This window comes from Arenibacter hampyeongensis, assembly GCF_002909255.1.
Classification (GTDB): Bacteria; Bacteroidota; Bacteroidia; order Flavobacteriales; family Flavobacteriaceae; genus Arenibacter; species Arenibacter hampyeongensis.
The window spans coordinates 288,357-403,699 of the sequence record NZ_PIOB01000003.1 but is presented as its reverse complement, the minus strand read 5'-3'; the positions used below and the strand labels follow the sequence as shown (position 1 = coordinate 403,699).

The following is a 115,343-nucleotide window of genomic DNA, read 5'->3' as shown; positions in this document are numbered from 1 at the left end:
GTTAAAAAAATCCCTTTCAAATTCTAGATCAGCATAGATTTTTAGTGCACGTGCTTTTATCTTCAACAAAAGCCTGTTGTTTTGAATGTAGTTGGTATTGTTTTTATTAAAACAACCTGCATGGGCATCCCATTCCCTTTCAGAGCTTTTAAAAATGGTGTTGAAATATTTTGTTTTTCTATCTTTAATTAAGCGGAGACAGACGGGATATGTGCCATCGGAAAGGCCTTTTTTTCTCAAAACAATCTTGATACTGGACATAGCATTTAGTTTAATGGGTACAACATAGGTACAACAAATAGGATTTTAGAACCATATTTAATAACGACCGATATAAAATTACAAATTATAACTAACTGATAATCAAGCTAAATGAAAGTTAAAAGCACTAAATGAAATGCAATTTTAATCGTCTTACAAGCAGGGGGTCACTGGTTCGAACCCAGTAGGGCCCACAGTAACAAAGACAAGGCTTCCAAGAAATTGGAGGCCTTTTTTGGTTTATAAAGGAGAACATTTATAGTGCGTTAGGGACCGCGGCGGCATCCCCGCAGCAACGCCAGGGTTATAGCCAAGGGCCCGACCGACCTAGGAGGGAACGCCCAAATAATGAAATAACTCAATATTTTTAGGATTTCCCGAAAGATAGATTATAAAATTCCGGACTTTTCAATGAATACTTAAAACTACCATAGTAGTGTAGCTTTTATATATGATCAGTTGAGTCTGGGCATTTTTTGAATTCATAAGTGATACCTTTCATTACTCTTTTAACCAGTTCCAGCGTTTGGCCCAATCCATTAAAACATGGCTGCGCCATTTTAGCACTGTCTTGGCACCTTGCCATTCATTATCGAACAATTGTGGGTCAGAGGAATCGGTATACCAATTTGCGCCTAGCTTATAATCCTTGGCCAAAGGTTTTCCCGGCCACAGGTTATTTACGACCAATTGACCTTTTTGCTCCGGGAATCCAGGAATATTTGAGGCAATCCCGTAAGTTAAAGTTTCCGACTTTTTAGGAGCGTATCTGATTGCAAATTTACCCTCACCAAGATAAAATCCTGGCCATTTTTGTTCTCCAACTCCTGCATGTACCGTCATTGTAAAACAAGTAGAATCTGAAGGAATACTTATTTTTGGACCATCTAACTGATATTCAACAATGGAATATACCGAAACGGTATCGGCAAGGGTAGTATTTCGCTCATATACAAACCCTGGACTATGACTGAATTTTTCAAAGCTACCTCCCCAGTTCTCAGCCTGCGGATTGTTAGGGTCTCCGTTCATTACATAGAGAAGTGAGGGTGTATCTCCCATTTTAATATCCCCTTTATAATAATTCTTAAACTCTTCGCCCAAATATCCGCCCCCGCTTATGTAGTTTTCGTAATATTTATCGCCCTTTAAACTATCTTGAACATTGCTGTCACTAAAAAAACCTCTGTATGAAGCATTGGCCTCGATGAACCAAAGCTTAGGGAAATTTTCTGCAATATATGCATAGCTATTTGTGCTCCATTTTTTATTGGGACCCCCGATCCAATACACTTTAATCACATTCTGAATTTCAGGAGCGTCATGTAAAGCCTGGGCCAGATCATCAAGACCTCCCCATACGAGAACCCAAAGAGGCCTATTGCTATCTTTTTTAGCACATGTCACGATCCAATCCGAGCCTTCGGAAGAAGAGTCGTAGCCCTTATAGGGAGCAGCACCTTTTCTTCCTTGCTTGGTGACAGCCCGTAACGAATCTGCCAATGGAAATTCCGCACTATGCTTTTTTAACTTGGGCAGATCCTTTTCATACAAAGCGATCATATCAAGGATATTTTGTTTAGTTCCAAAACCATAAGAGGGAGAAGATACCAATCCTTCGGTTTCAAATAGGTCGCTATACATTAAAAAATGAATCATGGATTGATTGTCATCCGGATCTGTGCCACCTATATCGGTACTGATAAGAATTCTAGGTTTAATTACAGTTTGCTTACTGTTTTTAGTGGCACAACTTTGTAGAATTAAGAAGGTAAGTATAAAAATTAGTTTATTCATGGTCGTTTTATTTTATTCCCAATTCGTGGGTACCGACTAATTTGGAAGTACCGTAACAATTACACGCTTGTATCTTGACAATGGAGGGGAGCCCTTGTCCGTTAGCTTTAAAATGAAATGAATTGTTTCTTTCTTTTCTACTTTCGGGGCCCTAAGATTTACAATATGAACATTCTCTGCACCTAAATCTATTTTTGCTTTAAATGAACCTTCTTCTGGATAATGGAACCACAAATAACTTAGATTATCACCATCAGGGTCGGTAGAATTAAATGCATCCAGGCTAAAGGCTTCGCCCGATTTTACTGTTAGTCGATCGGAATGGGTCAATTCGGGAACTGGTGGGTGGTTGGCTTCCTCATAGGTTTGGGTACACCAATCCATACGGGCGGCAAAATCATTTTGAAAATCTTCCCTCCAGCGCCATAACGTTACTTTATTATCTTTGAATGTAATGGTATCCCTTTTAACGGAACGGCCATATTCCTTAAGAACGTAGGGGGTGTAATTGTCATCCGCATTGGTCCAAATTGCCCTGGTCTCAGGAGCAATTTTTACAATGGAGCTCCCTTTTTTGGTTTTTGAGAAATCGGGCTTGTATAATTCATAGCGTCCACCCCAGGCACCCCATTCCGGATGCTCAGGTTCGTTAAGTCCATTGGGTATTAACGATAAAAATGCCGGAGTGTCTCCCTCTACGCCCCATGCAACATCTGGGTATTCAGCGCCTAGTGGCCCATGATTTTGTTGAATGTTTTGGGCTATCCAGGGATTACTGATCAAACTGTTGTCTATTCCTTTTATATAGCTGTTGATTCCCGTCCAGGTGGCAGTGCCGTAATAATCTCCCGGACTAACGATATAAAAAAGCTCAGGAAAATTGTTCCTTATCCAAATACCACTATCATCCTGGTCAGAGATGGTATAGACTCGGAGTTTTGAGATAAGTCTTTGGGCCTCCTTCTTGCTTTTTGTTTTCCGAATTTGGTCAAGGGATTGGGCCAAAGTATTGACACCACCCCAAACTGATATCCACAACGGGCGATCATCTTTTTCTTCCAATGTTTTGATTATCCACTCGGAACCCTCTGAATTTTTTCCATCGCCTACGCCTTTCATGCCATATTCCGGAAGGCCGTTTTTAATAAGTGATACCAATGCTTCCGGTTTGGGAAAACCAGCTTCATGTTTTAAAAGGTTGGGATGCACTTTGCCATAGGCCTGAATAACCCTTTCTATAGATTCTGGGGCTATTCTGTGCTGTAACCAACAAGAGGTCGTTGCGACAATTCCCTTTATGTCAATTTGGTTGGAATACAACAGCAATCGCACCAAAGACTGTGTATCATCGGGGTCGGCTTCAATATCGGTTAAAACAATTACTCTATTTTTTAGATTTATTTGGGCAAAAGTTGTGGTATTGCAAACTAAACAAAAGGAAATAAACAAATAAAATGTTTTCATATCAATGATATTAAGGGTGTTCCAAATATAGATTAATTGTTATTTTGAAATTTAGCAAAAGTCAAGCATGTTCCTTAATTAATTCCTTGGTAGTTTGATGTTTGCCAACCATTCCGGATATTTTTTTAACACCTTTTCTGGGGCATTTGTGTACCAACTATAACCGTTCCTTCGATTGTCACTTATGTCTGCCAGTGAGTTTCTTTTGACACCATCCCGACTACAAAAATATATGGTGCTGGTTTCTAAATCATAAAAGCGTCCCCATAAGGTGGGTGCATTTTTATCTTCAACAACAATTCTATTCTTTCCCCCGTCTTTTTTGATTTCTGTTTCTATTTTTATACCCTCAATTCGGTTATTTTCAAACCATTGTATCGCCCCGTTTACAGAAGTGACAATTTCTTTGGAAGGATTATCTATGTCCATCAATAATAGTACGATACCCACAGATTCGGAACCACTAAACGAAGGAAGCTCGTAACTACGGGCTTTTGCTGGTGCAAGTGTCACCGAGTCATGCTGGGCACACCAGACCGCTAGTTTGCCCTTATATATTATTTGTGTATCTAGAAAACATTGAATGCCCTTCTCATACGCTTTTTTAGCTTTTTCCCTTGTGCCGGCGCTTAATTGAAGTGAGGCATATTCTTTGTTGTCCTTAGCAATCGCTTTTAGAAATTTCATGATATTGACCATAGCATCGTCGTTATACGTGATATGGCCAGAATAGGCCACACTGCCTTTACGTACAGGAAAAAACTGTGGCCATCCGCCATTTTCGTATTGAGCAGCAAAGATGTAATTGAGTCCCTTTTCGAAAGCCTGTTTATACCGATTGTCCTTAATTTGTGAATGTACTTTGGCAAGAAAGGTCAGTTCGGTAATAGTCGCACCATTATCGAAAGTTGCTCCAATTTCAGTCTTGTTGTTGTTAAAATAGGATTTCTCTGATTCTGAAAAGGGATGATGGTAGTCTTTGTTTTTCTTCCATCCTCCGATTTCCTTCTGACTTAGTATTACATTTTCCGCAACCAAACGCGCTTCGTTAGACCCATACCACTCCAAGGACATGCCGGTGGCAACATCCCCCCATCTCATTTTGAGATAGTCAGAGGCTTTATTTTGAGCAAAACCTACAGTTGTGGTTAGGGTCAAAATTGCTAATGTAATTAGTTTAACAGGTTTCATGATTTTATTTTTTGATAATGATTTTCATTTTTGTCTTTAGCCATTGGGCTGATATCCTCGAGTGTCTCTTTTCATGTATTCGGCAATATGTCATCTAATTCTATCACTCGATTATGCCCGTTGGGAACTGATTCTTAGTTTTGAAATTATTCGAAGGTGTCAAGCCGAACTATGTACCCAGCATCGTCCAGTCCATTTTCAATATTCGTAAGCACAAATAACTTAGTATATCCTCCTGTTGGGAATGAGTCTGATGGCTACTCACAAACAACGCAAAAATTAAAATGATCGGATATCTGTATTTCAAAATGCTAAGATATGCTCGTAATTATACACATACTTCCTATATTTGAACAAATACCTATCATTTTCCTATATGTTAAAGCATTTCGATGAGAAAAGAGAAGATTTAACGCCCTATGGTCTTACTTGTGAAGTATGGCGCCCTAATGTCATGCGAAGGCCCGATAGACATAATGAAATAGAAATTAATTATTTACCGGAAGGATCTATCACTTATTTGATCCATGACAAAAAAATACATGTGGAAAAGGGCAGCTTTGTAGTATTCTGGGCATTGCTGCCACACCAAATTGTTGATTACAATGGCGATGCGCCATACTACGTAATCACTATTCCCTTTGCGATTATATCTCAATGGAATATGTCCAAATCCTTTGTGGATACACTCTTTAAGGGGCGGATACAAATGTTTGAAACTGTGCAGAATCTCCAAATAACGACAGCCTTGTTTAAACAATGGGTACTTGACCTGGATAGCAAAATGCCCTATCTAAATGAGGTTTGTGCCCTCGAAATTCAGGCCTACTTAAAGCGATTGATGTTTAAAAAATCGAATAATGACGAAATGGAGCTCAAGATGGAACTGCCCCCAATGAACCTTGTAGAGCAAATGGCCATATTTATTGCCCAAAACTTCACAAAACCAATTAAAGTCACGGATGTGTCCCATGCTGTAGGAATCCATTCCGATTATGCCAATGCCATATTTAAAAAGACTTTTGACGTATCTTTATCTTATTACCTAATTCAGCAAAGGGTATTGTACGTACAAAGAAAACTCTCCATCACTACTGATCCCATTACTTCCATTGCTTATGAAGCCGGTTTTAACTCCATAAGCAGATTTAATGCCAGTTTTCTGAAATTCGTTGGCATGACACCAAGAGAGTATCGAAAAATATTCCAGACCGGATTATAAAATGAACATATTTTTCACGAGTGTCTTTGAGCACCATTGATGCGATGGAATGTTCGCCTTCAGCATTTGATTTGCCTTCGATTTTAATTTGTTTTGTCCAATTGCTTATTTATGGCTCATTTTTATTTTTTATATAACTTTGAGCTATTTCAATATTATGTGATTTTCCAAGTATTGGCAGATAATACCAATTTAAGTCACGCTTCTTGCATATATTTCAAGGCCGAAAAAGAAACTAGCGTATTTTTCGGATAATTGAAAATGGATAAAGCGCGGCTTACGGACTTAATTATGGTATTCATCTTACTATTGGGATTAAAAAAGTGGAAATGTGTTTCATTGGTCAAGCTGTGAACTTGGGGGATATCTCTTGAAGAGAAGGGAAATAATTTATATTTAAGGACCTAAGAATAAAATTTAAAGATTTATATGGAGACTAGGACGATATTAAAAGTAGTGGTGATATTCATGTTATTCACCAGTGATGCCATTTCACAGAACCGCATAACCGAACTCAATGCCTATTGGAATGATGTAAAAGAAGTTGTGGAAGCAGGGGATGTCGTAGGTTATGGTGCAACATTCCATGAAGATGGTATTTTGGTCTCAGACATAGGCAAGATCTGTTATTCCTTGCAGGAGGCATTAAAAAAATGGGAAGATGGACTGGTAAAAACGAATAAAGGTCTTACTCAGGTAAATTTGAATTTTAGGTTTTCCGAGCGCACAGGCGACATAACCACTGCATTTGAAAAAGGTATATTTAGATACGAATTGCTGGATGAGAGTGGCAAGCGAACAGAAAGGTTTGTCCATTTCGATGCCCTCTTGACCAAAAAGAATGGGAAATGGCAAATAATGCTTGAACACCAAAAATTACCTGCTACCAAAGTAGAATGGCTCGCCTTGAGTGAACTGTAGTGTAGATAGAATAGTCGATCGGTCATATGATTTGGAAATTGGGAATAGGCTTTTATGACTGGGGAGTAATTCCTTTTTTGTTAACTTCCAAGCTTGGTTTTTGGTATAACTCCTCGTCAATAGTCCTAAAATGATACATAACCTTTGGTGTTTTAAATAGCCTTTACCTTAATTAATTACATCAAAAAAATATACAAAGTGAAATCCATGAAAAATAAAGTTCAAGAGCTCTTTCGTCATTATTTAATCTTGGGGTTTACTCTTGTTTCTTTGGTTTGTTGTAATGAGAAAAAAAAGGAAATTGCCGAGGAACCCCGAAACACTTCTAGGCCAAACGTGTTGGTGCTTTTAGCGGATCAATGGCGGGCCCAGGCAACGGGCTATGCCGGTGACCCCAATATAAATACTCCGCACTTGGATAGTTTGGCAGCAGTAAGCGTCAATTTTAAAAATGCGGTATCAGGTATGCCCGTATGTTCTCCATTTAGGGCGTCCCTTTTGACAGGCCAACGCCCATTGACACATGGGGTCTTTATGAACGATGTACAGCTGGACACCAATGCAGTTACTATTGCTAAAGTGTTTAACAAGGAAGGGTATGATACTGGCTACATTGGCAAATGGCATTTGGATGGTCATGGAAGGCTACAGAATGTTGCCCCTGGTAATAGGAGACAGGGATTCCAGTTCTGGAAAGGCAATGAATGCACCCACGATTATAATGAATCTGTGTATTATGATAACGAAGATCCCAATAGAAAAATTTGGGACGGATACGATACTTTTGAACAGACCGATGCGGCGATCGAATATGTTAAGGGAAGAAGGTCGGCCGACAATCCATTTATGATGATTCTTTCCTATGGTACACCACACGCGCCATACCATACTGCTCCTTTGGAATATAGGAACCGGTTTGATCCGGAAAAGATACAACTCCGTAGAAATGTGCCAGATAGTCTTAAAGAACAGGTAAAAGAGGATTTGGCAGGTTATTATGCACATATAGCGGCATTGGATGATATGATTGGCAAGGTGATAAGAAATTTAAAGAATTCGGGGCAGTTTGAGAACACTATTATTGTCTTTACGGCTGATCATGGGGATTTGCTGGGCTCTCATGGAGCTTATAAAAAGCAGCAACCTTACGAGGAATCCGCAAGGGTACCCATGCTCTACTACATTCCTGAAAAATTAAAAATTGCCGCTGGAGAACGGGAGGCTTTAATGAATTCCGAAGATATAATGCCCACCCTTTTAGGTCTATGCGACATTTCCATACCGAACACTGTGGAAGGAATTAATTATAGACCTTATATGGAAGGTAAAGAACAAGTGGGGCATGTTGCATTGCTAAGCTGCGTACAACCGTTTGGACAATGGAACAAAGTAAAACATGGCGGTCGGGAGTACAGGGCCATTAAGACTAAACAATATACCTATGCCAGGAATTTAAACGGTCCGTGGTTGCTTTTTGATAATATCAATGACCCTTACCAATTAAACAACCTGGTAGGTAATGAGGGCTATACTTCCTTACAGGACGATTTGGAAAAACAGTTGGCACAGCGCTTGAAAGAAACTGGGGATGAATTTCGGCCAGGTATGGAATACATAAAAAAGTGGGGCTATCCAGTTGATGAAACAGGTACGGTTCCATATACCAATTAGCATTATTAGGGCACGTTCCCGTAAATAGCTTAAATAGAAATTAGATAGGACATCGTACCCATCTATTTTTGTTTAATTTAAAAAAGCAGTTTAGTTATCGGAGATTACAACCACCATTTTTGGAAATCCAAGATTGACCATCAATTGCGGAGTCAACTTGGTAGAGGTTATTAATCCATCCTGATTCGACAGCACATAAAGGGATTTATATTTTAGATAGTCGTAGTATTTTTGGACATGCTCGGTATTGCCCGTGTAAATATAATCGGCATAAAACATATGTGTTAAATGCTGTTGCCATTCGGTAGGCCCGGTAGGGTGTTCCTTATAATATTCAATGTTCTATCTAGCTTCGGCATATTCGGAATCATTAGTATAATGGCTCAATTGGTTCAAATAGGCGTCAGCCTAGTAAGGAACGTGCTCACGGTCACTGGCTAGGTAGAGACCGCTAAAAGTTGTGGCCTTAATAGCGTAATTATACAAATCCCAAAATCGACAAAATAGGTATCATCTTTTTTTCGCATTGGACCGGTTTAATTTTATCTATTTGAAAATTGTTAGGTGTTGTAGTGGTTGCTTATGGATTGTCAATAGAAAAGTTATGGCTATTGGAATATCGTGATAGACGATTGTCCTGGTCCCAAATACGAACTTTCCAGAAATAAGTCCCTCCACTTTTCAACTGCTCCCCTCCATGTTCTATTTCTGTGGAGGCATTGGTTCTTATTTGGCCACTATTCCAAACATCACCAATGTTATTATTTATTTTTTCTTCGGAAGAGGCTACCAATATTTGATAGGCCGACTGCGAAATTGCGCCATCTGGGACCACCCATCCGTATTCCGGTTTGGAATCGATAATTGTAACCCCAGTGGTGTTTCTTATCCATTCAATAATTAAATTGGACGGTCCTTTAGAATAATCATCCGAAAGTTCAAGAATAAGCTTGTCCGTTTTTTCCCGGAAAGATTGGAGCTTCGCGTTATATTTTGAATCTAGTGCAAGGTTATGGATCTCCTTTGGATCGTCTTTTAAGTTATATAGCTCTTCAAAAGACTTATCATTTACATAGCGGAAGTATTTCCAATCTTTGGTGCGTATACCCTCGCTAGGTGGAATGTTTTCAAACTCCCAAAGATGTTCGATCAAAACAGTATCCCGATCAAAGTTTTTCATGGAATTATTAGCAATTGGCATCAGACTTTTACCTTGCCAAGTTTCGGGCTGTACAATGCCGGCTAGGTCCAGAATAGTTGACGGAACATCAATATTCAATGCCAAGGCATCGCTGTCTTTTTGTTTTTTTAAGCGTGGGTCGAACACAATCAAGGGTACCCGAACCGAATTATCATATAATAACCATTTGCCGGCAAGCTGACGCTCACCCAAGAAATAACCATTATCTCCCATCAAAATAATCACAGTATTTTTATCAATTCCCTTTTTCCTTAGTTCCTCCCTGATCTTGGCAATTTCACGGTCTATACCCGAAATCATCCTGTAATAGCCCTTGACGCTATGTTGGTATTTTTCTGAAGTGTCGTAGCGCCAAGTCCAACGTAAACGGTTAAATCCGTCACGTACAAATTTTGGTTGAGCCTCAAAGTATTTGTCTTCCCCCAGTTCCGGTCCAGGCATATCCATGTTCTGAAGCAGCAAATCGGACTCCTGTTGCCAAAAATATTGGTCTTTAGCTGAGTCGTGGGCATGGGGCGCACTAAAGCTCAACGAGAGGCAAAATGGAGTATCGATTTTGGCGTCCGCAATAAAGTCTATAGCTTGTTGACCCGTATATCGGGTAAGGTGTACCGTATCTTTGCCCAAAGTTTTGTAATAATACCCGCGCTTGTCGTTATACTGATTGTTACGGTCATAGGACTCATAAGTATCAAACTGTTTTACAAGATCATCATACCGAACACCGTACTTACCATAAAAGCCGGTATAGTAACCGTTTTTTTTCAAGATGGACGGATAGGAGTCTGCCATATAGGAATCTCGAATATTTCCCGTCTGGAAATTGAAGTTATGTGTGCGTTCGTATAACCCGGTCAGTATGCTCGCCCTACTAGCCGCACAGATTGGAGTAGTAACCATGGCATTTTTAAAATAGGTGCCTTCTTTGGCCAATTTGTCCATTTCTGGGGTGGATATGAGTTTGTTGCCTGCATAACCCAAGGCATCGAAACGCTGATCATCAGTCAAAATAAAGATGATGTTGGGTTTTTTAGTTTGCTGTTCTTGTGTTGTTTTTTGTGCTATTAGAGGAATAGCGCAAACAAAAAAGAGTAATACAACAATTATTCTTATTGTCATCTATTGGTGTTTTTTGTTTTTAATAGGCAGGTGTAATTTGCCTATCGTGATTGGTACATAAATTAAGAGTTGTCAATATCTATTTCAAATATAAGTTGTTGTCCATGCGACTGGAAGTTATACTTTTATTCAAAGAAGAAAGTATTATTATGATTGAAATAGATTTGGTCAAAATTAAGCTTTATATCATCATAACCTATCCTGTGATGTCCTGTACCGTCATGAAATTTATTTTTATTATATAGTTGGAGTGGGGAGTTGACATGTTTTTGGCAATATAAAAAAAGGGATGAGAAATTTAATTTTCATCCCTTTTCGGGTAGTTAAATTTTTCAAGTTATAACAGAAGCCAGCAATTATAGGGCAGTCTTTATTATTCTTGAAAGAAAGGCATTGATATCACTATAAATTCTTCAATCTTATATTTCTATATTCGACCTTCATCGGCGGTCCTACATGAACCTGAACCCCCAAATACCCTGAAGGTTTCCTGTTAACGGCATCATCGTCAATTACCTCGCTCATTAGAATACCATTGATGTAATGCTGTAATTGGTTTCCTTTTATAATAAGGTGGGCTTCGTTCCAATCTTCGCTCTTGATTTTTGTTTTGAGTTCTTCGGAATCGCCAAGAGATTCAACAACTTCGCGGCTCTGCCAAGCATTATTTGCTACATTGGCACGTAAGGATCCCGGAGCATCAGGGTTTTCTTGTGAAGTGATAATGGCCTTCTCACCTCGATATGCCAGTGTAGCTCGTTTTTTCTCTTCATAGTTCTGCCCGGTATACTGTATCTTTCCGTCAATATCGGCCTGATAGCCGCGCATTGCATATGGAATAGTGTCGAGTTTTTCACTGCGATAATTTATACCACTGTTGCCGGCTTCCGCTATGCGAAATTCGAGCTTCAGTTCAAAATCTGCCGGTTGTCCGCCTTGCCAAATAATAAAGGTATTGTTCTTCAACAGGGTGGTAGGGGTTACCTCTCCTACAAGATTGCCGTTTTCTACCTTCCAATAGTTGGGATCTCCTTCCCAGTTATCAAGTGTCTTTCCATCGAATATCTGTACAAAGCCATCTTGCTCCGTCATGGTCGCTTCTGCTTTTTCTATGGATTTATTTTCTTTTTTATCCTTACAGGATTGCAAACCAATAATTGCTATCAGTACTAATAAAAAGGGCTTAAAAGTTCTTTTCAAATTCATTGTTTATTGTTTATTAGGTTTGTGTAATATATGTTAAGGCCATCCTTTCCGGCCACGATAATATCTTTCATTCCGTTATTGTCCAAATCGGAAACACTAAAATAGACTCCAGTTCCCTTTCCTTGGCCATAGGGTCCATAATCAATAACCTGTTTACTAAAATTCTCTCCGTTCCACTTGAAAAAATAAAGGCCAAGATCATCTGTGCCACCTGGGTCCTTTCCATTATGGGCACGATAACGCTTTCCCGTAATCAGTTCATTTTCTCCGTCCTGATCAATATCAGTCCATTCCATACTGTGGTATTGGGAATTATAGGGGTCAATGGCGTGTTTTATCCATTGGGATTTCTGTTTCTTGGTAGCCGTTTTTTGTTCGTACCAAAATAAGCCGTAATCATGGCCTTGACCAACAATAAGATCTGAAAGTCCATCCTTGTTTACGTCGGTTACAATTATGGGTACGCTTGCCGTGCCCAATTCAAAATCCTGATGAAGTTTCCATTTACCGGCATATGGGTTGCTCGGGGCTTGGAGCCAACCCTTTGGTACAATAATGTCGTCCAATCCGTCACCATTTATATCACCAAAGCCCAACCCATGTCCGTGTGTGCCAGAAATGGTGTGCTTACTGAACTTTCCTGCACCTTTTTTGTTGTTATCCAATTGCAATCTATAAATTACCAAAGAATCATTGGGAGTATTGGGGATTATTTCGATAGTGCCATCGCCATCCAAATCCCAAGAACGGGTACTTTCAATATTTCCTGCTTCAGCTATTAAATGTTCCTGCCATTCACCGCCATCACCAGGGTTTTGCTTCCACACCAATTGTTTTCCAAACCAGCCGCCCGTAATAAAATCCATATGCCCATCCCCGTTCACGTCTAAAGAAATGGTGGAAAAATCATCATAATATTCGCCGTATCGTTTTGCCGAACCTATATAGTGACGGGTTTGAAAGTCAGGTCCCTTATACCAATAGGCCCCGGAGACCAAGTCGAGGACGTTGTCGTTGTCCACATCGAACACTCCCGCCGTTTCATAGCTTTCGGAAGCAATCTGTTGTTTAGTAAACTGTAAAGGTTTCGGTTGTGCAAATAAGAAAGAACCCATCAATAAAAAGACGGCGTTTATAAAAAACACTGCACCGTTTAAGTTTATAAAACTAAACTTGGACGGTGCAGGTCTTTTTAACCTGAATAGGCCGGTTAATGTAATAAAATTATCCATTGTTAGTTGTTGGCCTCTGTTTTAGAATATATCGGATTTTCTGGATTTCCCCCAGCAATCAAATAGGCCAAAAGGTCTTTGACTTCTTCTTCATTAAGTCTATTGATGGTTCCGGGAGGCATCAATGAAACGGAAGAAAGCTTGGTATTCACCACTTGGTCCTTAGGTATCTCACGAGTTTGATCGGGAGCATAAGGGTTTTGCGAAACGACATAATTTAGCTCGGTCTCGTTCATCAATCGTCCAGCGATCGATTTTCCATCTTTTAAGGTATACACTGTAGTATTATATTGATCCGAAATTACATCGCTTGGATCTATAATGGCCCTTAGTATATCTTGGGGTGAAAAACGAGTGCCCAATTGTGTTAGGTCCGGGCCAATATTTTCTCCTTCTCCCAGCATGGAATGACAAGTGATACAGGTCGTAGCAGCGAACATACTTTTGCCGTACTCGAAATCCCTGCCCTTCAGGCCATCGGCTACCAAGGCTTCTATTTCCTCAACTTCCCAATTGTGGCGAGGACCTTTAGGTTGCACAGTTGACACTGCCAAATCATTGCCCGAGCTGGACAACAGGTCCACACCGGACATCTTATCGTAAAAATCGAATTGATCCTTAGGAACATGGGTCAATGCTTTTTTTCTGGCCTTGTCTATGAAGCCGATATAGCTTCTTCCTGCTTTAAATGAAAAGGCTTTATTGAACCATATAAAATATTTTTCGCGAAGTTCAGGAGTCCATCCCTTGTCAACATCCTCCAGAACCATACCGTAATAGGTGTGTTGGGCAGGAGGCATATTTTTCAGGGTAAGGGCAATATCCATTCCGTATTGTGGATTTCTCAAAATCAGATCCGAAGCGTCCGTAGCGGTGTTTGCCATTACGTCAACATTCTCACCAGTATTGGATTCCAACAGTGCCAATGTTTTACTAGCCACCGTGGGGTCGTCCAAATATGCAAGTGTTTTGCTAAGCATTTGGTTCAATACATCTGTCATTGCCGGATAATGTGGCGATAGATAATCGATGACCTTGTTCTTAACGGATGATCCCGGAATCCCAAAACGGGACATCGTTAATTCAAAAGCCCTTAGCTGGGCCACCTGTTGTTGGGGGGAAAGCTTCGAAAAATCTACACCTAACAGCGCATTGAGCATCTGGTCTTGATTAGATTTATTACCATGTCTGGATAGGGCAATAATTCCCTGGGCCAGAGTAATGGGGTCTTTTTCGGAAAGCACTTTGCTCTGCCATTCATTAACGGGTTGGTGCTCTACGGCAATACGTGCCGCATATTGAATAAAACGGTCCTCGTTGTTTAAATAAGGCCATGCAAAGTCAACTGCCCCACTTTTTGGGCCGTCATGAAACGCTTCCAACTGCCTTCTTGTTTTATTTTCTTCGGTCAATTCAGGTGTGCTATTGGAAGCCGTTACGACTTCGTTTCCGGTATAATGAACCCTGTAAAGGTCGGAATCCAATCTACGACCTCCGGTCATGAAATACATGGCACCATCCGGGCCTATCACGCCATCCGTCAAAGGAAGTGGGATCCCTGATAAAAATTCTTCCCTCTCCCCATCATAGGAAGAACCATTGGCCTTTAGGTGAATAGCATATATGATACCAAAACTCCAGTCGAAAGCATAGATGCTCTTTTGATATTTTTCAGGAAATTTAGCTCCCCTTCCATAAACCACATTGGTGGGAGATCCCTGCCCAATATTTACTATGGGTGGAAGGTTGTCGGGATAGGCCGCTGACCATTTTCCGTTCCCTGTTCTCCATCCAAATTCACTACCACTGGTAACGTGGCAAATGCGGGTGGGGCGGTACCAAGGCATGCCCAAATCCCATTCCATATCGGAATCGTAAACAAACATGTCTCCTTCATCGTTAAAATCCAGATCAAAAGGATTTCGAAAACCGGCACTTACCAATTCCCAATTTTTTCCTTCCGGGTCTATTTTGGCGACCCAACCCCCAGGAGCTCCACGGTCATTGGCGTGACCGCGGGGATCCTTGACCTGTGGAAACAAGTTGTCGTCCATCCAAACCTTGGGTAAACGATAATTATCCATTTCTGGAAGATCGGTATGGTTTCCTGCAATAACGTAAAGAGACTCTCCGTCCGGACTTAAAACAATACTATGTGGGCCGTGCTCACCTGCACCGTTCAAGGCTTTTAACTGGGTAATCATGTCATATTGATCATCATTATCAGTATCCTGTAAACGATAGAGACCACTGCTCTTTTCGAATTCCTCGTTGCCACGATGATTCACCATTACATACAGACTGTTGAAAGCGTAGAGCAACCCCTGGGCATAACCCATTTGGATTATAGAATCGGCCACGGCCTCCCCTGTTTGTATCCTTAGCTTTTCAATCTTGGGTGTTAGCACATCAGACCCAATGGCAGGGAGCTCTAGGCGATATAAAGCACCGTATTGATCAGCAGTGATCAGTCGATCCTTATGATCAAAAGTCATGGCTACCCATGAGCCTTGATCATTATCGGCCGGACTATACAGGTGTTCGGCCTCAAAGCCTGGCTGTAATTTAAGTTTCGCCAATTTTGGGTCGAGGTCTAGACCATTTCCCGTTTCCATTTTCTTAGAGTCCTCACAAGAAACGGTTAAAAGCATTGAAAAAATAAGTACGGCAATTAGTCTGGTCATTATCGTTAGTTTTTATTAGGTGCACTAATATAATCAGAAATTGGGATTCACCTACGATTCTGAGGATGTAAGTGCATATCGTTGAGAAATATTTGTATAGTCATTTCTTCTTGGTTCTACCCTTACAGTGTAGTAATTATTAATGGACTCGCCTTTCAGGCCATTATGCCAAAAGTTTCCACTTTTTGGGTTACCATAATTGCAGGTTCTGTTGCAACCATAGCTGGTCTTTTTCCAGCCTTCGCTATGAAATTGTTGGGTTTTGTTGCCCTATACGGGTTTATCCTAGCGCCTTTCGGTGCTATTATCGTCTTCGAACATTTTTTCCATAAACAAGCAGGAATCGTTAAGAATTATGCTGAAGTGGCAAACCTAAAATTTAATAGGGCCGTATTTTTCGCTTGGGCGATTAGCTTTGGACTGTTCTATTTTATATCCGTTCAATATGATGTATTCCTGTCCTTTGTCACCTTGCCGGCTTGGTTACTTTGCGGTGTTTTGTTCCTGGTCTTTAGCAAATGGATTCAAAAGAGTTAAATTAACTCTATTTGTAATCCCAAAAACCAGGCAATTATAAACTGAATATGTCGGATGTTAGAGCCTATTGGCACTTTTCGGACTTGTAACAAAATAAACAGGGCTTTCAAGAAATTGAAAGCTTTTTTGTTTTGCCCAATTGCAGATTTAGGACACAATTTTACCTTTACATAACTATAGGCTACTTCATAATTTTTGCTTTTCACTGGTTTGGCCAACAATACCAATGTTAGATTTGCTTCTTATTTATATTCCAAGGATGAAAAAAAAAATTAGCGTATTTTTCGGAAAAATTGGAATTTGGCGAAGTGGTCCAGAACGGATATAATTTTGATATTTGCCTTCCCGATGGTCCAATAAAAAGTATTGGTATTGGAGTGGTTTGTTCAAACTGAGTACTTGAGGATTATCCCAATATAAAAAGAGTAACCAAAGCGTTGTAGGAAACATGGGGCTACCGGATAAATTTATTAGCTGTGATTGGGGGACCTCCAATTTTAGACTCCGTTTGGTGGATTCCCGTTCATTAAAGGTGCTTTCCGAAATGAGGACCGATCTGGGAATCAAAAAGTGTTATCAACTATTTACAGGGCAAAGCAAGCGGGATCGGCAAGCTTTTTTTGGCGACTATTTGTTGGCGCAGCTGGAAAGGTTGGATTTGGACGGAGCCGAAAACTACCATTTGATGGCTTCCGGAATGCTGTCCTCCTCCATAGGCATGCAGGAACTGGAGTACTGCCAATTGCCCTTGGCCTTTAGTGGGGAAGACCTAATGGGCAAATGGCTTTCGATCAATGATAGATTGGACCTTCTCCTGGTTTCCGGGGCCAGAACGGATAACGACGTGATGCGCGGTGAGGAGATCCAGGCCATTGGACTTTCGGATTACCTGCCCAAGAAGGAAAAGGGGGTTCTGTTGTTGCCCGGGACCCACAGTAAACATATCCATTTTGATGGTGGGCGATTTATGGATTTCACCACCTATATGACGGGCGAACTGTTCGAGCTTATAGGGAAGAGCAGTATTTTGTCGGCCTCAGTGGAAGAAGTGGGATGGAGCCCTTCATTTAAGGATGTTTTTATGAAGGGTGTTAAAAAAGGAGCTGCCAACCAAGAGATGGCCTCGCTCTTTTCCATTAGGGCGAACAGTTTGATACATAAAACCTCCGCTAAGGAAAACTATTATTATTTATCGGGATTGTTGATAGGGGCGGAGCTGGGCCGTTTGAGGGAAGGGAGCGAAACCGTATACCTTGCGGTTACCGGAATACAGAACGAATTGTACCAACTGGCCCTGAAATCCTTTCTCCCCATGGAGCGCATCGTTTGTTTTGAGCCTCAAATTATAGAAACGGCCCTGTTGGTCGGACAGCGGAAAATTTTAGAAAAATATGTCAAATAAAGAATCATTTTCTTGGGAACTGTACAATAGGGCCCCTATAGTCGGTATTGTAAGGGGAGTATCCATGGATCTTATGCGGGATATTGCCAGGGCATATCTGGAGGCGGGTCTGCACACCATTGAAATAACCATGAATACCGCCGGGGCCACGGAGATGATTTCCAAGCTAAGGAGCGAATTCAATGACCTGAATGTGGGTGCGGGTACGGTCTGTAATATGGAGGACTACGATAGGGCCGTAGCGGCAGGTGCCCAGTTCATCGTAACCCCGATCCTGGACGAAACAGTTATCAAGACTGCTGTAGCCCAAGGGATACCAATTTTTCCGGGGGCCTATTCTCCGACTGAAATTTACAGGGCGTGGAGCTTAGGGGCATCCGCTGTAAAGATATTTCCTGCCACCCAGCTCGGGATCCAATTTATAAGGGACATCTCGGCACCGCTTAACAATATAAAGCTTTTGCCAACGGGCGGGGTTACTTTGGAGAACATCAGATCCTTTTTTGAGGCCGGTGCAGTTGGCGTGGGAATGGGCAGTTCGCTCCTCGACAAAAAGTGGATAGCGGAAAGAAATTTTGAAGGCCTGGCCGATCATTTTGCGAAGATAAAGGCTGAAATAAGGGGCTTTTAAATACAAATAAATATATTTAACAGAATCAATTCCATTTTTATCATGAAACGATCTTCAAATTATTTAATGATTATTCTTCTATTGGCGCTAGTGGTCGGGTGTAAAGATCAACCCAAAAAAGCCAATTTGGCGAGTGGACAACAACAACCAATCCAAAAAGAAGGTCTAAAACTTTTGGTCGGTACTTTTGCCGAGGGGGATGATCAAGGCATTTATCAACTCGACTTTAATACAGAAACGGGGGAGCTTACCAACAGTCAACATGTGGCCAAAGAGAATAAGCCAGGCTATTTATACCTTTCAAAAGATGGGGATAGGGTCTATTCTTCGAACGGAACAAAACCGGGGAGTGTATCGGCATTCCAATGGAACCAAGATAGAACAGCCCTGACCAGAGTGGCCAACCTTCCCAGTATAGGGGATGGAGCCTGTTATGTTGGGGTAAATTCCGATGAAAATCTTCTTGCTGCAGCAAATTATAGTTCGGGAGGTATCGTACTATATCCCATTGATAAAAAGGGGGTTATGTTAGATGAGCCACAAGGGATACAACATACAGGAAGTGGTCCGCATCCAAACCAAAATTCGGCCCATGCACACTGTGTACAATTTTCCCAAAACGGAAAATTTTTGTACGCGGCAGATTTGGGTATTGACCAGATTTTGACCTATCCAATAAATGCTGATAAAAAATTAGGTAAGGCGGAAGTAGGGCTAAAAATGGATCCAGGGGATGGTCCAAGACATCTTATTTTCCACCCAACGGAAAACAAGGTGTTTATTATCAATGAACTGTCCAGTACTGTTGTGTCGGCCACCGTGGATGAAGAGACCGGAGTTTTTACAAAAATCGATAAAAAGAGTACGCTACCAGAGGATTACCAAGGACCCAATGCCTGTGCCGATATACATATTAGCAACAATGGGAAATTCCTGTATGCTTCCAATAGGGGGCATAATAGTATAGCTGTTTATTCGATATCTGATAGTGGAGATTTAAAACTTCTGACCATAGAACCTGTACAAGGGGATTGGCCTCGGAATTTCACCTTATCTCCAGATGGAAAATTTTTATTGGTGGCCAATCAAAAATCGAATAACATAACCGTTTTTAAAGTCGATGGGCAAACGGGGTTCCTTGAATTTACAGGAAATGAAATATCCATTTCACAACCTGTATGTTTAAAGTTCTAGAGAAATAATCCACCTATTATGACAACCCACAAACCAAAATCGACCAACTTTTTAATTCTTTTATTATCAATATTTACATTATCCTGTTCCTCAAAAAAAGAGACCAAAAATGAAGAAGGGGAGCGCCCAAATATTGTATTGATTATTGCTGACGATATGGCCTGGGACGATAGTGGGGCCTATGGGCATCCAAATATACGTACCCCAAATATTGATAAACTGGCTCAGGATGGAATGCGTTTTGATCAGGCTTATCTTACGGCCAGTTCCTGCAGTCCCAGTAGGACAAGTATCATTACCGGCCTTTATCCCCACAATACCAATGCGGAACAATTACATTGGCCCTTGACCCCGGATAAAATAACTTTCGTGGAAAAGCTCAAAGCCTCTGGTTATTGGACAGCCCAGGCCGGCAAGTGGCATATGGGAGATGCCATTAAGGATCGGTTCGATGAGGTCTATGATGTAGGTACTTCCGGTTTTCAATTGGCACCTGATGGTACTAAAGCCTTACAAAAGGGTGATGGCAGTGGTTGTGAGAATTGGGTTCCCGTGCTGCAGGCACGGCCAAAAGACAAGCCTTTTTTTCTTTGGTTGGCCGCTGTTGATCCACACCGACCTTATACTGATAATATTGTAGAGCATCCACAGACCATCGAAGATGTAATTGTACCTCCCTATATGCCGGATACTGAAAATGTGCGAAAAGATTTTATGTACTACTACAATGAAATTTTAAGGTTGGATGACTATGTTGGTAAAGTAGTGGAGGAGTTGGATAGGCAAGGAATTTCCGAAAATACCTTGATTCTTTTTATTAGCGATAACGGTAGGCCTTTTCCAAGAGACAAGACAACCCTGTACGACGGTGGTATTAAAACGCCATGGATAGTAAAATGGCCCCAAAAAGTAAAACCTAAGTCCGTCTGTAATAACCTGGTTAGTGCCGTAGACATTGCACCCACATTTCTAAAGTTGGCAGGGCTGGAAAGCCTTCCCTCCTTTGAAGGACAGGATTTTTCAAATTTGTTGACCAATCCGGAAGCGAATATAAGGGATGTGGTCTATGCTGAAGATCATTGGCATGACTACGAGGATTACACTAGGGCAATAAGAACAAAAAAATTAAAATACATCCGTAATTTTTATCCTGACCTTCCAAATACACCTTCGGCAGATGCCTTTGTCAGTGAAACATTTACCGATATGCTCAAAATGAAGGAAAATGGAGAGCTCTCTGAAGCGCAGTTAGCTTGCTTTATTGTTCCACGTCCAAATGAAGAGTTGTATGATATGATCAAAGATCCATACGAACTCAATAATTTGGTTGGAAACGGGGATTATCAGGAAAGTTTGGAGACTTTGCGTTCAGAAATGAAAAAAATTAGACTGCTTACCTTAGACAGTTTGCCAGCTTTTAGGACTCCGGATGAATTTGATAGGAAAACAGGTAAATCAAATTCATTTAGACGGCGCCCGCGCCCCTCAAAAAAGGAAATGGAAAAAATTATATCAGCAACAGCTCATACCAATTCAAAGGGATGAATTAACTCTAACATTGCAAATTAAATTCCTCAGCTGCTACTATTCCATAAGCATTGTGATTAAAATAAATTTTATATGTAAATTTTACATTTAATAAAATTTTGTATATTTAGCTGCTATATTGGTAATTAAACATGTTTAAGTTTGTGTAATTCTTAATTCATAATGAAGAAAGAGCATTTAAGTTTGATAGATTTTCGCTTCCTACAATTTAGGGAAGGAGATCGCCGCGCTTTCGAATATTATTTTAAAGAATATTACAATAGTATTGTTGGGTTTGGTATTCAGTTTATAGGGGATAAGGACAAAGCAAGAAGCGTAGCCCAAGAAGCATTTATCAAGCTATGGGAGAACCGGGAAAAAGTGCAAAAAATTAATGGAATCCCATCCTTTTTGTACCAGTCTGTAAAAACGGATTGTTTAAACCTAATTAGGCACCATAAGGTTGTACGGAAGTACAATTCCCGGCAATTGCAGGAAAGGGAGAGCAACTTGCATACTGAAATTTTGAACTCCTTGAATTTTGATTCCGTTACTTTTTCGGAATTGGAAAATCTTATTGAAAAGTCAATAGAGGAATTACCGGACAAATGCAAGCAGGTATTTTTAAAAAAGCGATTTGAAAATAAGAAGAATAAAGAGATTGCTGAAGAATTGGGTATTACTATCAAAGCGGTTGAAGCCAACATAACACGGGCTACTAAATTCCTCAAATTGAGAATTGCAAACTACGTAATCATTATATTTTTTTATGCTTTTTTGCATTTTTGATAAAAATAATCAAAAATCAATGTAGGGTAAAGTACTTCTAAGGTGTACTTAATTGGAACACAAAATTCCAGTTAATGGATTATGATTTAATTTCTAAGTATCTTTCAGGTAATGCCACAGAAGAGGAAGTCTCATTGATCTTTCAATGGATAGACGATTCCCCCGCAAATAAAAAAGCATTTATACAATTCAAAAAAACCTGGGCTTTTAGGGCAAAGAGCGATGAAGATTGCGAAATAGCTTGGCAGGAATTGGAGTCAAAACTGGTCAACAATAAACCGAAATCTAGATTTTCAGGATTCATAAAGTATGCCGCAATATTAGTTCTTCTTGTGGGCATAGGGTCTTATCTTAACCAACAAAAATCAGATTCCGAGCTACCAGTCATTGATAAGAACACCATTACCTTGGATTTGGGCAACGGAAATATTCAGGTTATAACCGAGAAAGAGGAAAGTGCAATACTTGACAAGAACGGAAAGGTGGTTGGAAAACAGCAAGGAAGAGTTTTATCCTATAAAGACGTTGCCAATGAGGTTGTTTCTACAGCACCTATTTATAATGAGTTGACCATACCTTACGGAAAAACCTTTAAGTTGATTCTGTCCGATGGCACAACAGTTCACGTCAATGCCGGTAGTTCCATAAAATATCCTGTAAAATTTATTGAAGGTACAAAAAGGGAAGTATTCCTTGATGGGGAAGCCTTTTTTGATGTCACCAAAGATGCAAACCATCCTTTTGTAGTAAATGTAAATGATTTAAATGTTAGGGTTTTGGGGACAAAATTCAATGTTTCTTCGTATCCAGAAGAGGAAAATGTCAACACCGTACTTGTTGAGGGATCTGTGGCACTGCATTCGGAGGACAGCGAGTTTACTTCTGCAAATACAATTGTATTGGAGCCTGGATATAAAGGGGAATGGAATCTAAAATCAAAAGCAACCTCCATATCACAGGTGGATACAAAAATGTACACAAGCTGGGTGGAAGGAAGAATGGTCTTTAGAAATACCCCATTCAAAATCATCAGAAAAAAACTGGAAAGGCACTATAATGTCTCCATTAGAAACAATAATCAAATTTTGGAGGAGAGGACCTATAATGCGGTTTTCGATGTTGAAAGTATTGAGCAGGTGTTGCGAACTTTAAATGAGATTTATTCTATTGAGTACATCATTGATCAAAATAAAATAGTAATTAATTAATCTTAAAATAATTATATATGAAGTGAATTTCTAGAGGCTAGGACACAATCTACTTAATAAAAAAACCAGAAAATGCTTGCGACATTTTCTGGCAGATTAAAGTGATTAAAATTTTTTATTAACCACCAAACGTATTACTAAATTATGAAAAAATTTAACAAACCGCGGAATCGTAATGGTTGTCCATGGCGATTCGATTTAAAAATGAAATTAACAACCCTATTTTTATTAGTTGCACTTTTTCAAGTTAATGCAAGTACTTATTCCCAAAACACGAAAATAGACTTGAATCTTAATAATGTCAAAGTGTTTGATGTTCTTAATGAAATTGAATCCCAGACGGAATTTAAGTTCTTTGTGGACACCAAAGAAGTGGATTTGGAAAGAATGGTTTCCATAAAAGTAAAAAGGGAAACTATTTCCAAGATATTGGAGAAAGTGTTTAAAGGAACCAATATTGTTTATAAGGTTTTGGACAAACAAATAGCGTTAAAACCTGGTGTCAAAGAAGAAAAAAGTGACCAAAGTAGCGCGCAGGAAATGGGATTGCAACAACCTTCCATTTCAGGTACAGTTGTGGACGATACCGGGACGCCCTTACCGGGTGCCAATATTATAGAAAAGGGAACCACGAATGGGGTAACAGCCGATTTTGACGGTAATTTTTCTATGGAAGTAGCAGATGTCAACGCCATTCTGGTAGTTTCCTATATTGGATTTTCCACTTTGGAAGTGCCTATTGATGGAAAAACGAATCTTAGCATTATACTGCAGGAAAGTGCGGCCGGATTGGATGAAGTGGTAGTAGTAGGTTATGGAACCCAGAAGAAAATCAATGTAATTGGCTCCATATCACAAGTATCCTCCAAGGATATAGAAAATAGGCCTGTAACACAGGCATCCCAAGCAATAACGGGACAGATGCCCGGGGTTACGGTAATACAAAGATCGGGAAGACCCGGACAAAGCGGAGGGAATATTAGTGTTAGGGGAGTTGGTTCCTTTGGAGCTACCCCAAATGCCCTTGTTTTGATCGACGGTATAGCAGGAACCTTGAATGATATTAACCCAGACGATATAGCTTCGATCTCCGTACTTAAAGACGCTTCTTCAGCTGCAATCTATGGAGCCAGGTCGGCCAATGGAGTAATATTGATTACGACAAAAAGTGGAAGTAATAAAAAGTTCTCTGTTAGCTATAATAGTTATGTTGGTGTTAATGAGGCCACAGAACTTCCTGAATTCGCAAACTCTTGGGAGTATGCGGAAATGTACAATATAGCTTCGGGGAGCACTAGTTTTAGTGCTGATGACATTGACAAATACAGGGCGCAAAGCGACCCCGACAATTATCCAAATACCAGATTCTTGGAAGATCTGTTTTCTAGAAATGGAATCCAGACATCACATACACTTACTGTAAATGGGGGTGATGAAAACAACAAGTATTATGTATCTGCAGGTATTTTGGACCAGCAGGGGATTGTACCCAAAAATAGCTTTAACCGCTATAACTTTCGTATGAACCTCAATAATAAGTTAGGTGAAAAATTTGAATTGAACTCTAGGTTTTTTGGAGCATTGGAAGAACGAAAAGAACCTCAGGCCACTGCAAATAAAGGCGGAGGATTTTTGGACCAACTTGTTCAAAATGCAGTACGCTATCCAGCAACTTTTTTAGGTCGTGATTCCCAGGGCAATTATGGAATAGGACCGGAAAGTGGTGGAACACCCGTGGCGTGGTTAGATTCCAAGTCCTATTTGACCAATCCTACAACAAGGGTAGGGGTAAATGTGAAATTGGACTGGAAGCCGAATGATGATCTAGTTTTTTCCGCTATAGGAGGTTATAACTTTTCGCTTTATGAGGAGCGCTCCTATCTGGCGTCCCAAAGACTTAATGAGGATGTATTTTTAGGGCAATCTTATCTAAATCAACAGAGCAACAAAACTATTTTTAAGACCATGCAGTTTACTGGGGAGTATTCCAAAGAGTTTGGGTCGCACGATTTTAGCTTATTGGCGGGATATTCCTTTGAAAATGAAGAGCTATCCCTTTTCAATGGCTACCGTCAAGATTTTGCGAGTAATGATTATACAGTTTTGGATCTTGGTAGTGCTGAAAATCAGCAATCTGGGGGTTATGATGAAGAATGGGCTTTGCAATCCTTCTTTTCACGCCTAAAATACAGCATCAACGAAAGGTATCTTTTTGAGGCCACTATGCGGTACGATGGTTCTTCTCGTTTTCCTGAAAATAATAAGTACGCCTTTTTCCCATCTGCAGCTGTGGGATGGCGTGTTTCCCAAGAATCATTTATGGAAGAGGTATCCTGGATATCCAACCTAAAACTGAAAGCTTCATGGGGTATTTTAGGAAACCAAAATATTGGTAATTACCCTTATCAAACGGTTTTGGCTTCCGGAAGGGACTATTCCTTGGGGGGCGGACTGGCAACTGGAGCAGCATACGCCAATTATAAGGATGCCAATATTAAATGGGAATCTACGGAAACAACCGATATAGGAATAGAAACTGGTTTATTTGATGGAAAACTTTCCTTTAACGTCACTTATTTTAATAGAAATACGACTGACGTGTTGTTTAAGCCATCTGCAAGTGTTTCCTCTGTCTTAGGTGTAGGTATTAGTGAGACCAATACCGGTGAGGTAAAGAATACAGGATGGGAATTTGACCTAGGCCATCGTGGAAAAGCTGGAGATTTTGGATATTCCGTCAACGCTAATTTTTCAATCATCAATAATGAGGTTATTACCTTGGGACTTGGTAATGTGGAGCAGCCCAATGGGTTTGTAGGAAATGGTTCCGACTTGTTTATAGGCTATCCCATGCAAATGTACTACGGCTATAAGGCCGATGGTGTGTTTTTAAATGATGGTGAGGTAGGTAGCTGGCCAGATATGACCGCAGTGAATCCTACTGCACAGGCCGGGGATTTTAGATATAAGGATATTAGTGGCCCGGACGGTGTTCCGGATGGTAAGGTAGATCCTACTTATGACCGGACCTATTTGGGAAGCCGGATACCAAAATATACTTTTGGCGCCAATCTAGGTTTTAACTATAAAAACTTCGACCTATCAGTTTTATTACAAGGAACCGCAGAGGTAAAGGGCCAATTGGATGGTTATGCCGGTTATGCCTTCTTTAATCTAGGGAATATTCAGCGATGGCAAATGGACGGTAGGTTCGACCCCAACAACCCTGTTCGTAATCCAGAGTATCCAAGATTGGAAGTATTGACCAACAGCGGTTCGGCCAATACGGAAACATCAGACTTTTGGGTCATCAACTCTGGGTATGTACGTATAAAGAATATTCAGCTTGGATATAATTTTCCTGACAAGGTCAATGAAATTCTAGGGATAGATAATTTAAGATGTTATTTGGGGGCAGAGAATTTACATTCTTTTAATTCCTATAGAAAGGGATGGGACCCAGAAATAATCGGAGGCGGAGCATATTATCCCATATTAACTACCTACACTTTTGGTATAAACCTAAAATTTTAAGATCATGATTAAAATATATAACAAACATTCATCTAAATCAAGGGTCCTGGGGTTACTTCTTCTAGGAATCGTCACCTTGGGAACAGTAGTTTCCTGCGATAAGGAATTGGAGCAATTTCCCAGTAACGCCTTTGCCGCTGATAATTTTTGGACTTCGGAGTCCAATGCCAACATAGCTCTAACAGGGGCCTATAGAGGGGCCGTGGAATATGGAACACAAGTGGTGCCTTCGGATTGGTGGACCTATTGTGGCATTGTGTTTATGGAATTTGCTACTGACAATGCTTATGATAGAAGAGGTGATAATTCCACCCAGAACCGATTGACAAATGGTACTTTATTGCCAAATAACAACGTTGTTAATGGATATTGGCAAGGGTCTTATAAGCGTATAGCCATATGCAATGATTTCCTGGAAAATATTGAAACAGTAGATATGGAACAGGCAAAAATTGATAGAATGAAAGCCGAAGTACAGTTTCTAAGGGCTACGCAATATTTTTATCTATCTCAATTTTGGGGAAGTGCTCCTTTAGTTACGGCAACTTTAACTCCTGATGAGGCCAATAATGTGGATAAGGCCTCTAAAACGGAATTGGTGACTTTTGTAGAGAATGAGCTTAAGGCCGCCGTCGCCGAACTTCCGGCTTTCGGCGAGTTGAAAGCAGGAGAGGCTGGTAGGGCCAGTAAACAAGCCGCATTGGCTTTTTTAGGGAGATTGTATCTTGGGGAGAAAAAATTTCCAGAAGCTTCCGTAGTGTACAAGCAAATCATTGATATGGGCGATAATATTATTGATCCAGATTATAGTTCGCTTTTTATTCCCTCTAATGAGAATAGCAGTGAAAATATTTTTAGTGCCCAATATTTTGGTGGTCAGGCAGGTAATTCCTTACCCCAGCACGCCTATCCGGCGGTTGCTTCGGGCTGGCATATTGTAAACCCTTTGGGTAGTCTTGCCGATGCCTATGGTTTTGATGACGGTACTCCCTTGTCCTATGATGACCCCAAGTTTGACTATGATGATATGGGGGCAAATAGGGATCCCAGGTTTAGGTATAATTTTATTTGGGATGGTGCTACGTTTGCAGGCAGGGTTTATGATTGTAATCCAGATTCAACAGGATCGGTAGATCAATTGACCTACTCCAAACAGGCTACCCGAACAGGTTATGGTTTAAGAAAATTCTTTGACGAGTCGTTCAGCGGTAACTTAAGGTCCGATTATGGTGGCAATATTCCTATCATCAGGTATGCCGAAGTATTATTGAGTTATTTGGAAGCCGAACTCGAAGCGGGCAATGCCATTACCCAACAATTGTTGGACGAAACAATCAATGCTGTTAGGGGAAGGGCTTCTGTGGGGTTGCCTCCTTTAACGGAAACCAATGCCGCTGCTCTAAGGCCTATTTTAAGAAATGAAAGAAGGATAGAGTTGGCCTTGGAAGGTCAAAGATTATGGGATATCTTTAGATGGGGAATAGGTGACGAGGTGTTGGTAGGTGATTTATGGGGTGCCCCTTTCCCAAATTCAACCCTTTACCCAACAACTTCCAAGAAAATAGACCCACAGTCTAGATGGTACGTTACCAGCAAAAATTTTCGTGAGGGAGTGGATGATGTATGGCCAATTCCAGAATCGGAGGTCAACGTAAATCCCAAATTAGGAAATTAATCCTATTACATAAATGGTTTTAAAGAGAAGAAATTTTATTCAAAAAGTAGGGTTGGCAATTCCAATAATTGCCAACCCATTCTCCAATATTTTCGCCCAGAGTGGAGTGTTGGATAATACACTAAACAGTAGTTCGGGAAAATCCATTGCCTTTAGTTTTGAAAATTTAAATGACAGAGTCTGGATCGGTAAAGATTTCTGGAGTATTCCCATGGAGGACTGGGAAATTGAAAATAAAAGGCTGGAGTTTAAAGGGACTATGCGGAATACCCGCTTACATCTACTTACCTATGTCCTTAAAAAGGACAAGGGAGATTTTCGCATCAAAAGTAGAATAGGGCTTTTAAAAAATAATAAAGATAAAGGGAGTGTCGGTTTTTCTATCGGAATAAGGGATACTACCGATCCCAATAGTGTAAAAGCGGCCTGTTATTTTGGTGATGGATTGTTTACAGGTATTTCTTTGGACGGCAAATTATTTGTGGCCAACAAAGAAGTAAAGCTTCCGGAAAATTTTGATTATAGCGATTTTACTTTGGAATTGGGGGTGTCCCCAAAAAATGGAGATTACGAATGTAACTTGGTCGCTGTGGATAAGGATGATCGTAAATCGGAATTGGCATATCGTCATTTTGGAGAGATCGAAGGCCTGGTGGCCTTGGAGCAGAACTACCATGAGAAGGAGGGGAGTACCTTTTGGACCCGGTCAATTGCCCTTGATGGCACAAAGGTTGAATATGTTCCCGATAACAGTTTTGGGCCTATTCTTTGGGCCATGTACACGCTTTCAAAGGGAAAACTTAAATTAACGGCACAACTACCTCCTGTAAGCAAAAGTGATTCACAAAAGGTGGAGCTTCAATTCTTTAAGAAAGGTAAATGGGCCCAAGAAGATAAAGTCGAAATTGACCCTATATCCTACTGTGCAATTTTTTCAATGGATAATTGGGATTCAGCCCAAGATACTCCTTATCGTTTGGTCTATTCCATAGACAAGGAAAAGCATTATTATAAAGGAACTATAAGACAGGAACCAAATGACCGGCCACTGCGATTTGGGGGGTTAACCTGTCAGGAATGGGCAGGATATCCTTATCGTCCCTTGGTGGAGAACCTTGAAAAATCCAACCCAGATATGCTATATTTTTCTGGTGATCAGTTGTACGAAGGAAATGGAGGATATCCTATTAAAAGACAGCCTGAAGATAGTGCCATACTTAATTATTTAGGAAAATGGTATATGTTCGGTTGGGCATTTGGCAATATAATGCGGGACCGGCCTACGATTTGCACGCCCGATGACCACGATGTTTATCAAGGTAATCTTTGGGGAGAAGGGGGTGAAGGTATTTCTTTTGAAGCATGGGAAAAAGTAAGGGATGCCCACGGTGGACTTGTACAGACTCCTAAAATGGTAAATGTAGTATACCGCACACAATGCGGTCATTTGCCGGATGCCTATGATTCATTACCCTTGCCTTCGGGGATAACCAATTGGTATACCCAAATGATCTATGGCAAAGTTAGTTTCGCAATTGTAAGTGACAGATTGTTTAAGTCTGGCCCGGAAATGCTCAGGAGTGGAGAAGGTAGGATCGATCATCTTACTGCACCAGCCAAACCGGAAGAACTTGATTCCAATGATCTTACCTTTTTCGGTAACCGACAAATGGAATTTTTAAATGGGTGGATCGCTGATTGGCAAGGATCGGAAATGAAAGTTTTGCTCAGTCAGACCCTGTTTTCCAACGTAGGTACCCATCACGGCCCTAAAAAAGAGTTTTTATTTGGAGATTTGGATTCCGGAGGTTGGCCAAAATCAAAACGGGACGAGGTAATACGAACCATTAGAAAAGCTTCTGTTTTTCATATCAACGGAGATCAACATTTACCCTTTATGGTACAATATAGCGTAGATGAAGTACGGGATGGCGGCTGGACCTTTTGTACCCCGGCCATTTCAACGGGCTATCCAAGATGGGGACAACCGGATTCTGTCAATGTTCCTTTTACGGATAGACCAGAACATGGGCTACCCAATACGGGTAGTTATCGAGATGGATTTGGGAACACTAATTATATTTATGCCGTTGGTAATCCGACCGATGATTTTGACCTGGAGAAAAATAGATATATAAAAGCACAGAAAAAGGCATCTGGTTATGGGATTGTTACTTTTGATACCGGAGCTAGGACTATAAAAATGGAAGCAATTCGGTTTTTGGCAAACCTTGATGTGGATTCCGAAGAAAATACTTACCCGGGTTGGCCATTGACCATTGACCAAGATGACAACGATGGCAGAAGGGCCTTGGGCTATCTGCCTAGATTACAGCTTAAGGAATCTAACCAAGTTGTTAAGATTATTAATGAAGAGACCAATGAAATGGTGAAATCGTTGAGGGTCAAAGGAAAGGAATTTGTTCCTGCCGTGTTTTCCTTGGCTAAATACACCTTGATCATTGGAGAAGGAAAAGATGGGAAAGTTTTCAAATCTGTTGAAATAAGTACGAACCCAAAGGAGGTTTTGGAGGCCTAGGCCAATAAAATAAAATATGTGGAAAGGTGCCAATCAATAATATATGGGTTGTACCTTATTAGCCTCTAAAATCGAAATCATTATAATTAACTAAATAGAAAATGAAAATTATTAAAAGGAATTTATTCCAGACCGCTTTAATCGTGTTGCTTTTGGTGGGATGTAAATCCAAGGAAGAGAAGGTTGTCGCTACAGCTGAAACTACGCAAAAGCCCAATATTGTATTTATTTATATGGATGATTTGGGCTATGGTGATATGAGCGCCTATGGTGCAACGGAAATCAGCACTCCCAATATGGATGCATTGGCAACGGGCGGTGTACAGTTTACAAATGGTTATGCCTCGTCTGCGACGTGTACTCCCAGTAGATATGCCATATTAACGGGAAGGTATCCCTGGCGTAACAAAGATGCCAAAATATTACCGGGAACTGCCCCCTTGATAATTGATACGGCTCAAATGACCGTGCCCAGAATGTTGCAAGGGGAAGGTTATGCCACCGGTATTGTGGGTAAATGGCATTTGGGACTTGGAAGCGGAAATGTGAACTGGAATGTAAGGGTGTCACCTGGCCCCAATGAAGTTGGTTTTGATTATTCCTATATTCTTGCGGCAACCCAGGATAGGGTACCAACAGTATATATTGCCAACGGTCACGTAGACGGATTGGATCTCAATGATCCCATTGAAGTGAGCTATGATAAAAATTTTGAAGGTGAACCCACAGGGTTGGACAATCCTGAACTAACTACTATAAAATGGCATCACGGTCATAACAACAGTATAGTGAATGGAGTTCCTAGAATTGGCTTTATGAAAGGTGGGGAGTCCGCCAAATGGAGCGATGTTGATATGGCGGACCATTTTCTGACCAAAGCCCAACAGTATGTAAAAGACCACAAAAACAAACCTTTCTTTTTGTATTATGCCTTGCAACAGCCACATGTGCCACGTACACCGCACCCTCGTTTTGCCGGAAAATCCGGAATGGGTCCAAGGGGTGATGTTATTTTGGAGGCCGATTGGATGATAGGGGAGTTTATAAAAACCTTGGAGAATGAGGGAATTCTTGAGAATACATTGATCGTCTTCTCCAGCGATAACGGCCCAGTGGTCAATGATGGCTATTATGACGACGCAGTAGAGAAATTGGGCAATCATACCCCAGCAGGAATTTTAAGGGGAGGTAAATATAGTTTGTTCGATGCGGGTACAAGGGTTCCGTTTATCACCTATTGGAAAGGTAAAATAGCACCAGGTAAATCTGATGCCTTGGTATGCCAGTTAGACTTGTTCACCTCTATTGCCGCCCTGGTCGGAAGTGATGAGAAAGGTGAGGATAGTGAGAATCTTTTGGATGCATTTATGGGTAAATCCAAGGACGGAAGGGAAGAGTTGGTGTTGGAAGCAACCTCAAGAACAGCCTTTAGAAAAGGGAATTGGGCTATGATTCCCCCTTATAAAGGACCTGCATTAATTAAGTCGGTCAATATAGAAATTGGAAATTCAGAAGAGTATCAGCTCTATGATTTGGAAAAAGACCCAAGTCAAAAGGAGAACTTGGCAAAATCCAATCCTGAAAAACTTCAGGAATTGGTTGCGGATTTTGAAAAAATTAGAGGTATTTCAAAGGAGGGTATTCAGGACTTGGAGTTAAAATAAGGTATGTAAATTACCCATAGCCAGAAAGAATGAATTGAATCTTGATCTATGAAAAAATCTACCTTTTGTGCCTTGTTGGTTGGAATCTTGTTCCTGACCCCAGTAGCGAACGCCCAAAAAAGTACGGAAAGGCCCAATATCCTATTTTGCATTGCAGATGATGCATCCATGAAGAGTTTTGGAGCCTATGGCGATACTTTTGTCAATACGCCTTCTATCGATAGCCTGGCCAAAGAAGGGGTAGTTTTTAACAATGCGTATAACGGAAATCCAAAATGTTCCCCGGCTCGGGCCTGTATTCTTACAGGAAAATACAGTTGGCAGCTCAAGGAGGCGGCGGATCACAATGGTCGGTTTCCTTCCGAGTTTGAGACGTATCCGCAATTATTGGAAAAGGAGGGATATAATGTAGGTTTTACAGGTAAAGGCTGGGGGCCCGGTGTATATGATACTACTGATAATCCAGCCGGACCGGAATACAACAGTATAAAAATAACACCCCCGTATGAGAATATAAGTAATATAGATTATGCCGCCAACTTTGGTGCATTTTTGAACCTAAAGGGAGAGGAAAAACCTTTCTGTTTTTGGTTGGGGGCCAAGGAGCCTCATAGGGCCTATGAACTGGATTCTTGGAAAAAGGCAGGGCGTGAATTGAAAGAAGCGGTTGTCCCCCCCTTTTATCCTGATAACGACATTGTTCGTGGAGACCTGCTGGATTATGCCAATGAGGTGGAATGGTTTGATACCCAAGTAGGTAGGGCCATACAAATATTGAGGGAAAGAGGTTTGTTGGAAAATACTTTGATAGTGATTACCTCTGATCATGGGATGCCATTCCCTAGGGTAAAAGGGCAAATTTATGAAGAGGGCTTTCACATACCATTGATCGTTTATTGGAAGGGTAAAATCTACCCTGGTCGTACTGTGAACGATTTTGTAAGTTTTTCCGATTTGGCACCAACATTTATGGAAGTAGTGGGGGCTAAACCACATCGGCAAATGACTGGAGGAAGTCTTATAAAACAGTTGGTCTCTTCAAAATCTGGACAAATAGACCCTTCACGTGATCATGTATTATTGGGCAAGGAACGTCATGATGTTGGTCGTTCAGATCAAGACGGGACAGATTTGGCCTATCCGGTCCGCGCCATTCGGAATGATTCGTTACTCTACGTCCATAACATAAAACCAGAAAGATGGCCTGTTGGAAATCCCGAATACGGGTTTTTAAACTGCGATGGATCCCCAACCAAAACTTACCTTATGGATTTAAAACCTGGGGATAAGGAATACTTCTTTTTTGAGATGAATTTTGATAAAAGGCCAGAACATGAGCTGTATAACATTCAGGAAGATCCACATTGTATCAATAATTTAGCCGATCTTCCCGAATATGCTGTGCAAATAAAAAAACTTCGCATTCAAATGGAAACAGAGCTTATAGCTCAGGGAGACCCTCGAACCTTAGGTAATGGCGATATTTTTGATAACTATATATACTACGGTAAGCGTTTGGATTACAATACAGGGGAGCGTATATCTCCTTTGAAATATGTGAAACAGGGTGAATAATTTAGCACGTTAAAAGATATTGTTATGTCCCTATTTACACCAATGCTGCTGGTACTCCCTGAATTAGGTCAGAACCAATAATTGCATAAACCCAATGTGGTTTTGATTTACATATGGATAGGGAGCCAAAGAAATTATGACTCTTGTTTATTCTATTTAAAACGATAAAATATGAAATATAAGTTAATTATTATTTCCGCTTATTTTGGTTTAATGTTTACAGGCTGTAGTGAAAAAAAGGAATCAGAGATAGCCGCACCAAAGCAAGTAGAGAGGCCCAACATAATACTCTTTGTAGCCGATGACCATGGAACCGATGCCCTCGGGGCCTACGGGAATAGGGTGATAAAAACCCCGAATCTGGATAAATTGGCCTCTGAAGGTGTGCGTTTCAATAACGCCTATTGTACCACTGCCAGTTGTGCTGCCAGTAGATCGGTAATTCTTACCGGACTCTATGGCCATGCCACCGGTTCTTATGGTCATGTACACGACTATCATCACTTTAGCACCTATGACATCGTAAAATCCCTGCCGGTGCTGCTTGAAAAAGAAGGATATGCCACGGCCAGAATCGGTAAATATCACGTGGCTCCGGAATCCGTGTACCATTTTGAACAAGAGTTGAAGGCCGACCCTAGAAGTACCGTGGCCATGGCAGAAGAATGCAAAGATATTTTGACATCCGAAAAGCCATTTTTTTTGTATTTCTGTACGGATGATCCGCATAGGGCAAATTCTACAGATCCCGAACAATGGGATGCACCAAACAGTTTTGGGAACAAGTTGGAAGGCTATCCAGGGGTAGAAACTATTGTTTACGATCCGGCTGAGGTCGTGGTGCCGGATTTTTTACCGGACACGAATGAAAGTAGGGAAGAAATTGCCCAGTACTATCAAAGTGTTTCCAGAATAGATCAGGGTTTTGGCAGGTTGATGCAGTTGCTTAAGGAGTCGGGGAAGGCGGACAACACTATTGTTATTTATATATCCGACAACGGCATGGCTTTTCCGGGAGCAAAGACCACCCTATATGAGCCAGGGATGAAACTGCCCTGTATTATTAAAGACCCTTTCTCCAAGTTGAAGAATACTGTTTCGGATGCTATGATTTCTTGGGTAGACCTTACGCCTACCATCTTGGACATGGCGCAGGTGGAAACAAAAGGATATTCGTTTCATGGGCGTTCTTTTAAAGATGTGTTGAATGTAAATGAACCTGAAGGCTGGGATCAAATATATGCATCCCATACATTTCATGAAATCACCATGTATTACCCCATGCGTGTGGTGAGCGACAAAAATTACAAGCTCATAAGAAACATTGCATGGAGATCGGAATATCCGTTTGCTTCGGATCTATGGGCCGCATCAACCTGGCAGGAGGTGCATAGAAGTCAAAAGGAGTTTTACGGAAAAAGAAAGGTACAAGATTACCTATTTCGGCCTGAATTTGAATTATTCGATTTGGTAAAAGACCCCAATGAAATCGTAAACCTGGCCAACGACCCTGACTATAAGGAAGTAATGGATAAAATGATCAAAAAAATGAAAGCCTTTCAAATTGAAACCCGTGATCCCTGGCTGATTACATGGGATCACGATGACTCTCTTCAGGGAACAGGAGTAAATTTATAGATTAACTATAAGTTCAAGTCCCAATTAATAACTATAAGCCTCTCACATGTAGTCTTAATCTTTTTCTAGAAGTGCACTGGTAAAGGCTTATGACTATTTAACCTGGGCAAGAAGGCAATAATTGGATTGTTGGTTAAGCCTTAGGGAAGATTTCTGATCGTGCATTATAAAAGAAACAGAAAGTAAGGAGAAACAAAGGTTTTAAAATAAGGAAATGAGAAAATATCAATTAGCCAAAGTAGAGTCTAAGAGTTTAAAAATTGTGATACTTCTTGTCATTTTCCTTTTGTGTGGGTCTGGTTTTTCACAATCGGAGGGGCTACTTTCGGAAAATGTGGTGTTCACATCTGAAATAGCCGAAGACGCTACCCCAGCTGTTTTGGCCAGGATTCATCAGGCCAGGGAATATCCCATCTCTGAAATTAAATTTGAAAAGGGAACCTACCATTTCTATCCGGATAAGGCCTTCGAAAAATTCACACGCATTTCCAATCATGACGATGTGTTGGCGAAGACTGCCATGCCTATATTTGGGATGCAGGACTTGACTATTAATGGCCAAGGTTCTACTTTTATTTTTCACGGGAGAATGATTCCTTTTCTAATTGAGGATTCAAAAAATATTACCATTACGAATGTTACTGTCGACTGGGCAGTGCCTTTCCATAGTGAGGGGCTAATAGTGGCCAATGACGGGATGAACAATTCTTTTGACATGGAGCTTTCAGAGGAGTATCCCTATGAGATTAGAAATGGACAATTAATTTTTGTCAAGGAGTATTATGAGCATAACTTGGGACAGTCCATTCTTTTTGACCCCACTCGGAATGCCATCGCCTTTAATACGGAAGTTTATACGCCAATAACCGCCACACGTAACTCTACTGTTCAGCACAATCTTGATAAAATAAAATATAAGTATAAGACCGACCCACGTTCCAAGGTGGAGAAAGTACGTGGAAAGGAGGATAATTTAAGGGTAGAGGAAGTTAAGCCGGGTACGGTCCGTATTTTTAATCACAAACAGAAATTGCCCCCCGTGGGAATGGTTTTGGTCTGCAAGGGCGATCAGAGTCTGAATCGCCTGGCACCTGCCTTTCGGATTACAGGAACAGAAGGCTTTAATGCAAAAAATGTGAATGTCCACCACGCAGGAGGAATGGGGTTGATTGCAGAGAATTCATCGGACCTAATTTTGGACAGCTTTAATGTTACCCCTTCCCAGGGAAGAATGGTCTCTACCACAGCGGATGCCACACATTTTGTTGGTTGTAGGGGCAAAGTGGTACTAAAAAATTGCACGTTTAATAATCAGTTGGACGATGCAACAAATGTTCATGGTACCTATCAGGAAGTGATAGACATTATAGGCAAAAAACGCATCGGTGTCCGTATGGGACATGCACGGCAACAAGGGTTTACTATTGGGCGCACCAACGATACTATTGGACTGGTGAGATTGGAGACTTCCTTTTTTCCGTATGACTATCTCACTCTGAAAAGTAATGAGTATTTAAACGGTAGGTATCAGATTCTAACCTTTAATGAAGACCTGCCAGCGGGGCTAAAGGTTGGCGATTTAATTGAAAATGTAGAGGGCTATCCAGAACTATTGGTGCAAAATTGTAATATTAGCAGTAACCGGGCTAGAGGACTTCTTATTTCCAATCCAAAGAAAACGATTATCGAGAACAATTTTTTCAGTACCGAAATGGAAGCTATATTGATACCTGTCGAAAGTAGTCATTGGTTTGAATCAGGGAATGCTGCCAACCTTATTATTAGGAACAATACTTTTCAGGACAATCAGCATAGTGGATTTAATAGAGGTGTGATTCGATTTGTTACGGACGATGAAAATCACAATATTGCCTTTAGAAATATTGAAATAACTAATAACCAGTTTCATCAATTCGACAATCTTGTTTTGGAGATTTCAAATGTTGATGGATTATTGTTTCAAGGGAATACGATAACCAATTCTGGCAGCTTCCCCATACTGTACCCCGATAATCCCGCCATTACGGTAAAAGCATCAAAAAATATCGTGTTCAAGAAAAACAAATATATGGGCAAGGCAAAACAAATACTATTGAAAGACGAATTGCTTCCCAACCTTAAATTTAAATAATCACCAAATATTAGAAAGTCAATGTCATACCTAAAAATAAGAAATCGCTACTCGTTACCAATTGTTGTTTTAATGATAATGGGATTGGGCGGGAAAATAGCTTATGCCCAAGAGGCAGGGACTATGGCCAATGATCAAAAACCAAACATTATATTTATCCTAACCGATGATTTGGGATATGGCGATGTAGGGGTATTTTTTCAAAATCAAAGACAGCAGATCAACGACCGCAGTGAACCTTGGGTCTTGACGCCCAATTTGGACAAAATGGCTTCTGATGGGGCATTAATGCCCCATCACTATGCCGCTGCACCGGTTTGTGCCCCTTCTAGGGCTTCCCTGTTGTCCGGTTTAAGTCAAGGGCACGCCAATGTAAGGAATAATCAGTTCGACAAAGCATTGGCGGATAACCACACCATGGGTAACGTACTTCAGAAGTTGGGTTATACCGCTGCTGCAATCGGAAAATGGGGTTTAATGGGTTCCAATAAATGGTCTGAAGATGGGGATAGTTGGCCTGCACATCCCTTAAACCGTGGGTTCGACTACTATTACGGCTATATGCGGCACAGGGACGGGCATGAGCATTATCCCAAGGAAGGTCTTTATAGGGGAGCAAAGGAAGTCTATGAAAATAAAACAGAGGTGAGTAAGGATCTTGACAAATGTTATACCGGGGACCTTTGGACGGCAGTAGCCAAAAAATGGATTGTAGAACAAACAAAAGGTAAAGGGGGAAAACAGCCCTTCTTTATGTATTTGGCCTTTGATACCCCACATGCCGTTTTGGAGCTGCCCACCCAGGCCTATCCCGAGGGGGGAGGTTTAAATGGTGGGCTGCAATGGACAGGGAAACCTGGTCAAATGATAAACACCGCTACCGGATCCATAGATTCCTGGATACATCCAGACTATAGCAATGTAACTTTTGATCATGATAACAATGAAGCTACACCAGAGGTGGCCTGGCCCAATGTTTATAAGCGATATGCCACGACTACTCGGAGAATCGATGATCAGGTAGGTGATATTTTAAAGCTATTATCCGATCTAAATATCGATCAAAACACCTTGGTGGTATTTAGTTCCGACAATGGGCCCTCTATTGAATCCTATCTGGACAATGAGCCCTATGAGGCCAACTTCTTTAATAGTTTTGGTCCGTTTGATGGAATTAAAAGGGATGTCCTGGAAGGGGGAGAGCGGTTGCCTACTATTGCCAAATGGCCGGCACGAATTAAGGCTGGACATGTGGTTAAATCGCCTTCAATATCCTATGACTGGTTGCCGACCTTTACTGATGCCGCTGGTAGTCCGGCACCCGTAAACACTGACGGAGTTTCCTTGTTACCGTCCTTGACTGGACTAGGGGACCAACAACAGAGTCTTATCTACGTGGAATATTCCCAAGGTCAGCCCACGCCAAATTATGACGAATTTTCACCGAATAATCGCGGTAAACTGAGGAAGGAAATGCAGATGATGCGGATCGGGGACCTGGTCGGACTCCGTTATGATATTAAAAATGCCAATGATGATTTTGAAATATACAATGTTATTAGCGATACCCAACAGGCTAATAATTTAGCGGGTAATGGGTATATGAAGGAGTTGCAGCAAACTTTTAAAGAAAGAGTACTGCAGGTACGTATGCCTGATGCCACTTCACAAAGACCATATGATAATGCGGCCATTGCTGCAAGTTCTGTGGAAGGGCTGACCAACGGACTTAGTTGGAAAGCTTACCAAAATTCGGCTCCTTGGTTGCCTCAAACAAATTCATTGCCGGCAACTTCAATGGGCAAGGTTGCATCCCTTGATCAAGTAGGAATAAAGTTGAACAAAGGGGAGTTGTTACTTTTTGAGGGATATATTAATATACCCGTGGATGGGAAATATACTTTCTCTATGAAGTCCGAAACTAAATGCTTTTTAAAAATTCATGGGGCAAGTGTTATTGATGCCGATTATGGATATGAAGCTGGTGCATCAAGAGAAGGGAGCATTACCCTTAAAGCAGGTTATCACCCCATTAAGATTTACTGCAGTAGAAACCCTAATAGCGCCAACACTCCGGAATTAAGCTGGGAAGGTCCATCCTTTTCGAGAACCAAAGTTCCCGAAAAGGCTTTCTTTACCAAGTAAAAATCAAATAGGAAATTAATAACCAAAAAGTATCCTATGAAAAATAGATTGGTATTGTTCGCATTATGGTTGTTAGCCTTTCCCTTGGTTGTGCAATAGCGGCCCAATATTATTTGGCGGGAATTTCTAGGAATTGAATGGGTATTTTTCGTAAGTTGCTATTGAAGTTTTTTAACTTCCTAAGTTTACGTGATAAACTCAATTTTTATGAGTCTCAAAAGAATCAACTTTTTATTGTTGTTATTTCTGATTTTTCTTTTTTTCTCGTGTTCAAAACAAACTGAAAAAGAGGAAGTACGGATAGGTTTCTCGCAGGCCATGTTAAATGATGAGTGGCGGCAATCCATGAATAATTCCATGGAAGTACAGGCCTCATTGTATCCCAATGTTACTTTAAGAATTTCGAACGCAAACTACAATGTTCGGCAACAAATAGCACAAGTAAAGGATTTCATAACTGACAGTGTTGATATCATTATTGTTTCCCCTATTCAATCGAAGCCTATTACTCCCATTGTGGAAGAGGCAATGAATGCCGGGATTCCGGTTCTGGTGGTGGATAGGAAAACGGACAACCAAAAATACACGGCATATGTAGGTGCAGACAATATTGAAGTTGGCCGTAATGCTGCAAAAATCATTGTTTCCAATGTTCAGGATTCATTAAGGGTTATTGAAATAAGGGGTCTAGCTGGATCATCTCCTGCTGAGGAAAGGAGCCTAGGCTTTCATCAGATTTTGGATAAATTTCCCAAAATAAAATTTGCAGGAACCATAGAAGGGGATTGGGAGAAGGAATCCATCACGGAAAGTTTACAAGAATTGTTGTCAAGCACCGGACCGGTAGATTATATTTTTGCCCATAACGATAGAATGGCCAAGGGTGCCTGGGAGGTAGCTAGGAATTTGGGCATGGAAGGCCAAATAAAAGTCATTGGTGTTGACGGACTTAATGGACCTAACGGAGGGATACAATTGGTAAAGGATGGGGTTCTAAATGCAACGATATTGTATCCTACAGGTGGTGCTGAAGCAATAAAGATTGCCTTGAAAATTTTAAACGCTGAAGTAGTGCCTACAAATAATATTCTGAGCACCACTGTTATTGATCAGTTTAATGCTGATATAATGCAGAATCAATTCAGTAAAATAAATGAGCAACAAGGTCTCATTGAATCTCAGATTTCCGCCATTAAAAGACAAGAGCAGCTCTACTATTCACAAAATAATATTCTGAAAATCATTATTATATTTTCGGTAATAATATTTGGCCTAGCTGTTTATAGCATATATTCCAAAATAGCTATATCCAAGAAAAATAGACAGCTGGAGTTGATCAATAAAAAGATTACTGTACAAAGAAATCAAATCGAGAAAATAGCCAATGAAGTAAAGGAAAGTAATGAGGCCAAATTGAACTTTTTTACAGGGTTATCCCATGAGTTTAAAACTCCTATCACGCTAATTATGAGTTCAATAGAATCGCTACGGGAATGGGACAAACAAAAGGGCTATAAAACTGGATTTGAGGTGGAATTGATTCAGAACAACTCCAATCGCTTACTTAGGCTGATCAATAATTTATTGGATTTTAGAAAAGTGGAGGACCAAAATTTCAATGTTAGGGCTTCAGAAACCAATATTTTTAGGTTTTCCAATAATATATTTAAAGAATTTATCGGGGAGGCAAAAAAGAGGGGAATCAAATTTAATATTACCACCAATAATGAAGATTTGGACTTGTTTATCGATAGAAATTTAATGGATAAAGTCTATTTTAACCTATTGTCCAATGCTTTTAAATTTACTCCTGATAATGGAAGAATAGATATTGAAATTCACGATAATTTAGACGAAAGTACTGTTGATATTCACTTTAAGGACAACGGAATAGGAATCCCGGAAAACGAATTGCAAAATGTATTCACCCCATTTTTTAAGGGTTCCAATAATAGGAAAAATAGTTCAGGCGTAGGGTTACATCTTAGTAAACAATTTGTAGAACTTCATCTTGGTAAAATTGAAGTTAAGTCCTATCACGGAACGGAATTTATTATTACCCTATTTAAAGGAAATACCCATTTTAATGAAGATCAAATTGTAATTGACCCGGATTTGGCGGATACAAGGCTTAGTGATTTTCCCGGGGAGATTACTTTGGATGATAACTATCTGGAACTGGATACCAAGATTAGGGAGGATAGCTATTCCATTCTTTTAATAGAGGACAATCGGGATTTGAGTTTTTTTCTAAAGAATAAACTAGGTGTCGAGTATGATATGATCTTGTCTGATGGTACCGATGGTATAGAGTTGGCATTTGAGCATATTCCTGATGTTATTATATGTGATATTAACTTGCCCGATAAAAATGGATTTGAAATTTGTGAAATCTTGAAAAACGATTTGCGAACATCTCATATTCCAATTGTCATCCTAACAGCCTTGGGCAATAAGGATTCTTTTCTACAGGGCCTTAAAAGCGGGGCCGATCTTTATTTGACAAAGCCATTCAGCTATTCCATCTTAACGCAATCAATAAAGTCGCTCCTTTACAATAGGGAAAAGTTGAGGTATTATTATACCAATAACATCCATAAAATTGATCAGGGACAAGCGTTTGGGAGCCCTGAACAATTATTTGTACGTCAACTAAATCAACAAATAAAGGGAAACCTGGACAATACCAATTTTTCCGTAGAAAATTTAGCTGATGCACTGAATATTTCGAGGGTTCAGTTATATAGAAAGGTAAAGGCAATAATAGGTATAAGCGTAAGCGATTATATTTCAAATTATAGATTGGAAAATGCAAAAACTATGTTAGAAAACACAGATCTTTCCATGTCTGAAATAGGGTATAGCACAGGATTTTCTTCCCCAAATTACTTTTCTACTGCCTTCAAAAGTAAATATGGTGTTACTCCAGGGGCTTATAAAAAATCACTTTAGGGTATTTTTATCTTTTTACCTTAATTCCATGTATCAATCTTAAACTTTTGTGTTACATAGTTATAACTGCTTCAATCCTTCTTTGTTAAATTTATTCCATTAACACACTGGTTATCAGTATTTTGAATTTATTTCATAAAAATGTTAACGAAATCATAATAGATTGTAACATTGGCAAAATTATCGCCAATTAAAATGTAATAATATAGTCTTCATATTTAATAATTGCGATATGAAGAAAATATTGGTTTGGTCTATTACTGCAGCCTTGGCTGGATTTCTTTTTGGTTTTGACACGGTGGTGATTTCCGGAGCGGACAAAAAATTACAGTTGCTATGGGGTTCTTCCGATGTGTTCCATGGAACTATAGTAATGGCCATGGCTTTGTGGGGAACAGTCGTTGGAGCATTATTGGGCGGAATACCTACCAATAGGTTGGGGAGAAAGAAAACGCTGTTCTGGATAGGGATTTTTTATACCGTATCCGCCTTGGGTTCTGCATTCGCAAACGACCCTGTTACTTTTGCCTTATTTAGATTTTTAGGTGGATTGGGAGTGGGTGCATCCACTATTGCCGCGCCTGCATATATTTCTGAAATAGCCCCGGCCAAGGATAGGGGTAAATTAGTAGGCTTATACCAATTTAATATTGTCTTCGGTATATTGGTAGCCTTTTTTTCCAACTACTTATTAAGTGGTATAGGTGAAAATGCTTGGCGATGGATGGTTGGGGTAGAGGCCATTCCTGCCGTAATCTATACTCTATTTGTTATGACCGTTCCACAGAGTCCAAGGTGGCTTCTGACCAAGCTTCGTACCGAAGAAGCTCTAAATGTACTTAAAGTTATAAATCCTGGTCAGGATGTAGAAAAATTGATGTTGGAAATAAATCAGGAGAATGAAAACAAAGTACCGGGCGAAAACATTTTTATAAAGAAATACCGCTTCCCATTAATTCTTGCCTTTTGTATGGCCTTTTTTAATCAGGCTTCCGGTATTAATGCCTTTCTATACTATGCCCCTAGAATTTTGGAAGAGGCCGGTCTGGGAGAAAGTACTGCATTATTGAGCAGTATTGGAATAGGGGTCACCAACCTGCTTTTTACCCTCTTGGGTATTTTTCTGATCGATAGGCTCGGTCGAAAACAATTAATGTATATAGGATCTTTTGGGTATATCGTTTCACTGACCTTGGTGTCCTGTGCTTTTTTCTTTGATTGGGAAGGAATGTCCGTAGCTATTTTTCTGTTCCTGTTCATTGCTGCACATGCCATTGGACAAGGTACAGTAATCTGGGTGTTTATATCAGAAATTTTCCCCAATCACTTAAGAGGTTCGGGACAATCTTTTGGAAGTTCAGTCCACTGGGTCTTGGCGGCAGTAATTCCGTCCTTGATTCCGGTCTTGTTTTCCTCTATTGGAGCAGGAACAGTATTTGCCTTCTTTGCTTTTATGATGTTTTTGCAATTGCTCTTTGTGGCTTTCATTATGCCAGAAACGAAGGGGGTTTCCTTGGAAGCTTTGAGTAAATCCTTGAGTAAGTCCAATGGCGGAAATACTAAGAAGGCAGAGGTAGTTAAAGAGAATAAATAGATAAAATTTAAACCCAATTTTTTGAAAGTATGAAAAAACATAGATTAAAATTAGTTGTTGCCATTGCAGGTCTGTGCATAGTTTTCGCATGCAGGGAACAAGGGCAGAAAGAGAACAAGGACATTGTTGTCCAGCAGGAAAGTACTGTGGATGCCGAAGAGGAATTGTATCGTCCAAATTACCATTTTACACCTAAGGTTGGATGGATGAACGATCCCAACGGGATGTTCCATTACAATGGGTATTATCATTTGTATTTTCAACATTATCCAGACGGTAATAAATGGGGTCCCATGCATTGGGGGCATGCCATAAGCACCGATATGGTAGAATGGAAGGAGCAGCCCATTGCACTATATCCGGATGATCTGGGATATATTTTTTCTGGAAGTGCAGTGGTGGATTTGCAAAATACCTCTGGGTTTGGGACAGGGGGACAAGTACCGATAATTGCCATGTTTACATATCATAATATGGAAATTGAAAAGGCCAATGGAATCGATGTTGAGTCTCAGGCCATTGCATATTCCTTGGATGAAGGTCTTACTTGGACCAAATATTCAGGAAACCCGGTCATAAAAAATCCAGGAATTAGAGATTTCAGGGATCCCAAGTTATCCTGGAACGAGGAATATAAGAAATGGGTCATGGTTTTGGCTGCCCAAGATAAAGTTATGTTCTATGGTTCAAAGGACCTTAAAAACTGGGAGCTGTTGTCGGATTTCGGCAAGGAATTGAATAGGGAGATTGGAACTCATGGTGGTGTTTGGGAATGTCCAGATCTATTTCCTGTTCCAGTAGAGGGTACTGATGAAACCAAATGGGTCCTCTATGTAAGTGTTAATCCTGGAGGTCCAAATGGCGGTAGTGCTACACAATATTTCATTGGTGACTTTGATGGCACAAAATTTACCATGGATAAGGATTTTGAAACAGTCCTTAACAAGGGTCAGAACTTTTGGATCGATTTTGGGAAGGACAATTATGCCGGGGTAACTTTTTCCAATGTTACCTCCAAGAACGGAGGGAAATTTTATATGGGCTGGATGTCCAATTGGGAATATGCCAACGAAGTACCTACCGAGACCTGGCGTAGTGCCATGACCGTGGCAAGGGAGATAAAATTGATCAAGGATGCAGATTCCTATAGGTTGGCTTTTAAGCCAGTTGATGAAATTGACGCCTATAAAGGTGTAAAGTATAAGAAAGAAAATATTGCAGTGAATGGGGAATTGGTACTCATCAATTCAGAAAGGATAAATTTTTCTAGGGCTGCAATCAACTTCAATATTTCTGATATAAAAAAAGATAGCTTCACTTTTAAGCTTTCCAATAAGCAAGGCGACGAATTGTACTTTGGATACAATGGCATCGATGATACTTTTTTCATCGATCGCAATAAATCAGGTAAAACAGGATTTTCCGATACGTTCTCGAATAAGAAAAGTATTGCGAAACGAATCTCCGGCAGTACTATGTTGTCCGGATCTATCCTTTTGGATAAGACTTCCATAGAATTATTTTTTGATGAAGGGTCCACGGTAATGACGGAAATCTTCTTTCCCAATACACCATTCGAGACGCTTTCAATAGAGACGGTCAATCAAGACTTTATTCTTGATTTATTAGAAGTAAATGAACTTAATATTAACTAAATACAACTCAATTATGAAACTAAAACTCTTTTTATTACTAATGACGTTTGTTCCCTTGGGGCTATTGGCCCAAGAACAAATACAAGGTACGGTGACCTCCCAGGATGATGGGATGCCATTGCCGGGTGCCTCTGTGGTAGTGGCGGGTACTACCAATGGTACAACTACAGATTTTGATGGTAATTTTACACTTGGTGATGTGCCTACTGATGCGACACTTTCTGTAAGCTATGTTGGTTTTTTAACTATGGAAATTCCGGTAAATGGACAGACAACCTTCACAATTGTATTACAGCCAGATGCACAAATGTTGGACGAGGTGGTACTAACCGGGTATACCACGGAAAGAAAGGCCGATTTAACCGGAGCCATTACCGTTGTGGAACTTGGCCCTGTTGAAGGTCAAAGTTTAAGTTCGGGTAATGCCATGCAGGCTTTGCAAGGGAGGGTTCCAGGACTCTTTGTTGAAAAATCCGGAAACCCGAACGGTACCAGTAGCCGAATTCTAATACGTGGGGTAACAACATTGGGAAATAATGATCCTCTATACGTAATTGATGGGGTACCAACAGTTCGCCAAGAAGTCTTTTCAGGCCTTAACCCAAGTACTATAGAATCTGTTCAGGTTTTAAAAGATGCATCCGCATCTTCCATTTATGGTTCTAGAGCTGGTAATGGGGTTATTATCGTTACGACCAAAAACAGTACCAAAGCAGGTGGGGACGAGAAATATAGGGTAAGTGTAAATTCTAACTTATCCGTACAATCAGAAAAGAATCAGCGGTATGATATGTTGAACTCCATACAACGTGGAGAGGCTTTGTGGAGGGCTTCCGTTAATGATGGTGCCGATCCAACTGGAGGCTATGGTGAAATTTATAATTTTGATTGGAACGGTGATTTTAATAATCCTGTGCTCAACGGTGTAACACTTCAGCCTTTTGTTGGTGGTGATGCCAACGTGCCGGCAGGGGATACCGATTGGCAGGAAGAATCCTATGAAACTGGTTATGTTTACAATAACGAAGTTTCTATTTCCGGAGGAACGGACAAGTCATTTCATCTCATTAATTTGGGGCATCTTAAGAATACTGGTATATTAAAACATACAGGTTACGAAAGATTTTCTGGGAAATTAAATTCCAATTTTAAATTATTCAATGACAAATTAAAGATTGGGGTAAATACTGCTTTTACTACCTCGGATGAAACTTTGGCCTCTACAGATATTGGCAGTGCCCCAACTCCTGCATTGGCAATAAGTATGGCGCCGACCATACCTTTGTTCGATAATAACGGTAATTATGGTGGGCCATTGGGTGCTGGTTATTCCGATCGTAACAATCCTGTGTTGATGCAGTATTTAAATAGGTGGGACAACACCGAAAGGACCAATATTTTTGGAAATGTTTTTGCCGAACTCCAAATCCTGGACAATTTAACCTTTAGGACAAGTATTGGTCTCGATTATGGTGACTACAAACGTAAGGATATTGAGCCCAAGGTTGCCAATGGATTTGTAAACAGGAGCAACAATAGGTTGATTTTGGACACTAATAAATTTACAAGTGTTGTTTTTACAAACACGTTAAATTATAATCTGGAACTGGGAGATCATCGCTTTGGTCTCTTGTTGGGAGCAGAATCCATTAAAAATGATTTTGATTCAGTTACGGCCATTGCCGATGGTTTTGCTGTAGAAACGGAGTCTTATTTTGTTTTGGATGCCTCAACGGGAGCTAGAACCAATACCGGCCGTTCCAGTGGAAGTAGCCTATTGTCCCAATTTGGAAAATTAAACTACGCATTTGCCGATAGGTATTTGGCTTCTGTGACCGTACGTAGGGATGGTTCGTCACGATTTGGTGATGAAAATAGGTATGGTGTTTTTCCAGCGGCAACTTTGGGTTGGAGAATTAGTAGGGAGGATTTTTTCAATGATGAAGGGGTGGTGTCGGATTTAAAATTTCGGGCAGGATATGGCGAAGTTGGTAATCAATCGATCGGTGACCTTGCAAGATTTGGCCTATACGAATCCAGATATGGTCCAAACCAAGATCAATTTGTTCCTGATTTTTTTAATCAGTATTACAATGTTGGAACGGCCTATGATCTTGGGGGTAATAATGGAGGTACTTTGCCTTCTGGCTTTGTATCCATTCAAGCTGCAAACCCGGCATTGAAGTGGGAAACAACCAAAGAATTTAACTATGGTGTGGATTTTGGACTTTTTAATAATGCTGTAGTAGGTACATTCGATTACTTTACCAGAAAAACCAGTGATATCTTGATCACGCCCCCTATTGCCTCGGTTATTGGTGAAGGGCAACAGCGCGTATTGAATGGGGCCACTACACAGACCAAAGGATGGGAACTATCCATAGCCTATTCCAAAACATGGGATAGTGGATTTTCATTAGGGTTGTCTACTAATTTTGGAGCATTTAAGGATGAGATTACCTTTCTTCCGGAAGAGGTTAGGGCAGGCTTTCCTGGAACCGCTGCCAATTCAATTTTAGGTCAGTCGCAATTTTCAATTTTTGGCTATAAAACTGATGGCTTGTTCCAAAGTCAGGCAGATATCGATGCTAGTCCAACTCATGTTGGTTCAAGGCCAGGAGGAATAAAATTCCAGGACCTTAACGGTGATAATGTAATAGATTCCGATGACCGTGATTTTATCGGGAATACATTGCCGGACCTAGAGTATGGTATCCGAGTAGATCTTGGGTATAAGAACTTTGATTTTTCCGTTTTTGGTTCTGGAGTAGCTGGAAGAATTGGTCAGGATCCTTACATATTATGGAACAATTTTACGCAAGGCAGAGAGAATGCCGGACTTGGTGTTCTTAATGCCTGGACTCCGACCAATACCAATACAGATATTCCTTCCTTGTCTTTGGCTTTCAACGATCTTAGAACTTCCGATTATTTATTTAGGAAGAATTCCTATTTTAAAATAAGAAATCTACAAATAGGGTATTCTTTACCTGAGGAGATGATCAGCCAATTTTGGGGTATGACCGGATTAAGGGTCTATTTTCAAGGTGAGAATTTATTTTGGTTTACTCCAAAAGATTATATCGGATCGGATCCGGAGCGTACAACTGTTGATAATATCCCCGTTCCTACTGTGCTATCATTGGGACTTAATTTGAACTTTTAAAAAATGAAAATCATGAAAAGAAATATAATATTTATAATGGGAGTGCTGGTTTCGTTTTTCCTAGCCTCCTGTGACAAGGACTTTTTGGAATATGAACCGGAGGGAGTCCTGTCCAATGATAATGTAGCCACGGCAGATAATGCTGAAGCCCTGGTAGTTGCTGCTTATGCAGGGATTGCCAATGATGAGATGATTGGACCCCTGACCCATCAATGGGTGTATGGAAGTGTACGTTCGGATGATGCCTATAAGGGCGGTGGAGGCCGAGGTGATGTAGATGTAATTGACCGCTATGAGCAATACAATCTAACAATTCCAGATTTTGGGGATTGGATGGCCCCGAGAACTTGGACCAATTATTACAAGGCCATTTCTAGAGCTAATTTTGCTTTGACCGTAATCAACGACATACCTGACGCGGAATATCCAAATAAGACTTTGAGGCAGGCAGAACTTAGATTTTTGAGGGCACATTCCCACTTTATGATGAAGCTTTTGTTTAAAAAAATACCTTATATTAAAGAAGGGCTGACTCAAGAGGAAACTGCTGCCGTTACAAATGATGTGCCCAACGATGAATTGTGGAATACAATTGCTGAAGATTTTATTTTTGCTTATGACAATCTTCCCCAATCGCAAGATGAGGTTGGCAGGGCAGATAAAAATGCAGCTGCAGCCTATATGGCCAAACTTAGGCTCTTCCAGGCGTACGAACAGAATGACCAGCATCAGGTCACTACTATCAATCCGGCCCGACTTCAAGAGGTTATTGATTACGCGGATGATGTAACTGCTGGTTTGGAATCGGATTACGGAAACAACTTTTTGGACGGTTTCGATAATGGTCCGGAATCAATTTGGGCGGCCCAATTTTCTATTAATGACGGTACCAAGGTAAGTAGGGTGAGTTTTGTAACGGGACTTAATTCTCCTCATGGATCTGCACTATACGGGTGTTGTGGATTTCATTTGGCCAGTCAGAATATGGTCAACGCATTTAAGACCGATGCAGCTGGATTGCCTTTATTGGATAGTTTTAATGATACGGATATATTCACTACGGTTAATGAAGATGGAACCGTAACACCGGCAGTAGGATTAACGGTTGATCCTAGGTTGGATCATACCGTGGGAGTTCCGGGAAGACCTTTTAAATACAGGAATACAGTTAATACTACCGGTGATATGGTCTATAACTTTAGCTGGGCCAGGGATCCAGGGGTTTATGGATACTTTGGGAACATGAAGGAACAACAAGCGCCAGATTGCTCTTGTTATGTGAAGGAAGGACCCTTCGTTGGTACTTCAAAGAATGTAGATTTTATTAGGTACGCGGATATTCTGCTGTTCAAGGCGGAGGCCTTGATACAATTGGATCGTTGGGATGAGGCTTTACCTCTGATCAATCAGGTTAGAGGTCGTGCGGCCGTTAGCACGCAACGTCAGATTGATGCAGGTGCAAGCGATATTTACAATATTCAAGAGTACACTGCCTTCCCTGATAAAGCCTATGCATGGAAAGCCCTAAAGTTTGAAAGGAGATTGGAATTTGGGATGGAAGGTCCCCGATTCTTTGACTTGGTAAGATGGGGTGAGGCAGCAGAAGTGTTGAACGCCTATTTAACCGAGGAAAAAACAAAAAGGGATTTCTTGTCCAGTGCAGTTTTTACGGCAGGAAGGGATGAGTACTATCCAATTCCACAACGTGAAATAGATTTTACAGGAGGACTCTATAAGCAAAATCCTGGATATTGATTTAAGTCCGAGTTAGTTTGAGTTAGTTTTTAAAGGCACGGAGAGTAGTTTCTCCGTGCCTTTTATTTAAAGTTTGAATTATGAAAAAATTAAAAGCTATTTGTTTCGGAGAGGTTTTATTCGATAATTTCCCAACACACTCAAAGATTGGGGGAGCTCCCTTGAATGTTTCTTTGCGCCTACAGTCTTATGGTGTAGACGTTAGTATGATTAGTAGTGTTGGTGATGATGTGGATGGAAATAAAATAATTAAATATCTAAATAGTTGCGGCGTGAATACCGATGGGATACAAATGAGTTCCAGTTATGGGACAGGTCAAGTAAACGTTGTCTTAAATGACAAGGGAGTGGCATCCTACGATATTGCCTATCCTGTTGCATGGGATAAAATTTTGCCGCGAAATCTATATGAAAGTATTCTAAATGAAACCGATGTTTTTATTTATGGCAGTCTTGCCTGCAGGGATAATACTTCTAGGGCAACTTTACAGGGGTTATTGGAAATTGCTCAATACAAGGTTTTTGACGTGAATTTAAGAGCGCCGCATTATACCAAGAAATTGATCCTGGAATTAATGCAGCACGCTAATTTTGTGAAATTTAATGATGACGAATTGTATGAGGTAGCGGAATATCTTGGTTCTAAATACAATTCTATGGAGCAAACTATAATATTTGTAGCAAAACAGACCCAAACAGAAACCATTTGTGTCACCAAAGGAGCTTATGGCGCTGTATTATATCACCACAATATCTTTTATTATAATAGTGGCTATAGGATTAAGGTTCTTGATACGGTAGGCTCTGGAGATTCATTTTTGGCTTCGGTAATTTATAAATTGTTTAACGGGGAAGGACCACAAGCGGCAATTGATTTTGGTTGCGCCGTAGGAGCTATGGTAGCGAAAAGTGAAGGCGCCAACCCAATAATTACCATTCAAAGAATAAACAAGTTTATGAATCCTTAAAGTTTTTGTATCATATCATTTAAAGGATTACCAGAGAAATCCAACTGGTAATATCATTATTCGATTCTCAGTACTGCCAGTATTTATTTGTCCTTAATGCCATGGTATGTAGGTGTTTTGGATAGTATATTCAGAATAGGAAAAAGTTGGTTTTAATATAATCCTAGAATAAAAATCTATGTTTTAAAGACGGACCGAATATATTTATTGTTGAGAACATAACTATCAAACATATCCGCATTTTCGGGAACAGCACCTTCTATCTGTATCCATCCTTCATATTTGATATCATCAATCGCTTTTTTTACCTCTTCAAAATCTATTTTGCCTTGCCCTAATAAATAACCGTTCTCCTTGGCGTGGAATTCACAGATATGCTTTTTGCCCAGCCACCGGATTTCCTCATAAATATTGTAACCCATTTTGTTCGAATTGGCCACGTCATAATACACTTGCACGTTGGGAGAACCAACGGCATTTATGATTTCCATATGTTCTTCGGCGCTCAACCAAGATTCTATACCTAGAATAATACCATTATCTTCGGCCTTTTTGCTTACTTTTTTTAACCTGCGGATTGTTTCTTGGGTGCCTTTCATATCATTCTTAAGGTCTCCATGGTGAAAGAATGCCAATAATACCACTCCAACTTCCATCTTTTTGGCAACATCTATACTGTCCGATACCCATTGCTCTGCTCTGGGGTCCGATTTATAGGGGATGTTGTTCATTTCCCCTATGGCGATACCTCCTATATTAATACCATATTCCGAGCAGGCATTCTTATATTGTTGTTGAATCCATTCCTGCCTTAGATGCATGTCATTGCCCAGATTTCCCAGACTGATCTGAACACCATCCAATCCAATATTTTTGCCGACTTTTATGGCCTCTACCTCCGACATTTTTTGAATGGACCAATCGCAGGCCCCAATCTTAAATCGCCGGTCATTGTCCAAGGCAAAAACTTCATATGCGGTTAAAAGACTTAAACCAAATATTCCAGCTGAAGATTTTAAAACTTCCCTTCTTGTAATGGTAGTGCTCATGTTTACATTTTTTAAGATGCGGTTAGGCTATAGGCTACTGTTTTTAAGCGTGAGTAAATAAGCTGACAGATCGGCCAAATCTTGTTCCGTGAGACCTAGGGATACTGCATTTGGCATAATGCCCATTTTTATTTTTTCTTTGCTCTCAATATCATCCGCTGCTATAACCATCTGTTTTCCGGTCATATCCTTTAGGACAGTGGTCTCGCCCTCGGAAAGAAGAAAACCATACAAGGCCTGACCACTTTTAGTTTTTATCATAATTGGTTCATAACCAAATACTATGGAGGCGTTTGGATTTATAATGGCATCCAATAAAGCTGTTTTGTCGAATTTTTCCCCAATCGAAGATAGATCTGGTCCAATGTCATTACCGGTAGTTCCGTTTTTATGGCAGCTTGTGCATTTTGTGAGGAATACATTTTCTCCTTTGGTCGTATCTTCTTTTAATTTTAGGATTGCAGGAATAGAAAATTGCTTTCCGCCGGTTTTTATAAAATGTTCACTGGCCAAAGTTCTAATTTCCAATTCGGGATTATTGAAAATAGCATCAGAAATCCCGTTGATTATTTCATTGGATAGTTGATCTTTTGCTGCCAAACTTATCAATAAACGGCCACCAATTAAGCTCCCGGCCATCTCTTTTCCTGCTTCTATTCTTTTGGCTGCGGACGAATCTTTGTTTAAAAGGGTTTCTTGTAGACCTGCAATTTTTTCAGGGATACTGTAGCCTTCACCACTTTCTGCCTGCCAGTCCCATAGAGTATGCCAATCGTTGCTCTTTCTGAATTTTAGCCACCATTCCGTTAGTTCCTTTACAGTATTATCAGTGCTCAATTTTTTAATGTCGAACATGGCTGCAACTGCATTCCGATCATTAATAAAGGCCAGGGCATCTACTGCTTGTTTTTTTTGATTGGGAGATAGACTTTCGGCCAAGGCCCTTTCCTTTAGGGCATTAATGGCCGATTTTGGATGAATACGCCATACAAGTGACGCAAAGGCATCTGACCATTTGGACGGGTCTTGGGCCTGATCATTAAGAATTTCTTTATAGGTCATTTCTTCCTTTCCGTCCGAGGCCATTCCCAAGGCTTCCAGAAACCAGGTATCGTTGCCATCGTAGCCCTTAAATAATTCCTTGATCAACTGGCCACTTTCTGCCCAAGACTTGTCGCGCAAGGAAATAGCGACCTCTCTTCTTACTTGGGGAGAAGGATCGTTGACCGAAATGGAGGCATTATCCAAAAAGAATTCGGAATCATCTTTCAAGGCGCGGTAGGCCACGATCCTTAATCGGGGGTCCGGGTCGTTTTCCAAGGTGTTTTTTACAATGGTTTTTCCTTTGTTGCCAAGTTTTGCCAATAGCCATATAGCGCGTGATTGATGATAGGGATTGTCCGAATCCAATATTTTTTTTACTTCGTCCACGACTTGTTCCCCTTGAGTCAATAGTTTATCAAAGCCTAGACTTCTTACGTTGATTGCAGGATTTAGGAGGGCCGAAATCTGGCCATCGGTGGTGGTAAGATCTATTTTTGGGGCTTTGAGTTCCTTTCCTTTTGGGCTAATTCTATAGATTCGACCGTAGCCGAGGGTGTCCTTCATCTGGTGACCACCAACTACGGGATCGTACCAATCGGCCACGTAAATAGCGCCATCAGTTCCTACGGCCACATCGCTCGGGCGGAACCATTTGCGTTTATCCTCATCAATATCGTTCCAAACATAATCTTCGGTTGATTCTTGGGTTGAGGTGATTAAATCGTGCCTCTCCAAATCAAATCCAGCGCCTTGGGGCGAAGGCTGGTAAGCGAAGATAACATTGCGCCCGGCATCGGCACTTAAGAGCATTCCACGATATTCCGGTCCAAAGGCATCCCCTTCATATACGACCACCCCGGTTGGAGAGCCTGCCCCCGAATTGTCCCCCGCGGGCATAACCCCGGGATCCTCCTGGTGCCAATGGGCAGAAAAAATATCTTGGTCAGGTTTGCGATCGGCCTGCCAGGTACGTTTGCCATTGGCATTAAAATAGCCAGCGTTGCCGCCTTCCATAAGCCAACTTACCCTGCACGTTACTACTTGGTCATCATTGTCGTTCTGCCACATATTGCCATAGGAATCCAAAGCAACTTCGTAGGAGTTTCTAAAATTGTGGCCAACAACTTCAAGACCGGTACCGTCATTATTCATTCTCAGGGCGAGGCCTCCAACCCAAATACGTCCATCATCACTGAGTTGTGCTGGCTCATTTTTATCATTGTACGGCGTTCCGCCTGTATAAACACTACCAGAACGGAGTTGCCAACCGGCTTTGTCGGTTACCTTGTGGGGTCCGGCATTTCCAGTATTGAAATACCATTTCCCGTCCGGACCTACTACGAGCGAATGGAGGCTGTGATCATGGTCAAAGCCCCCAAACCCGGTAAGGAACGCTTCTTTTTTGTCGGGTACGTCATCGCCATCTTCATCGGTGTAGACAAATAATGTGGGTGCACAGGAAACGAACACCTTGTTCCCTATGACTGCTATACCCAATGGAGCTACAAGATCTTTATCCTGTACAAATACTTTGGAGGTGTCACTAATCCCATCCCCATTGGTATCTTCTAGAATCACTACCCGATCTCCTTGGTCGAAATTTAGATGGTGTTTTGGGTCATTGTTGAAATCCCTGTAATTAACGGCTTCGGTAACCCAAATTCTTCCCTTTTCGTCTACATCCATATTCGTCGGATTATATAAGGAAGGAGATTCTGCCCATAAGCTCACTTGCCATCCTTCTGGCACACTAAAATCATTCTCAATATTGGTCTCGAAATTAAGTTCAGGGGTTGTGTAGTTGGCATTTCTCGGGTCTGTGCAACCAATAAAGGAGCAGACCATTGAGGTGGAAATACCCAGATATAATAATTTTGCTTTAATTCCCTGTATAAATCCCATATGGAAAATTGATTATTTTTAACATGTGCATACAAGTTAGAATTTAATTTTAAATAACTTGATATTTTCCGTGAAAAATTGAGTTAGCTATTATTGGTTTAATTAAGGTTAGGATTATTTCTAAATACTTTGTCATATGATGAATGATCGTAGAGGTCATCTCTCAGCATCAAATTGCCTATTTTTATTGTAAAGTCTTAAAATTCAATATAATAAAGCCTTTTTGAAGTTGAAAACAGAGGTAGATATTTTAGGGTTAGGTTGGCTTAATCAATGGGTTAGGAAACAAGCTGGGGATAGTTTATTTTTGTATTGGAGTACGAATTAAAATTCTCCTAATATATAACTTGTCTGTACAACACACACTGTTGATATAAAGAAGGCTTCATTTAAAAAGCTCTTTTAAAATGGCTAAAGGAGATTAAAAATTAGAATTGATACCTGAATATAGAAAGTGAAGAAGATAAAGAAATACCATCAGATTCAAGAGTACATTAAAAAGAGAATCCAAACTCAAAAGTATCCTCCTGATAGCTACTTGCCTTCGGAAAATGAATTTTGTGTGCAATTTGGTACAACTAGAACAACGGTTAGAAAGGCCTTGGATGAACTCTTGAAGGAAGGTTTTATCGAGAAGGAACACGGTAAGGGCAGTAAGGTCCTTGAGAGGGGGAAATACTTGGGACTGTTGTCTGTTAAAGGCTTTTCAGGTTCAACAGATTACAAGGTAAAGACGAAAGTAACGGAAGAGCCTAAAATTGTGGAATGGGACGCTTCAATTGTTTTTCCCTTATCCGAAGATGAAAAAAATTCACAATGTGTTTATTTTCAAAGAGTTCGCTATATAGACGACAAACCCGTGGTTTTGGAGAACAATTGGTATGCCTTGAACGCTTTGGAGCCGATAAAGTCCGATGAATTTGTTGAGGGTTCTTTTTTTAAAACCCTTAGTCAAGAATATTTAATAGAGATTATGGGGGCGGAACAAGAATTAAGATCGGTACCTGCCACTAAGGAAATAGCTGAGAAATTGGGGATTGCGGTAGGTGTCCCAATTCTACATATCTCCATTAGGTTCAGGACAAGTAGGCCCAATCTAAACCTTTATGGGGATTTGTATTGTAATACTACGGAATACCCTATTAGAAATAGTTATTTTCTATAGAAGTCTTGCTCATATGACCTAGTCCCCGATATTCTATTTTTGAGGACTACGAGCTACTTATTTTGCTAACCATTAGCTAATCAAGGCATGTGGTTACGACTTGGTAAAGGCATATAATTTTTTGGGATTGTCAAAAAATAATTTCTTGTAATGTGCTTCCAGCCCTTTGGATTTTAAAAATTGGGGGATGGTTTCCAAAAGATAATTTAAGCCAGGGCCGCCTCCGTAACTTTTCCAATAAGCATTTTTGGCCATATCCATGCCCAAGGTAATTTGATCGGGGTACAGGGGAAGTAGGTGTTCCAAGAGATTTAAGGTATAGTTGGGTTCGCTATCTTTCCAGCGAAAAGCACTGTCGTATTCCACTCTGACTCCCATATCAAGTACCGCTTTGTTATAGTCTATTTCTTTGGCACGATCTACATGGGACAATACCACATGTTCTAGATTTGCTCCCAGTTTTTTGAATAGTTTGGCTTGTTCCAAGGCCTGTTTTCCAAAATTGGTATGAGTTAGTATAGGTGCTCCAGTTTCCAGATGTGCATTGACCACTGCCCTGAAAATGTTTTCTTGATGTTTGTCAATGGGGTCGCTTCCTGTGGCTAATTTTATGAGTCCCGCTTTATGGATTGTTCGCTGTACATAAGGTCCGGAATAATCGAATTGATCAATACCATTTTCAATATCCGCTATAAAAAGTTCGGACAATTCATCTTCAGTATAGCTATATCTCCAATGATTTTCCGGGTAATAAATTTCCAAATGGATTCCCGTTGGGACAATAATATTTACGCCGCTCAACCGACTAACTTCAACCGATTTTATAATATTGCGACCGCAATTGGCCGGCATAGTGTCCACAACGGTTCTACCTCCTTCCTTATAAAAATTTTTTAGCTCCTCTGAAATTTTAGCCACATCGTTAAGTAGAAATTCGGGGTGTGCGGCGGTTACATAACTATCCTCTATAATAATGTGTTCGTGGGAATAGGTCAGACCCATTTCCGAAGTTGGCTTGTCGCCCAAAACAGTTCTAAAGAATTCTTGAGACATATCTTATTTATTATTTTCCCATCCGTTCCTGGATGTATCCGCTATTTTTTGGGGCATTTCTAAAATTGCACCAACTGCGATCAAAGCATTTTGTAGTTTGTTGAAATCGATATTTTTTGCATTTTGATCGGAATCCAAGGAGATCTTGGCGGCCAGACCGGCTGCCTGCCCCATACTCATGGTCTGTGCCATTGAACGGCAGGAAGCGTGTGCATCATGGGTGGCCGAGAAGCAACGGCCCACTACCCAAGTATTCTGACTTTCCAAAGGTACAATTGTGCCATAGGGTACCCCATATGCTCCTCCTTTAGGGACATATTGCCAAAAAGTTTCCGAATCTCCCTTGTCCGATTTTCGATGGTCTTCTATTGGGGCGCCGCAAAGAAAAATTTGGTCATCGAAGGTCTTGGCGTTCATACAATCTTCTTTTGTAAGACGGTATTCGCCAAATACCCTTCGAGTCTCCCTAACTCCAATTTGATGGGAGAGCCCTATGATCTTGGCGTTTTGATACCCAGGTACTTCCCCTCTAAAAAAATCTTCAAAAATAAAGGATTGCCTGCGACCTTCTATTTCGGCTTTTGTAATGCCCTCCACATCCAAAGGGTCTAAATCCACTACTTTTACCGCCACAGTGGAAATGCATTTGGGTTGACACATTTCATGGGCAGATCCTTCTTTGCGGGGAAGGCCATGAGTTCCCTTATTAAAGGCTTCTGCCATCTTTTCTTTCAACATTTTTTTTCCTCCTGCAGCTTCATATTCTTGCTGTTCCACATTGGCCATGCGGAAGGTGGTGGTCATACTCTGGGCGGCTTCCTTCTCCCCGGCCCGTTCGTATTTAATGCCTGCCCAATGACAATAATCGGCATCACCAGATGCATCTATTACTCTTTTTGCTGTTATGGAAAAAAATCCAATACCCTTATTAAAAAATATGCAGGTTGATGTTTCCCCCGCTTTTTCTACCCCAACTAGTGTGGAGTGATATAAAATTTGAATACCACTTTTTTGTAAAAGATTGTCCCAAACCAGTTTTAGCCTTTCAGGATTGTAATTGACGCCTGTACCTGCACCATAAGTATTGGGCCTTAGAAAAATATCGCCGGATTGGTTTAAGGCGTTGACGATTCTATCCGGGATGCCTCCTATAATTTTTTTTGGAGAATCCGATGGAGTGAAAAAACCGTAAAAAGTATCCAGCATCTGGGTTGAGGTACCGCCCGGAAAACCATAACGCTCAACCAAGGTAACTTTGTACCTCCCATCCGAGGCAGCAATAGCTGCGGTAGACCCTGCACTGCCACTGCCAATAATGAGGATGTCTGTGTGAAACGATTTAGAAATTACAGTTGAAAAGTTCATGTTGAAAAATAGTTAAATTCCAAAATATGGAATAGCAGGGGAATGCTTTGGATATAGGTGTTCCACCATTAATTTTTGCCTGTTTCGGCCCCTACATTTTGATATAATTTTGCCATTAAATGAGCGTGTTCATCATAAGCCGATTCGAAAAGATCCACAGCGCGTTTTTCACCTACAATTTTACCGCTACTTAGTACTTTTGGCGATTTCCCATTTTCTTGTAATATTTTAGCCACCTCGGCTTTGATGCAATTTATAAGCAGAACCCCGCCTAAGGTAGAACCTGGCGCCACTGGAGAATCCAAACCATCCAAATATATCATGGCATCGCCCAATGGCGCTCCTGTATCCAATACAAAATCGGCAAAATCCGTTAACTTCTTACCGTCCGATTTTTTTGAGGTACTCCCTTCCAGATGTAGCTTGCTCACCAAGGCGACCACTTTGATATTTCTTTTTTGAAATTCTTCCGCCATTTCTATAGGGACCACATTACAGCCACTGGATGAAATGACCAATGCCGTATCTTGTGGACTGGTATCAAAATTCCGTAGGATCCGCGCGGCAAATCCGGATACATTCTCAAGAAACATGGCTTGACGCTGCCCGTTGGCACCGACCACCAAATTGTGAAAGGACAGAGAAAGTTCCACAATGGGGTTAAACCCGGGAAAGGACCCATATCGGGGCCACATTTCTTCCACCATCATACGGCTATGTCCAGATCCAAAAAGATGGACCATTCTTCCGCTTAAAATAGATTGGGCAAAAATTTGGGCTACTTCTTGTATCTTCGATTCCTGTTCCGCTACAATGGATATAATTTCTTTTCCCTTTGCTAGATATTCTTTTGTTACGCTCATTTTTAAATTATGCTTTTGTATTCTTTAAATGAAGTCTTGTCTATATATTTAACCATATTGGCCTTCACTAATGCTCCAGCCGCCATCTACTGCCAAAACTTGTCCGGTTATGAATTTGGAATCGGGATGTAAGAACATTAATACGGCATTGTTAATGTCCTCGGAAACCCCAGGGCGCCCTCCGTCCAAGGGTTGTTTGGTTTTTAGGAATTCCAGTATGTCCTTATCCTGTACTGCCCTTTGGGCCATGGGGGTAACAAACAAACTTGGGGCAATGACGTTAATTCTAATATTGTGCTCTGCATAATATGCTGCAATGGATTTGGAAAAACCCAAAATGGCCGATTTGGCCGCAGCGTAGGCATGTGTAGTAAAATATTTTGGGGAAGGGGAGTAGCCCAACACCGATCCCATATTCAAAATGGTTCCCGGTTTTTTATGTTCCAGAAAATAATTTATTATGGCCTGATTGGACAACATTAAGGAAGTCAGGTTTAGTTCCATGGTTTTGTTCCAGCCTTCCAATGTTAATTGATCTAATGCCCCATCACCCCATTTACGACCACTTCCGCCGGCAACATGAAATAATCCAGTAATATATCCAAAAGTGTTATGAGTTGTTTGAATGGCCTTTTTAATGGTCTTTGGGTTGGTGGCATCGCCGTCCATGCTAATGCTACCCTGACCTAGGATTCCTTCCGCTTTTTTGCAATTTGAAAGGTTCCTTCCGACCACCATTATGTTGGCTCCTTCCGCTTTTAGAGCAATGGCAGCCGCCAGACCCATTCCGGTAGTGCCACCCATTATTATGTAAGTGGTGTTTTTAAAGTCCATAGTGCGTTTTAAAATACTGTTTTGCTAATTGGAGTAAATTGGCCATGGTTCGCTAATTTTTAATTTGTCAAAGTTTCATTCATTTTGGTCCTCATAAACACTTAAATTGCACTGTCAATTATTTGTGCTGATCCTTCTTTATAGTTGACTTATGCGAATGGGCTTTTATTTTTTGCCTTGGGTTACTTTTTGTGTAACCAGGCCTGTTTGTTTGTGTTTTAATATCATTTTAGTATCTCCGTTTGGCAAAATTTCTTCTTTTATTAAATAGTGGTCATCGTCATATGAATTCCATTTTTTTTGATGCTCTACGGGTTCATCGCCCCGCCAATCCTCTAATATTACCGGCTCCCATTGTTTGGTATCTGCAGATTTGAAGGCGGCATCCAGAATGGCATTTACTACATAACCATCATAAAAGGTTTCAAGAGGCTGTCTTTTTTCTTCTATGGCATTAAACATATCGGTAAACATATGAGGGTAGCCCAGTTCGTGCGCTTCGTCTCCCACTGGAAATAACCAGCCGGTATTGGATTCTGCTTTTTCCGCAACATAGCCATCACCCCCTTTTCCGGTGGTGAACATTTCGAAGCCGGTGCGTAAAAAGCTATTGATCCAAATAGTGCCTTCTGTGCCCATGACCTCGTCCCTGAGATCCATACCTCCACGAAAGGTCCAACTTACTTCGAATTGTCCAATGGCTCCGTTGGCATATTTTACGAGCCCAATGGCATGGTCTTCGGCATCTATGGGATGAACTTGGGTGTCCGCCCAACACATGACTTCCATGGGTTTTATATTTTTCCCTATGAAATTGCGACTGATTTCCACACAATGGCAACCGAGGTCGATAATGGCGCCACCTCCAGACTTTTCCTTGTCCCAAAACCAATCACTATGTGGCCCAGGGTGCGTTTCCCTCGATTTTGTCCAGAGTACTTTGCCAATGTCGCCACGTTGTATACTTTCCATGGATTTCAAGAATTTGGGAGTATAGCATAAATCTTCCAAATACCCCCCAAAAATGCCGGCTTCCTCGATTAGGTCCAACATGCACTTGGCTTCCTTGGCCGTGCGTCCCAAGGGTTTTGTGCAGATGACATGTTTTTTAAATTTGGCACATTCCCTAACTGCTACTTCATGCAGATGATTGGGTAGGGATATGAGTACAACTTCAACCTCAGGATGGGAAATGGCTTCTTCCATTGAAGTACTATAGTGCGGTAGGTTGTAATCGTCTGCAAACCGTTTGGCATTTTCTTTATTTCGTGAATATACCATCACCAAGTGATCTTTTCTTCTTTGGGAATGTAAGGATTCGGCATAAAATCGGGCTATAAAGCCCGAACCTAGCATAGCAATTTTCATATTGATGTTTTTATATTCCATATGGCCACACTTCGTAATTCCGGTTTTGTTTTGCATTTGGCTCTTTTAGCTATTTTTTTCCGTAAAGAACTGGCAAACAGATTTTATAAGGTGACCAAGTAAATATAAGAATTTTACTTGTACGTACAAGTTTTTAACAAAGGTTTCATTCCTGCCTGAAGGTTGAGTTCAGGTCATGGAGGTTAGGGTCTGTTATGTGAAAAGTATTTACTTAACTTAAATGGATGATATGATTTCACCTAATAAAGGGAAGGGTGGCAGCTCTAAAGCTGGCTGGAGTATTTAAAATTTGAAGTAAGCTATGAATCCCCAGAATTGAAAATAGAGTTTAAAGGTATTATCGTTTTTGTGACTAGAGTGGCCAAAGTTGTATGTCATTGTTATCTGTGCAAGATGAAGGCACAAAAGCTTAAAATTGGTTCTTGGGACCTTCATTATTCTTTCTGTTTTCCAAATCATAAATGGAATCCAGATCTATGGCATGGGTTCTTTTAGAAAAGAACATTCCATGAAGAATTACCAAAATGGTGCCTCCTGCAAAGCAAAGATTCAGTACGAGTATAATGCTTATGATCTGTGACATGATAATTGTTTTTAAAGGTTATACAAATGTCGAAAATAGGGGAAGCTATGTGTTATATAATTATTGCAATCAGTTATATAATTACACTAAAATGGACGGTCTCCATGCTGAAAAGCTTTTTTGTCCAATTTAAACAAAAGCCTTATTTATGGCAATGGCTATTGATTCAATCTAATTTTAATGAAAGATAGTGAGTATATGTAATCCTCTAAAAGGGAATTGTATGGTTGGTAGGATTTTCTGCACAATTGGTTAAAAGCAATTGTTCGTTCAATGGCAATTGATATATTTTGGAACTTGGCGAATGATGTTATTTTCAATTGGACTGCATTATTCCAAATCAACCCAAATATTGATGGAATTGTGCTTTCCAGCAACTACAATTTTATAAAATTTGGAAGGATATTTGTCTAAGTTGATTGTGGTGATATTGCTACAGGCCTTCACCTTTTTGACCAATTTATAGGGGTCGTTTTTGCCATTTTTAAATCCGTTTTCAGTACTCAGATAAACTTTCAATTTCTCATTGTCGTTATAACACTTCCAGTTAAGTGTTAGTTCCTTACCTAGGACCGTAGCCTTTAAATCACTAACGGAAAGCTGGCCTGTTATGGATACCCCATCTATTTCGAATGCTCTATCGCGCGAAGGTGAAATTTCCAAACTTCTGAGCATGGCTGGTAAAATATCCACTATACCTGGGGTGCCTTCCGTAAAATAATTATTTACATCATGGGTATTGGTCACGATCCAAGTTAAACGTTCCCGTTCAGATTGTCCACCATGTCCCTTACCCGTTTCCTTGTCCCTGCCATGGTCTGTAGTGATGAATATTTGCCAATCCTCGCCATAGTTACTTTGTCTAAACTCCATGGCCTTGAACAGTCTCCCTATTTGTTGGTCCATGATAGTAATGGCATTATGAAATTGCTCGCTATCACCGTACCGGTGTCCCATATCATCTGTAAATTCAAGATAAACCCAAGAAAGGTCAGGACTTTCAGCTTTGATGTATCTAGCAGCCTGATTTGCTACTTTCTCATCAATTTTATGTATGTATTGTCGGTCTTCGTCATGGGGAAAGTTTAGGGTATCCAGTTCGAAGCCATCAAAATGATAATTTAATGCCAGGTGATCGGTTTGGGGAAGGCTTTCTCCAACCAGTTTCGTCCTATTGTCCAGCCAAGTAGAGAAAATGGCCGTTTTTATATTGGGCCTATGCTCCTTGGCATATCTAAAAATAGTCCAGTAATTATAATTGGGGTCTTTTATACTGTTGCCCCAGACGTTGTGCTTGTTAGCCCAGGTACCGGTTAGGAGGCTATTGTATCCAACGGCAGAGATGGTAGGCGTTTCCGAATAGCCATCTTTTATGCCCCCAACATAGGCCCTTGTATATCCTCCTTGCTTCGCAATTGCATCCAAGTTGGGCGTGTCCAATTTTTCTATTACGTCTGCAGATATCCCGTCTACAATAACGAACACTATTTTAGTATTTGCTTCTTGCCCGAGGAGGCTGGTGTAATAAATAAAACTGAAAAAAATAAGGAAAGGAATTTTCAAAATGAAGACTGATTATTTGATTATTATAGCCAAAGGTTCAGGTATAAATTTACTTTTAATTTTATTGAAGTGAAACTCCATTATTAAAATCTTTATAAATTTCCGCGTGTTTTAATAAATATTAAGGCAAATGCAATAAAGGTGTTTGTGGTTGATTGTGTTTATTTCTAAAGGGTCGACTTTTGTTAAATGGTAAAGATGGAAATTTCTGGTCTTTTGGATGTTGTTGAAGCTGAAAGCATAAGGGCATGCTTCTTAGTCTTGATTGGCTTATTAAGAAGCCAATTTGGCGTTTAAAAGAAATAAAATTTTGGAAAAATATTGTCTAGGGTTGTTTTAAACTCTTAAAATTGGTGTAATTTTGGCGGACTATTTTCTGTAATCACAGTAATGGGGTATTAGCTCAGTTGGTTTAGAGCGCTGCCTTGACAGGGCAGAGGTCACTGGTTCGAATCCAGTATGTCCCACAATAAATACCTCGATTTTGTACTTATAGGATATCGAGTATTCTTTCCAAGGCCATTCCTCTGGAGCCCTTTATTAGGATAGTGGCGTGTTCTAAAGTACTGTTCTTGAGAGTTTTCCTGAGCTGGTCAAAGGATTTGTACTTGTTAAGCTTACCTTTTGTTTTAAAGAAGTTTTCTCCAATTAAATACACTTGGTCAAAATTCATATTTGTGACCAGATCGGATATTTCTTGATGTTCTTTTTCTGCAGTTTTACCTAATTCGAACATATCCCCTAAGAAAGCAATTTTATGGTTGGCCTTTAACTGTTGAAAGCTCTCTAGTGCAGCCGCCATACTGGTAGGATTGGCATTATAGGCATCCAGAATAATATGATGGCCATTTTTATTGATAATTTGTGAACGATTGTTTTGCGGGGCATAATTTTCCAATCCTTCTTTTATTTTGTCAAGGTCTACGTTAAAGTAATGGCCTATTAAAATAGCGGCACAGCAATTGGTGAAATTGTAGCGGCCCACCAATTGGGTATGAATGTTGGTATCTCCAACGGCTATTTTAACAAATGGATCGGCACTAATAAGTTTTATCCAATAGGATTGATTGTCTTCTTGACTATATCCATATTTTTTAACTACCGAGCCTAATTTGTCTTTTTGAATTGGGTCATCTGCATTGAAAAAAATGGATTTTCCACGGGCAATTAAATGGTCATAAAGTTCACTTTTGGCTTTTATGACACCTTCTTCACTACCAAAACCTTCCAAATGGGCTTTTCCAAAATTCGTTATATATCCGTAGTCCGGCATGGCCAATTTGCATAAAAAGTCTATTTCCTTGGGATGGTTGGCGCCCATTTCCACAATGGCCATTTCAGTATCCGTGCTTATTGAAAGTAAGGTTAAGGGAACACCAATATGATTGTTGAGATTGCCTTTTGTGGCAATGGTTTTGTATTTTCTGGAAAGAACAGCGGTAATGAGTTCCTTGGTGGTTGTTTTGCCATTGCTCCCTGTTAGGCCAATAACTTTTGCAGTGCAATAATTTCTGTGAAATTGGGCCAAATTTTGAAGCGTTGTAAGCACATCCTTTACAAGTATTAGTTTGGTCTTGCCGGCAGTTTCCCCTTCATCTATAACAGCGTATGAAGCACCTTTTTTTAAGGCTTCCAAAGCGTAGGTGTTTCCATTGAAATTATCTCCTTTAAGAGCGAAAAATATACAATTGGGACTTATTTTTCTAGTGTCGGTACAAACCTGTGGAAACTCTAAAAAGAGTTGGTGCAACTGTTCTATTGTCATAAATCTAAGATATAAAAAAAGCCCTTTTTGCAAAGGGCTTCTTAATATTTATTTAAAGGTTGAGCCTATTTGGCTTTCTTACCTCTAGGGGTTTTGTTTTTTGTCTTGGATTTTGAACCTACTCTGGACATAGCGCATCTAAAACCAATATAATCTGTTGCCATATATTGTGGTAAATACCTTCTTTGTGCTGGATCTAACCAATAAGCCCTATCTCTCCAGGAACCTCCTTTGAAAACCCTAACTTCGTCATTTATTAATGAGGTCCTGTTGTTGGATTTGTCATAAGCTCTTATGATATTTCCTGTGGAGTCTACCTGCACTTTGCTCACAGGGGAGTCGTACATTTTCTGTTGATCTTTCTCATCTTCGTCTTCATCGTTAAACCTGTCGTAAAATCTTGTAGAACCTGGCTCGCCATCCCTATATCCACGGTTATCACTGGATGAGAAATTTGTTCTTAAAAAGGTTTCTTGTTCACCTACAGGTACCATTTTTATTTCCCCTGGTAAATTCACGGCTACAATTTTTCCGTTAGGTAGGGTGTCATAAACTATGGAATCCCTAATTACATTTACTTTTCCATCTTTTCCTATGGCCGTTTTCATATAAACGTTACCACGGTAATAGTTAAAGTCACTTACCTCGTCATCTACAATAGGTCGGTATACATCTGCTACCCATTCGGCCACATTTCCGGCCATATCATATAATCCAAAATCATTGGGTTTGTATGACTTAACTTCAGCAGTGATATCGGCACCATCATCTGACCATCCGGCAATTCCGCCATAATCGCCTTTACCTTGCTTAAAGTTGGCCAATTGGTCTCCTCTACCAACTCTTTGACCACTTCTGGTATAGTCACCTTCCCATGGATATTTTTTTCTACCTCTGTAGTTGTTGTATTCCCTACTTCCAATTTGAGCTTGAGCTGCGTATTCCCATTCTGTTTCAGTTGGCAATCTATATTCCGGTAAAATTATTCCTGAACTTCTTTTTGCAAATACGGAAACTGAATCTTTTTTCATTTTCCCCTGTAAGGAGTCTATTTGTCCGTTATATACGGATTCTGGTCTGTTTAGGTAGGCTTCAGTACTAAAACCTCCTTCGGCCTCGCCATTAATTACTTTGTATTTGGCTTCTTCTGATAGATAGCCTTCCCTTTCCAGCATTACTTCATTAACACGGTCTGTCCTCCATTCCGCAAATTGGGTAGCCTGTATCCAGCTGACACCAACCACGGGATATTCCGCATAAGCTGGGTGACGCAGGTAATTGTTGGTCATCGTTTCATTGAATCCCAATCTGTTTCTCCAAACCAAGGTATCTGGCAAAGCACCGGTGTATATATGTACATATTTAGGGTCCTCAGGAGGATAAACACTCTTCAGATAATCTAAATATTCCAAATACATAACGTTGGTCACCTCGGTCTCATCCATATAGAAAGACTGTACGTGCTGCGAGGTAGGGGTGTTGTTCCATTCATGCATTACGTCATCTTGAACCTGACCTCTTGTAAAGGTCCCGCCTTCCACAAAGGTTAAGCCAGGAGCAGTTTCCTGCTCTTTAAAGTCTGAATTGTACTGAAATCCACCTTCCTTGGCGTTAATATTCCAGCCTGTAGCCCTTGAAACATTTTTAGAGGAGGATGAGTTTTTACAACTTGAAAAACCACCCGCTACAATAGCGCAAGAGAGTACAACTTTGATGAATTGTTTTTTCATAATTAGGACTTGAGTTCAAAAGACAAACTCTTCTTAAAGGAGTTTGCGATTCATATTTTATTAATATTTTGTGTCGCTTTCGGCTTATAAAACGATGATTAGGGCATAATATTTTGTTAATGGAAAAAAATTAATCAAATTATTTAACATGCCAATAGCATCGCTTAACTTCAATAACGACTTAAAATTTAATATAGTATGGACATTTGATAATTCTTTAAAAATTATCAATTAAATTGAATTGTAGGGAAATTTTTTACCGCATTGGTCTTTCATATTTTAAAAGGATGGCCTTGTAATGAATTTAATAGGCCTTATTTTTTTTGTAGTTTATATAAGATATTTGGAAAAAGGGCGTTTGAGTATAATGAACCCAAAAGATTTTATTTAGGTTTTGTTGAATAACTATAGGAACCAAGTCTTAATTATAACAAGTAAAAATGAAAAAATTATCACTACTTTTCTTACTTTTCTTGGTGTGTAAAGTTTCTGCACAGGAAGATAGGGTAATAACAACCGCTGTACCTTTTTTGACCATTGCCGCAGACGCTAGGGCATCCGGTATGGGAGATATGGGGGTCGCAACGTCTACAGACGCCTTCTCACAACAATGGAATCCGGCTAAATTTGCATTTGCAGAAAGAAAAATGGGAATTGGGTTGAGCTATACCCCTTATTTGGAAAGTATAATTACGGATATAGCCTTGTTAAGTGCCAATTTTCATAGTAAAATCAATGATCGAAGTGCTTTTGCTTTTGGAATTAGATATTTTACCTTAGGGGAAATTGAACTTAGACAATTTGCAGGAGATCAAGCAAGATTGGCCAAACCCAATGAAGTTGCTTTTGACGGTTCCTATTCTTTAAAACTTAGTGAGACCTTTTCAATGGCCGTATCAGGTCGCTTCATAAGCTCAAATCTTAAATTACCGGATAATGGCAGTGAGGATTCCAAGGCAGCGAGTTCGTTCGCGGTGGATGTTTCCGGTTATTATCGCTCACGGGAAATAGCCTACAATAGTTTTGATGGCCGCTGGAGGGCAGGGTTTAATATTTCAAACCTTGGGAGCAAATTGAAATATGACGACGCCGGGCAAGAAAATTTTCTTCCTACGAATTTGAAAGCAGGTATTGGATTTGACCTTATCCTGGATCAGGATAATGTGCTGGGGCTTACGACGGAATTTAATAAACTGTTGGTGCCTACACCACAAGACTATAATAATGATGGCGTCATTGACGGAACCGATAATGATGAATACCAGCAAACTACTTTTTTTGAAGGAGTTTTTAAGTCATTCGGTGATGCACCGGATGGATTTAGTGAGGAGTTAAAGGAACTTACCTGGGCACTTGGAGCGGAATACACCTATCAAAATGCATTTATGTTAAGAACAGGGTATTTTAACGAAAGTGATCTAAAAGGATCAAGAAAATTCTTCACCTTGGGTGCTGGATTTAGATTTAAATCGGCCCAGGTTGATCTGTCCTATTTATTCTCTTCCTCCAAGGTGAGAAATCCACTGGAGAATACTTTGAGATTTTCCCTTACATTTAATTTAGGGGAGGAATTTTTGAATGATTAGATTAATATATATGATATAGCTTATAAACAAAACCTGCCTACTGGCAGGTTTTGTTTATTTTTACCTAATTGTATAGCATTGTTTAAATATGAATATAAGAAGGATATCGTTTGACCTTGAGGTTTATGGATCTATCCAAGAACTGGAGGAGCATGATCGGGAATTAATGAAAGAGGCAGTGAAAGCTAGGAAAAAAGCTTATTCCCCTTATTCAAAATTTAATGTTGGTGCAGCCGTTTTATTGGAAAACGGTGAAATTGTTACGGGTAACAATCAAGAAAATGCATCCTACCCCTCTGGTCTATGCGCGGAAAGAGTGGCAATTTTTTACGCCTCTGCAAAATACCCTGGAATTGCCATTGAGACAATAGCCATAAGCGCTACCTCCGAAAATTTTGTGGTAAATAAACCTGCTGCCCCTTGTGGGAATTGCAGGCAGTCAATTTCGGAATATGAAATAAAGCAACTTCAGCCAATATCGATAATTATGTCCGGGGAAACAGGGGATGTGTTAAAATGTAGCTCTGTTGCCGACATACTTCCTTTGGCTTTCAATAGTGCCTTTCTTGGTTAGATTTATAAATTGCAGTATTTTACTCACTAAGTGAGATTTGAATGCTCCTACACTTGCCCGCCTGTTCTGTTCGGGCGTAGAAATGTTGTCAGTTGATTCCATCCGATGCCTCTTGGATATGCCCTTTGGTAATTGACTTTGAAATTTTAAGCATTTCTCAACTATTCCCAATTTTGTTGTATATAATTGCTTTATGCGAAGCTTTTGATTTAATTTTTTTTCCTATTGATTTATATATGTATTTTTGTTTTCCATTTTTATCTAAAACTTGTTTTTGATAAATGCGAAATACTACATAAATTATCAATTAATGGAAAAAATAACCAAAGAGGTCTACCTTAAATGGTATGAGGACATGCTGTTCTGGAGAAAGTTTGAAGATAAACTTGCTGCAGTATACATTCAACAAAAAGTTCGTGGATTTTTACATCTTTACAATGGACAGGAAGCTGTTCTTGCAGGAGCATTGCATGCAATGGATCTAACCAAGGACAGGATGATTACCGCCTATAGGAATCATGTTCAGCCAATTGGGATGGGTGTTGATCCCAAAAAAGTTATGGCAGAACTCTATGGTAAAGTTACCGGTACTTCCCAAGGAATGGGAGGGTCTATGCATATTTTTTCCAAAGAACATCGATTTTATGGAGGCCATGGCATCGTAGGGGGTCAAATTCCACTAGGCGCAGGATTGGCTTTTGCCGATAAATATTTTAAGAGGGATGCCGTAACCTTGTGTTATATGGGTGATGGTGCCGTTAGACAAGGTTCTCTTCACGAAAGTTTTAACTTGGCAATGCTTTGGCAATTACCGGTTGTTTTTGTTTGTGAGAACAATGGCTATGCCATGGGGACATCAGTGGCTAGGACTTCACATTCAACCGAAATTTGGAAATTGGGATTGGGATATGAAATGCCTTGTGGACCAGTAGACGGAATGGATCCAGTAACGGTGGCAAAGGAAATGAGTAAGGCTATTGAGCGTGCCAGATCTGGGGGAGGACCAACATTTCTCGAAATGAAGACCTATAGGTATAGAGGTCATTCCATGTCCGATGCACAGCATTATAGAACCAAAGCGGAAGTTGAGGAATACAAGAAGATTGATCCAATATCCCAAGTATTGACTGTAATAAAAGACAATAAATATGCTTCGGATGCACAGATAAAGGAAATTGATGCTAGGGTGAAAAAGTCGGTTATCGAGTGTGAAAAATTTGCAGACGAATCAGATTATCCACCTGTAAACCAATTATATGACATGGTATACGATCAAGAAGACTATCCATTTGTACAACATAAAATATAAGTAAATGGCAGAGGTAATAAATATGCCAAGACTAAGCGATACCATGGAAGAAGGGACTGTTGCTAAGTGGCTAAAACAAGTAGGGGACAAAATAGAAGAAGGTGATATATTGGCGGAAATTGAAACCGACAAGGCTACCATGGAGTTCGAATCTTTTAATGAAGGAACTTTATTATATATTGGAATAAAGGAGGGTGATACGGCACCGGTAGATTCACTTTTGGCCATAATTGGAGAAAAAGGAGAAGATATTTCTGGATTGTTGAATAATTCGTCCTCAGATGCCAAGGATGAAAAACAAGTGGACGCTGCACCCGAGAAGGTTGAAACGGATGCTCCGAAAGCAAATAGTGGAGCCGCTGAAATTCCTGAAGGGGTAGAGATTGTAAAGATGCCTCGCCTTAGCGACACTATGGAGGAGGGTACAGTGGCTACCTGGTTAAAGAAAGTTGGTGACGAAGTTGAAGAAGGGGATATTCTGGCCGAAATCGAGACCGATAAGGCTACTATGGAGTTTGAATCTTTTTATTCGGGTATCTTATTATATGTTGGAATTAATGAAGGGGAAACTGCAGCTGTAGATTCTGTACTAGCTGTAATAGGTCCAAAAGGTACAGATGTTGATGCTGTATTGAGTGCCGGATCAGGTTCTGTTAAAGAAGCAGATAGTACGCCTGAAGTAACTAAAAAGTCTGAAAGTACCTCTACTAATGGCCATGAATCTGCTGCAACTGTCACCAATGATGGTCAAAGAATTTTTGCTTCACCTTTGGCAAAGAAAATCGCTCAAGATAAAGGAATTAATTTAGGGGAAGTTAAAGGTAGTGGTGATCAAGGTAGGATTATTAAAAAAGATGTTGAGGATTATCAGCCAAAACAAAAAACTGCCGATAAAGCTACTCCTGCACAGGATAAGGCTGCATCTACTCAAGCTGCTGTTGCGGCTCCTATTAATTTGCCCGTAGGTCAAGAGGGAACTGAAGAAGTGAAGAACTCACAAATGCGCAAGGTAATCGCCAAGCGTTTGGGAGAATCCAAATTTTCCGCTCCACATTATTATTTGACCATTGAGGTGGATATGGATTATGCCAAGATTTCAAGAGAACAAATAAACGCTTTGCCAGATACCAAGGTTTCTTTCAACGATATGGTGGTAAAGGCTTGTGCAATGGCATTAAAAAAGCATCCGCAAGTAAATACCTCATGGAACAATGAAACCACCCGATATAATAAGCATGTACATATAGGTGTTGCCGTTGCCGTTGATGAAGGTTTATTGGTGCCGGTACTGAAATTTGCCGACCAAATGACACTTACTCAAATAGGTGCTTCGGTTAAGGATTTGGCTGGTAAGGCTAGAAATAAGAAAATTAGTCCGGCAGAAATGGAAGGCAGTACATTTACGGTATCCAATTTGGGGATGTTCGGAATTTCTGAATTCACCTCGATTATAAACCAGCCTAATTCGGCAATACTATCGGTAGGCGCAATTGTCGAAAAACCAGTTGTTAAAAATGGGCAGATCGTAGTTGGTAATACCATGAAGGTAACATTAGCTTGTGATCACAGGACAGTTGACGGAGCCACAGGGGCACAGTTCTTACAAACATTAAGGTCGTACTTGGAGAATCCGGTTACTATGTTGGCATAGGCCAAAAGCCTTTATTTTGATATGGATTTTAAGTTGATTATTTTCCTATCACTGAAATAAAATAGATGACAGGAAGGCACGGTCTTTAAATAATTATAGAAAAAGCATCCTGAATTTCAGGATGCTTTTCACTTTAGAACAATATCATTTCTTATTGGTCATTTGGGCTACTCCTAATTTTTTATGGTGCTTCCATGTTCATATAGGAATAATGATCAATTTTTTCAATTTGTTTAACGATTAAAAATCATTCTATGAAAAATATAATTTGTATTGCAATCCTTTCTGTTATAATTGGGTGTGGTGGCGCTAAAATTGATCAGACCGCTAGCGTATCGCATTTTTCTACAGATGAAAGAGTTGGTGGGATATTAACATATTTGGCCTCTGATGATCTAAATGGAAGGGAAGCAGGTACTGAAGGAATAGATATGGCTGCCAAGTATATAGAGGGAGTTTTCAGAAATAACGGAATTAAGCCCTATTTTGAAAGTTACAGGGATACATTGACCAATTTTGAAAAACCAGCTTATAATGTAGTGGGTTATATTGAAGGTACGGACAAAAAATTAAAAAATGAATTTGTTATAATTGGGGCGCACTATGACCACATAGGTACTGCTGACCCAGTGTCCGGGGATCATATTGCCAATGGCGCCAATGATAATGCTTCGGGAACCACTGCGGTCTTGGAGTTTGCCCGTTATTTTGGGAAGTTTGGAAAGAATAAGCGAAGCATAATTTTAGTCCTGTTCAGTGCTGAGGAAAAGGGGCTTTTGGGGTCTAAGCATTTGGCTAAAAAGCTCAAGGAACAAAATTTAAACCTATATGCCATGCTTAATTTCGAAATGGTCGGAGTTCCTTTGGTGGGGAAAGATTATTTCATGTATGTAACAGGGTATGAGGAATCTAATTTGGCAGATATATGCAACGGCTATGCCAAAGAGAAATTGGTTGGATTTCTCCCAACGGCAAAAGAATTCAACTTGTTTCAAAGATCTGATAATTATCCGTTTCATACAGAGTTTGGGGTTCCTTCCCAAACCTTTTGTACCTTCGATTTTACCAATTTCGACCACTACCATAAAGTTGGTGATGAGGTTTCTATAATGGATTTTGACCATATGGCCTTATTGGTAAATAAAACTATTCCAGTTTTAAAGGATATTATTAATGCCCCTATCAGGGAGATAGAATACAAATAATGGCAAATATTGTAATTACGGGATGTAGCAGGGGGATTGGTTTTCAATTGGCACAGTTGTTTGCCAATGACGGACACAAGGTATTGGCACTGTCAAGAAATAATACGCCTATAGCAGCACTGGGGCATGCCAATATTTCTAGTTTTTCGTTTGATCTGGCCAATATGTTGGATTATGAACAGTTGGATTCTTTCTTAAAAAACAACTGGAATCAGGTAGATGTCCTCATAAATAATGCAGGAAAATTATTGAACAAGCCTTTTTTGGAAACCTCCATGGAAGAATTTGAAGAGGTGTATAAGGTCAATGTTTTTGGAGTGGCAAGTATTACCAAAAGAATAATTCCCTTAATGCCCAAATCTGGGCATGTGGTTACCATAAGCTCTATGGGTGGGGTACAGGGCAGCGTAAAATTCCCTGGATTATCTGCCTACAGTTCCAGTAAAGGGGCCGTAATTACAATGACTGAATTATGGGCGGAAGAGTTTAAGGATTCGGGACCGTCCTTTAATGTGTTGGCCCTAGGGGCGGTACAGACGGAAATGTTGGAAGAAGCTTTTCCAGGATATCAGGCGCCGACCACCGCTTTGGAAATGGCAAACTATATTAGGGATTTTGCACTTACAGGAAATAAACTTTACAATGGTAAATTGTTGCAGGTGTCCAATTCCACGCCTTAATCAACTTTAGCTAATGAAAGAATACAAGTGTATAATATTCGATTGTGATGGGGTGCTGGTAGATAGTGAGGTACTAGGTAACCAAGTGTTTGTGGATATGGCTAATGAAAACGGTGCTGATATAGATATTTCCTACGCCATGCAGCATTTCAAAGGAGGCTTTCTAATGGACAGCATCAGACAGGTTGAGGCCATGATCCAAAAATCATTGCCATTGGATTTTGAAAGTGAATATCGGCGGAGGTCTTATCAAATCTTCTCAACCCAACTTAAATCGGTTGAGGGTATTGACAGGGTCTTGGAAAAATTGACTGTTCCTTTTTGTGTCGCTTCAAGTGGACCGCAGGAAAAAATTAAAAGGAATTTGAACACTGCAGGTCTATTGTCTTTTTTCAATGGCAATATCTTCAGTTGTTATGATATTGGAAAATGGAAACCAGATCCGGCCATCTATTTACATGCGTCAGCAACCATGGGATTTTTGCCAAATGAATGCCTTGTAATAGAGGATTCCTACAAGGGAGCAATGGCAGCAACCTCCGGTGGGTTTGATGTTTATGGGTATGCCCTGCACAATGAAGATCCCAATTTTGAAAAGCAAGTGACCAGAACGTTTCAACAAATGAGCGATTTGATATCCTTATTGAAATTGTAGTTAACTACATTTTATTTTTTAAATTCAGTTTTTAGCGGTTTGTTCCCAGAAATGAGACTTGCAATTATTTTTGTTTGCGGGAACTGTTCCAAAATAATCTTGATAAAAACAGTAATTGGTATTGCCATTATCAATCCAGGTACGCCCCAAATATATCCCCAAAGCATCAACATCACCAATACGGTAATAATATTTATGGAAAAGGATTTGCCCATAAATATCGGCTCCAATATTGACCCGAACAAAACCTGTACCCCGGTAATGGAAATCACAAAGAATAAGAGAGTACTTGTAGGTTCCAATTCTACAAAGGCGAAAAGAGCTAAAAGTATTACCGATATAATGGAACCGACCATTTGAACAAAGTTTATGGCAAAAGCAAACAATCCCCAGAAAATTGGAAAGCTCACGTCAAAAAATACACAGGCCAGCCCAAATCCGATTCCCGTAAAAAGACTGACCAAGAATTTGACCTTAATAAATTTAATAATATCTTTTTCGACCTTAACAAATGTTTTGACCGAGGTGTGTTTTTGCTTTAGAATGGTATTGTTCATTAATTTCTGGACGTTTATGGATTCTGCCAGCCAAAGCACTACAAAGAATACCGTCATTAAAATCATGGTAAGTGTATTGCCAATGAAATCCAATGTTGTCCCAAAGTTCTTCATCATACTTTCTTTGGGGATAATATTGTTAATGATGCTTTCTTCCTTGGAATAGGGTATGCCTAAATAATCCTCCATACCTATTAATAAGCCTTCCAATTTGGACTCTGCTTTTGCAAAAAAGGCGTTGTCCGCAGAAAGTATTTCTTTGCTAGTGAGTTGAATGAGTTCTCCACCTACTTTTAAGGCACCAATGAAAATTAGTAATACAATGAAAATACTTATTGGTTTGGATACATTCTTTTTATTGAGCCAGCGCATGATTGGTAGAAACAATAATGCAATGAACATAGAGAAAATAAGGGGAATAAAGATAAACGAAAGAAGTTTTAGTAAATAAAACACTAAGGGTACTACGATAATAAGGAGTAGCTTATTGGTGGTTCTTAAATCGTTCATATATAGTATAATAATTATTTTTTGCTATGATTGTTGGGAATGCAAATTTAGTGGAAAGAAGTTGTCTTTGGTAGTTAATAAAAATGTAAATATTGGCTATAAACCCATTTTTCATCAAAGGTTAACTTTATTGTGGATAAAATACTTATGTTAATCCAATTAAGATCTTAAAATTTCTAATTTTGTTGTTATGCAGGACACTTTGGAAAAGTATCTTCCTGAAAGGGCCATAGGTTTAAGTATGGAACTTATAAAGGAAAACGGCGTACACCTAAAGATTGTAAATCAGAGGGTTACCAGGCATGGGGATTATAGAAGGATGCCTAATGGATCTCATCAAATTACCGTAAACGCCACGCTGAACAGATATCGATTTTTAATTACATTGGTCCATGAAATAGCACATTTGGTTGCTTTTGAGAAATATGGCAGAAAAATAAAACCTCACGGATTGGAATGGAAAAGGACATTTCAATATTTAATGCTGCCCTTTCTAAGGCCGGAGGTCTTTCCAAACAATCTTTTGCCAATGTTGGCCAAGCATTTTAGAAACCCAAAAGCGAGCAGTGATACGGATGCAAAGTTATCTTTGGCCTTAAAACAATTTGATATTCAGGATAAGGAAAAATCTTATATTTTTGAATTACCGCACGGCAGTGTTTTTAGGATATATAATGGCAAACTATTTCAAAAGAAAAACAAAAGGGTAAAGCGGTACGAATGTATCGAAGTAGCTACTGGCAGGGTATATCTTTTTCAGCCCAATGCCGAGGTGGAATTAATAAGGGATTAGAGTAGAAGGCTATGAATAAAAATTATTATGCCGTATTAATGGCAGGTGGAGTGGGGTCCAGATTTTGGCCAATAAGCACAGCGGCTTATCCCAAGCAGTTCCATGATATGTTGGGGACAGGGGATACCTTGATACAGAAGACTTTTAAAAGATTGTCCAAGTTTATTCCAGTAGAAAATATTTTGATTTTGACCAATGAAAGATACAACGAATTGGTCATGGAGCAATTGCCGGATATACGACAAGAACAAGTAGTGCTTGAACCGGCTATGCGCAACACGGCTCCATGTATTCTTTATGCGGCCTTAAAAATTCATAAAATGAATCCCGATGCCTTAATGATTGTAGCTCCCAGCGATCATTGGATAGAGGATGAGGAAGCATTTGCCAAGGATGTCGTTGACTGTTTTGATAAGTGCGGGGAAGAAAATGTCCTTTGTACCTTGGGCATAAAGCCAACTTTTCCCAATACAGGTTTTGGGTATATAGAATTTGATAAGACAAATGATACTCCTTTGAAAAATGTGCGTCAATTTAGGGAAAAGCCAGATTATGAAACAGCCAAGGATTTTATAAAACAAGGGAATTTTTTGTGGAATGCCGGAATTTTTATGTGGAGTGTGAATACCATAATAAGTGCTTTTAAAAAATTTCAACCTGAACAATACACTTTATTCCAGAATGGAATGGATTATTACAATACTAACAAGGAAAGGGCATTTATCATTGAAAATTATCCAAAGGCAGATAATGTGTCCATAGATTATGCGATCTTGGAGCCCTCCAAAAATATTTTCGTCCTACCTGCTACTTTCGATTGGAACGACCTGGGTACCTGGGGTTCCCTTTACGATAAATTGGACAAGGACGCCAATAATAATGCTTTGGTAAACTGCCAAGTTTTGGCCGAAGATGCCCAAGGGAATATGATACGCTCCCCAAAAGGTAAAATAATAGTCATTGAAGGCCTAAAAGATTATATTGTAGTGGACAAGGAGGAAGTTTTATTGATATACCCCAAGTCAAAGGAACAGGATATAAAAAAAATACTTGCTAAGGTAAAGGATAAATTTGGGGAACATATAGCTTAGTTATGGAGGAAAATTTTAATAAGGATAATAACCAGTCAGGGGTCGAAGGTAACCGGGAAGACATTAGGAAGGATTTTAAAGGGCTATTGGGCAGCACGAAAAAATTTCTCAGTGATTTGCTCGATATTCGCCAAAATACTGATCAAGAGGCGACCAAAGAATCTATAATTGCGGATATTCCTTTTAAAGGGCATACATCGTGGATTTTAATTTGTTCCATTTTTATTGCCTCAGTTGGTCTTAATGCCAATTCCACGGCTGTAGTCATAGGGGCTATGTTAATTTCCCCTTTAATGGGTCCTATATTAGGCATGGGGCTTTCCTTGGCAATCAATGACATAGATACCCTAAGACGATCTTTAAAGAATTTTGCTGTAATGGTAGGGTTAAGTGTTATAACCGCTTTTTTATTCTTTTATTTATTCCCCTTGAGGGATGAGTCATCAGAACTATTGGCCCGTACGGAACCCGATATCAGGGATGTTCTCATTGCATTTTTTGGAGGCTTGGCATTGGTTATTGCCCGCGCAAAAAAAGGAACTATCGCCAGCGTTATTTTTGGTGTGGCCATTGCAACAGCTTTGATGCCACCTTTGTGTACGGTGGGATTTGGATTGGCCATTGGTAATTTTGGTTATGCTACCGGTGCCATGTATCTCTTTACCATAAATACTATTTTTATTGGGTTGGCCACTTTTTTGGTAATAAAATTATTGCGTTTTCCAATGGTGCGCTATGCCAATTCGCAGCGAAGAAGGTTCATAGCAAGAATGGCGTCCATTGTTGCAATTTTGGTAATGATTCCTGCTGGATTTACATTTTATGATGTGTTTCAAGAGTCCTTGTTTAAAAAAGAGGCCAATCAATTTGTATCGAACAATATCGCACCCTATAAATTGCCAGGGGAAGGTAGGTATCTCGAGAATTTAACGGACATTCAATATAATCACGGAAAGGATGGTTATATAGAATTGGTTTTTATGGGGAGCGAAGCTATACCGGATAATGTAATTGCCACTTGGAATACTCAAAAAAATACTTTTAGTAAGCTACAAAATGTAGAATTGAAGGTTGTACAAGGTTCTAAGAATTTAGAATTGGATCAGATGAAGTATGTTAATGAGTTGTATGAATCAAAAAAAGCGGAACTACTTAGTAAGGAACAACAAATTCAAGTTTTAAAGGAAGAGGTAGGCAAAATGAGTAAGATTGTTGAGCAACAGATTCCTTTTCAGGAAATAAGTGCAGAAGCCAAGGCCAATTACGAAAATTTAACCACTTTGGGTTTTTCCTATACCATTACAACAGATTTTAATAAGCTGGATACCATTCCTGTTTTTAATGTACAGTGGAAAAAGGGATTACCTGCCCAGCAAATAAAAACTGATTCACAAAAATTAACGGATTGGTTGCGATTAAGGCTAAAGAATTCGAAGATTCAAGTAAGGGAAGAACAAATTTAATTGCGCTCTTCAATATACATCTGACGAACCTTTTTAAATAATTCCGATGAATAAACAAAGTCGGTTACGGCTTCATTTTCAGTTTTAAAAATTTCCTTGTTACTGCCTTCCCATTCCTTAAGACCATTTTTAAGGAATATTATTTTCTCGCCGATTTCCATAACAGAATTCATGTCATGGGTATTGATTACAGTGGTAATATCGTATTCTTGAGTAATTTCATGGATAAGATTGTCTATCAATATAGCTGTTTTGGGATCTAGTCCCGAATTGGGTTCATCACAGAATAAATATTTTGGATTCATTACAATGGCCCTTGCAATGGCAACCCTTTTTTGCATACCCCCAGATATTTCCGACGGAAATTTATGGTGGGCATCAACTAGGTTAACCCTTTTGAGTACAAAATCTACCCGATCCTGCATTTCGGATTTGGATTGTTTGGTAAACATGCCTAAAGGGAACATGACATTGCCTTCGACCGTCATTGAATCGAAAAGTGCGCTTCCCTGAAAAACCATCCCCATTTCCTGTCTTAAATCTCTTTGTTCACTAGCGGATAGCTTGGCATAAATTTTCCCATCGTAACTAATTGTACCTTCGTCTGGCGTGAAAAGACCTAATAGGCATTTTAGAAAGACTGTTTTTCCCGATCCGCTTTGACCTATTATCAAATTGGTCTTGCCTTTTTCAAAGATGGAACTGATACCCTTTAAAATATGGGTGTCACCAAACGATTTATGTATATTGTCAACTTCTATCATTAGCCTAAAAGTAATTGCGTTAAAATGTAATTCACAATAATAATTACAACACTTGTCCAAACAAAGGCAGTAGTGCTCGCTTTACCAACTTCCAAGGCCCCACCTTTCATATAATATCCGTGAAAGGATGGTATGGTGGCAATAAGTAGTGCAAATACTATCGATTTAACAAAGGAATAGGTTACGTGGAAGGGAATAAAGTCTAATTGTAGGCCTTCCACAAAGTCGGCACTTGAACTGAAACCGCCAAAAACACCAGCGGTCCATCCTCCAAATATCCCAACATACATAGCTATTGCAATTACAAATGGATAAAACAGCATGGCTATTATTTTTGGAAATACCAGATAATTCAATGAATTTACCCCCATGATCTCCAAAGCATCGATCTGTTCCGTCACCCTCATGGTACCTATACTGGACGTTATATAGGATCCAACTTTTCCGGCCATAATAATGGAGGTAAAAGTAGGTGCGAACTCAAGTATAACAGATTGTCTGGTGGCAAATCCGATCAGATTTCGAGGTATCAATGGGTTGGTAATGTTCAATGCCGTTTGAATGGCGACTACGCCTCCAATAAAAAAAGAGATGAAAATAATAATGCCCATGGACCCATAGACCAATTCGTCAATCTCCTTTAGAATTAACGTTCTCATTACGGACCATTTGGTAGGTTTCTTAAAAACCTCCCTGATCATTATAAAATAGCTGCCGATAGATGCAAGGTAATTCATTCAATAAGTGATATTGCTTAGGAGTGTAAAAATAACAATATTAAGAATCATTTAACTTCCAATTAGAATTTAAAGGTTTTATTTATATATTTTTGCTTCTTAAAAAAAATGAAAAATGCAAAATAATCGTGTGCTTCTATTGTTTTTAGTGCTTTTAATAGGGTTTGGTTCTGTGACTGTTAATGCTCAGCGCAAATCTAAAAAAGATAAGGTTGAGTCTATTAAGAATACTGGTGTTATTGCCAATCCAAATATTGCCACAACACCAAAATTAGTGGTTGGGATTGTAGTAGATCAGATGCGTTACGATTATTTGACCCGGTTTTGGGATCAATATGGAGAAGGTGGATTTAAGCGAATGGTAAATGATGGTTTCAACTGCAAAAACAATCATTTTAATTATGCGCCAACAGTGACCGGTGCCGGACATGCCTCGGTTTATACCGGTGCAACCCCATCTGTACATGGTATAATAGCTAATGATTGGTATGATAAATATGCAGATGAAAGTGTTTATTGTGCAGGAGATACCAATTATAGTTCCGTTGGAACATCTTCCGATGCCGGAAAGATGTCCCCGCATAGAATGCAAACGACGACCATTACAGACCAAGTAAGGTTACATACCCAAATGCGTGGTAAAGTAATTGCTGTGGCTATTAAGGATAGGGGAGCAGTTCTGCCTGGAGGCCATACGGCCAACGCCGCGTATTGGTTTGATGGTGGGGATGCAGGTAACTGGATTACCAGTTCCTATTATATGAACGACTTGCCAATATGGGTGAGTGAATTTAATTCACAAAAAAGTGTAGATCAATACAAAAAGTCTTGGGCCACTTTGAAAGATATAAATACCTATAAGGAAAGTGGTTCTGACAATAATGATTACGAAGGTCTTTTTGAAGGGCAGTCTACTCCAACCTTCCCCCACGATTTAGTTGGCTTGTGGGATACCAATGGAAAGTATAGTATCCTAAAAAGTACTCCTTACGGCAATAGCCTAACGGCGGATTTTGCTTTGGAGGCGGTGGAAAAGGAGATGCTTGGTGCTGATAGTTTTACAGACTTCTTGGCCATTAGTTTCTCCAGTACGGATTATGTTGGGCATAAATGGGGGGTAAATTCGAAAGAGGTTGAGGATACTTATTTGCGTTTGGACCTGGATTTAAAACGTATTTTTGATACCTTGGATAAAAAAGTGGGAGCAGGGGAGTATACCGTTTTTCTAACTGCAGATCATGCGGCTATTAACGTTCCGGCTTATTTAAGAGACCAAAAACTACCTGCGGCAGCCTTGGAGTCCGATAATTTTAATAAGAGACTATCCGACTATATGAAGTATACCTTTGGAACTACAGATATTTTGAAGAATACATCGAACAATCAATTGTTTCTGGATTATAAGGTTGTTAAAGGTTTGGATCTGGAGATGGCTGAGGTTGAAGAAGCTATAGCCCGTGAAATTATACAATACGATGGCGTATATAAAGTATTTACCGCCAATCAAATGTGGCTAAATCAGTATAGCAGTGGTATACCCTACATAGTTCAAAATGGATACAATCAAAAACGTTCCGGGGAGGTATTGTTTGTCTTTGATCCAGGAAGTGGAAAATACGGAGGTACAGGGTCAACACATGGTTCTCCTTGGAATTATGATACTCATTCGCCCTTACTGTTTTACGGGAAAGGGATTAAAAAGGGGAGTACTGTAAGTAGAACCGAAATTCCTGATATCGCTCCAACGATTGCTGCATTGTTAGGGATGAATGCTCCTTCAGGGACAACGGGAGAACCTATTGGGGAGGTGATTAAGTAATAGCAATAATTTTATAAAAGTAAAAAAGCCAAACTTTTCAACTAATTGAAAAGTTTGGCTTTTATTTTTTTCCATCGAAACTCACGAATAAACTTACCCTCCAATGGGCTTACCAAAAATTCCGCATTTTCTTTCCTTGCTAAAAAGTAGCCTTGAATATTATCCCAAAATGCCTTTGGTTTTTTTTGCTTTAAGGCCATTTTTAGGGAGGCGATCAGGGTAATACGGAAACCGTATCGCATGGTGTACATTGCCTTTCCTTGTAGCAATTTGGATTTTTTGTTATATGCATTTCCCAGAGGTCGTAAATGTTTGGCATGTAAAGAGGTGTCGGTGTAAATATTATAGCCGTTATACTGGGCCAACAGCTCGTCTACAGTATCCCATCCCATAGCGGTTTTAAGTCCCCCAATGGTCTTAAAGCAACTTTTTCTATAGGCTTTAAATGCACCGCGGACATGATTTTTGTCCATGGGATGATTTAATTTCCATTCCCCATTTTTGTTCTGTTCAAAGGCAAATCCACCTGCTATGCCAATTTTTGGATCGTTGGAAAATATCTGGGCCATTCTTTCAAAATAGGTATCCGGAAGAATGATGTCTGCATCCAATTTCACCAAAAAATCATAATCCTCATCCAGTAGTTCCAGCCCCTTGTTAAAAGCGTTTATGACCTTACTGCCGGGCATATGGGCAGTTGAAGATTTGGAGTTGACCTTCGTTACAAAGTCATATTCCGAGGCAAAACGATCTATTATGTGCTCTGTTTGGTCGGTTGAATTATCGTTTACTACTACTACTTTTTTTGCAGGCATGGTTTGTTTTACCACTGATAGCAGTGTATCCTTTAGGAATTGCTCTTCGTTATGTGCAGGGATAATGATATAGTAATTCACCTATAAAATTGTATTTGTTTTCCAGTAGTCCAAGATGTTAATTGTCAGTATTCCAAAGTATGGGAAGCTTGGTTTTATTTGGCGCTAGGACTTCTCAAGTTTTACCCATTGCCTAATTTTTTTCTAGCCCATATTAGCGAATGGAAATTGTTTTAGGACTTATTTTTCGTTCCGCATAAACAATGTAATATCTTGGGGTAAAACTCCTTAGCAGGGGTCTAATGCCTATTTTATTTATGGGATTGGTCCATTTTGCCCGATCCTTTATTTCCCAACCCGCCTTTTCAAGTAACCAGTCAAATTGCCAGTCCTCAAATTCGTGGTAGTGTCTGTCCCAAGGGTCCGTCTTACTCCTATATGCCGGTGAAAACCATAAATTTAAAGGGATGCTGGCAACCAGTTTATCCGATTTTATTACGCTAAGAATATTCAATGGAGCCAATAAATGTTCAAATATTTCGAAGGCAGTGGTCACTTCGGCTTTCGTTGTTTGGGCAGAAGTAAGATCTAGGTCCAAATCTTCTCCTTGTGTATTTTCAACGGTGTATCCATTTTCTTTCATAATCTTGGAAAAGGGATTATCGACTCCGAGATCCAAAATAGATTGGTCCGTAGATATATGTTTTTGAAGGAAGGCGAGTGTATGTTTAAAACGTTTGTTCGGGAATGTTCTTTCGTACATCAGTGGTAATCTGGTTTGTTGTTTTAATGTTCGTGCAGTGGTTTAAGAATTAATAACCCTATAACCAGAAACAAAGATATATGAATAGGCGTTTATTGGTATATAGATTAAACCCTATAGACTATGGCGTTAATATTCATGCCTGCACCAACACTGGCAAATATAACAACATCTCCCTTTTTTATCGATTGATTTTCCATTTTTCCATTTTTTACCATATCGTACAAGGTGGGTATGGTTGCTACGGAGCTATTTCCTAGCTTTTCGATACTCATTGGCATTATGCCATCGGGCATTTCCATATCGTAAAGTTTGTAAAAACGTTTTACTATGGCTTCATCCATTTTTTCATTGGCTTGGTGAATGAATATTTTTTTGAGTTCGGTGATGGGCACTCCACTTTTATCCAAACTGTCCTTCATCGCCTGTGGAACATGGGTCACGGCGAATTCATATATTTTGCGACCGTACATTTTTATGTAACGCTTATCTTCTTTGGATGCTTTGGAATATGACTCTCCAAAGAATAGGAAGAAGGCTTCCTCATTGGCATAGGTTGCACTATTGTGCGACAATATTTGCCCTGTATCATCTTTGGCTTCCAAAATAGTTGCGCCAGCACCATCGGAATAGATCATGGAGTCCCGATCATGTCTGTCCACAACCCTGGATAAGGTTTCTGCCCCAATGACAAGGCATTTTTTGGCAATACCACTTTTAATAAATGCATTGGCCTGGATCAACCCTTCAATCCAGCCCGGACACCCAAATAGGAGGTCATATGCAACGCATTTCGGATTTTGGATTTGCAATTGATGTTTCACCCTTGTGGCTAAACTGGGCAAGGTATCTCCCTGTGTTTTACCATCTGATACATCACCAAAATTATGGGCAAAAATTATATAGTCCAGTTCTTCTTTGTTGATTTTGGCATCAGCGATGGCCTTTTCTGCCGCGAAAAATGCCAATTGGGAAGTATTTAAATTATTCTCCGCATATCGCCTTTCGCTAATCCCTGTAATACCCTTGAATTTTTGAATTATTACTTCATTTTGATGCGCAAAGGGGCTGCCATCTTCATTTAAAAAATCATGATTCTTAAAATCTGAGTTCTTTGTTACAATGGATGGTAGGTAAGAGCCAGTGCCAGTAATTCCAATGTTCATAGTAAAATGTGAGTTTAATTATATAAATATAAATCATTTGGCCCGGGGTAATGCCTATGCATAATATTTGATATGATGTCCAAGATTATTCCTCTTTTGTATTTAACATAAAAAAAGCCTTTCAAAATTAATAGAAAGGCTTTAAAGGGCTTGTCTTTATTGGGATTTCTATGCTTCTGCGTAGGCCTCGATAGGTGCACAGGTACATATTAAATTACGGTCTCCATATGTGTCGTCAACCCTCCGTACACTAGGCCAAAACTTGTTTTCCATAATATAAGGCAATGGAAAGGCCGCTTGTTGTCTACTGTAAGGAAAATCCCAATCATCGCTGGTTATCATTTCCAAGGTATGGGGAGAATTTTTGAGGGCATTGTTGCTGTCCTCAATGGACGCGGCATCTATTTCCTCCCGTATAGATAACATGGCGCTGCAGAAACGATCTAATTCTGCCAAGCTTTCGCTCTCAGTGGGTTCGATCATAAGTGTTCCTGCAACCGGGAAAGATACGGTAGGTGCATGAAAACCATAATCCATTAGTCTTTTTGCAATATCGGTAACTTCAATACCATTTTCTTTAAAGGGCCTACAATCTATAATCATCTCATGAGCCGCCCTTCCTCGTTCCCCAGTATACAGAACGTCGAATTTACCACTTAGTTTGTTTTTAATGTAGTTGGCATTAAGGATTGCCATTTTTGTAGACTGGCTCAGTCCGTATTCCCCCAACATTTTAATGTATCCATAGGAAATAAGACATACCAATGAACTTCCCCAAGGCGCTGCCGATATAGCTGAAATTGCTTTGTCTCCGCCTGTTTTGATAACTGGGTTCCCAGGTAAAAATGGCACCAATTGTTTCGCTACACAAATAGGTCCAACTCCAGGCCCGCCACCCCCATGAGGAATGGCGAATGTTTTATGTAGGTTTAAGTGGCATACATCGGCACCAATAGTGGCCGGGTTGGTCAACCCCACCTGTGCGTTCATATTTGCACCGTCCATATAGACCTGCCCGCCGTTATCATGGATCAATTTCGTTATTTCCTTAATGGAGGATTCAAATACTCCGTGGGTAGAAGGATATGTTACCATTAAAGCGGAAAGATTGTCCTTGTGTAAAGCAGCCTTTTCCCCTAAATCGGTTACATCTATGTTGCCATTTTCATCTGTTTTGGTGACCACGACCTTCATTCCGGCCATGACGGCCGAGGCGGGATTGGTACCATGTGCGGAAGCAGGTATAAGGCATATATTTCTATGGCCTTCCCCTCGGGATTCATGATAAGCCCTAATCACCATAAGTCCGGCGAATTCTCCCTGTGCCCCGGAATTTGGTTGTAAGGAAGTTCCGGCAAATCCGGTGATGGTATTAAGATCATTTTCCAATTCCTTCAAAATAATTTGATAGCCCTCCGCTTGTTCAATAGGTACAAAAGGATGAATATTCCCCCAGCGTGCAAGGCTCAATGGGAGCATTTCAGAGGCCGCGTTCAATTTCATGGTACAAGACCCTAAGGAAATCATGGAATGGTTCAATGCCAAATCTTTTCTTTCCAATTTTTTTATGTATCGCATCAATTCGGTTTCCGAATGAAAGGAGTTGAATACGCTGTTCTCCAAAAACTTGGTTGTACGGTTTAATTTGCCTTCTATGGACGAATGGGGCAAAAGACCCTTTATGGTAACGGAAGCTTTTCCAATTGCTTCAGCGAAAATATTTACAATCTGTTGAAGATCTTTTAGGGAGGTAGCTTCGTTTAAGGCTATGGCAATGGTGTCCGCATCAACATAAAGGAAATTAACCTCATATTTTTCGGCAACGGGCCTTACTTTCGAAGAATCCGCTTTTATGCTAACGGTGTCGAAATAAGAAGTATTGGTCTGGAATAGTCCCAACTTTTCAAGACTTTCGACTAAGGTCTTAGCGGAGGAATGAACTTTATTTGCAATGTATTGTAGTCCTTTAGGGCCGTGGTACACTGCGTACATTCCTGCCATTACAGCCAATAGCACTTGAGCCGTACATATATTGGATGTGGCCTTGTCCCTTTTAATGTGCTGCTCCCTGGTCTGCAACGCCATCCTTAAGGCAGGCTTGCCATCAGTGTCCTTGGTGACTCCGATAATTCTTCCCGGGATACTTCTTTTGTATTCTTCCCTTGTTGCAAAAAAGGCTGCATGTGGTCCTCCGTAACCTAATGGAATCCCAAAACGTTGGGTGGTTCCTACCACCACGTCGGCACCAAATTCGCCCGGAGGGGTTAGAATTGCCAAACTCAAAATATCGGCTGCCACGGCAACTTTAATATTTTTTTCTGCAGCTTTGGCCACGAATGCGGCATAATCATATACCTGACCGTATTTTCCGGGGTATTGAAGTAGTGCCCCAAAATAATCATCACTAAATTCAAAGTTCTGGTGATTGCCCACTATTAGGTCAATTTCCAGTGGTGCTGACCTAGTTTGTAATAAGGATAATGTTTGAGGTAATATTTCTTCTGAAACGAAAAATTTTAAAACGTTATTTTTCTTTTGATCTCTACTACGGACATCAAAAAGCATGGCCATTGCCTCGGCAGCCGCAGTGCTCTCATCCAATAGGGATGCGTTGGCCAATTCCATTCCAGTTAGCTCCGCAATTACGGTCTGGAAATTTAATAAGGCTTCCAATCTGCCTTGGGCAATTTCGGCTTGGTAGGGCGTATAGGCAGTGTACCATCCGGCATTTTCCAAAATATTTCTTTTTATCACAGAGGGCGTAATACTTTCGTGATATCCCAAGCCGATATAGGATTTAAAAACTTTATTTTTCTCGGATAAATTTTGAATATGGGACAAGTACTCGTGCTCGTTCAAAGGAGCATCCAAGACCAAAGGCTTTGCCAGTCGTATATCGTCTGGAATAGTTTCGGTAATCAATTGGTCCAGGGAGTTTACATTGATAGTTTTCAGCATTTGTGGAAGGTCTTCTTCTCTAATGCCGATATGGCGTAAGGCAAATACGTCTGTCCTCATAATTCAAGCTAATTTAATCTAGAATAAATGTGAGCAAAAATACTCATTATTTATGTTTATTTTGCAGCTTTGACCTCCAACTCGTTCAAAGTTTTTAACTAAAACAAGAGGTTATAAACACTTTGGTTATTTTTAAATTATGAACTGGCTTAAATACATATTTCATTTTTATTTGGATGCCAGTATTCATGTAGCAATATCGGTTTTTGCCTGTATTGAAATTACTTGTATTTTTTTTGGATTGCCTAGAGACAATCATATCTCGTATTTGGCCTTTTTTGGAACAATAGCGTGTTACAATTTTGTGAAATACGGAGTAGAGGCCAAAAAGTATTTGCTAGCGGCAAACAGCTATCACAAGAATATTCAAGTGTTCAGTTTTATGGCGGGAGGCTTCGCCCTATACCATGCTTATTTTGTGTCTTTTGATGCCTGGATAGGAATCGTCGTGTTGTCCGTTTTAACTAGTCTGTATGCCATTCCTTTATTGCCAAACACAAAAAATCTTAGAAATTTAGGGGGGCTCAAAATTTTTGTGGTCGCGTTGGTTTGGGCAGGAACAACGGTTGTGTTACCCATCATTGCAGCAAATAAGACGATGAATTGGGATGTTGGTGTGGAGGGAGTGCAACGTTTTTTAATGGTCTTGATCCTGATGGTGCCCTTTGAAATAAGGGATATGGAATACGATGACCCAGAACTTAAGACCTTGCCTCAAAGATTTGGTTTTGTAAACACAAAATTATATGGTGCCTTGGGTGCGGTGGTTTTATTCTTTTTAACCTTAATGAAGGATCACTTAACCTATCTGGATGTTATAGGTAAAGGAGTGCTGTTTTTGCTTTTGGGAATATTTATCTTCCTTACCAAAAGAAGGCAGACAAAATATTTTTCCTCATTTTGGGTAGAGGCAATTCCAATTTTTTGGTGGATCTGTATATTGGTATTGGATGTTTTTTTAGGCCCTTAATTTTAAATTCTCCTTCATCTTTTCTTTCTCCTCAATAGGTAGTGTCCTAAGGTTGGCTTCTGAACAGAGGGTGGTTAGTTTTGTATTCTTTTTGGAAAAAGTTTTACAGGTTTTGCAAAACAACACATGAACTCTGATCTTGATTTTTTCCACAAAAGTGGCTTCCTTGTACTGAACTTTCGTGCAAATTATTTCAACATCCTTACAGGTCTTCATATTTTAAACCAATTGTTATTTAGGCAATCCATAAGAACAGTTCTTGCTCTATGGATTATAACCCAAAGATTAGACGGATTAATTTCTAGCTCCTTACATACCTCTTCCGTACTGAGTCCGTTTATTGTTTTTAGCGTAAAGGCCAATGCGTGTTTTTTTGGAAGTTTGCTGATACAGTCCTGAATGGCCATGCCTAACTCTTCGTTTTCTATTTGGCTATTTTCCAATATGCTCATTGGGTCCGCAACTTGCTCTTCCAAGAAGTTGCTATCAGTTTCACTATACTGGTTCTGTGTGATGCGGATCATAGATTTCGCTTTTTTGGAATTTATTTTGCGATAATGATCGATCACCTTTCTTTTTAAAATAGAGATCAGCCAAGTGCGTTCAGCAGCCTCTCCTTTAAAATTTTTGGCAGATTTTAAACCCGCAAAAAAGGTCTCCTGTACCAAGTCTTTGGCTGTTTCCGCATCGTTTACCCTGCTTACCGCATAGTTAAATAGGTAATCGGAATAACTATCGACCCATGTGTCCGGATTTAATTCTTGTTTTGTCATACCTGTTTGTCGATTCAAAAATAAGTGATTTTTCTCAAGTAGAATTCTTATTTTTGAATAAGTAAATTAGATATGAAAGCAATATTACTTTTTTTAGTTGTAATAGTACTGCAAACTGGCTGTTCACAGGAAAATGTGAGCAAAATGCCCATAACCGAATTTAAGCAGGAATTACTTGATAATGCCATTTTGGTGGATGTGCGGACCCCTGAGGAATTTGGAGTTGGGCATTTGGAGAATGCCAAAAATATAAATTGGTACGATTCAAATTTTACGGAAAGCTTTAGCGCAGTGGATAAGGATAAGACAATATATGTGTATTGTAAGATGGGTGGAAGGAGTGCAAAGGCACAGGAAAAGCTAAAATCTTTAGGTTATAGCCGTGTGGTGAATTTGGAAGGTGGGTATGATGCGGTTAAGAATAAAAAGTGAGTTAGGGTTCTCAGCTTTGTTTATAATTTCATGGACTACCCGGACATCTTAACTGTAGGATGTTAATGTTGCTTTTGCACAATTATTTATGGTAAGATATAGGTCAAAAATTGGTTGGATTCTTGTTTTGGTAATAGTCCTAATGCTTGTTGGTCCTATTTACTTAATGATGGAGTATCCAATGGGAGTTGGTCCTATAATTTTGTTATTTACCTTTCTTTTTATCGTCTATATTTTTTTGTTTACTTATTATGAGGTTGATGATGGCGTTTTGAGAATTAAAAGTGGATTTCTGATCAACCGTTCCATTCAAATAAATACCATAACAAAAATCGAGGCAACCAATAATCCCATAAGTGCCCCAGCAACTTCTTTGGATAGGCTGGAGATATTTTACAATACCTATGAAAGTGTCATAATCTCACCTAAAGAGAAACGGGGATTTATTGCCCATTTAAAACAACTAAATCCCAAGATACTGGATAGTACCGGTTTGTAAAATGACTAATTCGATGCGATATACTGTAATAGGTTGTTAATGAAGAGCCAAGTAAATACAGAAGCAAAAAGGATAAATAAGGTATTCATTAAATAACTGCCAATCTTAAATAGGGGCTTCTGTGGAATTTGGTACATTGGGTAATATGCGATTTGTGTGATAACTTTCCCAATCCAATACGCCGCTATCAATCCAGTCATTGCCATTGCTAACTTTGTGCCATTCTGTAAATCGGTTGTCAAAAGAATTGCGATTAATCCAAACGAAAAATTTAGTCCTTGAATGTATCGGCCATAGGTTTTAGCAATTTCTTGGTTCAGAGGCTTTAATTGTTTTACGTCGTTATACCAATCAAATACATTATGACGTATGTATGGATAGATTAAAGCAGTGAAAATCTGGCCAATTCCTCCTAATACAATTAGCCAATCAGGCACATTAATTTTCATCAATAATTATTTCAGTTATATGATTGGGTTTTACACTAACCAGCACATAATCGGTATTTAATTTAGCAAGCCAGCCCTTTTCAACAAGGCCTCGATCTTGGGTTCGCTTCCTCTAAAACGCTTGTACAAAGCCATTGGTTTTTCAGTTCCACCTTTAGAGAGTACATTGTCCTTGAATTTAGCAGCCACTTCCTTATTGAAAATTCCTTTTTCCTTAAAGTAGGCAAAGGCATCGGCATCCAATACTTCGGCCCATTTGTAACTGTAGTAGCCAGATGAATATCCTCCCTGAAATATATGGGAAAAGGAAGTGCTCATACACGTTTCTGGGCTTTCTGGATATAAATCGGTTTCCTTAAATGCAAGTTGTTCCTGATCCTTAACGTTGGTAATCCCTGATGGATCGGTCCCGTGCCAGGACATGTCCAATAAACCAAAACTTATTTGTCTCAGCGTGGCCATTCCTTCTTGGAAGGTTGCCGAGTCTTTTATTTTTTGAACTAAATCCATCGGGATCACTTCGCCCGATTGGTAATGCATGGCAAATAATTCCAGTGCTTCTTTTTCAAAGCACCAGTTTTCCATTATCTGACTTGGCAATTCCACAAAATCCCAATATACCGAAGTGCCTGAGAGTCCTGGATAGACCGTATTCGCCAACATGCCATGTAATCCGTGGCCAAACTCATGAAATAAAGTGGTTACCTCATTGAATGTGAGCAATGAGGGTTTGCTCGCGGTAGGTTTGGTGAAATTGCAGACATTGGAAATATGCGGACGCACATTAATTCCATTCTGTACGTACTGGGCTTTGTAAGAAGTCATCCAAGCTCCTCCGCGTTTTCCCGGTCTCGGGTGGAAATCGGCATAAAATAGGGATACAAGATTTTTGTCTTGATCGTATATGCGATAGGTCTTTACATCTGGGTGGTACTTGTCTATATCAAAAACTTCCTCAAATTGCAGGCCGAATAATTTTTCGGCAACCTTAAATACCCCGGCAATTACGTTTTCCAGTTTAAAATAGGGCTTAAGCCTTTCGTCGTCCAGGTCGAACAGTTTTTGCTTTAATTTTTCGGAATAGTAGGCGCCGTCCCATTTCTCCAAACGGTCTATACGATCCAAATTTTTAGCAAAATCTTCCAATTCGGCATATTCCCTTTCCGCTGCAGGTTTTGCTTTTTCCAACAATTCGTTAAGGAATTGGTGGACCTTTTCAGGAGTTTCCGCCATACGTTCCTCCAAAACATAATGGGCATGTGTTTTATAGCCCAATAAATTGGCCCTTTCGTGCCGGAGGTTGGCTATCTTTATTATGTTTTCCTGATTGTCCAATTCATCATCGTGAAAACCTTTGCTTCCAAAAGCAATGGACAGGTCTTTTCGTAATTTTCTGTTCTTGGCATATTTCATAAAAGGAATATAGCTTGGGTAATCCAGGGTAATCAACCACCCTTCTTTGTCCTTTGATTTAGCCAATTGTGCAGCAGCTTCTTTTTCTCCTTCGGGTAGTCCGTCCAAATGGACCTCAGAGGTTAGGTGCATTTCGTATTTATTGGTCTCCGCCAAAACATTTTCCCCGAATTGAAGTTTTAGTTTGGATAGTTCGGCATCAATTTCGCGTAGACGCTTCTTTTTGTCATCTGGTAAATTGGCACCGTTTCTACTAAAACTTTTATATTTTTTGTCGAGCAAAGTTTCTTCCTCAGTAGTTAATTTTAAATTATTCCTTTGATCGTATACTGCTTTTACCCTCTTAAATAAATCTTCGTTCAGGGTAATGTCATTGCTGAATTCGGACAATAGGGGAGATACCTCTTGGGCTATTTTCTGAATTTCCGGATTGGTCTCTGCAGAATTCAAATTAAAAAAAACACTGGAAACCCTATCCAGTTGTTGTCCTGCAAAATCCAGGGCGGCAATAGTGTTCCCAAAAGTTGGAGGGTTGGTTGCATTTGCAATACCGTCTATTTCTGCTCTGGCCATATCTATGGCTTTTAAAAACGCCGGTTTAAAATGTTCATTTTTAAGCTTTGAGAAAGGTGCTGTATCGAATGGGCTTAATAAGGGATTCATAAAAGGGTAGGGCGTTTTTATATTTGGTATGCGAATTCTTCTGTATTAGATTGACTACTGACTAGTTTTTTCTTTTTTTCATTTCCTCGGCTCCGTCGATTACCTTTTGCTTCAGGCCTTCCTTATAAAAGATAATTTTGTCAAGAACACATTTGTCCGAGCTCCCTATAATCTGGGCAGCCAGAATTCCGGCATTTTTAGCGCCATTCAACGCTACTGTAGCCACAGGGACTCCACCAGGCATTTGAAGAATGGATAGGATAGAGTCCCAACCATCGATGGAATTACTGCTTTTCACTGGAACACCTATTACAGGTAAAGGGGACATGGATGCGACCATTCCAGGTAAATGGGCTGCACCACCTGCACCGGCAATGATTACGGAATATCCCTTTTTATGTGCGTTCTTGCTAAAATCGAACAATTTTTCCGGTGTGCGGTGTGCAGATACAATATCTACATCTACCTCAATATCAAATCCTTTTAATATATCAATGGCTTCTTGCATTACAGGGAGGTCGCTGGTACTTCCCATAACTATAGCTACTTTACTCATATCATTGAAATTTCTTATTCGCTAATTACTTTTATTGTATTCTTCACTTGTTCGGCTATTCTCCTGGCCTCAATAATATCGTTGTTTACAATGGTTACATGGCCCATTTTTCGGAAGGGCCGTGTCTGCTTTTTGCCATAAATATGAGGGGTAACTCCGTTGAGTTTCAATATTTCCTCCATATTTTCATAGACTACATTTCCTGTGTGTCCTTCTGCTCCAACCAAATTCACCATAATTCCAGCTACTTTACTGGCCGTGTTTCCCAAGGGAAGATCCAGAATAGCGCGGATATGCTGTTCAAATTGGTTGGTATAGCTGGCTTCAATACTATAATGGCCACTGTTGTGTGGCCTTGGAGCTACTTCGTTTACCAGGATTTTATCCTCTTGGGTCTGGAACATTTCCACGGCCAAAAGTCCAACATGTTTTATTTTATGGGACAGTTGCAGCGCTATTTCCTGGGCTTTTTCCGCAACCTTGGCGTCTATCCTTGCAGGGCAAAGTACATATTCTACCTGATTGGCCTCTGGGTGAAATTCCATTTCCACTACGGGGTATGTCTTTACTTCCCCACTGGGGCTGCGGGCAACAATAACGGCAAGTTCATTTTTAAAATTTATCATTTCCTCGGTAATACATTCTCCGGGGGGAAGACCATTTAAGTCCTCCAATTTACGAACAACCTTTACACCTTGTCCATCATAACCAAATTGTGTGGCTTTCCAAATAAAAGGAAATTTTAGACCTCCGTTGGCGATACTGTCCTCAATCTCACTTTTATACGCAAAACGCTGAAAATCTGCCGTGGGAATATTGTTGTCAATATAAAACAGTTTTTGTTTTGCCTTGTTTTGTATGATGCGCAATGCACGGGTCGGCGGATATACGTTTAAACCTTCATCCTCCAGTTTTTCCAAAGCGTCCAGATTTACGTTCTCGATTTCTATGGTCAAGAGGTCTACCTTTTTGCCAAAGCGGTAAACCGTATCAAAATCCATTAGGTCGCCATTAAAAAATTCATTACAGGAAATTTTGGAAGGCGCTTCATTGGACGGGTCCATTACCTTGGTATGGATGTCAAATTTTCTCGATTCGTACAAAAGCATTTTACCTAATTGACCGCCTCCTAGTATTCCTAGCTTAAAATCAGAAGAAAAATAGTTCATTGGAAATGATTCGCTTGTATTAAAGTAGATTGTATATTAGGAACAAAAATACATCTAAATCTTAGAAACTAAGCTTAGACCTTTAAAAAAGAGAAATCAAAGTGCTATATTTGGCATCTTGAATTTATAATAAAAACTTTAACCTTGATTAAGCTACACGACAAATATTTTAAGCCTTTTATTAGTGAAGGCGAAATTATGGCCGCAATTAAAAAGATTGCGGATCAGGTTGCTGTGGATTACAAAAAGGAAACCCCCATTTTTGTGGGAGTCCTCAACGGTGCCTTTATGTTCGTTTCAGACTTTTTAAAAGCATATCCACACCCTTGTGAGGTTTCCTTTGTGCGCTTAAGCTCCTATCAAGGACTTACTTCTACAGGAATAGTGGAATCGCTGCTGGACGTTCCTGAAAATATAGAAGGACGTAGTGTTATAATCTTGGAAGATATCATTGATACCGGTAGGACCGTTAAAAAATTAATCGACTTATTTTCCAATACCAAGGTGAAGGAATTTAAAATTGCCACCTTGTTCTACAAATCTGAAGTGTATAACGGGGAGTATGATATAGACTATTTTGGCATTAAAATCGAGGATAGATTTATTGTGGGCTATGGGTTGGATTATAATGAATTGGGAAGAAATTTAAGAGAAGTATATCAACTAAACCAAAAGCACATGATAAACCTAGTTTTGTTTGGAAAACCTGGTGCAGGAAAGGGCACGCAGGCTTCATTTTTAAAGGAAAAATATAATTTAAAGCACATTTCTACCGGAGATGTCTTTCGTTATAATATTAAGAATGGCACAGAACTGGGCACATTGGCAAAATCTTATATTGACAAGGGAGAACTGGTGCCTGATGAAGTTACCATTAAAATGTTGCAGGATGAGGTGGAGAAAAATCCGGATGCGAGCGGATTTATCTTTGACGGATTTCCAAGGACTACGGCACAGGCCAAGGCATTGGATAATTTCTTAGTGACCAAGGAAATGAGGATCGACGCTACAATTGCTTTAGAAGCCAATGATGAAGTATTGATTCAAAGATTATTGGAACGTGGTAAAGTTAGCGGTAGGACAGATGATCAGGACGAAAAAATGATTCGCAACCGTTTTGATGAATATAACGAAAAAACTGCTCCCTTAAAGGATTACTATGATGATCAAGGGAAATTTCATAGTGTAAACGGAATAGGTTCTATTGAAGATATTACTAGCCGCTTGGCAAAAGTAATTGAGGAGTTACAGGCAATTTAAGATTGGCCCCTTGGGGAGTTAAAAAGTCCCTTGAAAGATCAATTCTATTATGAGATGCCTGAAAGCATTCGTATAATCTGCACTACTAGCGATTTTTGGGTTTAATTTTTTGAACTATTAACAAGGGTTGGTCGGGTTTTGATGGACCTCGGATAAATAAGCTAAAATAATGACTGAAGGAAATTTTGTGGATTATGTAAAAGTGCACTTGGAATCCGGTAAAGGAGGAAAAGGTTCTGTGCATTTGCATAGGGAAAAGTTTATAACAAAAGGTGGGCCAGATGGTGGTGATGGTGGTCGTGGTGGACACATTATTGTCCGTGGAAATAAAAATTTATGGACCCTTTTGGGCTTCAAATTTACAAGAACTTTTAGGGCAGGCCATGGTGATCATGGCAGTAAGAACCGAAGTAGTGGTGCCGATGGCCAGGACGTATATCTTGAGGTTCCTTTGGGGACCGTTATTAAAGACGCTGAAACCCAGGAGGTATTGATGGAAATAACTGAGGATCAAGAGGAAAGAATTCTTTTGGAAGGAGGGATGGGAGGTCGAGGTAACTGGCATTTTAGAACGGCGACCAATCAGACACCCAGATACGCCCAACCTGGTGTTAGTGGACAGGAATTGGATCTAATTTTAGAGTTAAAAGTATTGGCCGATGTTGGCTTGGTAGGATTCCCAAATGCGGGTAAATCCACCCTTTTATCCGTTCTTACATCTGCCCAGCCCAAAATAGCGGATTATGAGTTTACTACTTTAAAACCCAACTTGGGAATTGTGGAATACAGGGATTTTAAAAGTTTTGTTATTGCTGATATTCCGGGTATTATAGAAGGAGCGGCCGAAGGTAAGGGACTGGGACATTATTTTTTAAGGCATATAGAACGTAATTCTACTTTACTATTCCTGATTCCGGCCGATAGTAAGGACATTTCTAAGGAATACGAAATTTTGCTGGACGAGCTTCGTAGGTATAATCCAGAGTTGTTGGACAAGGATCGATTGATCGCCATTTCTAAAACGGATATGTTGGACGAGGAGCTAATTGCAGAAATGAGGCTTGAGCTGGACAAGGATTTTAAGGAAATTCCTTATTTGTTTATTTCATCTATAGCCCAGATAGGATTGGTAGAACTTAAGGACAGATTGTGGGCAATGTTGAATAAATAATTTTATTTATTTTTGGAATACATAGGTTGCCAGGCTCTTTTTGGATATTGCCATGCGCTTTAACGAATACTTACCTTCTAGAAAAACGGCAATAATAATTTTCACTATTTTAGAGCCTGTTCAAGGTATTCCCAATCCAAATTCTTAAACAGGCTATTATAAAAATCGGAATAATGAAAAGTATAATCCCATTCTTGTTGTTGATCTTTTTGGTTTCTTGCAGTGCTATTCGAGTAAATTATGACTACGATAGGGATACCGATTTTTCTAAATATACCACTTATAATTATTATCCGGATATGGATAGTGGTTTAAGTGAACTGGATACCAAACGATTATTAAGAGCCATAGATTCCACTATGCGAGTGAAGGGCTTTTTGTTGTCCGAAGAGCCGGAATTTTTAATAGGTATTTTGAGCAGGTCTTATCAAGCACCAAGAAACAATACCGTAGGTGTGGGCCTAGGTGGAGGCGGTAGAAATGTAGGTGGAGGAATGTCGATAGGGATCCCGGTTGGAGCAGCAAATGTTGAAAGGGAGATTCAGTTTGATTTTGTGGACAGTCAAAAGGATGAATTATTTTGGCAGGCCATTACTGTAAGTTCCCTAAAGGAAAATAGTTCTCCTAATGAAAGGGAGCAAAAGCTTCAGGCATTGGTTGTCAAAACCTTTGAAAAATACCCACCTAAAAGTAGAAGATGAGTGTAATATAAACTGGATTCCAGTTAAATAATATCCTTTACCACTACCAATAAAAAGCGGGACCAATAATTTTGTCCCGCTTCTTGTATTTTGGAATATGTTATACAAAAAATCATGGTCTAAGTATATCTTTATACCTGTCCTTGTAGGCGTAGATCATCACTATATTAAGAACAAGCAAGACTAAAGTTAGGCCAATGGAGCCTGGTTCCAAAAATGCATTGAACAATAACGCATTTACTGAAACAGTCATAAGGATAATCATCATCAACGCGCCAAATTTGTTTATCAATAATGAAAGTCCTGAAAGTATTTCCACAATGGCTACAACATAAAGGGTATTTGTACTTGTTAAAGCTGAAAAATAATTCATTGCCGCTTCGGACATTTGTCCTGCAGGCATAAAATGAAAGAATTTATTCGCCCCGAAGACGATAAGGAAAATTCCGAAAACAAAGCGCAGAGCGATAAAAAAGGTAGAGTTCATAATTCGTTGATTTTATGTTAGTTATTTATGAATTTATAAAAAAAAGCAATACCTTTTTATTAATCCTTCACTTTTTTTGCTATTCTACCATTATTCTTAGTCCTTTACTATGGCTGCTAAATTCAGGTGCGTACATACTCTGTATCGAAGAAATACCATTGCTGAATTCACCTGCATTGTTAACCCTTAGATCATATTCAAAAACAAAAACCCCTTTTGGTAAATAGTCAAAAAAGAAATTGGTGCTAGCGTCTTTGGTGCTTTCATAGTAACCCAGTCCATCTTGCCATTTATAACTAGATAGTACATTGATGGGTTCCAGCCCAGCAGCCCTCATGTCTTTCATATGTACAAATTCCATAGGTCTATCTACGCTTAGCTCAATTCTTATCCGCACTAAATCACCTACATTTAAATGTGTTTCATCTTTAATTTCGGATATTAGCTCACCTGTATCGGTGTTCTTTTTTAAGAACACTTTCTTTTTTAATATCAAAGGTGTTTTAGCTGCCGTAATTTTGTCCAAATCTTCAAAATATTGCCAGTATAGCCCCCCCCAAGCAATTCCATCTCCCTTTTTCACAAGTTGTATCTCTGCCATTTTTGGTGTTATTTCATTTTTGGCCCATGTGGTTTTAAAATACCCGGTGCCTGCTTCCACTTTCACATCTTCCAATTGGGAAGGTTTAATTTTTTCTCCCCCAACCATTACGTCAACGGCATCTGTAAGGGACAACCAGTCACTTCCCCGTAATAATAGCGCATACACCGCATCTGTGGTAGCTTTTGTAGTTTTCCATTGATTGGTCTGTTTGTTCTTTAATAACCATATTTTAAGGTTATCCACAGTTTGAACATCGTTTTTTATTTCAGAAAAGGCCTCGATCAGCAGGGATTGGGTCTCTATCGGTGCCTGGTGCCAAAACCAGGAATTGGTGTTTTCTTTCCAATACATGCCCAATTCCTCACTGCTTATGCTGTTTTCTTCCAAGGACTTGATTATTTTATTGGCGGTAGTTGTATTTCCATTCCTATTAAGAAATAAGGATAGAAGCCCCTTTGCGTACAAATCCTTTTTAACCCAATATTTTTGCGCCTGGGTTTTGTAGTAATCCATAATTTCTTCAACCTTTTTAGCGATTTCAATGTCTGGATAAAAACTGCGCATATAAAGGTAATGTAGCTGGGTCGGGCTTAAATGATCATCGTTCAGGTTCCTGGCATATTTTTTCATTTGCTCGTATTCTTTCACAAATTCCTCATCCAAATAGGCTACTGCCTTTGCTATCATTTGCTGTTCTTTAGGGGCACGGCTTATATTGGACCCTGATTTTCCTTTACTTGTTTTGGTCGATGTTAGTTTTTCAAGATGGCCTAAACCGGTGATGATGTGTTGTGTGATAAATCGGTTTTCCGGACCACCATTAAACCATGCCCAGGCTCCGGACAACATTTGATTTTGTTCCAGTTTATTAAAGGCATTGGCCTGGTCATTCATTAATTTATTAAGATCGAAGAGCAGCGCTATACGTTTCTTTTGTTCGGATTCGGATTGTGCATCCCTTAACCATGGCGTTTCCTGAATTAAAATCGATTTTAATTCTTGATTCTTTTCAAGATTGCTCAACAGCGCATCGGCATTGGCCCATTGTTTAAAGACCTCCTGTATTCTTGGATTGGAATTTGTAATGTATCCCCCCAAGGTGTTGGCATAGAATCTTGAAAATATTTGCTCATTACAGTCATAGGGATATTCCATTAAATAAGGAAGGGCCTGTACTGCGTACCATGCAGGATTGGAAGTTATCTCTAGCGTAAGTTGATGATGTCTTAGGGTGGTTGAGTTGGTGTTCTTTAATTTATCCAAGGTAAAGGTCCTTGTTTCATTGCCGCGCACCCACATTGGCAATGTTTCGGTAACCAACATGCGGTTCGTGAGTACTGGGAGTACATTTTGTTCCCCATCACTAAAATCGCCCGCTTTTGCCATTACTTTATATTGGATAGCTTCCAATCCTTCCGGAATTTTTAAATGCCATGACACCTGGGTGTTTCCCTTGGCATCTACAGTAAATGTATTTTCGATTTTAGATGATTTTGACGAGGTGTCGGTAATCAATAATTCTTTGGTAACTTCTTTTCCGGTAATAACATCCACCAATTCCAATCTGGCTACTCCAGCAAGCGATCTTTCCGTTAGATTTGCAATTTTTGTACTGATAACTATTTTATCGCCCTCACGCAGAAAGCGAGGTACATTAGGGGTTACCATCAATTCCTTTTGTGTAACAGTTTGCAAGGTGGTGGTGGCACTTTCCAAAGTTTTGGTATGTGCCAGCAACTGCAACTTCCATTTTGTCAAGGCCTCTGGCGTAGTAAAACTGAAAGTTACATTTCCATCCTGATCGGTCAATAGTTGAGGGAAGAAAAAAGCAGTCTCCTGAAGATTTTTCCGAATCTGTATATCATCAAATCCATCTTTTTCCTTATTGTTGGTCTGTGGAACTTGATTGTCGTCCGCTTTGTTCTCAGAAGCTGGTGCTCCCATACCGGTCACTACCGTTTCATCCAATGATTCACTATCAGCCTGCATTTCCATAATGACACCTGGCGCACTGCTCTTCATCATCATTCTTTCCCTACGGGCATAACCATATCCAAAATGGAAACCGAACCAATCAAAGGAGTCATAATATTGTGGGTCATAGGTGAGACCGTCCCCAAAATTTAAATACGTGTTAAATGAGGTAATTCCATAACTTTTATAGGCATTTAAATACCTGTTGGAGTAATATTGTCCTCTATACTTGGGAGAAAAATTCCAATGATGCCCAGTAAAAGCATCCAACGAGGCATCGTACATGCCGGCCAGCAGTTCTGCGGTTACCTTATCCCCTTTGGGACCTTTAATTTTAAAGGACCAAGTTTCGTCTTTTCCTGGCAGTAGCTTGTCCCTAAAAGTGATAGTTTCTATTTTTAGATCGGAACTGGGATAGGGGATAGCGATTGAAAGGCTTCCCGTTTGAAACGAATTATATGCCGAGTAGCTATAATTAATGGCAAATCCTCCTAAATCCTCCGAAGTAACTGGAATTTCGATGGTCTTTGAATTATTGTGCAATTCAATGATATGGGTTGCAACAACTTTGCGGTCCTTTTCAATGAATACCGAAATAGAAATATCTTCCGCACTTGAAAGCAACGTAAGCTGCACTTTGTCCCCTATGGTATAGGTGTTTTTGTCTGTCTTGATTTGAAAAAGCTGATTGTCCGCTAACTTCTTATCATTATCACTGTAAAAGGTAGTTTGTGTAATATCCTTTACCAGTTGACCAAATTTATCTTTTGTTTCCAGTTCTATGACATATTTTCCTGACAACCACTTTTTAACGTTGCCAAACCCTATTTCCTTGGATTTTCCTGTATCAAAACTGGAATCCCATACCAGTTCACCTTTTTCCCAATAGGCAGCATTGTCCTCTTTGCCAAAGGCTTCATGGGGAAAAAGTTCCTTGAATTTGGACTTTCCAAAGCCGTTATAATCGGGCGCTGCCCAAGGTCTTGGTCTTAATACCTTGCCAGGGGCTTGTAATTTATACATTTTCAAGGTGCCCTGAGCTGGAACAAATTGTCCGTTTAGGTTGTTGGTGGCGATGGAAATCTTAGGATTCGTTATATCCTTATCAAGGAGGTCTGTGATTTGGATATCTGCGGTAAGCGCATGATAGCCAACGTTGATCATGGTAGTTGCACTATGGGTCTCCCCATTGAGGTCCGTTACGTCTGCCGTGACCTCATAATTAAAGGTAGGTAGATTTTCTTTGTCAATACTTAAATCCGGTATGGCTGTAAAGTTAATCTGGTATTTACCATTGGCATCGGTAACCGTCTCGCCATGGGCAATTTCTTGTGGAGTACCCTCAAAATAGGGTAGGCGCCAATAATACCATGCTGGAAAATACACTACCCGGCGAACGGTATAGCTCACTTTCGCATCGGTAATAAGGCTTCCTGCATACGCAGTGGCCTTACCGTTAACAGAGATACTGTCATTGACCCTATACGTCTCCGTTATTGGTTCCAATTGAGTTTCAAATTTGGGACGTTTATATTCTTCCACTAAAAAATAAATATTGCCGCTAATATCAACTTCAGCAGAATCTACTTTCAGATAATAATTACCTGTAAGCCCGATATTGGGTAAAATAAATTCTCCTGAAATGGAACCATAATCATTGGTCTTAAATTCTTGTTGGGCCACTTCTTGATGATTAACATCCATAAGGCTTACCGTTAATTTAGTATTGGTAAGTACGGAGGATTTGTCATCTTTTTGCACCATCGCCACCCCTTTGAAATATAAAGGTTGTCCCGGTCTGTAAATGCTACGGTCCGTAAACAAAAAACAGGAAAAGCGGTTGTCTTCCTCACCTTGATCATATTTGGCATTAACATAAAAATCTTCAAAGTAGGCCTCTTCATTTTTAGTATTGATCAGGATATCTACCTTGTTCCAGCGCTCCTTGGAAAGGGGAAGGACAGCCATGCCTTTTCCGTCGGTGATCAAAGTCTTGGTCAATAGAGGTCTTTCGTAGTTTTGATGATAGGAAAGTTTTAAGGTAGCTCCCGAAATGGGCTTACCGTTGTTTCGATTTATTAGCTGGAAGTGATGATCCGTATTGGTTTGGCCCTCTACCAATGCCAGGTTGGAGACTTGAATTGGGCTGTAGGAGAAAGTTGTATTTTTTTCGACATTGGGGACGCCTAATATGATATAGGACCCATTCGCCAATTCAGGTAATAAAATTTCAATTTTATGGGGTTGATAGTCATTTTCATTAATGAGTTTGGCATCCCATTTTTTAACTTCCTTTAGTTTTTGGATAAACGCTAATTTCTTGTCATCGGGATATAGTTCGTTAAGCTGTTTTATTTCCTTTTGGGATATCCTACGGGCTGATAAAACCAGTGTATTCAAGTTTCTATAGTCTACTAGTAAACGAGAAGGCTTGTTGACCGGAATATATCGTTCCGTTGTCAATTGAATGTCTTTGGAAAGAATCTCCGATTTTAAAGCTGCGCATTTTTCGGCACCCCTGCTATTTGGAAATCGGCCTAAAACCGATTCGCAAACTGCCAAGGCTTCTTTCTGTCTCCAACGGTGTTCATCTTTGATATTAGGCTGATAGCTGTTGCCCCATTCCCGGTACAACAAGGCAATTTCATATTGGTATAGGGCCGAATTTTTATTGCTCTTTTGGGCTTCGGCGGTATTTTGCAAAACCTCCAGATACTGTTTGTCCTTATTTTGGAATACGGCATGTTTCCTAATATACTTAAGGCGTTCTATATCTACATCCACATAAGCCTCACTTGAAGGGTCTTGTGAATGAAAATCCAAGAGTTGCTGATATACCATTATTGCCTTGGCTTGAAGGGAAGTTTTATCACTTAGGCTTATTTTCTGCTCAATAAAATGTTTCGCTTCACATAAAATTTCGGGCATGTTCAGTTCAAATTTATCAGCTGGCCGTGTAATGCCGTTTTCATCTGACTTATAAAAATCCAATGCCGCATGTGCCAAAAGGTCAAATAGGGCAGGGCGATAAATTTCCGAACCTTTTTGTTCTTCCAGGATTTCCTTGAACGTATCCACTTTGAGGTTTTGTAATTCTGATGGATTTTGCAACGACGCTTCAAAATGTATATTGATTTCATGGAAAATTGTGGTCAGGTCCCAGGTTCTGAAATCAACACTGTCAATTTTTTCCTTTGTTTCTGTACGTTCGTAGAATTGATACCTATTTTGTTGAAAATACTGCCAATATATATTCGCCAAATAACTTTCCAATATATTGGTGGTAGGGAATTGGCTGTGGGCTATTTCCAATTTAAAGTCCTGGACTATTTTTAATTGGGCATCCTCCTCCAAGGTTAAGGCGTATTTGGAGGTGTACAAAAGGGATTTTATGATTTCAACGGAATTCTGTTCGTTTTTGGCTTTTTTGGAAATTAAGGCTACAATATTCAGCGCTGATCTTGTCAATGCCTCCTTTTCAAATTTTTGGACCCTTTCCCATAAGGCAGTATAAGAATCGTTGGTAGACTGGGATTGCCCCAATTGTGAGAATAGAATTATGGTGAATATTGTTGCTATCTTTTTCATCGTATTAATTTAAAGAACAAAACTGGGCTATATTTCAAGTTATCGCAAGCGTAAATGAGTGAACTGCCCTTTTAAGTGAGCAAACTTACCTTGAAGAGCATAGATGCAAAAAGAATACCAACGTTGCTTCCCAGGTGCAGAGATTTTTTGAACAACCTAAAGTAGCATCAATATCCTTTGCCCGTTCAATGTCTTTTGATATCGGTGTAAAAAACAAGGAATTTTGTTACTGAGCCTGAATATTAAAGCGATTTTAGCAATCCACCATCTATTGGGATGTTGATCCCCGTTATAAAAGAGGAGTACTCGGATGCTAAAAAAGTAACCAAATGGCCATATTCCCCTGGATTGCCAAATCGGCCTACGGGAACATGGGAAAGCATTTGTTTTTCAACTTCAGTAATCGGAATGCCCAAGGATTTGGCCTTGGCACCATTAAGCTCTTTTAGTCTTTCCGTATTAAAATATCCAGTTAAGGTACTGTTCACTGTAATGTTGTATTTGCCAACATCGGAGGCCAAGGTTTTGGACCAGGTAACTACCGCCGCCCTGATGCTATTGGAAAGGGCCAAATAGGATAAAGGTTCCTTTACCGAAATAGAGGCTACGTTAATAATTCGTCCATATTTCTGGGCTATCATTCCCTTTAGAGCCTGTTCCGTTGTAAAAATCGTAGTTTTAAAAAGCAGGTCGAACGCCTGTTGATAATCATCTGTCTTTTTATCCAAGGCGCCCCCAGCAGAAGGTCCCTGGGTGTTGTTTACCAAGATATCTACCATGTTTGTTTTAAAGAAGGCGGCAATACTTTCCTTGTATCCTGCAAAATCGGAATAATCTACTTTCAAATACTGGTGTTGCTGTCCGTTATTGGTTGGTAAATCGGCTATCAAGGACTTTAATTTGTCCTCACTTCGGGCCATGACTGTTACACTAGCGCCACTGGCGGCCAATTGATGGGCAATGGCTCTTCCAATTCCTCGGCTACTGCCTCCGACCAATGCTTTTTTATTTTTGAGTGATATGTTCATCTTGTAATTGTTTTTTTAATCCTCTCCCTATGGGATAAACCATTTATCTATATTCATCCCTTGTAGGGCTAAAAACATCCATTAGTTTACAGGGTGTTAAGGCGCGTCCACTATGGGAGACATATGGTGGGATTATTACCAAGTCTCCTGGTTCATAGGTATTGGTAATACCGTCCAGGGTAAATTCAAATTTCCCCTCCAATACCTGCATCACCTGCTCATTGATATGGGCATGCTCAGGAACTATGGCTCCTTTTTCCACTTCCCAAAAGGCCAAACTCATATTTTGTGTATGGATAAGTTTTCCGTGGTAGCCCGGCATAATTTCTTTGGAGTCAATTTCGGCAAGTTTTATTTTCATTTTTTGGATCCTTTGGCACTAAATTAAAAAATATTAAGGGTTTAAATATTCTTTTCGGCCTTATTCCAAGCTTTATTCGTGTGATCCGCATTTTAAATGCCGCGGGCTCGTTGAAATGGGATAGTCGAACGAACCCCGCCTTTTTGGCCGGGTAACTGGTTTAATGTCTGGACCCTTAGATAGGTTCCTTCAAGAGTCAAGGGCAACTTGGGTTTAATGCTATTTATTTTCCTTAAAAAATGAAACCGTAAAATAACTTTTTTTGATAGCCTTGAACAATGATTATCTTTGCCCCTTAAATTGATTTTTACATGCATATTCATTTTATTGCCATCGGAGGCAGTGCAATGCACAATTTGGCTTTGGCATTACATCATAAGGGGTATATCATTTCTGGTAGTGATGACGTAATTTTTGAACCTTCCAAAACTAGGTTGGAAGCTAAGGGACTTCTACCCGAATCTTTTGGCTGGTTCCCCGAAAAGTTACACTCAAGTTTGGATGCAGTAATTTTGGGAATGCATGCCAAGGCTGATAACCCTGAGCTTTTAAAGGCTCAGGAATTGGGATTAAAAATATATTCCTATCCGGAATTTTTATACGAACAATCCAAGAATAAAACTAGGGTGGTCATTGGGGGAAGTCATGGTAAGACGACCATTACCTCCATGATATTACATGTTCTAAATTATCACGACAAACCTGTGGATTTCATGGTAGGAGCCCAACTGGACGGATTTGATCGCATGGTACATCTTACAGAGGAGAACGATTTTATTGTTTTGGAGGGGGACGAATATTTGTCCTCGCCTATAGATAGGAGGCCAAAATTTCACTTGTACAAGCCCAACATTGCCCTTTTGAGCGGTATAGCCTGGGATCATATTAATGTATTTCCCACCTATGAAAATTATGTAGAGCAATTCCGGATTTTTGTGGATAGTATTGTCAAAGGAGGTAGTATTACCTATAACGAGGAAGATCCAGAAGTGGATAAGGTGGTAAGGGCATCTGGGAATGCCATAAGAAAACTACCCTATAACACTCCTGAATATATTGTCGAAAACGGACAAACTATTTTGGAAACTCCAGAGGGACCCATGCCTATTGAAGTTTTCGGGAAGCATAACCTAAGCAATTTGGCCGGGGCAAAATGGATATGCCAAAATATGGGAGTGGATGAGGATGATTTCTATGAGGCTATTGCATCTTTTAAAGGGGCTTCCAAAAGATTGGAGAAAATTGCCGAAGGAAAGACTGCAGTGGCCTACAAGGATTTTGCCCATTCACCAAGCAAGGTAATGGCCACAACCAAGGCTGTAAGAGAGCAATATCCGGACAGAAAATTAATTGCTTGTCTGGAATTACATACCTATAGCAGCTTTAACCCTGAATTTTTAAAGGAGTATAAAGGAGCGCTGGAGGATGCGGATATAGCATCGGTTTTCTATTTACCGGAATCGGTTAAGATAAAGAAGCTTAAGGAAGTTACTCCAGAACAAATCTCAGAAGCTTTTGTTCGTGATGACCTACAAATTTTTACCCAGGCCGAAGTTTTCAAAGATTTTGTTTTTGCTCAGGATTATGATAATGCTGTATTGCTACTAATGAGTTCAGGGAATTATGGTGGGTTGAATTTGGTGGAGGTTAAGGAGATGGTGGAGCGATATTAATGTAACTTTATGGCTACTTAATCTTTTATTAAATGAATAAAGGTCCTATAGGAATTTTCGATTCGGGTGTTGGAGGCACTTCTATTTGGCGGGAGATCAACAAGATTCTTCCCCATGAAGCAACAATTTATTTGGCCGATAGTAAGAATGCCCCTTATGGGGAAAAGTCAAAGGAACAAATACTTCAGCTCAGCATTAAAAATGTTGAATTACTTTTAAAAAAGGGCTGCAAGCTAATAGTTGTAGCCTGTAACACCGCCACCACGAATGCCATTAAAGAACTTAGGGCAAGTTATAAGATACCGTTGATTGGAATTGAACCGGCCATTAAGCCTGCAGCCTGGAATTCCAAAACCAAAATCGTGGGAGTTTTGGCTACCAAGGGAACATTGACAAGTGCCTTGTTCCATAATACTTCGGAAATCCATGCCAATGGCATAAAGGTACTTGACCAAGTAGGTACAGGCTTGGTGGAGCTTATAGAAAAAGGTGAGGTTAATACTGCCCAAACCAAGGTACTATTGAAAAACTATTTGGAGCCTATGTTAAGTCAAGGTATGGATCAATTGGTTCTGGGATGCACACATTATCCATATTTAATTCCATTGATAAAGGAAATATTGCCGGGTAATATTAAGATTATTGATTCTGGGGAGGGTGTGGCCAAACATACCAAAAACGTTTTACAGCTATCTGATTTATTAAATAGCCCACCTCAAGAGGAAATAGAGCATCAATTTTTTACAAATGGGGATGTCTCGGTTTTAAAAGCCTTTTTAAAGGATGTTCGGGTACTGTATAAGGCACAATATTTAGATTTTTAACTAATTCACTTTCGCTGGTTATTGGTCCTCTTTTTTTATATAGGTTAAATATGTGAAATCATACCTATGTTTCTCATCCTTAGGATGGTATTCCTCATTTGTCAATTGCCATTTAGTTTCGTCAAAATTCGGAAAAAAGGTGTCCGCATCAAAGGACCCATGCACTCGGGTAAGTTCTATTTGGTTAGCGTGCTCCAATCCCAACCGGTAGATTTCGCCACCTCCGATAATAAAGGATAGGGAATCGCCTTTTACCAAGTTCAATGCGTCCTGCATGGAATGTACTACAATACAATCGGTATGGTTTACTGAATAGTCCTTATCCCTGGTTATTATAATATGGGTTCTGTTGGGTAGAGGTTTAGGGAAGCTCTCGAAAGTTTTGCGTCCCATGATTATTTTATGTCCTGAAGTAAGGGTTTTAAACCGCTTAAAATCATCGGGTAAATGCCATAGTAGGTCGTTGTCTTTCCCTAATGCGTTATTCTCCCCAGCGGCAGCTATGATAGATAGGATGTTCACTATTCTTTTTTTTTATTAATGTTTGATAAAGGAAATTCAGTTTCGATCTCCTTCTGTAATTCGGCTATTTTTTGTTTTTGTTTTAGGACTAATTTCTCCCTTTGTGTGCGTTCCCATTCCAACCCCATGAATTTTGTGGTGACAAATACGTTAAAGATGTGAATTGCGAACAAAAATGCCCAAAAGGTAATGGCCCATATAAACCAGTTGTATTCCACGCCATACTTCAGAATTTTATTGATGATGATCAGAAATACACTTCCTATCAAAAACACAACAAAGTGGCTAAACAGATTCTTTTTTTGTTTTATCCTGGTTTGAGCATGTTCCAAGAGTTCATGCTGCTCAATTTCTATAAGTGATTTTTTTTTATTCTTGAAGAACATCCGAATTCCTATCTTTAGACAAAGATACCATAAATACAAATTTTACATCTTTGGATATGCAAAAGATTATTAAACAATTTCCAGTTTTAAGTCAATACACCTATGTAAATACAGCCACCTCCGGCCTGCTTTATGATGGACTCTTGGATTGGCGTCAAGAGCATGACCTTGATTTCCTTATTGGAGGAAGTAAAATGAAAATGAATAGCAACGTGCTTATTTCAGAAACTAGAAAAACCATTGGAAAATTCTTTGGCTGTAAAGCTGAAAATGTAGCGTTGGTGCCCAATTTTTCCATTGGACTCAACTTATTGTTGGAAGGAATGGGAGGTAAAAAGAACGTATTGTTATTGGAGGGGGATTATCCTTCCTTAAACTGGCCTTTTGAAAATAGGGAGTGCAATACTTTTTATTTAAAGGTCACCGAGGCTTTGGAGGAAAATATTTATAGCCAGATAAAATCCAGGAATATAAATGTTTTAGCACTTAGCTTGGTGCAATGGTTAAATGGAATCAAGGTTGATTTGGAATTCTTAAAGAGTTTAAAAAAGGAGTTTCCCGATCTCTTGATTATTGCTGACGGAACTCAATTTTTGGGTTCCGATGTTTTCAATTTTGAGGATTCTGGTATAGATGTAGTCGGTGCAAGTTGCTATAAATGGCTTCTTGGCGGTTACGGAAATGGGTTTATGTTATTTGCTGATGAAACGTCTGCTAAATTTACTTGCCGGTCTACCGGGTTTAACGCTGCCGAGGGGGATTTGAGTGGTAAGGATAAGGTGTCCTTTGCAAAACAATTTGAACCTGGACATTTGGATACATTCAATTTTGGAAGTCTAAATTATTCTCTAGGGTTTTTATCCGGCATTGGAATGGAGAATATTTCGGACCAGATAAAAAAACTTTCTATAAAAGCAAAAGTTGAGTTCGGGAATTTAGGGCTATTGGAAGATTCCGTTGTAAAGAGAAAAGAACATAGTTCTATTTTTAATATCTCGGCCAATAAGGATATATATGCTAAATTATTGGAGAAGGATGTGGTAAGTGCCCAGCGGGGAAGCGGTATTCGTTTAAGTTTTCATTTCTATAATACAGAAAATGAGATAGATAAGATTGTGGGAATCCTAAAAGGAAGGCGGTAAATGTTAATTACTTAGGAATTTTGCCCTGTTTAATTATTAAAGTAGTTTAATTGTTAAACTTATTTTAAGAAAATGATAAAAATGATATGGGTCATTGGTAATGAGGGATTTAATGATGTAATTTTGCACTTTAATCTAAAATTTAGAGGTTATGGGAATTACAAAACAATATTTAAAGAGTAAGCCAGTATGCAAGGTAACTTTTTCAGTTCCTGCAGAAGATGCTAAGAAGGTTGCGGTAGTTGGAGATTTTAATAATTGGAGCCCCAAAGGTAGTGCACTTAAAAAATTGAAAAATGGAACCTTCAAGGGAACTTTCGATTTGCCTAAAGAACAAACGTTTGAATTCAAGTATATAGTGGATGGTAATTTCGTTAACGAGGCTGAGGCTGATCGTTACCAATGGAATGAATTCGCTGGTGCTGAGAATTCAGTTTTGGAATTGTAATTAAGTCTATATGATACCATTGAGGTTTTCATCTCAATGGTATCATAATTATTTGAATGTTAATTCGGAGCCGTTGTGCAATCCCATATTTGATCTTTTGCTTCAAAATGTGATTCTCCACTTAATTGCCTTTACTAGGTCCTTTTTTCCGGATAAACCAAGAAGCCCATCATTGTTCCTATAACCATAGGCCATTGTTATAATGGAAGCAGTGCTTTTGAATGGGAATGTTGTATGGAAAATACACTTTCCTAATACTTTCCGCTGGGAAATAATGATTGTTTCTAATGCAATGGTTTCTTTCGGCGATTTTGTTGCCTTTCCGGACGGCCTAAATTCCTTTACTTTTTAATGTTGTTAGTATTGATTTCACCTCTAGGTATTAGTGCCAATCCTATTCTTTGGCCAGAATATAATTCTTAAAATACTTCTTGGAATCCGCATAGGCATTCAAAACCTTTAAACCGGCCTCTCTTGCTAAATTTGTAATTTCCCTATCATCATATTTCTGTGAAATTTCGGTATGGATCGTTTCCCAAGCCTCAAAATCAACTACAAGGTCTATGGATTTTATATGCACTTTTTGTGCTTCCTTGGAAACCAGATAACTTTTCGCGGTCCCAGTTTGGGGATCATAGGTTTCCCAATGCAAAAACTTATCCAATTCAAAATTCCCCTGCAATTCGGAATTTATTCTTTTTAAAATATTTTTATTGAAGGCCTCCGTAATTCCGGCCGGATCGTTATAGGCATCCAAGATGGTTTGTGGATTTTTTTTCTGATCGCAACCAAGTAAGATCAAATCGTCAACATCCATAGAATTGTTCAATTCCGAGAGGAATTGAAGAGCTTGGTCATGTAGTAGATTTCCAATATTGGAACCTAGGAAGAGGATGATATTTCTGGCATTGCCTTCCTTACTTATGGTTTTTAAAGTTTCAATATAGGAGCCCTGTTTGGTCTCAACATTTATTGTAGGGTATTCCAAGGAAAGGGATGCTTCCAATTGGTCCAAAGCGTTTTGGCTAATATCTATAGGAATATATTTAAAATCTATTCCGCTACCCGACAATTGCTCCAATAATATTTTGGTTTTTACGCCATCACCGGCCCCAAGTTCCAACAAATTTATTCCACTCGTATTTTTGGTAAACAATTCTGTTATATGAGCCTTATTTATATCCAATATATGGTATTCGCAATTGGTTAAATAATACTCGGGCATGGACATAATTTGCTGAAAAATCTTATCGCCATTATAATCGTAAAAATATTTTGAAGATAAGTGCTTTGGAAAATCTGTAAGGCCATTATAAACATCTTTTCCAAATTTAATGTCAAGTTTTGTTATTGTTTGTTGTTCCATAAATTATTGCTATTTGGCCAATCTAATCCCGGTAAATTGCCATCTAAGATTGGTTGGGAAGAAATTACGATAAGTGTGTCTGGCATGTTTTGCCGGAGTGGCAATGGAACTCCCGCGAAGTACCTTCTGATTTACCATAAATTTGCCATTGTATTCGCCAAGGGCACCGGGCGCCTTTTTATAATTTGGATAGGGTAAATATGCGCTTTCCGTCCACTCCCATCTTTTTCCCCACATAAAATTTTGTGAAGCTGTTTCCCATTCGAATTCCGTTGGTAACCTACAGTTTTTCCATTGTGCGAAAGCGTAGGCTTCAAAATAGGATATATGGGTAACGGGTGCTGTCCAATCTATCTTTTGTAAACCATTTAAGGTGTAATTATACCACTCACCATCTATTAGGTGCCAGTAGAGCGGAGCGTTGATTTGATTCTGTTTAACCCAATCCCATCCTTCGGCATGCCATAGGTCAAATTTTTTATAAGCATTGTCCTTCATGAATGTAAGGTATTCCATGTTGGTCACCAGCTTATTGGAAATGGAAAATGGTAGGAGATAGACCTTATGTAAGCCTAGTTCATTATCATAACAAAAATCAGCTGAATTATGTCCAATGCTATAGATACCCTCCGCAATCTCTAACCATTCTTGATTATAATTATCAGGGATATGTTCCTTGTAGGAAGGGGAAAGTATCGGCAAAAGTGGATTGTTGCCAAGTATGTATTTAATATCAGTTAATAATAATTCCTGATGCTGTTTTTCGTGGTGTATCCCTATTTCGACCAATTCCTCAATCTCTGTTGTAATTCCCTGATCTAAAAAGACTTTCATGCTTTCTGTTACATGGTTCCTATACGCATAGACTTGGGCTACGGAAGGCCTGGAAAGGTTACCGCGATCGGCACGAATTACCCGTTTCCCCACTGTTTCGTAATAACTATTAAATACAAATGAAAAGTTGGAGTCGAAACATTTGTAGTCGTCAAAGTGTTTCTTAAGGATGAATTCTTCGAAAAACCATGTAGTATGGCCCAGATGCCATTTTGGCGGTGAAACATCAATAATAGGCTGTACCACATAATCCTCAATTTCCAGAGGTTGGCATATGGTTTCGGAATGCCTTCTTGTTTCTAAAAAGAAATTAGTTATCTGACCTGTAAGGACCATATCCA

General features: G+C 39.7%; 87 protein-coding genes and 1 tRNA gene (1 of these 88 only partly in view). 47 read left to right on the top strand and 41 right to left on the bottom strand.

Annotation, left to right across the window (positions count from 1 at the left end):
- From CWD91_RS10040 to pelA, 4 genes are all read right to left on the bottom strand, one after another.
- A protein-coding gene (locus CWD91_RS10040) for a site-specific integrase (RefSeq protein ID WP_103440844.1) crosses the window boundary here: on the bottom strand, positions 1-261 show its 5' end (the start). 948 nt of this gene lie to the left of the window's left edge; the window shows 261 of its 1,209 coding nt (coding positions 1-261); its start codon is at positions 259-261; the stop codon falls past the left edge of the window.
- 501 nt (positions 262-762) lie between these two features.
- Positions 763-2,058: a nucleoside hydrolase-like domain-containing protein gene (locus CWD91_RS10035; protein WP_103440843.1), complete on the bottom strand. Its 1,296-nt coding sequence runs from the start codon at positions 2,056-2,058 to the stop codon at positions 763-765.
- A gap of 36 nt (positions 2,059-2,094) precedes the next feature.
- A complete protein-coding gene (locus CWD91_RS10030) occupies positions 2,095-3,522 on the bottom strand; it encodes a nucleoside hydrolase-like domain-containing protein (protein ID WP_103440842.1) in 1,428 nt (475 codons plus the stop codon).
- Positions 3,523-3,600: 78 nt separating this feature from the next.
- On the bottom strand, positions 3,601-4,713 hold the full coding sequence (gene pelA, locus CWD91_RS10025; RefSeq protein ID WP_103440841.1) for a pectate lyase: 1,113 nt from the start codon (positions 4,711-4,713) through the stop codon (positions 3,601-3,603).
- A 376-nt stretch (positions 4,714-5,089) separates the two neighbouring features.
- Here pelA and CWD91_RS10020 point away from each other — a divergent pair, with 376 nt between their 5' ends.
- The 3 genes from CWD91_RS10020 (at position 5,090) to CWD91_RS10010 (ending at position 8,527) form a co-directional block, all read left to right on the top strand.
- Positions 5,090-5,935, top strand: coding sequence for a helix-turn-helix domain-containing protein (locus CWD91_RS10020; RefSeq protein ID WP_103440840.1), 846 nt, complete (start codon positions 5,090-5,092; stop codon positions 5,933-5,935).
- A gap of 429 nt (positions 5,936-6,364) precedes the next feature.
- Entirely contained in the window at positions 6,365-6,856 is a 492-nt protein-coding gene (locus CWD91_RS10015; RefSeq protein WP_157943758.1) for a YybH family protein, read from the top strand.
- Between the two features lie 207 nt (positions 6,857-7,063).
- Entirely contained in the window at positions 7,064-8,527 is a 1,464-nt protein-coding gene (locus tag CWD91_RS10010) for a sulfatase family protein (protein WP_103440838.1), read from the top strand.
- Positions 8,528-8,617: 90 nt separating this feature from the next.
- Here CWD91_RS10010 and CWD91_RS22880 read toward each other — a convergent pair whose 3' ends face one another.
- From CWD91_RS22880 to CWD91_RS09990, 5 genes are all read right to left on the bottom strand, one after another.
- The gene (locus CWD91_RS22880; RefSeq protein ID WP_205164628.1) at positions 8,618-8,806 is read right to left on the bottom strand and encodes a hypothetical protein; all 189 of its coding nucleotides are present in this window, start codon (positions 8,804-8,806) and stop codon (positions 8,618-8,620) included.
- Positions 8,807-9,107: 301 nt separating this feature from the next.
- Positions 9,108-10,847 (bottom strand): sulfatase family protein, encoded by a 1,740-nt coding sequence (locus tag CWD91_RS10005; RefSeq protein WP_205164627.1) that lies wholly within the window; start codon positions 10,845-10,847, stop codon positions 9,108-9,110.
- A 402-nt stretch (positions 10,848-11,249) separates the two neighbouring features.
- Positions 11,250-12,053, bottom strand: a complete 804-nt coding sequence (locus CWD91_RS10000) for a 3-keto-disaccharide hydrolase (RefSeq protein WP_103440837.1) — start codon at positions 12,051-12,053, stop codon at positions 11,250-11,252.
- Positions 12,050-13,285: an FG-GAP repeat domain-containing protein gene (locus CWD91_RS09995; RefSeq protein WP_205164626.1), complete on the bottom strand. Its 1,236-nt coding sequence runs from the start codon at positions 13,283-13,285 to the stop codon at positions 12,050-12,052. The genes CWD91_RS10000 and CWD91_RS09995 overlap by 4 nt, the downstream gene beginning before the upstream one ends.
- 2 nt (positions 13,286-13,287) lie before the next feature.
- Positions 13,288-15,969 (bottom strand): c-type cytochrome, encoded by a 2,682-nt coding sequence (locus CWD91_RS09990; protein WP_103440836.1) that lies wholly within the window; start codon positions 15,967-15,969, stop codon positions 13,288-13,290.
- Between the two features lie 81 nt (positions 15,970-16,050).
- Here CWD91_RS09990 and CWD91_RS09985 point away from each other — a divergent pair, with 81 nt between their 5' ends.
- The 21 genes from CWD91_RS09985 (at position 16,051) to CWD91_RS09880 (ending at position 52,248) form a co-directional block, all read left to right on the top strand.
- Positions 16,051-16,506 (top strand): hypothetical protein, encoded by a 456-nt coding sequence (locus CWD91_RS09985; RefSeq protein ID WP_317045610.1) that lies wholly within the window; start codon positions 16,051-16,053, stop codon positions 16,504-16,506.
- A 448-nt stretch (positions 16,507-16,954) separates the two neighbouring features.
- Positions 16,955-17,908: a 2-dehydro-3-deoxygalactonokinase gene (locus CWD91_RS09975; RefSeq protein ID WP_103440834.1), complete on the top strand. Its 954-nt coding sequence runs from the start codon at positions 16,955-16,957 to the stop codon at positions 17,906-17,908.
- On the top strand, positions 17,898-18,539 hold the full coding sequence (locus CWD91_RS09970) for a bifunctional 4-hydroxy-2-oxoglutarate aldolase/2-dehydro-3-deoxy-phosphogluconate aldolase (RefSeq protein ID WP_103440833.1): 642 nt from the start codon (positions 17,898-17,900) through the stop codon (positions 18,537-18,539). The genes CWD91_RS09975 and CWD91_RS09970 overlap by 11 nt, the downstream gene beginning before the upstream one ends.
- A gap of 42 nt (positions 18,540-18,581) precedes the next feature.
- Positions 18,582-19,733, top strand: a complete 1,152-nt coding sequence (locus CWD91_RS09965) for a lactonase family protein (protein ID WP_103440832.1) — start codon at positions 18,582-18,584, stop codon at positions 19,731-19,733.
- A gap of 18 nt (positions 19,734-19,751) precedes the next feature.
- Positions 19,752-21,278 carry a sulfatase family protein gene (locus CWD91_RS09960; protein WP_103440831.1) on the top strand — a complete coding sequence of 509 codons (1,527 nt, stop codon included), beginning with the start codon at positions 19,752-19,754 and terminating at the stop codon, positions 21,276-21,278.
- A gap of 165 nt (positions 21,279-21,443) precedes the next feature.
- Entirely contained in the window at positions 21,444-22,049 is a 606-nt protein-coding gene (locus CWD91_RS09955) for an RNA polymerase sigma-70 factor (RefSeq protein ID WP_103440830.1), read from the top strand.
- Positions 22,050-22,123: 74 nt separating this feature from the next.
- On the top strand, positions 22,124-23,257 hold the full coding sequence (locus CWD91_RS09950) for a FecR family protein (RefSeq protein WP_103440829.1): 1,134 nt from the start codon (positions 22,124-22,126) through the stop codon (positions 23,255-23,257).
- A gap of 204 nt (positions 23,258-23,461) precedes the next feature.
- Positions 23,462-26,791, top strand: coding sequence for a TonB-dependent receptor (locus CWD91_RS09945; protein ID WP_103440828.1), 3,330 nt, complete (start codon positions 23,462-23,464; stop codon positions 26,789-26,791).
- A gap of 4 nt (positions 26,792-26,795) precedes the next feature.
- On the top strand, positions 26,796-28,466 hold the full coding sequence (locus tag CWD91_RS09940) for a RagB/SusD family nutrient uptake outer membrane protein (RefSeq protein WP_103440827.1): 1,671 nt from the start codon (positions 26,796-26,798) through the stop codon (positions 28,464-28,466).
- Between the two features lie 13 nt (positions 28,467-28,479).
- Complete coding sequence (locus CWD91_RS09935; protein WP_103440826.1) at positions 28,480-31,005, top strand: alkaline phosphatase D family protein; 2,526 nt, start codon at positions 28,480-28,482, stop codon at positions 31,003-31,005.
- Between the two features lie 101 nt (positions 31,006-31,106).
- On the top strand, positions 31,107-32,669 hold the full coding sequence (locus tag CWD91_RS09930; RefSeq protein WP_103440825.1) for a sulfatase family protein: 1,563 nt from the start codon (positions 31,107-31,109) through the stop codon (positions 32,667-32,669).
- 48 nt (positions 32,670-32,717) lie between these two features.
- Positions 32,718-34,244 (top strand): sulfatase family protein, encoded by a 1,527-nt coding sequence (locus CWD91_RS09925; protein WP_103440824.1) that lies wholly within the window; start codon positions 32,718-32,720, stop codon positions 34,242-34,244.
- 171 nt (positions 34,245-34,415) lie between these two features.
- Entirely contained in the window at positions 34,416-35,882 is a 1,467-nt protein-coding gene (locus CWD91_RS09920; protein WP_239985725.1) for a sulfatase family protein, read from the top strand.
- Positions 35,883-36,096: 214 nt separating this feature from the next.
- Positions 36,097-38,013 carry a right-handed parallel beta-helix repeat-containing protein gene (locus CWD91_RS09915; protein ID WP_239985723.1) on the top strand — a complete coding sequence of 639 codons (1,917 nt, stop codon included), beginning with the start codon at positions 36,097-36,099 and terminating at the stop codon, positions 38,011-38,013.
- Positions 38,014-38,034: 21 nt separating this feature from the next.
- A complete protein-coding gene (locus CWD91_RS09910) occupies positions 38,035-40,158 on the top strand; it encodes a sulfatase-like hydrolase/transferase (RefSeq protein WP_205164625.1) in 2,124 nt (707 codons plus the stop codon).
- A gap of 207 nt (positions 40,159-40,365) precedes the next feature.
- Positions 40,366-43,110 (top strand): substrate-binding domain-containing protein, encoded by a 2,745-nt coding sequence (locus CWD91_RS09905; protein WP_103440822.1) that lies wholly within the window; start codon positions 40,366-40,368, stop codon positions 43,108-43,110.
- Between the two features lie 232 nt (positions 43,111-43,342).
- Entirely contained in the window at positions 43,343-44,704 is a 1,362-nt protein-coding gene (locus tag CWD91_RS09900) for a sugar porter family MFS transporter (protein WP_103440821.1), read from the top strand.
- Between the two features lie 29 nt (positions 44,705-44,733).
- Positions 44,734-46,359, top strand: a complete 1,626-nt coding sequence (locus CWD91_RS09895; RefSeq protein ID WP_103440820.1) for a glycoside hydrolase family 32 protein — start codon at positions 44,734-44,736, stop codon at positions 46,357-46,359.
- 13 nt (positions 46,360-46,372) lie between these two features.
- The gene (locus tag CWD91_RS09890; protein ID WP_103440968.1) at positions 46,373-49,525 is read left to right on the top strand and encodes a SusC/RagA family TonB-linked outer membrane protein; all 3,153 of its coding nucleotides are present in this window, start codon (positions 46,373-46,375) and stop codon (positions 49,523-49,525) included.
- 12 nt (positions 49,526-49,537) lie between these two features.
- Positions 49,538-51,280 (top strand): RagB/SusD family nutrient uptake outer membrane protein, encoded by a 1,743-nt coding sequence (locus CWD91_RS09885; protein WP_103440819.1) that lies wholly within the window; start codon positions 49,538-49,540, stop codon positions 51,278-51,280.
- Between the two features lie 80 nt (positions 51,281-51,360).
- The gene (locus CWD91_RS09880) at positions 51,361-52,248 is read left to right on the top strand and encodes a carbohydrate kinase family protein (protein WP_103440818.1); all 888 of its coding nucleotides are present in this window, start codon (positions 51,361-51,363) and stop codon (positions 52,246-52,248) included.
- Between the two features lie 176 nt (positions 52,249-52,424).
- Here CWD91_RS09880 and CWD91_RS09875 read toward each other — a convergent pair whose 3' ends face one another.
- On the bottom strand, positions 52,425-53,297 hold the full coding sequence (locus tag CWD91_RS09875; RefSeq protein WP_205164623.1) for a sugar phosphate isomerase/epimerase family protein: 873 nt from the start codon (positions 53,295-53,297) through the stop codon (positions 52,425-52,427).
- A 27-nt stretch (positions 53,298-53,324) separates the two neighbouring features.
- The gene (locus CWD91_RS09870) at positions 53,325-56,243 is read right to left on the bottom strand and encodes a PVC-type heme-binding CxxCH protein (RefSeq protein WP_103440817.1); all 2,919 of its coding nucleotides are present in this window, start codon (positions 56,241-56,243) and stop codon (positions 53,325-53,327) included.
- A gap of 454 nt (positions 56,244-56,697) precedes the next feature.
- Between CWD91_RS09870 and CWD91_RS09865 the strand changes: the two genes are divergently transcribed.
- On the top strand, positions 56,698-57,408 hold the full coding sequence (locus CWD91_RS09865; protein ID WP_103440816.1) for a GntR family transcriptional regulator: 711 nt from the start codon (positions 56,698-56,700) through the stop codon (positions 57,406-57,408).
- A gap of 93 nt (positions 57,409-57,501) precedes the next feature.
- Here the strand turns inward: CWD91_RS09865 and CWD91_RS09860 are convergent, their stop codons facing one another.
- The 7 genes from CWD91_RS09860 to CWD91_RS09835 form a co-directional block, all read right to left on the bottom strand.
- Positions 57,502-58,461, bottom strand: a complete 960-nt coding sequence (locus CWD91_RS09860) for a phosphotriesterase family protein (protein ID WP_103440815.1) — start codon at positions 58,459-58,461, stop codon at positions 57,502-57,504.
- Between the two features lie 3 nt (positions 58,462-58,464).
- Positions 58,465-59,826 carry an FAD-dependent oxidoreductase gene (locus tag CWD91_RS09855; RefSeq protein ID WP_103440814.1) on the bottom strand — a complete coding sequence of 454 codons (1,362 nt, stop codon included), beginning with the start codon at positions 59,824-59,826 and terminating at the stop codon, positions 58,465-58,467.
- A gap of 68 nt (positions 59,827-59,894) precedes the next feature.
- On the bottom strand, positions 59,895-60,689 hold the full coding sequence (locus tag CWD91_RS09850; protein WP_103440813.1) for a sugar isomerase domain-containing protein: 795 nt from the start codon (positions 60,687-60,689) through the stop codon (positions 59,895-59,897).
- 48 nt (positions 60,690-60,737) lie between these two features.
- On the bottom strand, positions 60,738-61,523 hold the full coding sequence (locus CWD91_RS09845) for an SDR family NAD(P)-dependent oxidoreductase (protein ID WP_103440812.1): 786 nt from the start codon (positions 61,521-61,523) through the stop codon (positions 60,738-60,740).
- A 165-nt stretch (positions 61,524-61,688) separates the two neighbouring features.
- Positions 61,689-62,948 (bottom strand): Gfo/Idh/MocA family protein, encoded by a 1,260-nt coding sequence (locus tag CWD91_RS09840; protein WP_239985721.1) that lies wholly within the window; start codon positions 62,946-62,948, stop codon positions 61,689-61,691.
- Positions 62,949-63,321: 373 nt separating this feature from the next.
- Positions 63,322-63,495, bottom strand: coding sequence for a hypothetical protein (locus tag CWD91_RS22670; RefSeq protein WP_157943757.1), 174 nt, complete (start codon positions 63,493-63,495; stop codon positions 63,322-63,324).
- Between the two features lie 330 nt (positions 63,496-63,825).
- Positions 63,826-64,980, bottom strand: coding sequence for an alkaline phosphatase family protein (locus tag CWD91_RS09835; protein WP_239985719.1), 1,155 nt, complete (start codon positions 64,978-64,980; stop codon positions 63,826-63,828).
- Positions 64,981-65,450: 470 nt separating this feature from the next.
- On the opposite strand from CWD91_RS09835, the gene CWD91_RS09830 reads away from it, so the two are divergent.
- A tRNA-Val gene (locus CWD91_RS09830) sits at positions 65,451-65,525 on the top strand.
- 23 nt (positions 65,526-65,548) lie between these two features.
- Here CWD91_RS09830 and CWD91_RS09825 read toward each other — a convergent pair.
- Together CWD91_RS09825 and gldJ are read right to left on the bottom strand one after the other, a co-directional pair.
- Positions 65,549-66,823, bottom strand: a complete 1,275-nt coding sequence (locus CWD91_RS09825; protein ID WP_103440810.1) for a UDP-N-acetylmuramoyl-tripeptide--D-alanyl-D-alanine ligase — start codon at positions 66,821-66,823, stop codon at positions 65,549-65,551.
- A 65-nt stretch (positions 66,824-66,888) separates the two neighbouring features.
- Positions 66,889-68,553: a gliding motility lipoprotein GldJ gene (gldJ, locus tag CWD91_RS09820; RefSeq protein ID WP_103440809.1), complete on the bottom strand. Its 1,665-nt coding sequence runs from the start codon at positions 68,551-68,553 to the stop codon at positions 66,889-66,891.
- Between the two features lie 440 nt (positions 68,554-68,993).
- Here gldJ and porV point away from each other — a divergent pair, with 440 nt between their 5' ends.
- From porV to CWD91_RS09785, 7 genes are all read left to right on the top strand, one after another.
- Positions 68,994-70,139 (top strand): type IX secretion system outer membrane channel protein PorV, encoded by a 1,146-nt coding sequence (gene porV / locus CWD91_RS09815; protein WP_103440808.1) that lies wholly within the window; start codon positions 68,994-68,996, stop codon positions 70,137-70,139.
- Between the two features lie 88 nt (positions 70,140-70,227).
- The gene (cdd, locus tag CWD91_RS09810; RefSeq protein ID WP_103440807.1) at positions 70,228-70,713 is read left to right on the top strand and encodes a cytidine deaminase; all 486 of its coding nucleotides are present in this window, start codon (positions 70,228-70,230) and stop codon (positions 70,711-70,713) included.
- 310 nt (positions 70,714-71,023) lie between these two features.
- Positions 71,024-72,022 carry a pyruvate dehydrogenase (acetyl-transferring) E1 component subunit alpha gene (gene pdhA / locus CWD91_RS09805; RefSeq protein WP_103440806.1) on the top strand — a complete coding sequence of 333 codons (999 nt, stop codon included), beginning with the start codon at positions 71,024-71,026 and terminating at the stop codon, positions 72,020-72,022.
- Between the two features lie 4 nt (positions 72,023-72,026).
- Positions 72,027-73,673, top strand: coding sequence for a pyruvate dehydrogenase complex dihydrolipoamide acetyltransferase (locus tag CWD91_RS09800; protein ID WP_103440805.1), 1,647 nt, complete (start codon positions 72,027-72,029; stop codon positions 73,671-73,673).
- Between the two features lie 254 nt (positions 73,674-73,927).
- On the top strand, positions 73,928-74,878 hold the full coding sequence (locus CWD91_RS09795; RefSeq protein ID WP_103440804.1) for a M28 family metallopeptidase: 951 nt from the start codon (positions 73,928-73,930) through the stop codon (positions 74,876-74,878).
- Positions 74,878-75,558: an SDR family NAD(P)-dependent oxidoreductase gene (locus CWD91_RS09790; protein WP_103440803.1), complete on the top strand. Its 681-nt coding sequence runs from the start codon at positions 74,878-74,880 to the stop codon at positions 75,556-75,558. The genes CWD91_RS09795 and CWD91_RS09790 overlap by 1 nt, the downstream gene beginning before the upstream one ends.
- Positions 75,559-75,571: 13 nt before the next feature.
- Entirely contained in the window at positions 75,572-76,213 is a 642-nt protein-coding gene (locus tag CWD91_RS09785; protein ID WP_103440802.1) for an HAD family hydrolase, read from the top strand.
- Positions 76,214-76,224: 11 nt separating this feature from the next.
- On the opposite strand, the gene CWD91_RS09780 is transcribed toward CWD91_RS09785, so the two are convergent.
- On the bottom strand, positions 76,225-77,280 hold the full coding sequence (locus tag CWD91_RS09780) for an AI-2E family transporter (RefSeq protein ID WP_103440801.1): 1,056 nt from the start codon (positions 77,278-77,280) through the stop codon (positions 76,225-76,227).
- 190 nt (positions 77,281-77,470) lie between these two features.
- Between CWD91_RS09780 and CWD91_RS09775 the strand changes: the two genes are divergently transcribed.
- From CWD91_RS09775 to CWD91_RS09765, 3 genes are read left to right on the top strand one after another with little or no spacing between them, the layout of a single operon-like run.
- Positions 77,471-78,073 carry a SprT-like domain-containing protein gene (locus CWD91_RS09775; protein ID WP_103440800.1) on the top strand — a complete coding sequence of 201 codons (603 nt, stop codon included), beginning with the start codon at positions 77,471-77,473 and terminating at the stop codon, positions 78,071-78,073.
- Positions 78,074-78,084: 11 nt separating this feature from the next.
- A complete protein-coding gene (locus CWD91_RS09770) occupies positions 78,085-79,164 on the top strand; it encodes a mannose-1-phosphate guanylyltransferase (RefSeq protein ID WP_103440799.1) in 1,080 nt (359 codons plus the stop codon).
- A 2-nt stretch (positions 79,165-79,166) separates the two neighbouring features.
- On the top strand, positions 79,167-80,627 hold the full coding sequence (locus tag CWD91_RS09765) for a DUF389 domain-containing protein (RefSeq protein WP_103440798.1): 1,461 nt from the start codon (positions 79,167-79,169) through the stop codon (positions 80,625-80,627).
- Here the strand turns inward: CWD91_RS09765 and CWD91_RS09760 are convergent.
- Positions 80,624-81,391, bottom strand: a complete 768-nt coding sequence (locus CWD91_RS09760; protein WP_103440797.1) for an ABC transporter ATP-binding protein — start codon at positions 81,389-81,391, stop codon at positions 80,624-80,626. The genes CWD91_RS09765 and CWD91_RS09760 overlap by 4 nt on opposite strands.
- Positions 81,391-82,128 carry an MlaE family ABC transporter permease gene (locus CWD91_RS09755; RefSeq protein WP_103440796.1) on the bottom strand — a complete coding sequence of 246 codons (738 nt, stop codon included), beginning with the start codon at positions 82,126-82,128 and terminating at the stop codon, positions 81,391-81,393. The genes CWD91_RS09760 and CWD91_RS09755 overlap by 1 nt, the downstream gene beginning before the upstream one ends.
- 115 nt (positions 82,129-82,243) lie before the next feature.
- Here CWD91_RS09755 and pafA point away from each other — a divergent pair, with 115 nt between their 5' ends.
- Entirely contained in the window at positions 82,244-83,947 is a 1,704-nt protein-coding gene (gene pafA / locus CWD91_RS09750) for an alkaline phosphatase PafA (RefSeq protein WP_103440795.1), read from the top strand.
- Positions 83,948-83,988: 41 nt separating this feature from the next.
- On the opposite strand, the gene CWD91_RS09745 is transcribed toward pafA, so the two are convergent.
- The 4 genes from CWD91_RS09745 to gcvP all read right to left on the bottom strand — a co-directional run bounded on the left by CWD91_RS09745 (position 83,989) and on the right by gcvP (position 89,709).
- Positions 83,989-84,843 carry a glycosyltransferase gene (locus CWD91_RS09745; protein ID WP_103440794.1) on the bottom strand — a complete coding sequence of 285 codons (855 nt, stop codon included), beginning with the start codon at positions 84,841-84,843 and terminating at the stop codon, positions 83,989-83,991.
- A gap of 133 nt (positions 84,844-84,976) precedes the next feature.
- Positions 84,977-85,525 (bottom strand): methyltransferase, encoded by a 549-nt coding sequence (locus CWD91_RS09740; protein WP_103440793.1) that lies wholly within the window; start codon positions 85,523-85,525, stop codon positions 84,977-84,979.
- A gap of 107 nt (positions 85,526-85,632) precedes the next feature.
- The gene (locus tag CWD91_RS09735; RefSeq protein ID WP_103440792.1) at positions 85,633-86,691 is read right to left on the bottom strand and encodes a 3-oxoacyl-ACP synthase III family protein; all 1,059 of its coding nucleotides are present in this window, start codon (positions 86,689-86,691) and stop codon (positions 85,633-85,635) included.
- Between the two features lie 168 nt (positions 86,692-86,859).
- Positions 86,860-89,709 carry an aminomethyl-transferring glycine dehydrogenase gene (gene gcvP, locus CWD91_RS09730; protein WP_103440791.1) on the bottom strand — a complete coding sequence of 950 codons (2,850 nt, stop codon included), beginning with the start codon at positions 89,707-89,709 and terminating at the stop codon, positions 86,860-86,862.
- Positions 89,710-89,848: 139 nt separating this feature from the next.
- Here gcvP and CWD91_RS09725 point away from each other — a divergent pair, with 139 nt between their 5' ends.
- Positions 89,849-90,679 (top strand): UbiA prenyltransferase family protein, encoded by an 831-nt coding sequence (locus tag CWD91_RS09725; protein WP_103440790.1) that lies wholly within the window; start codon positions 89,849-89,851, stop codon positions 90,677-90,679.
- On the opposite strand, the gene CWD91_RS09720 is transcribed toward CWD91_RS09725, so the two are convergent.
- The gene (locus CWD91_RS09720) at positions 90,668-90,895 is read right to left on the bottom strand and encodes a hypothetical protein (RefSeq protein WP_103440789.1); all 228 of its coding nucleotides are present in this window, start codon (positions 90,893-90,895) and stop codon (positions 90,668-90,670) included. The genes CWD91_RS09725 and CWD91_RS09720 overlap by 12 nt on opposite strands.
- Positions 90,892-91,452, bottom strand: a complete 561-nt coding sequence (locus CWD91_RS09715; RefSeq protein ID WP_103440788.1) for an RNA polymerase sigma factor — start codon at positions 91,450-91,452, stop codon at positions 90,892-90,894. The genes CWD91_RS09720 and CWD91_RS09715 overlap by 4 nt, the downstream gene beginning before the upstream one ends.
- Positions 91,453-91,524: 72 nt before the next feature.
- On the opposite strand from CWD91_RS09715, the gene CWD91_RS09710 reads away from it, so the two are divergent.
- Together CWD91_RS09710 and CWD91_RS09705 are read left to right on the top strand one after the other, a co-directional pair.
- Entirely contained in the window at positions 91,525-91,884 is a 360-nt protein-coding gene (locus CWD91_RS09710; protein WP_103440787.1) for a rhodanese-like domain-containing protein, read from the top strand.
- 88 nt (positions 91,885-91,972) lie between these two features.
- Positions 91,973-92,383 (top strand): PH domain-containing protein, encoded by a 411-nt coding sequence (locus CWD91_RS09705; RefSeq protein ID WP_103440786.1) that lies wholly within the window; start codon positions 91,973-91,975, stop codon positions 92,381-92,383.
- 5 nt (positions 92,384-92,388) lie between these two features.
- On the opposite strand, the gene CWD91_RS09700 is transcribed toward CWD91_RS09705, so the two are convergent.
- The 4 genes from CWD91_RS09700 to CWD91_RS09685 form a co-directional block, all read right to left on the bottom strand.
- Positions 92,389-92,832: a hypothetical protein gene (locus tag CWD91_RS09700; RefSeq protein ID WP_103440785.1), complete on the bottom strand. Its 444-nt coding sequence runs from the start codon at positions 92,830-92,832 to the stop codon at positions 92,389-92,391.
- 57 nt (positions 92,833-92,889) lie between these two features.
- Entirely contained in the window at positions 92,890-94,908 is a 2,019-nt protein-coding gene (locus CWD91_RS09695) for a M3 family metallopeptidase (protein ID WP_103440784.1), read from the bottom strand.
- 61 nt (positions 94,909-94,969) lie between these two features.
- Positions 94,970-95,464 (bottom strand): 5-(carboxyamino)imidazole ribonucleotide mutase, encoded by a 495-nt coding sequence (gene purE / locus CWD91_RS09690; protein WP_103440783.1) that lies wholly within the window; start codon positions 95,462-95,464, stop codon positions 94,970-94,972.
- Between the two features lie 14 nt (positions 95,465-95,478).
- A complete protein-coding gene (locus CWD91_RS09685) occupies positions 95,479-96,633 on the bottom strand; it encodes a 5-(carboxyamino)imidazole ribonucleotide synthase (protein WP_103440782.1) in 1,155 nt (384 codons plus the stop codon).
- A 144-nt stretch (positions 96,634-96,777) separates the two neighbouring features.
- Between CWD91_RS09685 and CWD91_RS09680 the strand changes: the two genes are divergently transcribed.
- From CWD91_RS09680 to CWD91_RS09670, 3 genes are all read left to right on the top strand, one after another.
- The gene (locus tag CWD91_RS09680) at positions 96,778-97,893 is read left to right on the top strand and encodes an adenylate kinase (protein ID WP_103440781.1); all 1,116 of its coding nucleotides are present in this window, start codon (positions 96,778-96,780) and stop codon (positions 97,891-97,893) included.
- 169 nt (positions 97,894-98,062) lie between these two features.
- A complete protein-coding gene (gene obgE, locus CWD91_RS09675; protein WP_103440780.1) occupies positions 98,063-99,064 on the top strand; it encodes a GTPase ObgE in 1,002 nt (333 codons plus the stop codon).
- Between the two features lie 173 nt (positions 99,065-99,237).
- The gene (locus tag CWD91_RS09670; protein ID WP_103440779.1) at positions 99,238-99,765 is read left to right on the top strand and encodes a DUF4136 domain-containing protein; all 528 of its coding nucleotides are present in this window, start codon (positions 99,238-99,240) and stop codon (positions 99,763-99,765) included.
- Positions 99,766-99,877: 112 nt separating this feature from the next.
- Here CWD91_RS09670 and CWD91_RS09665 read toward each other — a convergent pair whose 3' ends face one another.
- From CWD91_RS09665 to CWD91_RS09650, 4 genes are all read right to left on the bottom strand, one after another.
- Positions 99,878-100,252 (bottom strand): DoxX family membrane protein, encoded by a 375-nt coding sequence (locus CWD91_RS09665; RefSeq protein ID WP_103440778.1) that lies wholly within the window; start codon positions 100,250-100,252, stop codon positions 99,878-99,880.
- A 79-nt stretch (positions 100,253-100,331) separates the two neighbouring features.
- Entirely contained in the window at positions 100,332-106,418 is a 6,087-nt protein-coding gene (locus tag CWD91_RS09660) for an alpha-2-macroglobulin family protein (RefSeq protein WP_103440777.1), read from the bottom strand.
- 242 nt (positions 106,419-106,660) lie between these two features.
- Positions 106,661-107,446 carry an SDR family oxidoreductase gene (locus CWD91_RS09655; RefSeq protein ID WP_103440776.1) on the bottom strand — a complete coding sequence of 262 codons (786 nt, stop codon included), beginning with the start codon at positions 107,444-107,446 and terminating at the stop codon, positions 106,661-106,663.
- A gap of 43 nt (positions 107,447-107,489) precedes the next feature.
- Positions 107,490-107,807, bottom strand: coding sequence for a cupin domain-containing protein (locus CWD91_RS09650; RefSeq protein ID WP_103440775.1), 318 nt, complete (start codon positions 107,805-107,807; stop codon positions 107,490-107,492).
- 311 nt (positions 107,808-108,118) lie between these two features.
- Between CWD91_RS09650 and CWD91_RS09640 the strand changes: the two genes are divergently transcribed.
- Both CWD91_RS09640 and murI read left to right on the top strand, forming a co-directional pair.
- Entirely contained in the window at positions 108,119-109,480 is a 1,362-nt protein-coding gene (locus CWD91_RS09640) for a UDP-N-acetylmuramate--L-alanine ligase (RefSeq protein WP_103440773.1), read from the top strand.
- 32 nt (positions 109,481-109,512) lie between these two features.
- The gene (murI, locus tag CWD91_RS09635) at positions 109,513-110,304 is read left to right on the top strand and encodes a glutamate racemase (protein ID WP_103440772.1); all 792 of its coding nucleotides are present in this window, start codon (positions 109,513-109,515) and stop codon (positions 110,302-110,304) included.
- Positions 110,305-110,322: 18 nt separating this feature from the next.
- Here the strand turns inward: murI and CWD91_RS09630 are convergent, their stop codons facing one another.
- Both CWD91_RS09630 and CWD91_RS09625 read right to left on the bottom strand, forming a co-directional pair.
- Positions 110,323-110,820, bottom strand: coding sequence for a dihydrofolate reductase (locus tag CWD91_RS09630; RefSeq protein ID WP_394335719.1), 498 nt, complete (start codon positions 110,818-110,820; stop codon positions 110,323-110,325).
- Positions 110,821-110,825: 5 nt separating this feature from the next.
- Positions 110,826-111,212, bottom strand: a complete 387-nt coding sequence (locus CWD91_RS09625; RefSeq protein ID WP_103440770.1) for a 2TM domain-containing protein — start codon at positions 111,210-111,212, stop codon at positions 110,826-110,828.
- 56 nt (positions 111,213-111,268) lie between these two features.
- On the opposite strand from CWD91_RS09625, the gene CWD91_RS09620 reads away from it, so the two are divergent.
- Positions 111,269-112,354 (top strand): aminotransferase class V-fold PLP-dependent enzyme, encoded by a 1,086-nt coding sequence (locus tag CWD91_RS09620; protein ID WP_103440769.1) that lies wholly within the window; start codon positions 111,269-111,271, stop codon positions 112,352-112,354.
- Positions 112,355-112,505: 151 nt separating this feature from the next.
- Entirely contained in the window at positions 112,506-112,802 is a 297-nt protein-coding gene (locus CWD91_RS09615; protein ID WP_103440768.1) for an isoamylase early set domain-containing protein, read from the top strand.
- A 394-nt stretch (positions 112,803-113,196) separates the two neighbouring features.
- On the opposite strand, the gene CWD91_RS09610 is transcribed toward CWD91_RS09615, so the two are convergent.
- Entirely contained in the window at positions 113,197-114,168 is a 972-nt protein-coding gene (locus tag CWD91_RS09610; RefSeq protein ID WP_103440767.1) for an L-histidine N(alpha)-methyltransferase, read from the bottom strand.
- Positions 114,169-114,177: 9 nt separating this feature from the next.
- The gene (gene egtB / locus CWD91_RS09605; RefSeq protein WP_103440965.1) at positions 114,178-115,338 is read right to left on the bottom strand and encodes an ergothioneine biosynthesis protein EgtB; all 1,161 of its coding nucleotides are present in this window, start codon (positions 115,336-115,338) and stop codon (positions 114,178-114,180) included.
- Positions 115,339-115,343 lie beyond the last annotated feature (5 nt).

Coding starts and splice junctions, on each gene's coding strand:
- CWD91_RS10035 (WP_103440843.1), bottom strand. CDS start 2,058: ATGAATAAACTAATTTTTATACTTACCTTCTTAATTCTACAAAGTTGT.
- CWD91_RS10030 (WP_103440842.1), bottom strand. CDS start 3,522: ATGAAAACATTTTATTTGTTTATTTCCTTTTGTTTAGTTTGCAATACC.
- pelA (WP_103440841.1), bottom strand. CDS start 4,713: ATGAAACCTGTTAAACTAATTACATTAGCAATTTTGACCCTAACCACA.
- CWD91_RS10020 (WP_103440840.1), top strand. CDS start 5,090: ATGTTAAAGCATTTCGATGAGAAAAGAGAAGATTTAACGCCCTATGGT.
- CWD91_RS10015 (WP_157943758.1), top strand. CDS start 6,365: ATGGAGACTAGGACGATATTAAAAGTAGTGGTGATATTCATGTTATTC.
- CWD91_RS10010 (WP_103440838.1), top strand. CDS start 7,064: ATGAAAAATAAAGTTCAAGAGCTCTTTCGTCATTATTTAATCTTGGGG.
- CWD91_RS22880 (WP_205164628.1), bottom strand. CDS start 8,806: ATGTTTTATGCCGATTATATTTACACGGGCAATACCGAGCATGTCCAA.
- CWD91_RS10005 (WP_205164627.1), bottom strand. CDS start 10,847: ATGACAATAAGAATAATTGTTGTATTACTCTTTTTTGTTTGCGCTATT.
- CWD91_RS10000 (WP_103440837.1), bottom strand. CDS start 12,053: ATGAATTTGAAAAGAACTTTTAAGCCCTTTTTATTAGTACTGATAGCA.
- CWD91_RS09995 (WP_205164626.1), bottom strand. CDS start 13,285: ATGGATAATTTTATTACATTAACCGGCCTATTCAGGTTAAAAAGACCT.
- CWD91_RS09990 (WP_103440836.1), bottom strand. CDS start 15,969: ATGACCAGACTAATTGCCGTACTTATTTTTTCAATGCTTTTAACCGTT.
- CWD91_RS09975 (WP_103440834.1), top strand. CDS start 16,955: ATGGGGCTACCGGATAAATTTATTAGCTGTGATTGGGGGACCTCCAAT.
- CWD91_RS09970 (WP_103440833.1), top strand. CDS start 17,898: ATGTCAAATAAAGAATCATTTTCTTGGGAACTGTACAATAGGGCCCCT.
- CWD91_RS09965 (WP_103440832.1), top strand. CDS start 18,582: ATGAAACGATCTTCAAATTATTTAATGATTATTCTTCTATTGGCGCTA.
- CWD91_RS09960 (WP_103440831.1), top strand. CDS start 19,752: ATGACAACCCACAAACCAAAATCGACCAACTTTTTAATTCTTTTATTA.
- CWD91_RS09955 (WP_103440830.1), top strand. CDS start 21,444: ATGAAGAAAGAGCATTTAAGTTTGATAGATTTTCGCTTCCTACAATTT.
- CWD91_RS09950 (WP_103440829.1), top strand. CDS start 22,124: ATGGATTATGATTTAATTTCTAAGTATCTTTCAGGTAATGCCACAGAA.
- CWD91_RS09945 (WP_103440828.1), top strand. CDS start 23,462: ATGAAATTAACAACCCTATTTTTATTAGTTGCACTTTTTCAAGTTAAT.
- CWD91_RS09940 (WP_103440827.1), top strand. CDS start 26,796: ATGATTAAAATATATAACAAACATTCATCTAAATCAAGGGTCCTGGGG.
- CWD91_RS09935 (WP_103440826.1), top strand. CDS start 28,480: ATGGTTTTAAAGAGAAGAAATTTTATTCAAAAAGTAGGGTTGGCAATT.
- CWD91_RS09930 (WP_103440825.1), top strand. CDS start 31,107: ATGAAAATTATTAAAAGGAATTTATTCCAGACCGCTTTAATCGTGTTG.
- CWD91_RS09925 (WP_103440824.1), top strand. CDS start 32,718: ATGAAAAAATCTACCTTTTGTGCCTTGTTGGTTGGAATCTTGTTCCTG.
- CWD91_RS09920 (WP_239985725.1), top strand. CDS start 34,416: ATGAAATATAAGTTAATTATTATTTCCGCTTATTTTGGTTTAATGTTT.
- CWD91_RS09915 (WP_239985723.1), top strand. CDS start 36,097: ATGAGAAAATATCAATTAGCCAAAGTAGAGTCTAAGAGTTTAAAAATT.
- CWD91_RS09910 (WP_205164625.1), top strand. CDS start 38,035: ATGTCATACCTAAAAATAAGAAATCGCTACTCGTTACCAATTGTTGTT.
- CWD91_RS09905 (WP_103440822.1), top strand. CDS start 40,366: ATGAGTCTCAAAAGAATCAACTTTTTATTGTTGTTATTTCTGATTTTT.
- CWD91_RS09900 (WP_103440821.1), top strand. CDS start 43,343: ATGAAGAAAATATTGGTTTGGTCTATTACTGCAGCCTTGGCTGGATTT.
- CWD91_RS09895 (WP_103440820.1), top strand. CDS start 44,734: ATGAAAAAACATAGATTAAAATTAGTTGTTGCCATTGCAGGTCTGTGC.
- CWD91_RS09890 (WP_103440968.1), top strand. CDS start 46,373: ATGAAACTAAAACTCTTTTTATTACTAATGACGTTTGTTCCCTTGGGG.
- CWD91_RS09885 (WP_103440819.1), top strand. CDS start 49,538: ATGAAAAGAAATATAATATTTATAATGGGAGTGCTGGTTTCGTTTTTC.
- CWD91_RS09880 (WP_103440818.1), top strand. CDS start 51,361: ATGAAAAAATTAAAAGCTATTTGTTTCGGAGAGGTTTTATTCGATAAT.
- CWD91_RS09875 (WP_205164623.1), bottom strand. CDS start 53,297: ATGAGCACTACCATTACAAGAAGGGAAGTTTTAAAATCTTCAGCTGGA.
- CWD91_RS09870 (WP_103440817.1), bottom strand. CDS start 56,243: ATGGGATTTATACAGGGAATTAAAGCAAAATTATTATATCTGGGTATT.
- CWD91_RS09860 (WP_103440815.1), bottom strand. CDS start 58,461: ATGTCTCAAGAATTCTTTAGAACTGTTTTGGGCGACAAGCCAACTTCG.
- CWD91_RS09855 (WP_103440814.1), bottom strand. CDS start 59,826: ATGAACTTTTCAACTGTAATTTCTAAATCGTTTCACACAGACATCCTC.
- CWD91_RS09850 (WP_103440813.1), bottom strand. CDS start 60,689: ATGAGCGTAACAAAAGAATATCTAGCAAAGGGAAAAGAAATTATATCC.
- CWD91_RS09845 (WP_103440812.1), bottom strand. CDS start 61,523: ATGGACTTTAAAAACACCACTTACATAATAATGGGTGGCACTACCGGA.
- CWD91_RS09840 (WP_239985721.1), bottom strand. CDS start 62,948: ATGCAAAACAAAACCGGAATTACGAAGTGTGGCCATATGGAATATAAA.
- CWD91_RS22670 (WP_157943757.1), bottom strand. CDS start 63,495: ATGTCACAGATCATAAGCATTATACTCGTACTGAATCTTTGCTTTGCA.
- CWD91_RS09825 (WP_103440810.1), bottom strand. CDS start 66,823: ATGACAATAGAACAGTTGCACCAACTCTTTTTAGAGTTTCCACAGGTT.
- gldJ (WP_103440809.1), bottom strand. CDS start 68,553: ATGAAAAAACAATTCATCAAAGTTGTACTCTCTTGCGCTATTGTAGCG.
- porV (WP_103440808.1), top strand. CDS start 68,994: ATGAAAAAATTATCACTACTTTTCTTACTTTTCTTGGTGTGTAAAGTT.
- cdd (WP_103440807.1), top strand. CDS start 70,228: ATGAATATAAGAAGGATATCGTTTGACCTTGAGGTTTATGGATCTATC.
- pdhA (WP_103440806.1), top strand. CDS start 71,024: ATGGAAAAAATAACCAAAGAGGTCTACCTTAAATGGTATGAGGACATG.
- CWD91_RS09800 (WP_103440805.1), top strand. CDS start 72,027: ATGGCAGAGGTAATAAATATGCCAAGACTAAGCGATACCATGGAAGAA.
- CWD91_RS09795 (WP_103440804.1), top strand. CDS start 73,928: ATGAAAAATATAATTTGTATTGCAATCCTTTCTGTTATAATTGGGTGT.
- CWD91_RS09790 (WP_103440803.1), top strand. CDS start 74,878: ATGGCAAATATTGTAATTACGGGATGTAGCAGGGGGATTGGTTTTCAA.
- CWD91_RS09785 (WP_103440802.1), top strand. CDS start 75,572: ATGAAAGAATACAAGTGTATAATATTCGATTGTGATGGGGTGCTGGTA.
- CWD91_RS09780 (WP_103440801.1), bottom strand. CDS start 77,280: ATGAACGATTTAAGAACCACCAATAAGCTACTCCTTATTATCGTAGTA.
- CWD91_RS09775 (WP_103440800.1), top strand. CDS start 77,471: ATGCAGGACACTTTGGAAAAGTATCTTCCTGAAAGGGCCATAGGTTTA.
- CWD91_RS09770 (WP_103440799.1), top strand. CDS start 78,085: ATGAATAAAAATTATTATGCCGTATTAATGGCAGGTGGAGTGGGGTCC.
- CWD91_RS09765 (WP_103440798.1), top strand. CDS start 79,167: ATGGAGGAAAATTTTAATAAGGATAATAACCAGTCAGGGGTCGAAGGT.
- CWD91_RS09760 (WP_103440797.1), bottom strand. CDS start 81,391: ATGATAGAAGTTGACAATATACATAAATCGTTTGGTGACACCCATATT.
- CWD91_RS09755 (WP_103440796.1), bottom strand. CDS start 82,128: ATGAATTACCTTGCATCTATCGGCAGCTATTTTATAATGATCAGGGAG.
- pafA (WP_103440795.1), top strand. CDS start 82,244: ATGCAAAATAATCGTGTGCTTCTATTGTTTTTAGTGCTTTTAATAGGG.
- CWD91_RS09740 (WP_103440793.1), bottom strand. CDS start 85,525: ATGTACGAAAGAACATTCCCGAACAAACGTTTTAAACATACACTCGCC.
- CWD91_RS09735 (WP_103440792.1), bottom strand. CDS start 86,691: ATGAACATTGGAATTACTGGCACTGGCTCTTACCTACCATCCATTGTA.
- gcvP (WP_103440791.1), bottom strand. CDS start 89,709: ATGAGGACAGACGTATTTGCCTTACGCCATATCGGCATTAGAGAAGAA.
- CWD91_RS09725 (WP_103440790.1), top strand. CDS start 89,849: ATGAACTGGCTTAAATACATATTTCATTTTTATTTGGATGCCAGTATT.
- CWD91_RS09720 (WP_103440789.1), bottom strand. CDS start 90,895: ATGAAGACCTGTAAGGATGTTGAAATAATTTGCACGAAAGTTCAGTAC.
- CWD91_RS09715 (WP_103440788.1), bottom strand. CDS start 91,452: ATGACAAAACAAGAATTAAATCCGGACACATGGGTCGATAGTTATTCC.
- CWD91_RS09710 (WP_103440787.1), top strand. CDS start 91,525: ATGAAAGCAATATTACTTTTTTTAGTTGTAATAGTACTGCAAACTGGC.
- CWD91_RS09705 (WP_103440786.1), top strand. CDS start 91,973: ATGGTAAGATATAGGTCAAAAATTGGTTGGATTCTTGTTTTGGTAATA.
- CWD91_RS09700 (WP_103440785.1), bottom strand. CDS start 92,832: ATGAAAATTAATGTGCCTGATTGGCTAATTGTATTAGGAGGAATTGGC.
- CWD91_RS09695 (WP_103440784.1), bottom strand. CDS start 94,908: ATGAATCCCTTATTAAGCCCATTCGATACAGCACCTTTCTCAAAGCTT.
- purE (WP_103440783.1), bottom strand. CDS start 95,464: ATGAGTAAAGTAGCTATAGTTATGGGAAGTACCAGCGACCTCCCTGTA.
- CWD91_RS09685 (WP_103440782.1), bottom strand. CDS start 96,633: ATGAACTATTTTTCTTCTGATTTTAAGCTAGGAATACTAGGAGGCGGT.
- obgE (WP_103440780.1), top strand. CDS start 98,063: ATGACTGAAGGAAATTTTGTGGATTATGTAAAAGTGCACTTGGAATCC.
- CWD91_RS09670 (WP_103440779.1), top strand. CDS start 99,238: ATGAAAAGTATAATCCCATTCTTGTTGTTGATCTTTTTGGTTTCTTGC.
- CWD91_RS09665 (WP_103440778.1), bottom strand. CDS start 100,252: ATGAACTCTACCTTTTTTATCGCTCTGCGCTTTGTTTTCGGAATTTTC.
- CWD91_RS09660 (WP_103440777.1), bottom strand. CDS start 106,418: ATGAAAAAGATAGCAACAATATTCACCATAATTCTATTCTCACAATTG.
- CWD91_RS09655 (WP_103440776.1), bottom strand. CDS start 107,446: ATGAACATATCACTCAAAAATAAAAAAGCATTGGTCGGAGGCAGTAGC.
- CWD91_RS09650 (WP_103440775.1), bottom strand. CDS start 107,807: ATGAAAATAAAACTTGCCGAAATTGACTCCAAAGAAATTATGCCGGGC.
- CWD91_RS09640 (WP_103440773.1), top strand. CDS start 108,119: ATGCATATTCATTTTATTGCCATCGGAGGCAGTGCAATGCACAATTTG.
- murI (WP_103440772.1), top strand. CDS start 109,513: ATGAATAAAGGTCCTATAGGAATTTTCGATTCGGGTGTTGGAGGCACT.
- CWD91_RS09625 (WP_103440770.1), bottom strand. CDS start 111,212: ATGTTCTTCAAGAATAAAAAAAAATCACTTATAGAAATTGAGCAGCAT.
- CWD91_RS09620 (WP_103440769.1), top strand. CDS start 111,269: ATGCAAAAGATTATTAAACAATTTCCAGTTTTAAGTCAATACACCTAT.
- CWD91_RS09615 (WP_103440768.1), top strand. CDS start 112,506: ATGGGAATTACAAAACAATATTTAAAGAGTAAGCCAGTATGCAAGGTA.
- CWD91_RS09610 (WP_103440767.1), bottom strand. CDS start 114,168: ATGGAACAACAAACAATAACAAAACTTGACATTAAATTTGGAAAAGAT.
- egtB (WP_103440965.1), bottom strand. CDS start 115,338: ATGGTCCTTACAGGTCAGATAACTAATTTCTTTTTAGAAACAAGAAGG.